We start from the raw sequence: 109,257 nt of genomic DNA on the forward strand, positions 1-109,257 counted from the left end.
AGATTGAAAACAAACGTCAGGTACAGATAGAGGATAAATAGCAGCAGCGCCAACCGCGTAAACTGCAATATCCGCAATAGCCAAAGCTCAACCGTTTCCTGAGAAATAATCTCAAAATTTTGCAGGCGTAAAGGGGGAATCCGCTCGCCACCCCAGCGGCTTACCGGCGGGAAAATCTTACCGGAGATGCGAATAATCACTGAACAGAGGATCAGGGTGAGAATCGTTGTTAAAACTGCAAAAACAGTATTTTTGAGCAGGTTTTGGGGAACGCGATCTTGGCGATAACGGGTAATGGCCTCACGAATGCGCTGGGCGAGTTCAATCGCTATTTCTTCTTGCGTTTCTAGGCGATCGCCCACATCGGCTTTTGTAATGGTGACGAGCGGGCGGTTGTCTTGAACCACGCTGACATTGTCGCGATCGCCCACTCTTTTGATGGTAATGCTCTCAACGGGAATATCTTCATCCTCTGCCACTTGCAGGATACGGCGTTGAATCGCTGCCGCCCGTTCCTCGGGGGTAAAGGAGCCAATGCCTTCACGCACCTCAAACAAAACTTCGCCATCGAGGATCACTAGGTATTCCTGAATCTCAGCCGCCGCTGGGGGTACTTGGGCATCTTGCGCCATTAAAGGCCACTGTGCCTGCCCCACCACCAGTAAAAAAGTGAACAATAGGCACAGGAAAAAGCGTGTCCAAAAGCGTGGCTTTGTCATAGATGGCGGGGATGCAGGCAGTTCATTCTCCATTTTTGGGTGAAATCCTTGCCTGCCGCTGCTTTAGCGAAGATCCTTAACAATTGGTCGCTAGGTACTCTGCCAGTGCCTCCGAACCGCCAATGTATTGGCCGTCAATAAAGACTTGAGGAACCGTTGTTGCCCCTGTCACTGCTTGGAGCGATCGCAGGCTAGCCCCCTCACCGATGACAATCTCATCGTAGTGAATGCCCTTTTGCGCCAGCATGGTTTTGGCGTTGGCGCAGTAGGGACAGCCCCGCTTTGTAAAGAGAGAAACACATTGCCGCTTGTAGCTGGGGTTGAGGTAGCAGAGCATCGTTTCCGCATCCGAGACCTTAAAGGGGTCGCCGGGTTCTTCGGGTTCAATGAACATTTTCTCGATGACGCCATCCTTCACCAACATTGAATAACGCCAAGAGCGCTTGCCAAAGCCAAGGTCTTCCTTATCAACAAGCATTCCCATGCCGGCGGTAAACTCACCATTACCATCGGGAATGAGGCGCACATTCTCGGCTTGCTGGGTTTTGCCCCACTCATTCATGACAAAGGCATCATTCACGGAAATGCAGAGGATATCATCCACGCCACAGTTACGAAATAGGGGTGCTAATTCGTTGTAGCCGGGGAGATGGGTTGAAGAACAGGTAGGGGTGAAAGCGCCCGGCAAAGCAAACACAACAACGGTTTTGCCATTGAACAAATCATTGGTAGTCACATTGACCCATTGATCGCCTTCACGGGTGCGAAAGGTGACTTCGGGAACACGTTGCCCTTCACGGTTGGGTAGCATGGTGGAGTCCTCTACATAACCTTACTTCCTAAAGTGTAATCGTTATGACTTTGATTTGTCAAGCGACAATGGCTCGTTTTTGATCTCAGGTGCTCCCCTCTAACCTAGGAAGTGATCTACAGCCTTCTGATATGGTCTCCTGATTGACAGGCTATTTGGAAAACTTTGTGGCTTGACTCAAGTTTGCTATCGTACAGGTAGACTTACTCAGCGTACGATTACGACCACAACCTTTGGCAAGCTTCTGATGGACGAACTGCTTAAAACCAGCCAAGAATTAGCTGAACTGTTCCCTGACGGTGCGATTTTTATTGGCGGAATCGCAGTTTATCTGCATAGCAAATCCCAAGGTCTATTGCATCTTGCTGAAAGCAGTCATGATGGAGACTTCTACATCTCCCTTATTGATTTTGCAGATTTACGAGATTTGGAAGAGATCACACCAAACCGGCGCTTAAATAAGTATCAGCTCATTAAGAATGGATGGGAATTTGATGTCTATGTTGAAAGAAATAATCATCTCGCTATACCCTTTTGTGAGGTCAATGCAGAAAAAATAGTTATTGATAATCTGCCCTGTGCGTGTTTAGAGCATCTATTAATTCTTAAGTTAGATGCTTATTCTGACAGGTTTCATTCATCAAAAGGGGATAAAGATAAGCGAGATATTATTCGCATCTTAAACATGATGAAAAGTCCAAGAATTGATATTTTGAAAAACTACTTAGATCAAGAAAAAATAAAACTCATTAAATTGGCAATTAGTGATAATTCAAAGTATCTAGAAATGTGCAAAAACAATTCTCAACAAGCAAGTGCATTACGTAAGTCAACACAGAAAAATAGTCAAATTTTGCTCGATTTAGAAGTATGAGAAAACTATATCGCGTTTTTATACCACCGCCAAAATATGAGAAAAGGTGTTACTCCTATGAAATGATTTATACACTTGAGGAAATATGTGAAAAAGCGGGCTACAAATTAAAAGTAACAGGATGCCTAACACCGAAAATAATTTTCGCAGAAAAAGAAAATACAATTGCTTTTGATCGAGAGGGAAATCCAATCTATATCGTAGATGTTAGAGGTATTGATTTGTCGAGACCTGAAGGGTGGGAAATGATTTTGGAAACATTAGCCTATAGCTTTATGGATTACGCCACACGAGAAACGGTGCGTCACCTGTCTTGATTGAACTTCATGGGAGCGTTAATGGAGCAGCAAATTGTCCATGCCACAACAGGACGGGTGCGATTTCGGGTGCCGCGTGTGCAGCGAGATTCGGCCTACGGAGAGTTATTGGTGCAGTTGCTGGAGTCTTTGGCCATTGTCGAGCGGGTACGGCTCAATCCCCAAGCGGCAACGGTGGTGGTGGAGTATCAACCCCATTTGCTCCATGAAGCGGCGGTCTATGAAAGTTTGAATCACTGTTTTCAGCAAGCCATGGTGGCCATGCCGCAGCCCTTGCCGGAGAGTGCGGCTCCTGCGGATGCGATCGCCCTTGAAGATTACGAAGCACAAGTCGAGGCCGATGCTCGCCTTGAAACCGATTGGGAACGCTTGGGTCTGCCCTTGGTGGCCTTGGGGGTCTCGCTCCTCAGTGTGCCCTTGGAATTGCCCTTCGCGGTGGTTGGGGCAACGGTCTTGGCCAGTGCTTGGCCGTGGTTTCAGCGGGTGGGGCATCAGATGCGTCAGGGGCATCCCCCGAATGTGGATTTGCTCGATAGCCTCTGGATGGCACTGCATACCGTCAATGGCCAGTTCTTAGCGCCTGCTTTGAAGACTGCCCTAGTGGGGGTACGGGCAGATGTGCGCGATCGCCAGCGACGACAACAGTTGCATCGATATCCCAGTGTCTTGATGGCTCACTACGAACACCTGACGGTGGAACGCCAAGGACATTCCCTGACGATTGAAAGTCAGGAGTTACAAGCGGGGGATCTCCTGTGGCTGCGGCCGGGGGATGTTGTGCCCGTAGATGGCAGTGTTGTTGCTGGATTGGCGGAAGTGGAGCCTGCCCATTTTGAATTCTCGCGACAGGTGTGGGTGTGTCGTCCCGGCGATGCTCTCTATGCCGGCTGTCAAATCCTGACAGGACAAGTCCAGCTGCGGGTAGTGCGTACTGGCTGGCAAACACGCCTTGGCTTGATCACGGATCTCCTGCACACTGAACCGGTCTATGACAGTGCTCTTGCTCACCAACAGGGGGAATTTGCGCGCCATGCGGTGCTGCCAACCCTTGCCCTCAGTGGTGCCCTCTGGTTGGCTACGGGAGTCTATGGGCCAGCGATCGCCCCGTTACAATTTGACTTTGGCAGTGGTGTGCAACTGTCGCTGCGGACGGTAATGCTCTCGGCGCAGGTATTTGCTGTGCAACAGGGGATCTATTTACCCACCGCTGGTACTTTAGAGCAACTGGCACAACTAGAGAGCTTGGTGATTGATGCGCGCGCAGGTCTTCCCCAGCCCCAACGGGCACAAATCCTGATTCAGCAATTGCGACACCTTGGCCTTCATATCTATCTGCTGCAAGATCAAGGCTCGCCCCTTGAGGGCACCACCGATCTGACGAGCGATCGCCTCACCGATCTGCAGGCCTACCTCGTGGGTAAGCGGCGGCGGGTGGGTTGGATTAGCTTTGGTGACACCTGCTCCTGTCCTGAAGCCACATGGCTACCGATTCGCTGGCAGCCCCCTACCTTTGCCCCCAATGCCAAAGTGGTCGTTCTCTTGGATGGCGACTGGTCTGCCCTTGGCCGTGGCATGGCCATTGCCCGCGATGCCCTAGAGCGCACCTATCAAAATGTCGCCTTGATTTCTCTACCCAATTTAGCCGTTACCTTTGGCGGCATGTTTTTGGGCTTGCATCCTGTGGTCAATGTCGTTACCAACAACGCCACTGCCTTTATGGCCGAGTTTTGGCATGGAAACTCACCCCAGTTTCGTACCGCCCTATTGCCAAGTACACCAACGACCGTCCCCCTGCAACCGCTGCCCCTAGAATCCCCGCAACTAGCGGTGGCCTTATAGAGCGAGGCTATCCAAGCGTCAATAGCGCTGCTTCAAGAAGGTGAGCAGCGACCAAAGTCCCGTCAACCAACTGGCCATGGCAAGGATTAAGAAAATTCCTCCCGGCAGCATCGTCAGCCAACCGGTTCCTCGCAAGAGGTAGAGAATGAGGAAGACGGTGAAACAAGTACCAAAAACATAATAGGCACGGCGCACGGCAAATTAGGTAATGAAGTGTTATAGTGATCTCGTAATGTAAGGGCATGGGACTTGTCAACAGTGAAACAATTGACGTTGATGGGCTATCCCAACATCACCACTTGGTATCTCGAAATGGGGTTGCGCCAACGGCGAGCAGCCATCCCTGCACTCTCGGTTGTGGATAATTGCGAAGGACCGAGTATGAGCTGATCGGCCTGCAACTGGAGGTTCACACCGTTGTGAACTGGGTCGATCAGAAGTGTTGAGCACGTTCCGCCCTGTTACGGCACTTTAAGTTTTTAGCTATTCAAAATCATGAAACACCCCTCAGCGGGTTAAGCAATGCTATGGTTGGGGTAGTTCCCGCCTGAGCGGCTGCGCCTGCTGTGGAATTAGCTTGCGAGGAACGACCGATGTCTGCATTTGCTACCCCCATTACCCCTGCTCCCATTCCCGATAATATCAGCCTGACAGAACTCATTGATAAATACTTCACCGCCTATAACTCAGCACGGCTACGGGAAATTTGCCAATTGTTGAGCCAACGGGTGTTTCGGCCAGAAGTGACGGTTGGTCTGAGCCTCTCAGGGGCGATGACGCCTGCGGGTTTGGGAATCTCGGCTCTGGCGCCTTTGGTGCGCGCTGGGTTTATTGATTACATCATCAGTACTGGAGCAAACCTCTACCACGATATTCACTATGCCCTCGGCATGGATCTCTATGCGGCGCATCCTTTTGTCGATGATGTGCAACTGCGCAAGGAAAGCAAAATCCGCATCTATGACATTATCTTTGACTACGATGTGCTCCTTGAAACCGATGCGTTTTTGCGGCAAGTGCTGCGCAGTGAAACCTTCCAACGCCGCATGGGCACCGCCGAGTTTCACTATCACCTAGGGCGCTATGTCCGCGAACTGGAAGTGCAGCGGGGACAAACCCATTCCTGTCTCTTGGCCACGGCCTATGAGTGTGGGGTGCCCATTTACACCTCCTCCCCCGGTGATAGCTCCATTGGTATGAATGTGGCGGCGATCGCCCTCGAAGGGTCGAAACTGATCATTGACCCCGCCATTGATGTCAATGAAACCGCTGCGATTGCTTACTTTGCCCGCGAAGCCGCTGAGGGAAATGGTAAGAGCGCCGCTCTCATTATTGGTGGCGGGAGTCCGAAAAACTTCCTGCTGCAAACCCAGCCACAGATCCACGAGGTTTTGGGATTAGAGGAACGGGGGCACGATTACTTTATTCAGATTACCGATGCGCGGCCGGATACGGGTGGCCTCTCGGGCGCTGTGCCCAGTGAAGCCGTCAGTTGGGGCAAGGTGGATCCCCAAGGGTTGCGGGATACCGTAGTCTGCTACACCGATAGCACGATCGCTCTTCCCATCCTTACCGCCTACTGCCTCAATCGTTGTCAACCCCGTCCCCTCAAACGCCTCTACGATCGCCGCGGCGAAATGGTCGAACGCCTGCAGCAGCTCTACCTGCAAGCGCAACTTCAGCACAAGGTGAAAGACCTGCCCCCTGCAGCACCTGTAGCCACCTATCCCTGTGGTACGCCGATTCGTCGGGGCTAGTCACAGCGGCGGGGGATCCGCAGGGATCCCTCGAAGGCTCGCGCGAGATTTTCAGGGGTAAAGACCTCACTGGTGCGGCCATAGGCTAGGATGCTGCGGTTCACCAGCACCACCTGATCACAAAAGGTGGTAATCGAGGAGAGATCGTGGGTGGAGATGAGAATCGTGTGCCCCTTCTCCCGCTCCGCCATGAGGAGATCAATAATCAGTTTCTCCGTTTTTACATCCACACCCGCAAAGGGTTCATCCAAGAGCAACACCTGTGCTTCTTGGGCAAAGGCGCGGGCAAGGAACATTCGCTTCTTTTGTCCGCCGGAGAGTTCGCCAATTTGGCGGTGCCGCAAGGGCCACAATTCCACCTGTTCTAGACTTTCCCGTACCCGCTGGCGATCGCGCGCGGTTGGTTGGCGCAGCCAGTTCATTTTGCCATAGCGCCCCATCATCACGACATCCCAAACCCGCAGCGGAAACTGCCAGTCCACATCTTCACTCTGGGGGACATAGGCCACCAAGGACTGCCGTTGTACCTGCTGTCGGGGTAAGCCATGAATGCGCACCTGACCTCGGATCGGCTTGACAAACCCCATGATGGCCTTGAAAAGGGTGGATTTACCCGCCCCATTCATGCCCACCACCCCACAGATCGTGCCGGCGGGCAGTTGCAGCGTTGCCCCATGGAGGGCAAGATGGCGATGATAGGCCACCGTCACATCTTGTAAATCAATGGCAGGGCTAGAAATCATGAGGCTGTCCTCCCGGTGAGACCGCGAATCAGGGTGTGGATGTTGTAGCGCAGGAGCTCAAGATAGGTGGGGGCATTGCCCTCAGGGGACGATAGGGAATCCACATAGAAAATGCCGCCAAATGTGGCGCCAGACTCCCGCGCCACCTGTTGTTGCGGACCGGCATTAACCGTACTTTCGCAAAAGACAGCGGGAATCTGTTGCCGTCGCACAATGTCAATCACCCGTGTCATTTGTCGCGGCGTCCCTTCCTCATCGGCATTCACAGGCCAGAGATACACTTCCTCAAGGTCATAGTCCCGCGCTAGGTAGGAGAAGGCACCTTCACAGGTGACGATGTAGCGTTTGTTGGCGGGGAGGGCTGCTAGGGCTTGACGTAGCTCTTGATCAAGGGCGCGAATTTGGGCTTTATAGGCTGCGGCGTTGGCGGCATAGATCTCCGCGCCAGCAGGATCGAGGTCTGTGAGCGCTTTGCGAATGTTGTCAACATAAATCAGGGCATTTTGGGGTGACATCCAAGCATGGGGGTTGGGTTGTCCGCGGTAGGCCCCCTCTTGAATGGGAATGGGGGTAATCCCCTCTGTGAGCGTGACGCGGGGCACATTCGGTAGGCTGTTGTAGAAGCGATCGCCCCAGCGTTCGAGGCCAAGGCCATTTTCTAAAATGAGGGCAGCTTCCTGTCCCCGCACAAGGTCACTAGGAGTGAATTCATAGCCGTGGACTTCCGCTCCCGCTTTAATGAGTGACTCCACCCGCAGGCGATCGCCCGCCACCGCTTGTGCCATATCCGCAAGGACTGTAAACGTGGTCAGCACCAAGGGGCGTTCATCCCGGTCGGTTTGCATTTGACCAGTTGTTTCCCGCTGCTCAGGCGCAAGAGCGGCACATCCCCCCACTACGAGTACTCCCACCAATAACCAACTCAGTTGCCGCATTGCATTTTCCATTTTCATAATCCTTTCATAATTCTCAGCCTAACACAGAAGCTTCAAGAAAATGAAATAAAAATGAAAAGCTCCCCCTTGGAGGGCGATCGCCCTGTCCGATACACTGGGGGGAGACGGTCATGGGAAGAAACGGTGAAACGACGCAAACGCTGGCTTGCTGTTTTGGTGATACTGCTCCTCTGGTTGGAAACCTTCCTGCTGCCGCCACTGGCGATCGCGCTGCCTGTTGACCATCCATTAATTGCTGCCCTGCCCCAAGGGAATGCCATTACTGATCCCAAAGCGCTGCTCCGTTGGGCCTTACCGATTGACAATCCAACGGTACGAGAACTGCAAAAGGATCTAGAACAAATCTCTTTTTGGGTGCGGGGCAAACAGTGGTCAAAAATTGCCAGTAACATCAGCAAGGCGAAAGCCATTGTTCGCGATCGCGCCGATGAACTGCTCAAAAGTATCCCTGCCGAGAAACAGGAGGCGGCCAAAACCCTCTTGGCGGAGTTAGAGACCTCCCTCGATACACTTCAGGAAGCCGCCAAAACCAAAGATCGCAGCCAACTCTTGCCCGCTAAAGCCGCTGCCCTCGACAAAGTGGGGGACTTGGAGGCCATGATGGTACAAAACGTGAGCTATACGCCTCCCAAGGGCTACGAGCACCTGCCGCGATTGCTGGGCCGTGCCACCGTGGAAATGGAAACTACTAAGGGGAACCTGACGATTGTTGTCGATGGTTACAGTGCCCCCCTGACCGCCGGCAACTTTGTGGATTTAGTACAACGCCACTTCTACGATGGCCTCCCCTTTACCCGTGCTGAGGAATCCTATGTGCTGCAAGCAGGAGATCCCCCAGGGCCAGAGGTGGGCTTTATTGATCCAGAAACGAACCAATACCGTGCCATTCCCCTTGAAATTCTGGTGGAGGGCGACAAGTATCCCCTCTATGGCATCACCCTTGAGGATGCGGGTCGTTACCTCGAACATCCTGTGCTGCCGTTTGCTGCCTATGGCACCGTTGCCTTAGCCCGACCCAGTGATGATCCCAATGGTGGTTCCTCGCAGTTTTTCTTTTTGCTCTTTGAACCGGAGTTGACCCCCGCAGGACTGAACCTTTTGGATGGTCGCTATGCCGTCTTTGGCTATGTCGTGGAGGGAGAAGAAACCCTGCGGCAACTGCGCCAAGGGGATAAAATTCTCTCGGCTAAGGTGGTGGATGGCCTTGAAAATCTGGTACAACCGGCGTAGGTTAGGATGTCCAGTATAGACACCGTTGAGAGAGTGCGATGATTGCCAAGGTTGCGCCTGCCCTTTTCCTGCTCCTAGTCAGTACCCCTGCTTGGGCCGCCAATCCAGCCCATTTAGAACAACTGCGGCGCACGGGCAACTGCCCCAACTGTGATCTCAGCTATGCCCGCTTGCGGGGTCGGAATCTTCAGGGAGCGGATCTGCGGGGGGCAAACCTCAATGCTGCCAATTTACGCGGTGCCAACCTGAGCAGCGCCAACCTCAGCGGGGCAAGCCTACTCATCACCCGTTTGGATCGAGCCATTCTCGGGGGGGCAAAGTTAGTGGATGCGATTCTCGGGGGGCGCGATCGCCTAGCACGGGTACGAACATTCCGCGATGCCACCTTGCCCAGTGGGGAAAAGGCCTTCTTTTTAGAAGAACCCAGCCGCCGTCGCTAGCCTATGGGGATTGCGATCGCCAGCTTTATTATTTTGTTCCTGCTCAGCGAAGCCGTATTGCACCTACGGCAGTGGGTAATTCCCTTTCCTGTCGTCTTAATTGCTGCGGTTGGTTTAGTGGTGGCCTCCAATTGGTCGCTCCTTCGCCGTGAGTAGCCTCCCTATCCTAGACATAACGGCTAAATGTCTAGAGGAACTTCTCGCGTGGCATCAGGTGCACCATCCCCAATTGAGTGCCCAATGGCAGCCCCTCTATGAGTTGCGCGATCGCCTCCACCAGAGTGCATGGCACATTGTTGTCTTGGGTCAAGTGAGCCGCGGCAAGTCCGCCCTTTTAAATGCCCTCTATGGCGAAGCGATTTTTCCTGTGGGCGCCCTTCATGGCACGACTCGATGGCCGCGAACGGTTCGCTGGCACTGTCAAGATCAAATCGTCGATCTCACGGATACCCCTGGGCTGGATGAAGTCGCGGGTAGTAACCGCGAAAGCATGACATGGAGTGCCGTTGAGACTGCCGATCTTGTCCTTTTTGTGACCCAAGACAGCCTTACCCCCGTCGAATGCCAAGCCCGCGATCGCCTAAACACCCTTAGGATTCCCCACAAGCTCATTCTCACCAAGGCGGATCTCTACCCGCCAATGGCCGAAGGTATTGCCGTGAGCAGCACAACAGGTCAAGGCATTCCAGAACTGCGACAGCTTCTTCAGCAGTGGTTACAACAGGAGGCTCCCCAAGCCCGTGCCCTGCGAATTCTCCACCAAGCCAGCCAAGTTGAACAGAACCTCGGGGCAGCTCTTGGCACGCAAGACACGTCGGCATGGTCTTGGTTAACCGCACAGATGGTGGGTAGCCTGCTGCTGCCGGGGGGATTTTTCGATGTCGTGCTGGCGATAATCAGTACCCTTGCCTATATCCGCAAAGCGTGCCAAGCCTATGCCGTGCCCTTTCCCCTACCGGCCTTTGGGAGTCTGAGTCAGTTTGTCTTACTGTGGTATGCGGCGATTTATCTTTCCAGTTGGCAAGGCTTGACCTTCGGCAGTGAACTCTGGGGAGTCAATACGACTGTTGTCCTCCAGGGGGGAGTGATCTTCTGGGGCTACCAACAGATTCGCCGCCGCCTAGACCCCTATCTTCAGCAGGGCTATCAATGGGGACACCATGGACCCCAACGGCTGTTGCAGCAACTCACTCAAACCCGTGCCAATGTGACGGCCTCCGGCTGATCTTGGTATTTGCCCCGCCGCGTTTCATAACTGACATCGCAGGGTTCACCCTCAAAAAAGAGCAATTGCACCACTCCCTCATTGGCATAGATGCGACAGTCTGCACTGGAAGAATTTGAGAATTCTAAGGTCAGATGGCCTCGCCAGCCCGCCTCTGCCGGTGTCAGGTTAGCAATAATCCCCGCACGGGCATAGGAGCTTTTACCAATACACAGAACCGTGACATTTTCAGGAACCTGTAGGCGTTCTAGCGCCACCCCAAGACCGTAGGAATGGGCGGGCAAAATAAAGAAGGCACCATTGGCATCTTCATGGAGGGGCGCAGATTCCAGATTTGCCGGGTTAAAGTTTTTGGGATCCACCACCGTCCCCGGCACATGGCGAAAGATACGAAACTCCTTCGGGCTGAGGCGAATATCGTAACCGTAGGAAGAAAGGCCAAAACTAATCACGGGCTGCTCAGCCACCCGCCGCACCAGTGTCGGTTCAAAAGGCTGAATCATGCCCTGAGCCGCCATGGCTCGAATCCAAATATCATTTTTAATCATTGTGCTGTCGCGATCGCACAAACAACCAATGTATCTTACAGCCCTTTTCCCATGAATAGAACAGGCTCAACACTGTGAAGAGACTTAACGCTTTGCTTCCCACTGACCCCAGCGATAGCCGAGTTCAAACCAGATCAGCGAATTCACAAAATAGATCGCGACCACCGTTAACCCTTGCCATAGTTGACCCAACTCAGGCCAAAGCCACGGCAATAGACCCAAACCCACGGCGATACCCCCTAGCAGACCGAGACCTGTCCCCCCTGCCATGACGAACATGATGAACAAAGCGCCCAGTTCTAGGCTGTTGGGTAACTCACGGCGAAATAGCCGAAAATAAAACTGCATGAGATACATGTGCGGCCATATCAGCAGGAAAATCACCGCCAGCAAAAGGTTAGAGAACAGGCTTCCCTCACTCTAGAAAATTCCAGAAACAACAGTGGTGCTGCGCCCCAGTATAGCGAGAAGGCGCTAAATCCGATCCAAAACCCGAATCCCCAGTAGGGATAGTCCTAGCTTCAGAGTCTGAGCAGTAAGATAGGCAAGGGTGAGACGGGATTGCTTCGTTGGCTCAGTTGCCGAGAGGATGGGACAGCGATCGTAGAACTGGTTGAAAAGCTGGCTCAGTTCAAAGAGGTATTGGCAGAGGCGGTTGGGCAATAGCTCAGCGCTCACAAGGTCGAGGGTTTCCTCCAGTTGCACAAGGTGCTTGGCCAAGTTTTGCTCTGTTTCATCCTCTAGGAAAAGGGGGGTATCTGGTGAGAGGGTGCGCCAATCAATGTCGCCGCGCCGGGTCAGTCCTTGGACACGCACATAGGCATAGAACAAATAGGGAGCGGTATTCCCCTGTAGGGAGAGCATCTTGTCGTAGCTAAAGACGTAGTTACTGTTGCGGTTTTGGCTAAGATCTGCGTATTTGACAGCACCGATACCGATCGCCCGTGCCACGGTGTCAATGAATTCTGGAGATTCACGACGGCCTTCAGTGGCAAGGCGCTGTTCTAAATCCGCTCGACTGCGGGCGATCGCCTCCGTCAACAAATCCATCAGGCGAATCGTTTCCCCAGAACGGGTTTTCAAGCGTTTGCCATCTTCCCCCAACACTAAGCCAAAGGGGACATGGGTTAACGTGACATGGGGCGGCACCCAACCCGCGCGCTGCGCCACTTGAAAGACTTGGGCAAAGTGGGTGGACTGCCCAACATCGGTAACATAGATAATCCAATCTGCTCGGTCTTTGTCAATGCGGTAGCGCAGGGCGGCTAAATCCGTGGTCGCGTAGTTGTAGCCCCCATCGGACTTCTGAATAATTAAGGGTTGGGGCTGCCCCTCTTTATTGGTGAAACCTTCCAAGAAGACGACCTTTGCCCCCTGATCCTCCACCACGAGGCCAAGAGCGGCTAAGTCCTCAATCACCGCGGGCAAAAAGGGATTGTAGAAGGACTCCCCTCGTTCGGTGAGTTCAATATCCAGCAGATCGTAGATCTTTTGAAACTCGCGGCGGGATTGCTCACACAGCAGTTGCCAAGCGCGGCGACTCTGTTCTTCTCCCTGCTGGAGTGCCACCACCTGCTGCCGTGCCTTCTGCTGAAAGTTTGGATCGCTGTCAAAGCGTTGCTTGGCCTTTTTGTAGAATGTCACCAAGTCACCTAAGTCAAGGGCATTGGCGGTTGTGAGGGCGTCGGGATAAACCTCCTCAAGGTAGGCAATGAGCATGCCAAACTGCGTTCCCCAGTCCCCCACATGGTTGAGCCGCAGGACATTGTGGCCTTGAAACTCCAGAATGCGGGCAATGCAGTCACCAATAATCGTGGAGCGCAGGTGACCCACGTGCATTTCCTTGGCAATGTTGGGGCTAGAAAAATCAACCACCACCCGGCGTGGCTCTCGCGCTGGCGGAATCCCCAAGCGATCGCTCCCAATAGCGGCTTGCAGGCTGCGCGCCAGAAAGTCTGGCTTGAGACGAAAATTGAGAAAGCCCGGACCAGCAATTTCGACGGGTTGACAGAGATCCTCAACATTGAGATGTGCCACCACCTCTTGGGCTAGCTCACGGGGTGCTTTGCCCACCTGCTTGGCGAGGCTCAGGCAAACATTGGATTGATAGTCGCCAAACTTGGCTTGACTGGCCGGCAGCAGGAGCGGCTGGGGATAGGTATCTAAAGGAAGTGCGGTTTGCAGGGCACTGAGGAGGCGATCGCCCAAAAGCCGTAGAGGAGCAACCATTAACGCTTGCGCCCCCGTCGTTGTTCTTTTTGCTCTGCTTGCAGCCGCCGGCGATCGCGCCACTCCGCAAAAGTCAGATAGCCAATGCCACCAGTGACGACAATCAGCAGCAGCAAGGCCACCAGAACCAGAAGATCCGCCAATGAAACCGTCATTGCCCCAGTCCTAGGTGGCTACATGCCGTGGCGACCCCACACCACAAAGGCGATCGAGAGCGTAAAGACACTGAGAACACCCACCCAACCGAGCGTGATAATATCCATTGCATGCGATCCTGAACTCAATGCAGACCTCATTTTAACTCAGATAGATTATCTTTTCTTTATTAGAGGCAGGCTACAGGCAATGACGCAGGGAATGACAGAAATTGAAACCGCCATTGAGCAAGGAGACCTGACCGCTGTCCAGGAGGCGATCGCCAACGGTATCGAGTTGAAAACGGAAGCGCTGGCACTGGCAGCAGAACTGGGGCACACGGAGATTGTCAATGCCCTGATTGTCGCCGGCGTCGATGTTAACCAAGGGGACAGCGAGGGTTGGACACCATTGATGGCTGCTGCCGGCGGTGGACATACCGCCATTGTGGAGAAACTGTTAGCCGCCGGTGCCAATGTCAACGCTCAAACGACCTTTGGTTTGACCCCCTTAATGGCCGCAGCAGCCAAAGGAGAGACGGCTACGGTCAAACAACTGATTGCAGCAGGTGCAGATCTCAACGCCAAGGATCAGAATTCTTGGACAGCTTTGGTGTGGGCGTTGGATGGAAAACATGCCGACGTGGTGGCAGTCATTAAAGCCGCTCGCGCACAATCTTTAGGACCATGATGAAGTACCTCAGTTTATTTTTAGCAGCAGCCCCTTCAAGTATTCTCATTGCTCAACTGGCGCGAACTCAACGGCTGCGGGTCGCGTTCATTGAAGCGGCTCAAATTGTGGGGATTGTTGGCATTGCGATGCTCACGGACTGGCTGCTGCTGAACTTGGGGATTCATCAACTGCAACAGCGGCTTGACCAAAAAGCCAGCCAACAATCCCAGCCTTGGCTCTCCCTTGGCGCTAGTCTATTGCGCCTGACGCTGCGGATTTTACTCTGGGCACTCGTTTTATCTTGGATTCTGCAATCGGTTCAAAGTCTTTCCCCTTGGCATGAGCGCATCGATAGCACGATTCAGTTTCTCCTCAAACGGGTGGCCGTGGTGTTTAACACCCCCTTTATGGAGTTGGGGCGGACGCAAATTACCCTAAACTTTCTCTTTTTAATTCTCTTTCTCTCCCTCGCAGTGATTTTTACCTCCCGCTGGGTGAGCGAGTGGCTCAAGAGTCGGATTCTCATGCAGTTACGGGTGGATCGCGGTAGCCAAGAAACCATCACCCGTGTGGTTAGCTATAGCCTCAGCTTTATTGGCTTTATTGTTGTTCTACAAACCGCGGGCATTGACCTCAGTTCCCTGACGGTGTTAGCGGGGGTCTTGGGGATCGGTTTTGGTTTTGGTTTGCAAACCCTCGCCAGTAACTTTATTAGCGGTTTAGCGATTTTGTTGGAACATCCGATTAAAGTCGGCGATTTTATTGAAGTGGATGGCCTGCTGGGCACGGTGGAGAAAATTTCAATTCGCGCTACGATTATCCGCACCAACGATAGCCAGTACGTGATTGTCCCCAACAACCGCTTTATTGAAAAGAACGTCGTTAACTGGAGTTACGGTAGTCCCGATAGCCGTATCCATATCCCTGTGAGTGTCGCCTATGGCAGTGATACGGTTCTGGTGACCGAAGCGCTCCTCAGTGCCGCCCGTCAGGATCCGCGCGTCCTGCTCACCCCACCCCCCAGCGTTTGGTTTCGCGGTTTTGGCGAGAATGCCTACCTCTTTGAACTACTGGTGTGGATTAACCGCCCCCAAGATTCTGAACCCATTAAAAGCGCCCTCAATTTTCTCATTGAGCAGGAATTACGGCAGCGGCAGATTGAAGTGCCTTTTCCCCAGTTGGATTTGCGGTTGCGCGACTTGGGGGAACTGCGCTCCTTGGCTCATTACTACCACCGTTCTGTGGCCAGTGTGCCCGAAACCACAGCGGTGAGTGAGCCAGTAGCTCCTGAAATGGTCAAAACCGAACCCTCCCTTGCTGATCTACTGCGCAATATCAGTTGCTTTTCCTGCTGTTCCAATGCGGAATTGCAAATGCTGATTGAGTTGGGCAATCGTCAATTTTATGGTGTGGGGGAAATTATCTGCTCTGAGGGCGATCCGGGGGATGCCTTTTACATTGTCCTTGAGGGATCAGTGGAAGTGCGCTCTGAGCAGTTGGATCAAATCTTAGCCACCCTCTATGAGGGCGATTTCTTTGGCGAAATTTCAGTGCTAACGGGAATGCCGCGATCGGCCACAGTGCGGGCGTTAGAAGAAACAGTTCTATTTGTGGTGCATCGTTCAGCGGTACAGCGCCTGCTGCAAGCTCAACCCCAATTGGCGGAAGAGATTGCCCACGAGCTAGCGGCACGACAACAGGTTCTCCAAGAACTCGGCCTCGTGAACTCCCAAGAAATCAAAAGCCTGCCCCCCTTGCAGTGGATTCGTCGCCGCTTGCAAACGCTCTTTAATGTCTAGGGCGTCAAGCGTTCAATTAATCTCTGGTGCTGAGGAAACTGCTGCTGCAATTGCTGGCGATCGCCCAATTCAAAATCGCGAAAGTCAAATCCCGGCGCCACCGTACACCCCACAAGACTAAAACTGTCTGGCGCATCCACCGTTGCTCCAAACCATGCTCCCGCTGGTACCACCTGTTGCCATTGCTCCCCCTGATCGATATTCATCCCCAAGCGCAGGGGCTGATACTCGCCCGTTGGTAGAATCACATGAATCGTCAGGCTACTGCCCGTGTAAAAGTGCCACAGTTCATCACTGGCAATGCGGTGCAGTCGCGAACAGGCCGTGGAGGGGAGCAAAAAGTAAATACTCGTACAGTAGGGGCGATCGCCCCCCTGAAAACCTGAAGGCAAAACCGCTGCGGGAATACTCCCTGCTGAGCGATAGACCTCACGGAAATAGCCCCCCTCTGGATGGGGTTGCAGATCAAGCGCCTCAATCCACGCCTTAGCTGGCCAAGTATTCATACATTTGCTGGCGCCGCCGCCGCAGATGATCAAGGGCTTGCCGCTCCAGTTGCCGCACCCGTTCACGGCTGAGGTTGAGTTGTTCACCCACCTTAGCAAGGGACAGCTCTTGGCCATTCCCTAACCCGTAGCGCAGGGTGAGGACTTGCCGTTGTTGCGGGGTAAGTTCCGCCAGCCACAGGTTGACATCATCGCGGAGGGACTCCACCGTAGTAAATTGCTCTGGCGAAAGACTGTCATCCTCGAGCAGTTCACCGAGTTCAGTGTCCTGATTGTCCCCAACGCGCAGATCAAGGGAAACGGGTTGGCGCGCAAGGGTCAGGTATTCACGAATTTGCTCCGGTTCGAGTTCTAGGGCTGCTGCCACCTCAGCAGGGGTTGCACTCCGTCCCAATTTTTGCGCCAATTCGCGTTGGGTGCGTTTGATCTTGTTCAGCTTCTCGGTAATGTGGATGGGCAGCCGAATGGTTCGCCCCTGTTGGGCGATCGCCCGCGTAATGGCCTGACGAATCCACCAGTAGGCATAGGTAGAGAACTTATAGCCGCGCGTGGGATCAAACTTTTCCACACCGCGTTCAAGGCCAAGGGTGCCCTCTTGCACCAAGTCCAGCAATTCAAGGTTGCGTTTTTGATACTTCTTGGCCACCGAAACCACCAGCCGTAGGTTGGCTTCAATCATTTTTTGCTTGGCGCGTTCGCCGCGCTTAAGGAGATTGCGCAATTCCGCCGGCGTGAGATGAGAGGCCGCCGCCCATTCTTCAAAGGTTGGTTCACGTCCCAGTTCCTTGGTGAGAGCCTCGCGTTTTTCCCGCAGTGCCATCATTTGCTGCACTTGTTTACCCAGAATAATTTCCTGCTCATGGGTCAGCAGCGGCACGCGTCCAATTTCCTGTAGGTAGGTGCGCACCATATCGGTGCTAACAGTGGGTGTAGGGGATGGGGTTTTGGAAGCGGAGTTCATCATAGCAGCACAGATTCTAAACAGTATTTGGCAAGGAAGAATGTAGATAAAAGATTTATCGCGATGAAGATGACGACTCGCACTGATAAAGCTGAGGTTCCTATAGCGTTAGCCTAGCAGGTGAGAGGGAGTTGGCCTGTATCCTAATCTACTTAGACTTAAATTGTGCCCCGAAAGTTGCCAATTCATAACAGCCGATTCCTGAAATAAAGATTAAAGTTTGTCAACTAGAGATGGGGATCAGGAGATCGGCAAGGGCTTTGGGGGCAAATTCGAGGGCAAAAACACGGCCAAAGGCCGTCACAAACTGCTGGCGCACCTCCTCTAGGGTAATGTTGGCACAAAACTGCCGTAGGTTCCCGACGGGGCGATCGCCAATGCCACAGGGGACAATGCGCCCAAAGCCCTTTAGATCGTTCACCACATTGAGGGCAATGCCGTGGAAGGTAATCCAGCGGGTCACCTTGATCCCAATTGCGGCCACCTTGTACCCCTCTACCCAAACACCTGTAAGGCCAGCAACGCGCTCCCCTTTAATGCCATAGTGCCCTAGGGTTTGAATCACAACTTCCTCCAACTGGTGGAGATACCAATGCAAATCGCAGCGGTGGCGGCGTAAATTCAAAATCGGGTAAGCCACCAATTGGCCGGGGCAGTGGTAGGTGACATCGCCTCCGCGCTCAATGCGCAATACCTCAATGCCAGTAGCCACAGGATCAAAGTGAAGGTGGGCGGTGGTTGCCCCTTGACCAAGGGTGTAGATGGGGGGATGCTCCAAAGTGAGCAGGACATCTCGGGCAGTGGGATTGTGGCAGCGCTCAGCCACCAGTTGCTGTTGCCAGCGCCAAGCATCGCGGTAGGGAATGATCCCCAAGGCACAATGCCAACCAAGGGCAGTTTTCATAGGGGGTGCCAGATTGTCAAGAGCTAGAGGATAAGAATTATCACAGAACACGAATAAAGGTGAAGAGCGGCAGCACACCCTGTAATCGCCGATACGGAGATGTTAGGGTGGAAGTAGATCAGCCTTAGATGTATCTGTTTTGCTCAGGGGAGGCAACCCTATGAGGCTAGTGATTCATGGTAAAAACATTGATATTACGGATGGCATTCGCAGCTATGTGAACCAAAAAATTGAGCGAGCCACCCATCATTTCCAAAATGTGATTAATGAAGTTGATGTGCATCTGTCCGTGGCTCGTAACCGTAGCACCGCTCCCAAACAAACTGCTGAAGTGACCCTCTTTGTCAATGGCTCCATCATTCGCGCCGAAGAAAGCAGTGAAAATCTCTACGCCAGTATTGATCTCGTTGCCGACAAAATTGCGCGCAAACTCCGTAAACTCAAAGAAAAACGCCAAGACAAGTCCCGCGCTAAAGACACCAATAGTGTGGTGGAGCCCGCAGTGGTGACCGACTTAGTGGGCGATCGCACCCCCCAACTGCCCGAACAAGTCGTGCGCATGAAATACTTTGCCATGCCCCCCATGAGTATCCAAGAAGCCCTTGAGCACCTAGAAATGGTGGATCACGACTTCTATGTCTTCCGCAATCGCGATACGGGAGAAATTAACGTGGTCTATGAACGCAATCATGGGGGCTATGGGGTGATTCAACCCCGCCCCACCTCCCAAGAAAATCATCACCCTGCGGCTAAACCCATGGCTAAGGCAGCACCCTAGAACCACACTCAAACAGCAATCACAAAAGGGATGCCCTCTGCCTCTGGTTTTCCTGCTGCTAGGGGCGGAGGGTGAGTTGCCACTCTTGGGTCTGGCGATCGCGCTGAAGTTCGCTATTTTCACCAATCACATAGGGCCCCCAGTAGCGTTTGGAGCCATCCAGCGTGAAAGCAAGGACAATATCCCCTGACTGAAGTGCCAGCTTGCCCTCTGGCAGCGTTAATAGTAATCCCTTAATACTGCCCTCCATGGGGGCAAAATCCCAGTGAACTGCTCCTTCATTAGGATGGGCGCGATCGCGGGCAGCGAGCAACACCACGCGCACCGGAAAGGCTGTTTGATTACTGATGCGTAGCCCATTCGGTTGCGGGTTGGCTGGCGTTTGGGGAGGGGGTAAGGGCTGAACAGTAGTGGTTTCTGGTTCTGCCTCGACAATGGGGGGCGGTTGGGTCAGCAGGTCTGGCTCCCACCAGAGCGCAAAATGTAGTTGTGAAAGAATAATCGCACCCACCACCCCGACCAGCACTGCCACGAGGTAAGGAAGAAATTTAATTCGGATAGACATAGAGATAGGTTACTGCGGATGCCGCGCCTTTCTTTCCAGTTTAGAGAGTTGTGGCAGAAACCGCAGTGGGCAAAAAAGTTTGATCTCAATTGCCAGGGCCCTGAACTTCGGAGGAAAGTCGCTCTTGCAAGCGTTGCAAAGAAATCTGGGCTGCCGTCGCCACATGGGGATGCTCATCTTTAGCGAGGTATTCCAAAGCGGCTTGGGTTTTCGGGCTAGGGAGATTGCCCAGAGCTTCAGCGAGCCGTTGCCGTACCAACCAATCCTCTGTGGTCACAAAGGGCAAAATATCTTCGACAACACTGGGATCGCCAATTTCCCCCAGAGCGGCGATCGCCCCTTGGAGCATCACGACTTCCTGACTTTTCAGCGCCGAGCGCAATACATCCACCGCGCGGGGATCCTTAAGATTGCCCAGCGCCACAGCAGCACTAAAGCGCACTAACCAATCGGTGTCTTCATAAAAGGCGCGCACTAGCGGTTCAAAGGCACGCCCATCTTCGAGATAGCCCAAGGCACCCGCAGCATCGGCACGAATACCATAATCCGGTTCACTCTCGAGCAACTGCACCAGAATGTCAAAGCACTCCGGTGTGGATTTAACCCCAAGGGCAAACACAGCCATTGAGCGAATCTGTAGATTTTCGTCCCAAAGGACTTTTTTAATCAGGGGTACGGCATCCGCAGAGGGGACATCCCGTAGCGCGGCTAGCGCCAGCAGGCGATCGCGGGAATTGGGACTTTCCAGTTGATGGGCAAGCTGTTCGAGGGAAGGCATGGCAGTAACCTGAAAGCTAATTTACAAAAGTTAACAATATACTTCCTATTATAAAAAAGTCTCCCCAAAGTAAAACCAAGATCACACTCAGTCTGGTTCCTTGGGGAGCGCTTGCCCAACAATTCCACAGAGGATACAGCCGTATCAATGTCCTAGGCTGCTTTGGCTTTTTGCAGGAGCTTTTGAAACTGCTTGACAGCATAGGGCAGAATGTTACGAACTGCCCAACCCGCAGCCAGTAGGACAGGTAACAGGACAATCAGGACACGCCAATCCATACCCATAACCTCCCAAAACGTTTTCTGAAAACTTTATGAATTATTGTACAGCCTTCTCTAAGGGGAGAAGGGGAACTTTCTATGGATGTAACGAAGAAAAATCTGATTATGATTGGGTTAATTCCTGAACTGTAGGCCAAATCCTGATGGGCGAAGACAAAATGACCCTCCGTGACAACCAAACGGCGGCTGCTTTGCGTCTCAGTAAAGTGTTAGCCGCTCGTAATCGTTGGCGCACGGGTTGGCAGTCTCTGCGTTCGGTGTTGATGCCGATCGCCATGGTCACTGTCTTGCTGGCTTGGGGACTCGATTGGGATGCGGTGGGTGTGGTGGCTGCTTTGGTGCTGGGGGGACTGAGTTTCCCCTTGGTCTGGACTTCGACCTATCACTGGTTTACTGAAGATCTCACGGAACAGCAACGGCAGTTCATTTTGGCCTCACTGGGCCTGAGTTTGACGGTGGTGGCACTCATTGCCATGACTGGCGCCATGGACTGGATTCGAGGACGCTTTCAAGGTACGAATTGGGATGCGGTGGGGGCACTGGCGGAGGGCTTCGGTGCTTTGGGACAGATTTTGGTGGCGCTCTTGGCCGCCTATGTGGCTTGGCGACAATACGTGATCTCGCGGGATTTGACGACGCAACAAAACCGCATTACCCAACAGCAAACGATTGACAGTTATTTCCAAGGGATTGCCGATCTCATTCTTGACGATGAGGGGTTATTGGAGGATTGGCCGCCGGAGCGGGCGATCGCCGAGGGACGCACTGCCGCCATCTTGGGGGGACTCGATGCCGAAGGCAAGGCCAAAATCATTCGCTTTTTGTCAGGCGCAAAGTTACTCTCGCCGCTGAAGCGCGATCGCCGACTGGGACGGGCGATTTTTGATGGGCTGGGTGGCTATGAGGAAGACATTGAGTATGGTGTGCGGGTGATTAACCTTGGCAGCATGCTAGCGGGCGCTGATCTCAGTGGTACCGATTTGCGCTGGACCGAATTGAGTGATGCCAATCTCACAGGCACCCTCTTTCGCAACTGTAATTTGACGCGAGCCAACCTAGCAGGGGCGATTTTGCAGGGGGCGGATTTCACCAATGCCGATCTCAGTCGGGTTCGCTTCTTTTATGGCACCGCTGATCAGGCCAGCCCCCGCGATCGCCTGCATCCTCCCAACTTTCGCACTGGGGCGCAGACAGGTGCAGTGGTCGAGGATGTCAACTTTACCAATGTCAAGAACCTCTCCGAAGAACAACGCTACTATTGCTGTGCTTGGAGTGGTAGCCGTTCCCGTGAAACGATTCCCGGTGGCTGTGAGGGCATTCCGAATAAACTAGGACGCTAGCGCCTCGGTTAGTAGCGCGATCGCGGGCGATGATTCGCCACGGAGAGCACCATCCCTAAGCCAAGATAGGTCGCCAGCAGGGCTGAGCGGCCATAACTCACCAGCGGTAACGGCATTCCTGTCACGGGGAGCAGACCAATGGTCATGCCAATATTCACCACCACTTGAAACAGGATCATGGCAAATAGACCGATCGCCAGCAACGAGCCAAAGTCATGACCGGCACTATTGGCAATTTGCAATAAGCGCAAACCGATTAACCAAAAAAGGCATAGGAGAACTAAACTGCCAATGAAGCCCGTCTCCTCAGCGATCGCTGAAAAAATAAAGTCTGTATGCTGTTCGGGAATAAATCCCAACTGGGTCTGGGTGCCTTGAAAAATGCCCCGCCCCCATAGCCCACCAGCACCAATGGCAATCCGCGATTGAATCAAGTGGTAGCCAGCCCCAAGGGGATCCTTGTCGGGGTCAAGAAACATGAGAATACGGGTTTTTTGATAGTCCTTGAGCACGCTCCAAAGCAGCTGCCCCAAGCCAGCCCCGCCGAGATTGAGCACCAGCCCCCCCAAGCCACCGACCCAGCCCAAGGGCAAGCTCCGCCATGCAACGACGGCCATCGCCAGTGTCCACACCAACCAGAGGATCAGGTTCAGTTGGTAGGGCAGAGGCAGGGCAACGAGAATCGCTGCCACCAAAGGGGAAAGCATCAAGACAATCCAGCTGCCGGGGGTATTCGCCCAGTAGAGCATTGTCAATGTAATGGCAATGAAAACAAGAGACGTGCCCAAATCCGGCTGCGTCAAAACTAGGAAAAAGGGGGGGGCGGTGGCTGCAAAGACACTGAGAATGCCCTTCAGAGAGTGGCCTGAAATGCGGTGCAACAGTGCCGCTTGGGTAAGAATGAGGGAGATTTTGGCAAACTCCGAGGGTTGCAGGTTAAAGCCGCCAATCGCCAACCAGCGCTCTGCTCCCTTGGCCTCGACCCCCACGAGATCAACCGCTAGCAGCAGGGCACAGCTCAGGCCGTAGATGACCCAATGACTGCCCATAAAGACCGATTCCGGAACGCGGGCAAGGATCAGGGCAAGCATCGTACCCATCCCCCCCACCAATAAATGCTGGAGACTATCGTTTTCCTCTAGGTGTAGTTGACTACTGTGGATGAAGACCGCCCCAATGACCGTGGTTGCCCAAACAGCCCCTAACAGCAGCCAATCCACGCCTCGCCATGGATAAAACCAGCCAAAAGTCCGCCGTCGGGGTACTCGCCAAGTCATCAGCCACTGTCCTGTCTCTCCTAGGGGGTTAGTCTATCGGCTGGCTCAAAAGGTTGCAAACGGCCAGCGCGGACAACCGACATGGCACCTTGCCTTGGTGTATTATCCGAAAGGTTGGGCTTCTATTCCGACAAGGAGCGATCGCAGTGGCAACCCTAGGGGTCAACATTGATCATGTAGCAACGATTCGCCAAGCGCGGCGCACAGTTGAACCCGATCCCGTAGCCGCAGCCGTTTTGGCAGAACTGGGGGGAGCTGATGGCATTACCGTACATCTGCGGGAAGATCGTCGCCATATTCAAGAGCGGGATGTGCGCCTGCTGCGGCAAACGGTACGCACCCATTTGAACCTAGAGATGGCTGCCACTTCCGAAATGGTGGCGATCGCCCTTGACATTCGGCCAGATTACGTGACGTTGGTACCTGAGCGGCGCGAAGAAGTCACCACCGAAGGGGGACTAGATGTGGTGGGTCAGCGGCAACCCTTGACCCAAGTGGTGCAAACGTTGCAAGGCGCAGGAATTCCTGTGAGTTTATTCATTGACGCGGATCCGACCCAACTGGAAGCCGCCGCTAAAACCACGGCTCAATTTATTGAACTGCACACCGGTCGCTATGCCGAAGCCAAGGGGGAAGCGGCGCAACAACAAGAGTTAGCAATTTTAGCTCATGGTGTCCAACAGGCAAAATCCTTAGGCTTGCGGGTGAATGCAGGCCATGGCCTGACCTACACCAATGTGGGGGCGATCGCCCGCCTTGAAGGCATTGAAGAACTCAATATTGGCCACACGATTATCAGCCGCGCTGTTCTTGTGGGCATGGTGCAAGCCGTACGGGATATGAAAGCCCTCATTAGCTCTTAAACTCAGCCCTGAGGGCGTCATCATAGTCATCAGCGAGTGTCGCCACAATCGTAATTAGGCGGGAAATTTCACCCGCAGTAATCCCCCCTAGGGTGCGGGTAGCCACGACTTGGACTTGGTCTTCAGCAATGGCAAAGTGTGCCTCGAGGGTGGTGAGCCAGTTCAACGTCAGGAGCTTACGATAGAGTGCCAATTCATCCGCTACGGGCAGAGGCAGTACCGGTGACCAAATGGTGAGAAAGTCTTCCGCCGTATGGCCACTCAACTGCACAAAGACCTCGGCACTGCCATAGCGAAACATCCAAATTTTGCCACTGTCCGTTTGGCCAACGAGGGGGGCGCCCCCCTGATGGAGACTAGAAATCACCGTTTCAATAATCTCAACCGCATTTTCTAGGGGCGTGTCAAGGGATGCTGCGGGGATGGGCTGCACTTCACTGACCATGGTCATTCCTTTCGTGAATCAGGACAACTTGTTAGAGGACTTGGTGGGTGTAGGCGTGTTGTTTGACATTGTCGGCAGCGGTAACGATACGCTCGGAGTTGAGCACCCGTTTGCGTTCTGTGGAGGTATTAAAGTTGCGGTAAGTCTCGCCAAGGGGAATATGGCGGGTACTTTGGGGACGGGCAATGTAGGTGCGTGCGGCTGCTGCAAGGCGATCGCCATAGTCATCACACAGATGGGCACTGGGGGGAAACTGCTGCTGCACTTGCTGCGGATCTTGGGCTGTACCATAGGTGAGGGCATGGGCTTCACTATAAGAAGTGGGCAAGCCATGGAGCAAGGCTTCCAACGCCGCTGAGGGAATCGGCTCAATCACCTCTACGGGCTGGAGTTTTCCCTCCACCTGCACAAAACAATGAGCGAGTCCAAGCACCACATAAGCTTCTGGGGGGGGAATCTCTTGACTCATTGCAACCTCACAATCATGTGGTTCTCCTCAAGTCTAGCCTGCTTTTCGAAAAATCAGCGCAGTGGGCAACATATAAAAAGAGGCGGCAGTCGTCAGTGGAGAAACGGCTAAGATCGTTTAGGCCTATTTCACCATGAGTCCTGTCATTATTGCTGTATAGTGAGCACTCTAGAGAGTATGGAAACGGCAAACTCAATGCCAGCAACAATCGAATCCCCTGAAGTTGAGCTATTACCTCCGATGTTGGCAGCACTGCCCGACCCCCAAGGGGTGAGTGTGTGTCCTCGGCGGGCACGTTGGCAATTAGACTTATTGTTGCTTGCCCTAGAGTGCGTTGATTTGCATGCCTCTGAGTTGATGTTGCAAGTGCTGCGAGATCTGCAACTGCAAGTGATGATCCCCAATCGGGTCGTATTTTGGCAAATTCGCTGCACCAATCCCTTTCGCCAAATTACCCAGCGTACCCCCTTGCCCTTAGCGGAAACAAAGGCACTCACCGCAGTGGTTGTGCAAGTGGCGCGGCGGCAGACGGCAATCCTGCGGCATTTACTTTTGGTGTTGGATCAATTGCAGGCGCAAAATTTGCCCCCGGAAACCTATGCCCCCTTGGCGGAGTATTTAGACCGCTTTCGCCGCCATTTTCGCAAACGCATGAACCTCCAGCGATCGGGTCTCTTTCTCTACAAAAATAACCAAGCCCTCAATGAGTTGGGTCTAAAGCTGTTGGCACAACTTCTGCTCTGTGCAGGCACAAAGGGCATGGAACGCCTTTGGTTTAGTTTATTTGATGGGGAAGTAAGTTAATGCTGCTGCAACGCCAGTATTCATTGCCCAATTGCACACTGCGAATTGAAGGGCTGAGTGGTCAAGCCGGCGCAGAGCAGTTGGATATTGTCACCCTCTGCGAGTGGGAGATTATTGGCCAGAATCAGCGGGTCAAGGGCGGGAAAGAATTCCTTGTGGCATTGCTCAATAGTGTGCCTGCAGCAGCGCAAACGTGGTTGAGTGGTGTTAAGTTACGGCGATCGCCCCAGTACCCGATTCAGGTCGAGATTCAGGCCTCTAATCAGGTAGTGCTGCATATTCCCCGCCAGCTATTGCAAGGCTCGCCTACAGAAAATGCCGATACCCCTGCCCAGAATGGCGCTGGTGAAACCCTAGAAGTGCAGCTCACTTGGTTGCAGCTAGCGGATTTAGTGGAGGCATTGGATCAACTCTGTAGTGATAGCCAAACACTGCCTACCCTGATACCAACATTCCATTCCCTCCCCCGGCAGGCGATCGCCCCTGCTGTGCCTTTGCGCAAACAACTGATGCCCTTGGGGATTGGCGCTGCTAGCTTAGCCGTCATGGCTGCGATCTTTTTCCATCTACCAGTGCCCGAACGCCGTCCCCCCCGCGAGGAAGCCGTGCCCCCCACCGCCGAAGCCGTCACACCCTCACCGGCACCCACGACACCAGCAACCCCGAATCCGTAAGCCCATTTCAGGCCTACCCGCAATTTGGCAACTGTCGTTTAGCTTTTTGATGCTTGGAATCAACCATGGTAATCACTGCCCCTAGTGCTTTTTGGCCCCCCGTTGCCAGCGATCGCGCTGCCTTTATTGCCCCCAATGCCACCCTTGTTGGCGATGTCCGCTTGGGTGAAGGCTGTAGCATTTGGTATGGCGCTGTTTTACGCGGTGACGTGGCGTACATCGAGATTGGTGCCCACACCAATGTTCAAGATGGCGTCATCCTCCATGGTGATCCGGGACAACCCACGATCCTTGGGGAAGAGGTGACGGTTGGGCATCGCGCGGTGATTCATGGCGCAACCGTGGAAGATGGCTGCTTAATTGGCATTGGCGCCGTGATTCTCAATGGCGTTCGAGTTGGAGCGGGCAGTATTGTCGGTGCAGGGGCAGTGGTGAGCAAAGATGTCCCCCCCCGCTCTTTGGTTGTGGGCATTCCCGCTAAGGTGGTGCGGGAAGTGAGTGACACTGAGGCCGCCGATCTACGTCAGCATGCCCGTAAGTATGAACAACTGGCCCATGTCCACAACGGCACAGGCACTGATCTAGGGTTCCATCCCTAGAAGTTGCATCCAAGGCTGTCCTACACTGATTCCGACGGTGTTGGCTGTTGGCCATTCTTAGGAAAAGGGCTGTCATCTGCTAAAATTCTGAAGGATTTTCTCGTAAGAGTTCAGCCAATGACTCGTGCACGGATTGCTGTGGATGCCATGGGGGGTGACTATGCTCCCGATGAGATTGTTGCCGGTGCCCTCAGAGCCAGTGAAGAATTAGACGCCGATATCCTCCTTGTGGGTGATCCGGTGCCCATTCAGCGCTACCTCAATGAACATGCCCCCACAGCCAAGACCCAAATTGTCGAAGCGAGTGATGTTGTGGAAATGGGGGAAGAACCCCTGAGCGCCCTGAAAAAGAAACCCAAGGCCTCAATTAACGTGGCGATGGATCTGGTCAAAGCGGGTGCGGCTGATGCGGTTGTTTCCGCTGGTCACTCAGGGGCAGCGATGGCTGCGGCGCTATTGCGCTTGGGTCGACTCCCTGGCATTGATCGCCCCGCCATTGGTGCCGTCTTACCCACCCTCATCCCCGGCAAATCCGTTCTTGTCCTCGATGTCGGTGCCAATGTGGACTGCCGCCCGAAATACCTTGAGCAATTTGCGGTCATGGGTTCGATCTACAGCCAGTACGTCTTGGATGTCGAAGATCCCAAGGTGGGCTTGCTTAATATTGGCGAAGAGGACTGCAAAGGCAATGATCTGGCCCTAAAGGCACATCAACTGCTGCGGCAAAATCGCCAAATCTCCTTTTTGGGCAATGCCGAAGGCCGCGATGTCCTGTCGGGACAATTTGATGTCGTGGTCTGTGATGGCTTTGTTGGCAATGTTCTGCTTAAATTTGCTGAATCCTTGGGTAGTGTCCTCGTCCAAATTCTCCGCGAAGAGCTACCTCGGGGCTGGCGCGGGCAACTGGGTACGGCGCTGCTGCGTCCCAATCTCCGCAAAATTAAACAGCGCATTGATCATGCCGAACATGGCGGTGGCCTCCTCTTGGGTGTGGATGGCATCTGCATCATTAGCCATGGCAGTTCCCAAGCACCTTCGATTTTTAATGCCATTCGCTTGGCCAAAGAAGCGGTGGATCATCGCGTTTCAGAGCGGATTCAAGCTTGTTACCAGCATGCCGTTGCCGTTGAGGATCAGGCTTAGTGGCTGTGCAGGGCGTTAAATTTAGCGGCGTGGGCGCGGCAATCCCCCGTCAATGCTTGACCAATGCCCACCTCAGTGCCCTTGTGGATACGTCTGATGAGTGGATTCAATCCCGTACCGGCATTCAAGAACGGCACGTGGCAGCTCCTGACCAGCGCCTTGTGGATTTGGCCAGCGAAGCGGCAGGCGCAGCCCTACAGATGGCCGGCCTAGAACCCACAGCAGTCGATTTAATCATCTTGGCTACCTCTACGCCCGATGATCTCTTTGGCACCGCCTGCTTGGTGCAAACTCGCATTGGTGCGCTAAATGCCGTGGCTTTTGACTTAACGGCTGCCTGTTCTGGCTTCCTTTTTGCCTTGGTTACGGCGGCTCAGTATTTGCGCACCGGTGCCTACCGCAGTGCCTTGGTCATTGGTGGTGATATTCTGTCGCGCTGGGTGGATTGGGGCGATCGCCGCACCTGCATTCTCTTTGGCGATGGCGCCGGCGCAATGGTGTTGCAAGCGAGTGACGTGGATCAGCTTTTGAGCTTTGAGCTGCGCAGTGATGGCCGTCTCAATGAGCACCTCACCCTTGCCTTTGCCGGAACCCCTCAATCTCTAGGGGAGCAGCTGGCGATCGCCCAAGGGGGCTTTGCCCCCATTGCCATGAATGGCCGTGAAGTTTATCGCTTTGCCGTCACCCAAGTTCCCGAAGTGATTGAAAAAGCTCTCCACCGCGCTGCCTGTACGGCTGAGGACATTGATTGGCTGGTGCTGCATCAGGCAAACCAACGCATTCTTGACGCGGTTGCCCAGCGTTTGGGCATTCCTCAGGAAAAGGTGATTAGCAATGTGGGGCAGTGTGGCAATACCTCAGCCGCCTCAATTCCCCTTGCCCTGACGGCTCCGATTCAACAGGGGCATATTCAACCCGGAGACTTAATTGCCACCGCTGGCTTTGGTGCGGGGTTAACTTGGGGAGCTGCCCTGTTCCGCTGGCAATAGCTATGCAAAGGGACACTGACCTGCGTACATTAACGATGCGGGTGGAGGCCATTCTCTACCTGAAGGCGCAGCCCCTCACCCTTTCTGAACTAGCAACCCTCGCCGCCACTGCTCCTGAGGCCGTTGAACTGGCACTGATTGAGCTACTCAACGACTATGCCCATCGCCAAACGGCCCTTGAAATTGTCCAAATTGACGATAGATACAGCCTGCAACTCAAGCCCGCCTTTCAAGAATTGGTTCAGTCCCTTGTCCCCGTTGAATTGGGGGTTGCGGCACAGCGCACATTAGCCCTGATTGCTTTTCGTGGCCCCATGCGCCAAGCAGAGGTGATTGAACTGCGGGGATCCAGTGCCTACCAACACATTCAAGAACTCCTCACCCTTGGGTTTATTCAGCGGCGGCGGGATAGCCAAAGTCGCTCCTACATCCTCCAAGTCACTGAGCGCTTTCACCAGTATTTTCAGGTGGATCAACTGCCAACTATTCAGGGGGAAAGGGCGGACGATTGACATACTCACTGAGCAACTGGGAGGGCAAATCATCATTGGTCGCCAATTGCAGATTCAAGAGAGCCACTGCGAGCTTGTCTTGCTCTAGTTTGTTGCGTCCCAAGGCCTTGAGAATGCGCCGTAATTGAGCCGCAATTTCTGCCCCAAACATGGTGAGATTTTCATCGGGCAGTGCGGGCAGCCAATCAATTGCCCCATGTTCTACTGCCCATTGTCGCTGCATGGGGGAAATGTGGTTGTCGTAGCGGTCAATAATGAAACTGCGCAGCTTGGGATAGGTTGCCTTGATCCAATTCAAAAGGTTACCAATATCCGGGGTTTCCAGTTGCGAATCAAGGAGCAACAGGTCAGGGTTGCGCTGCATCACGGTCACAAAATCACTAATAATGCGGCGGCTATTGATTTGCCCCGATTCAACGATAACTTCTAACCCCTGACTACGCAGCAATTCTTGCCAAATTTGTACTTGAATGCCGGGGGGTTGAATGATGAGAATGGTGGGTTGAAGGGCAAGAGGAGCATCCGGCGGGGTGGTGGAGACAGCCTCATCGGTACGAAATTCAAGGGTTGTTTTGCCGATAATAAAGCGATCGCCCGTTTTGAGGAGCGTCGGCACCTGAATCATTTGACCATTTAGCACACAGCCATTACGACTCCCCAAATCAATGAGATAATAATCATCATTATCCAGACGCTGAATCATGGCATGGCGACGGGAAGACCAGCGATCCGCTAAAACAATTGTGCAGTCTTTACCTCGACCAATCACCCATGAATTGCCTTGGGTAAGAGGGACGATATAGGTGCTGGCCTCTGTGGAGATGACCAATTGTGGATACTGTGGTAACAAGGTGACCCCTCTTCCAACTCCCTGTAGGAATAAATTCGGTCTCTCAGTCCTCTATTCAAAATGATAATCGGGACATTGAATGGCGGCTTCCGTTGCTGCCCAATCGGGATGTAGTGAACACTTGAGGCGATAGTCTCCTGAAAAGAAACGACAGCGAGAACAGGGAATTTGATGTAAGCGGCGGGCGATCGCCAGCCCTTCTTGGGTGAATTGCCACACATTCCACGCCATGATTGCCAGCAGCAGCCAAGCAACACAAAAACAAATTGGTACTAGTAATGGCTCTACGGTATGTAAAAAAGATGACAACCAAACAACCATAGGCTGCAACAGAAGAAGAAATGAGAATGATGTGGGCGACTGCTAGCCTTTAATTATTTCCTACGACAATTTTACCACTTGGCTATACAGGTATGAAGATTTCGTAGGATTTGGCAGTTCTTTGCAACAGTTCTCATCGTTATCTTAGCGTTACCGCCTTTTTCTAAAATATGGACTACCTACAGTGCAAAATTGCCCCTGCCCTTGGCAGTTCCTCGGCATATACTAAATTTGAGTGGGGGAGTGCCCCTACAGCAATTACAGCGGAAACACGTATGGGGATTCAAGAGATTGTTGAACAAGCACTGCGCAATGGTTATCTCACACCAACGCAGGAGGCAGAAGTCGGACGCATTTGCGACAAAGCCACCGAACTCTCCGTGGAAGACTATATGGCGTTGGATCGCCTTATGGGTGCTCTCTTGACGGGGCAAGTGGTGGCGGTTCCCCGCAAGCAATTTATCAACGTTATGGAAGAATTGGTGCTCACCGAGGCAATTACCCGCATTGCCGCCATTGAAGCAGAGCAAGAATGCGCCCTTGATTTGGGAGATATTGCCGCCTACGCCCTCAACCGCCTTCCCCCGCTCTACGCCACAACCGAAGAGGGCGCACAGTATCAACGCCAGCGGGCTGAAGAGGAACTCATGGATCTGATTCGCGCCCAAGTCCAAGAGGCCATTAACCGCAGCATGGCACGGCCACAATTTCATCCGGAGCGATCGGCCATCGGCAAAACCTCCGGCAAAGAGGTCTTTTCCCAAGTCAGTTCTTTGCTGCAAGCCTACGCCAATGACTATGAGCGTCCCAAGGGAGAGTCAGCACAGTGAAAATTTGGCTGTACGATACCACCCTGCGTGATGGTGCCCAGCGGGAAGGTCTTTCCCTCTCCCTCGAAGATAAACTGCGGATTGCTCGTCAACTGGATCGCCTAGGGATTCCTTTTATTGAGGGGGGCTGGCCGGGCGCCAATCCCAAGGACGTACAGTTTTTTTGGCAGTTGCAGGAAACGCCCCTCCAACAGGCAGAAATCGTTGCTTTTTGTGCTACTCGTCGCCCCGGCCGCAAGGCCGCAGAAGAGCCAATGTTTGAGCCGATTCTAGCGGCCGGTACCCGCTGGGTGACACTCTTTGGCAAATCTTGGGATCTGCATGTCACCGACGGCCTCAAGACCACCTTGGCCGAAAACTGCGCCATGATTGCCGATTCCATTCAGTTCTTGAAATCCCATGGGCGACGGGTGATCTACGATGCCGAGCATTGGTTTGACGGTTACTTTGCCAACCCCGACTATGCGCTACAAACTCTTGAAACCGCTTTAGCGGCGGGTGCCGATTGGTTAGTTCTCTGCGATACCAATGGCGGTTGTCTGCCCCATCAAATTCAGGCAGTGGTCGCCGAGGTGGTGGCGCATTTTGGTGCCTTGGACTGCTTGGGCATTCACACCCACAACGATGCTGGCACAGCCGTAGCCAATGCCCTTGCGGCGGTTCAAGCGGGGGTGCGAATGGTGCAGGGAACGATCAATGGCTATGGCGAACGCTGCGGCAATGCCAATCTGTGCACCCTGATTCCCAATCTGCAATTGAAACTGGGCTATGACTGTGTCACCCCAGAGCAGTTGGCAACCCTCACAGAAGTGAGCCGCCACGTGAGTGAAATTGTCAACCTTGCCCCCGATGATCACGCGCCCTACGTGGGGCTGTCGGCCTTTGCCCATAAGGGGGGAATTCACGTCAGTGCCGTGCAGCGCAACCCCCGTACCTACGAGCATATTGAGCCGCATTGGGTGGGCAATCAACGGCGCATTATTATTTCTGAGCAGGCGGGCATCAGCAATATTTTGGCGAAAACCAGTGAACTTGGCTTTGAGTTGGATCGGCAGCATCCCCTGAGTCGGACAATTTTGGAGCGGATTAAGCATCTCGAAAGCGAAGGCTATCAATTTGAAGCGGCGGAAGCGAGTTTTGAACTCCTGATTCAGGAGGTTCTAGGGCAACGCCAGCGACCCTTTACCCTCAAGGGCTTTGATGTCTTTTGCCGCACCGATTCACGTCAACTGGAGGCCACGATTCGCAGCCAGTCTCTGGCCACGGTCAAAGTTGAAGTCAATGGGGAGGAGATGCTCACGGCGGCAGAGGGCAATGGTCCTGTCTCGGCATTGGATCAGGCGCTGCGCAAGGCCTTGATGTCCTTCTATCCAGAGATTGCCGAGTTTCACCTCACGGACTACAAGGTGCGGATTTTAGATGGCCATGCCGGCACGGCAGCCAAAACACGGGTGCTGGTGGAATCCAGTAATGGGCGCGATCGCTGGGCAACAGTGGGTGTCTCTGCCAATATCATTGAAGCCTCCTACCAAGCGGTTGCCGAAGCCCTCGAATATGGCCTACAGCGCACTCGGCGATCCCAACCGTCCCCTTTGGTGGCCTCCTGAAGCCTCTTAGACCTTGGCAAAATCCGCTAAGATCAAAACTGCTGTTTAGGTTGCATCACTGCCAAGGAGCCGCGTGTGCTCAGCACCCTCAAAGCAGATTTCCAAATTATCTTTGAGCGGGATCCCGCTGCCCGCAATTGGTTAGAGGTTGTTTTTTGCTATCCCGGACTTCAGGCCATTGTTCTCCATCGGTTGAGCCACTGGCTTTGGCGGCGGGGTATTCCCTTTATCCCCCGCTTTATTTCTCACATTGCTCGCCTGCTGACGGGGATTGAAATTCACCCCGGCGCCACGATTGGCAAGGGCGTTTTCATTGATCACGGCATGGGGGTCGTCATTGGCGAGACTGCGATTGTGGGCAATTACTGTTTGATTTATCAGGGAGTGACCCTCGGCGGTACCGGTAAAGAAACGGGAAAGCGGCACCCTACCCTCGGTGAAAATGTGGTTGTCGGTGCTGGGGCAAAGGTGTTGGGCAACCTCACGATTGGGGACAATGTGCGCATTGGCGCGGGGTCTGTGGTGCTGCGGGATGTGCCCTCGGATTGTACCGTGGTGGGGATTCCCGGGCGAATTGTCTATCGTGCAGGTGCCAAAATTGCCCCCTTGGAACACGGTCAACTGCCAGACTCTGAGGCCGAAGCAATTCGCTATCTCTTGGATCGCATTGAACTCCTAGAGAAACAGGTGCAAACACTGCAACAGCAGGAAAAGGTGCCTGCTCTGGCGCAAGGACATTTGCAAGCCTCCCAAGGTCAAGCCTGCCGCCTCAGCGATCGCCCCATTGAGGAGTTTCTCAACGGCTCTGGCATCTAGGCTGGCCGCATATAACACAGGCCACAGAGTCCCCAGCGCTGCAATTCTTTGATGGGTGTAGGGCACTGACAGCGGGGGCAGAGGGGATAGTCTCGCGATCGCTGACGCACTTGGGCTTGCCATCGTTGAAAAGCCTCTTGGGGAGTGGCGGCAGGTGTCACATTGGGAAGATGCCCGACTTTCGGTAAGGCCTCATGGCTAGCGATCGCCGAGCGTTGGGGGTGCCAGTCCCGATTGGAAAAGCGAATATCGCTGAGGACAATGCCAAGGGTCTGCTGAATTTTGACCATGAGGGGCGATCGCGAGAACATCAGATGGTGCGCCCAAGTACTACTGGCAACGGCCACATGCAAAACCCCTTGACTGGTGAGTTCCACAGGAACAGCGTGCTCAGCGACGACCGCCCCCACGAGCTGCGGCCACTGCTCCAAGAGACGCAAGAACCGCTGCGGCTGCTGCCATTCAGGAGCCTGCTGCCATTGCTGAAGTACCGTGGCCAGTGGGACATAGGCCATCGTGGACTATTCCCGACTATTCGTGATCGTATTCCTCTTGCTTCTGCCGCTGCTCAAGGCGAATCGGTTGTTGCTCTTCCCAAGGATCGGCAGTGGGTTCCGATTCCGGCAGTTCTACGGGCATGGCTTGAGCTGGAGGTTTAACTTGACGCGAGCGGGGACGCTCTTCATACTCATACTCCTCCTCATACTCCACATACTCAGGCTGGCGACGCCGACGCCGGGGAGCGGTTTCCCAATCGGCTTCGTAATCACTGCGGCTGCGTTGGGGGGGATAGACGGGCGATCGCGCTCCGGAGGGCAATTGATTACTGCTCGGCGTAACGGGCTGATAGTACTCGTCCTCGTCGCTTTCCCAAGGGGGTGCCCCCAAGCCGACCCGTTCTAAGAGACCCACTGTTAATTGCCGCAGGCGGGTTTCTGCCCCTTCAAAGACAATAATGCGATCAGGGCCGGTGCTGACAATTTCCTCAATGGGCAACTCGTAGGTGCTAATCAGTTGCGCCGGAATCCAAGGCAAGCCAATGGAAGCTAAAATCAAATCCGTAATGTCGCCCGTTTCAGGATCAAACTTAAAGCCCCGTACCTTACCCAGCACTTCACCGGTTTCGGTGACAATCTCACTATCAATCAGTGTGCTGTAGTTGTAGGTATTGAGAGCTTCGGTGACATCATCATCGTGCTCAACGAGAATGACATCGCCAATTTGGCGAATACTGTCGAGAAGAATGTAGCGTTGCTCCCCTGTAAAGAGGGTATTGCGTACCCCCAAGGCCACCACTTGCCGCTGGTCAATATCGACCCAAACTTGATTAATGACGCCTAACTTCCGACCAGTATCACGGGTAATTACCTGTGTACCGATCAAATCTGCCCGTTGCAGCAATTGCGCCGATATGGTCATGCCTTTGTGTATCCCAATGAATCTTAGTAATACTATAGCGGCGAATACCAATGGTACGCCAAAGGCGATCGCAGGAGTGATAAATTGCCCCGTGCAATCGGTGCTTCTAGGCTAGCGCATTTTTGCCACACTGCTGAGTGGGGTGAGTCTATTCCCCTAGGATGGACTGGGTCAGTGCCATCACAGGCTGCATTAACGGTGTTTCCTCACCCGAGAGCACTTGATTGACCACTTGGGGCAGGACTTGGTACGTTACTTGTGCCACCTTCTCATCCTTGAAGGCCTTAATGATCGTGCGGTACCACAGCAAGAAGCCATCCCGCAGGGCATCCAAATCGGCAAATAACATCGCCGCTGCCGCTAGGCGTAGTACATGCTTGCGATCGCGCCGACACACGGCGGAATAGTCGTGATTGCCCTTACGGAAAATATGGGGACTTTTGGCGCGCAGTTGCTGCTCCACCTGATCTAGGATTTTCTCTTCAGCATCGCGGATTTTTTCGTAGGCACGAATGCGCTGCTCCGCTGCCGCTAGATAATTTCTGAGAAATTCCAGTTCCTTGGCACTGGCATAGCGGCCATCGGCCTCAAGGCTGAGTTTTTCTAGTTGACGCAGCATCAGTCCCACCCCACAACAACTCTATTCTGACAAAATTGAACTGCCGAGGGCAAGGACAGGCTGCATCACCCGTTGTTCTTCGGGCGTGAGCAGTTGCTTTATCATATTCGGCAGGTACTTGCCATAGGTGGAGGAGGCAGTTGCTTCGTAGTTAAAGGATTTGACAATGGTGCGGTACCAAAGTAAGAAATTATCCCGCAGCAAGTCCAACTCCGCAAAAAGCATGGCCGAGGCACACAGACGAATGGTATCCACTAAATCACGACGGCAAATTTCTGAGCGATCGCCATTGATGAAATGGAAGCAGCGGGGATTTTCTGCCTTTTGCATGGATTGAATTTTATCCGCCATCATTTCCGCCTCAGTGCGGATTTTTTCGTAGGCACTGATGCGACTCTCCACCGAGGCCAAGTACTCCCGCAGAAAATCTAATTCCTCGGCCCGGGCATAGCGACCATCGGCAACAACAGTTAAGTGATTCAACTGACGGAACATAGGGCAACCCTCGCTAGAAAATAAATGAACACACTCGCTTGTGGCTTATCGTTTCACCAACTCCCCTTGGCGCAGGCGTTTTTCAATATCCCGTGCCGTGGCTCCTTCGTTTTGCCAGAAGGCAGCAGCATCAATGCGATCCTGTTTACCGACGAGAAACTTACAGTAGGTTTCCCCCATGGCATAGCACTGCAACTCGATACAACTCAGGGGCTTTTGAATCAATCCCGTAAAGAAGCCCGCAAACAGACCGGCATAGATGTAGCAGACGGGCTTACCCACATCCCCAAGGGTGCGCGCCACCACGGAGTCAAAGATATTGATGAACATAAAACCATTCTTTTGCTCCGTGAGATCCACTTCCCAGTTGCCCCAGCCTAGGGTTGTCAAGGGCCACCACCAAGCCTCGAGGATAAATGTCAAGGTGGCCTTGCGTAGTTCGCGCTGGTACTCCTGCTCAAAGTGTTGCTTAAAGACAACCGCATCGCGTTTGCCCCACTCTTCGCCAATTTTGTACATGACGAGGGCAGAGGCAGGGCCAACTTCCTCTTCGAGACCTTCCACTAGGCCAATGACAAAGTCTTCTGTCGCTAGAGCGATCCGCTGATCATACCAGTCGGTAATGCTGCCCCGTTGGCGATCAAATTGCAGATAGTCCCGCAAGCTATAGTGATTGGTGCGCATCGGATGAGTTTGGTGTAACTGATGCTGATAGTCCTGAGCACGGGTCATAGCATTGGCACTCCCAGTAGGTCGAGACGGCGTGACAGAAACCATAGATCAGCGAATTGCCCCCTATTGTGCTTGAACGTTAGGTACTGAGCAGCCACACTTTTTAGGCTAAAAGATTTTTCAGGGTCGTGGCTCCGCACTCCCACTGATTTTTTGTCTAACGACACATTTCTATAAGTTCTGTTTCATTGATGCAGGGGATGCCCAATTCTTGAGCGCGTCGCAGTTTACTCCCCGCTTTTTCGCCCACCACTAGATAATCCGTTTGCCGACTGACACTCTCACTCACTTGACCGCCATATTGCTGGATCAGCGTTTTGGCTGCTTCACGGGTGAGGCTGGGCAGGGTGCCTGTAATCACAAAACGTTTGCCCGCAAGGGATTGTCCAGTCGTTGGTGCAGTGGCGATCGCCGCCGCCAGTTGTAGCCCCAAGGCTTTGAGATCAGCAATGAGGGTTTGGTGCGCTGGGTCTTGGAACCACTCGTGAACCGCTTGGGCAATTTCCTGACCAATGCCATAGACCCCACACAGATCGGCGACGGTAGCAGCGGCCAGCTCCTCAACAGACTTGAATTGATCGGCAAGCACTTGGGCATTGACACTCCCCACATGGCGGATGCCTAGGCCATAGAGCACCCGTGGCCACGGTTGTTCTTTCGAGTCGGCGATCGCCTGCAACAATTTAGCAGCGGACTTTTGACCCATGCGCTCGAGGCGCAACAGTTGTGCTGCCGTCAGGCGATAGAGATCCGCCGGGGTGTGCACCAACTCCTTGGCCACCAATTGCTGTACTAGCTTTTCCCCTAACCCTTGAATATCCAAGGCATCCCGACTTGCCCAGTGGAGGATTTGGCCGCGCACGATCGCCGGACACCGCGGATTGACACAGCGACTCACCGCTTCGTTGGCAGGGCGCACCACCGGCTGATGACATTCAGGACACACGGTGGGCATCGTAAAGGGTTGAGCCGTTGGCGATCGCAATTCGGGAAAGACCCGCACAATCTCTGGAATGATTTCGCCGGCTTTGTGGATCACCACCTTATCGCCAATGTGCAAATCCAATTCGGCAATGTAGTCTGCATTGTGCAGCGTTGCCCGTGATACCGTGGTACCCGCTAATTGCACTGGCACCAGTTCAGCGACTGGGGTGAGCGCACCCGTGCGTCCCACTTGAATGGTAATGGCCACCACATCAGTAATGGCCTGCTCTGGTTCGTACTTCCAAGCAACACAGCCGCGGGGAAACTTTTGCGTAAACCCAAGGGTCTGTTGCAGCGTTAAATCATTGAGCTTGACCACAATGCCATCGGTCAGATAAGGCAGTTGGTGGCGGGCGGTTTGCCAGTGGTCGTAGTAGGCTTTCACCGCCTCTAGGTCAGGGCAGTCGGCATTGTGGGGATTGACCCGAAAGCCAAGGCGTTGCAGCGCATTGAGCACTTGCCGCTGCGATTGGGGTTCCCCTGCTTGGTTCTCATCCCAAGGAACGCTACCCCCTTCAGGTAAATGCAGCGCATAGGCAAAGAAGTCCAGTTGGCGTTGGGCAACAATGCGCGGATCCAGTTGACGGAGAGTACCAGCGGCGGCATTACGGGGATTAGCAAAGGGAGCTTCTCCTTGGGCTTGGCGTTCTTGGTTGAGTTGATGGAATCGCGCCAAAGGCAAAAAAGCTTCCCCACGAACTTCAACGATTGGGGGTGGGTTCTCGATGGCTAGCCGCAGGGGAATGGTGCGAATCGTGCGCACATTGCTGGTAATATCCTCACCGCGTTGGCCATCGCCCCGAGTTGCCCCCCGCACCAATAACCCGTTTTCATAGGTCAAAGCAAGGGCCACGCCATCCATTTTGAGTTCGCAGACATATTCCGTCGGGGGAATTGGCTCCTCTTGCCGTAGGCTACGCCAATAGCGCTGCCAGCGTTCCTGCCACGCCACCATATCGGCAAAGGTAAAGGCATTTTCGAGGCTATAGAGGGGAATGCGATGGCTGACACTCTCAAATTGACTGACGGGAGCTTCGCCGACCCGCTGGGTAGGGCTGTCGGGGGTGATGTACTCAGGATGAGCCGCTTCGAGTTCCTGCAGTTCGCGATAGAGCTGGTCATAGACTTCATCTTCCATGATCGGCTGATCGAGGGCATAGTAGGCGTAGCTCGCCCGCTGAAGCAGGTGCCGCAGTTGTTGAATCCGTTCGGCTGCTGTCGTCATCGGGGGTTCCTTCGAGACCATTTGCCCCAGGGATTTGGACTATTCTTGACTATTCTTGGGGCGTGGTTTGGCCACATGGGGCAGTCCCCAGCCCAGTTTTTGCCGCAGCACATGGAAGAATTCTGGCGCACGCAGGCGAATGAAGCGGGCACGGTAGGGGGCACGTTGTACAAAAACTTGATCCTCCGGCTGAATGTAGCAGCCCGCATTGCCATCCACCACCAGAATGAGGTGCTTGAAGGGGTTCGCCGGATAGATCCACACCGGTTCGCTGTTGGCAAAGACAAGGGCACGGGAGGCTAAAGAGTGGGGACAAATGGGCACCAATTGTAAAGCCGCCACACCGGGGGTAATCACAGGGCCACCCGCCGAGAGGGCATAGGCCGTAGAACCGGTGGGGGTGGAGAGAATCAAGCCATCAGCAGCAATATCCACGCGGGCATGGGCACCCACATCCACTTCAAAGTGGCACATTCCCGTCAGGGGTTCTTTGTGGATCACCATTTCATTGAGGGAGAGGGCTTCCCAAATAACGGTTTGATCGCGGAGAACTTGAACCGTGAGCATCGTGCGATCTTCAATCGTGTAGTCGCCGCGCAGCACTTGATCAAGGGCAGGTTCTAAATCGGCGACATAGCCCTCGGTGAGAAAGCCCAAGTGGCCGGTGTTGATGGTGAGCAGCGGAATCTCACAGGGAGCCAACTGGCGAAAGGCAGAAAGCACAGTGCCATCGCCGCCAAGAACAACCGCAAAGGCCATGGAAGCATCAAAGCCGGGGGGCACCAGTTGATCAATGGGGGTATGGCAGACGGGACTATCGGGACGGGAATAGCCAAGAATGCCACCAATCCCCGTGGCCATGTGCACTTCCCAGCCCTGAAGCTCTAAGATTTGACGGACATGGGTAGCCAATTCGACCGCAAGGGGTTTGCCTTCGTTGTAGATGATCCCCGCCTTCACAGCAACTCCTAGGGGGTGGACTTAAAGGGACTGCGTTTTTTGCGTCCAGATTTTTTCTGTTTGGCTTTTTCGTAATCCAATTCTTTGAGTTTACGCAGAATTCGGGTGAAATAGTCCTGTAAATAGGCCTCAAGGGTCAGGGTTTCGCTGGGATCGAGGTCAAAGGTGCGATAGACTTCCTCCATCGGGGCATTGAAGACTTGACCACTGGCAATCACTTCCGTAAAGGCAAGGCGATCGCTAATGTTCCATGTCCACTGAAACCACTGGGTGGCCTGCCGTGCGGCTCGCAAAACCCCAATGGGCAAGCGAGTAATTTTTGCCTCCTGCCCTGAGAGATTTTCACATAGCTTAATAATTTCATCGGCTGTCCAAGCGCGGGTGCCCGCTAGATCAAAGGTTTTGCCATAGGTGGCAGGCCGATCAATGGCACGCACGGCAAATTTGGCCACGTCCTGAGTATCCATGTAGGCAATGGCGGTGGACTCTCCCAAAACCCAAATGGATTGATTTTCCAGAATCGGGATCGCATATTGGCCAATCAAGCCCTGAAAGAAGCCACAGGGACGCAGGATCGTGTAGTTTAGCCCTGATTCGCGCAAGAAGTCTTCGGTACAGTGTTTGATTTGCATCAGGGGCACGTGGGGATAGTCCTGCGCTCCCATAATCGAGAAAAAGATCAGGTGCTCAATATCAGCAGCTTGGGCAGCCTGAATCAAGTTGACTTTGCCTTGCCAATCCACTGCTTCGATGGTTAGGGTATCGGTGGGGCGAGTGGCAGAGGCATCAATGACCACTGAGGCCTTGGCGTACTGCAATGCCTCAAGAATACTGTCAGCAGCACAGAGGTTTCCCTGCAGAATGGTGGCGCCCCATTCCCGCAGAAACGTGGCTTTGGCTGGACTGCGGACAAAACAATAGACCTGATGTCCTTCATCTAAAGCGCGGCGCACAATTTGCCGCCCTAGGGTACCCGTACCGCCAACAATAAAAACGTTCATGAAAAACTCTAGTCATAAATCTTAACTTTTGTAATACTTTATCAGAATTCCCGACACGGGCGATCGCGCAGCGTGTCCTACGGACAATCGCGGGGATCATCTTGAGCAAACGCAGACGGATTAAGTGGCAAAGTCTTCACAGTGGAGCGTTTCCCATGTTTTGCGCCCCGTCACGGGATTAGTGCCACTGGCAACGTTGCAGAGCTTGCGTTGGGCGTCTTCCCGCAGTTCCACATCGGTAAAGTCAGCACCGGTGATAATGGCATCGTCAAAGTTGGTATTAAAGGCAAAGGCACCTTCAAGGATGGCATTGGTGAGATTGGCCTTGGTCAGCCGTGCGGTGTCCAATGTGGCGTAGCGTAAATCGGCACCTTCAAGGTTAGCCGTTTCCATGTTGGCACCAAAGAAGCTTACCCCCTGAAGATTGGTGTGGCTGAGGTTACTGTGGAAGAGGTTGGCTTTTGTGAATTCCGACCCCCGCAGATCCCGCCCGGAAAAATCCATATTGATCAGGGCTTCTTTCGTGTAATCTTCGGCGATCGCCCCCGTGGGGGTGAGCAGAATCCACAGGATGGCCAATAGCAATGCTACACACCAGCGCCAGTAACGGCTAATGGTTGTCGTGACAGCCGAGAATGAGAGTAGCATAGGCAACACTAGAGTTAATGTGAAGTGTCTATTGTTCAGATTATCAGCATGGAGATTTCTGAGGCCGAGTGGGTACGCGATACCTTTATTGATGATGGCTATGCCGAAGGCTACTTTCTCATGGGGGAAGGCGATCACCTAGAGTGGTACACCAGCCGCCAGCGGGCATTGATTCCCCTCGATGAGCGGTTTTGCTATCCGAAGTCTTTGCAGCGAGTGCTCAATCAAAATCGCTTTCAAGTTGCGATTAACCGGGACTTTGCTGCTGTGGTTGAGGGGTGTGCCGATCGCCCGAGTACATGGATAACACCCCGTCTTAAGGATGTGTACCATCTGCTTTACGGCACAGGTTGGGCAGTAAGTTTTGAAACGTGGCAGGGCGATGAACTGGCAGGGGGCATTCTCGGTATTGTGATTGGCGGCGCATTTATCGGCGAGTCCATGTTCTATCGCATCCCCGACGGCTCGAAAGTGGCGATGGTGAAACTGGTGGAGCATCTGCGGCGTCGCGGCTTTCTGCTGTTTGATGCCCAACTGCAAAATCCCCATCTTGAGCGCTTTGGGGCGTATGTTGTCAGCGATCGCGAGTATCGGCAGTTATTGGCACAGGCAATTCGTCAACCCTGTCAATTTCTCTAATGCTCTCAGACCAGTGCCTGCGTCAATTATCTATCAAAAACAATTAATCTATTCTTAAACCAAACTTAGTCATAAATTAGTCATCAATACACACATTATTGAGAATGTTTTTGAGCAGAAAAGCTATACTGTGATTCAAGACGCACTCCCTTCAAAAAAATGATGACTTTGCGCTGGCGAAACCGCCCTTTGTTGCCGCTCCTTTCTGTGGTGGCCGGTTTGATGTTGACGCTGGCGCCGTCGCCGATTCAAGCCTATGTGCGCTTCCCTGATTTACCCGATACCTACGTCAACGATCTAGTGAAGGTGTTAGAGGATCCTCAGCGGGAACAGGTTCGCTCCGAACTTCAAGCGTTTCATCAACGCACGAATCAGCAAGTCCTACTGGTAACGATTCCTTCCTATCGCGATTACAGCAACCAACACTCAAGTTTTGAAGCCTTTGCCACGGATTTATTTAACCATCGGGGCGTGGGTAGCCGTTGGCGCAATGATGGCGTGATGATGTTGGTTGCCCCTGGCGATCGCAAGGTGCGGATTGAATTGGGCAGTGCCTATGGCAGTGGTTGGAACCCACGCATGCAAACCGTGATTGATCGCTATATGCTGCCGGACTTTCGCCGGGGCCAGATGGCGCAGGGCATCATGAATGGGGTGCGTGCTCTGCTCAATGAACTGGGGACCAATCAGTTGACCACCTCCAGTAGCTCTGTCCCCTCAACTTACACCAGCACTGCCGGCGGGGACATTATTACGGGCATCTTCATCATTGTTGGTCTGATCATTCTTATTCCTTCCAGCATCATTTCTGCGATCGTCAAGTTTATTTTCAATAGTTCCTCCAGCTATGACGACAGTTACTCGAGCCGCAGTGATGATGAGGGTGGGCATTCCTCAGGTGGGGGGGCTTCGGGCAGTTGGTAACTGGATTCACCCCTACTAGAATTGAAGGCCAAAATGCTAAAATAGCGTCGTTCCGTAGCATATGAGACACGCTCTTGACGCAGGCGACGAATCTTCCGGGCATTGATTCCCCCCAAATTGATGAGTTTTTGCAGGAATTAGCGACAATCCAAGACTCTGGTCCGAAGCGGATTGCGCTCCTTGGCTCGCGTCACGTCCCGATTACGCATCAGCACCTCATTGAAATGATGAGCTATGCCCTCGTGCTGGCGGGTAACCGCTTGATGACCTCAGGTGCGGTGGGAACCAATGCAGCGGCAATTCGGGGAGCCATGCGGGCAGACCCCAATTTGCTAACGGTGATCTTGCCCCAAAGTCTTGAGCGCCAGCCTCGCGAGTCCCGCCAACAACTGGATAAGGTGATGCACTTGGTGGAGAAGCCCGAAAACGATCACCTGCCCCTCGCAGAAGCCAGTTCCCTCTGCAATCAGGAAATTATTTCCCGCTGCCAGCAACTGATTTGTTTTGCTTTTCACGATAGCCACACACTGCTGCAAACCTGTGAACTGGCGGAAGAGCAGCATAAGGTGGTGACGCTCTTTTACTTTGATTAACCGCGGACGGTTTTCCCCACCTAGGGCCATTGAGTCCCTATGCCAGAATAGGAGCAGGATTCAAGGTTGATACGCCATGAGCGGCTTCTACAACTGGTATCGGAATGTGTTGCGGCATCCTAAATATCGCTGGTTGATCATTGCCGCCAGCTTGATCTATTTGCTCAGTCCTCTGGATATTTCACCCGATCTAGTGCCGATCATCGGTCAATTGGATGATGTCACGGTCATGGTGATCCTTGCCAGTGAGCTAACGCAATTGCTGGTGGAGCGGATTAAAAGCCGGCGATCGCCCAACATCACCACCACGGTAGATGTGGAAGCAGAGCAAGTTTAGGGATTAATCCCGCGATCGCAAGTCACTGCCAACAGAGCGCAGCAGCCAGCGGTTTTGCACATAACTCAGGGCACCGTTAATGAGTGCGGCGGCCATCAAGATGCCAATCGCAGGCATAAAGAGGGGTTCCCAGAGGCTGATCCAGAGATCAAAGCCAAGGGGTAGCGCCAAGGAGCGCCCTACAAGGGCAACCACAAACCAGCCAAAGCTAGCCAAGACAAAGAAGGTATCCGCCACCAAGAGCCAATTGATCACGTCCCGCAGCCGTGCCATAGCTATCCCCCCAATACCCACTGTTTGACGCGGGCAAGGGTCTCCCAATCGGGTTTGCGCTGCAGGCCGTCGGCAAAGTTATCGATGACCTCTTGGCGCAGCTCAGCGACAGCAGCAACAACGGTTTGCGCCAATTCAATGTGGGGACGAACCCCCTTTTGGCCTGTTTCTAGCATCGCTACCGCAAGGTTAATGCGGGCTTGGGGGTCTTCAGGATTTAGCTTGACCGCTTTTTGGGCGGCCTTCAGGGCAGATTGGGGCTTGTCATCGAGGAGATAGAGCCACGCTAAGCACGTCCAAGCGGCGCTACTTTTTTGAGCACGCTGGCAAATCTCTTTGAAGGTGGGAATCAGTTCTCCAGGCGGTGCCCCTTCTTTGTAGCGGGCGATCGCCGCCTCAAATTGACGTTCAACGTCACTCACGGGTTGAGATGTGGTCAAGGGCAGGACTCCTTAGGCAGAAAATGAGGTACCACAGCCACAGGTTTGGGTGGCATTGGGATTCGTAAACTTAAAGCCGCCACCAATAAGGGCGTTGCTGTAGTCGAGCACCAAGCCATAGATGTAGAGCATACTCTTGGGATCGGAGACCACTTTGAAGCCATCATAGTCAAAGACTTCATCATCGGGACGGATATTGGCGGGGTCTTCAAAGTCCATCGTGTAGGACATGCCGGAGCAGCCACCCCCTTTGACGCCGACCCGCAAACATAGGTCTTTGCCGTGCTTATCGCGGAGTTCAAGCACGTGCTTGAGGGCAGCTTCGGTCATCATGATTCCCTTGGCGGGTTGTGTGGCCTGTGTCATCACCCACTCCTGAAAGACTCCAAACTTTATCGTAGCAAGTTCAGCGGTGGCTCACCATCTCGTGGGCACGCTTAAAGGCTTCGTCAAGCACCTCCGAGAGGGTGGGATGGGTGTGGACATTAAAGGCTAAGTGGCTCACGGTTTGGCGATCGCGAATGGCATTGGCGGCCTCTTGAATTAAATCCGAAGCATGGAGACCAAAGATATGCGCCCCCAGTAGCTCGCCCGTATCCACACGGAAGATCACCTTGGCGAGGCCATCGGTTTCCGTTTCCGCCAGTGCCTTGGAGTTGCCCTTAAAGTAGGTACGTGCCACTTGTACCTCAAAGCCTTCTTTTTCCCCTAGCTCACGGGCTTGGGGTTCCGTCAAGCCGACAAAGCTCATTTCCGGATGGGTAAAGGCCGCCGCAGGAATACTGCGATAATCCACTTGGCGCGGCCGCCCGACAATTGTTTCAACAACAGCAATCCCCTGCGCCGAAGCGGCATGGGCAAGCATCATTTTCCCCGTGGCGTCACCGATCGCCCACAGGTGGGGAACGGGTTTCCCTTTTTTCGTTACTGCCAAATACTCATTGACGGGGATAAAGCCACGCTTATCGGTGTTGACGCCCACACTCTCTAGGCCAATATCTTGAGTGGCGGGAATGCGACCGGTGGCCACAAGGCAGGCATCCACCTCTAGGACATCCACCACTTCTTTGGTTTTGGCATCCGCCAATTCAATGACCACTGGACTACCGGGAATCACCCGCTTGGCTAGGGTACCGCTGTAGGTTTCAATGTCGCGAGGGGCAATCAAGACCCGCTGTGCCTGTTTGGCAATATCTGGATCAAAGGTGGGCATGAGTTGATCCAGTGCCTCAATCATGGTCACTTCGCAACCCAAGGCGGTGTAAATATCGGCAAACTCTAGGCCAATATAGCCACTGCCAATGATGGCTACCCACTGCGGCAACCAATCCAGCTTAATGGCATCATCACTGGTATAAACGGTCTTGCCATCCACTTCAATGCCGGGGGGAACCCAAGGGACTGAGCCGGTGGCAATAATGATGTCCTTGGCCGTAACCGTTTTCTCACCCGTGGGGGTGGTAATGCTGACTTTCTGACACCCCGCTACTTTGCCCCGACCAATAAGGGTGTCTACGCCAAGGCGCTTGAGGCTGTTTGTCAGATCACTGCGGATTTTTTGTACCAAATTGGCGGCATGGGCAGCCACACCCGCGCGATCCACATTCACCTGCCCCAGTTGAATCCCCAAGGCTTGCCAATGACTGGCTTGACGCAGTTCTCGTACCCGTCCGGCTGCCGCAAGGAGTGCTTTTGAGGGAATACAGCCGCGATTGACGCAGGTGCCCCCCATTTCTGCGGCTTCGACAATGGCCGTTTTCAGACCGACGCTGACGGCATGCAGGGCAGCCCCATGACCCCCCACACCCGCACCGATAATGACGAGATCGTAGTCAAAGCTCAAGGACGGTTCTCCCCAACAGCATTTTCCTAGCTTATCAAAGGGCGTCCCCGCTGAGAACTTAGACCTTTTGGCTATAGGCGGTTAGGGGTTCCTTGATCCAGCGAATATAGAGGTGTTTGAAGGTGGACTTGAGGACACGCGGCGCACCAAAGTCAATGGGCATCATCTGCTGGGGTAGTTGCCAGTCTCGAACAGCTAATTCGTGGGGCTGTGCCAAGGGAAATGTAATCTCACTCAGCTCATAGTTGTAGCCAAGGGCGGTGGCGGCACGTTGGGTAGGAATGCGCTCAGGATCCACATTCAGGATAGCCACGAGGGCGCGATCGAGGGCAAAGACATCACGACTGGCACCCAAAATATTCAGGGGGCGCGGCGTTCCCCCACTGGGGCCATTGCCTTCATGGCCAATAATGCCATCCACAATCGTGAGGTCGGGGGCGATCGCCCGTGCAGTTTCGACGAGCATGCGGCCAAAGCGATCAGCATCCTTACCCGCTTCCATATGCCACCATGCCTTCATTTTGCCGGGGACACAGCCAAAGAGATTCTTGACCCCAAGGGTGAGGGTGAGTTGCACATGGGATTTCACCTTGGGTAGGTTAATGACGACATCGGCGGCCATCGCTTCTTTGCTCAGGCGCAGGTGGGCAAATTCAGGATTGTCCGTAGCATAGCGATCGCCATGGAATTCAATGACCGGTAAATTCAATTCCTGAATAAAGGGCAAATAGCCATTGTTGCGGGCGACCCCCAATGCCGAGCCAAAGGCAGGTCCATCCCCTAGGAAGGGTTGTCCCCCCACCGCCTGCACCATTTTGGCAACGCAATAGACCAGTTCTGGGCGAGTGACGCATTCGTGTTTTGGTCGTGCGCCGGTGAGTAAGTTCGGCTTGAGCAGCACGCGATCGCCCGGTTTGACGATCGCCGCCATTCCCCCCAAGGGCGCTAGGAGTTCCTCAAGGGACGCACTGAGACGGTCAAGGTCATAGGATGTTGCCCGCAGTAAACTCACGCTTGGCATCGGAGGCTCCTTGTCACTGGCATTGTTTCTCAACAGTGTGCCACAAAGATAAAATTGAGGCTTTGCAATCCCTGCCCAATGATCCTCTCAAACCAACATTAGATGATGAAAAAGATGCAAAAAGATACGATAGAGAAGAGACATGTCTGCTAACGAGCGATCGCGAATGCCCCAAGGCCTTGAGTCAGAATTTCGGCAGCAGGTGGATCGCCTGCATCGCTTTACCGTTCTCATGCGCTGGAGTGTGGTGCTCTTTCTTTGGCTGACGGTTGGCACATTGAGTCTCTGGGGCTTCCGTTATGAAATTAGCCTGATGCGCGAGCATTTTACGTGGGCAGCGTTGCGTTATGGCATTCTCTTCAATCGGCTGCCGGCGATCGGTTTGGCGCTGTGCATTGGCATGACCCTGAGCGTTCTCTACTGGCAGACCCGCAACATTTTCTGGGGCAGATCCCCCAAGTGGCAGCAACGCCTAGAAAAACAAGTCCTGCGCATTCGTCAACAGGGGCAACGCCATCCCCTATGGCATTGGGTGTGTCGGCAGTAGCAAATCCCCTAGGGGTGCCGGCACCGGCAAAATAATGAGCAATAGCAACACCAGTGCCATCAAGCCAAGGGCATCGCGCCAGTTATCCAATTCACTGACATCATTGAGGGCAGGTTCATCAAAGGCGGGCATAAAGAACAGGATCAAAGCCCAGACAAAGAGCCACGGTTGGATAAAGGAGAGAATCAGCACCAGTAAACGGCTGACTTGGCCAATGACTGCCCCCGCCCGATGACCATACATCGCATGGACAATGTGCCCCCCATCCAATTGACCCACCGGCATCAAGTTCAAAGCCGTCACCACCAAGCCCAGCACTCCCGCCACTGCCATCGGATGGAGGTGTAGCGCACTATCACTCTTGAGGGCAGCGCCAAAAATGGCTTTGGCAATCAGGGCAAAGAGAATCGAAATGCGGGGACTAAACACTTGGGGATTGAGGGGCTGCTCGGAAGCATTGGCGGGCAGTTGTACCACCTCGGACTGCTGTAGTCCCCAAACTAGAATCGGTAGGGTCACGAGCAATCCCGCAAGGGGACCCGCCATACTGATGTCAAAGAGGGCACGGCGATGGGGAACGGGCGATCGCATCTGGATAAAGGCCCCCAGTGTGCCCATGGCAAAGGGTAGAGGAATAAAGTAGGGCAGCGTTGCTTTGACGCGGTAATACCACGCAGTGGCAAAGTGTCCCAGTTCATGGATGCCCAAAATCAACAGCAGACTGACACTGTAGGGCAACCCCTGCCAGAGCAAACTGGGATTGAGTCGCAGTTCCGCCGCCGTCAGCTCAGGCGCCACGAGTGCCAAGCCAGCAACCGTTGTCGTCAGAAACGTTAAAGCCAATAGTCCAAGGCTGAGGCCGGGACGAAAAAGCTGTTGGGGCTGGGGCAAGCGATCGCGGGGAATCAAGGCAAAAAAGGGCTTATTACTCAAACCCATTTGAAACATGACCAGAAAGCGATCGCCAAAGCGTTGGGCAATATTGCGCTCCACGGTTTCATAGACTTGGTTCGCATCCCCGCGCATTTGCCCCCGGCAGATCACCGCCTGCGGACGATACTCAATTTGTTGCAGATAGTACATGCCCCAAGGGAAACAGCTCTGCAATTGCGTTTCTTCATCCTGATTGAGGAGCTTGCCATTTTCCGTCGGTGTGGGCGGTGGGGGTGTGGGTGGTGCCGCTGGTAAGGAGGGCTGGCCTCGGCGCAAAAGCACAAGATAGAGCACCGAACTGGTGACAAAAACAAGGATCAACCATCCCGACGGCACAGGGGTATTCCCTAAAAGCAGCATCCAACCTCCAATAAAAAATGCTGGCAACATCAGCACTAGCCATAGGAGCCACCAAGGGGTTTGACTGACACGGGCAGCACTCTGGCGGACAATAAAGACCAAGATCAAACCCAATACAATAAGGGAAATCCATGTCATGATTTCGATCCCTGTGGCTCAACAACAGAAACCGCCCCGCCTTGTATTGCCCATGGTTTACGGGTTTCCACCAAACCGCGAGACGCTGGGAGGCACTGCTTATCTCATTGTAGAAAATGATGGCAATACCCTTATTGATTCCCCCCCTTGGACAGAGAGCAGCCAAAATTGGCTCAGGGAGCAGGGTGGCGTTCAGCGCCTCATCCTTACCCATCGAGGGGCGATCGCCCGCGTTCGTGAGCTGCAGCGCACCTTTAACTGTGAAGTAATCATCCATGGTCAAGAAGCCTATCTTCTACCCCAAGTGACCGTAACCCCGTTTAACCACCATCTAGCGATTAGTGAAACCCTCGAAATCCTCTGGACACCCGGTCACTCCCCCGGCAGCGCCTGTGTCTATTGGTCTGGCCAAGGGGGTGTTCTCTTTAGCGGTCGTCACCTACTCCCTACGCCGACGGGAGAACTGGCACCGATGAAAACGGCGACCACCTTCCACTGGCCGCGACAACTGCGCAGTGTTGAGACATTAAAAGCCTTTTGTCGGCAGAAGTCCCTGAGTTATCTCTGTCCGGGGGCAAATATTGGTTTTCTGCGGGGGACACTGGCGATCGCCAACGCCCAAGCCATTCTGCAAGAAATCCCTGTTGATAACCTTTTGGCTAACAAGGTTTAATGTTTCCTTAATTTCCCTATCAGGATAATACAGGTTCGGGAAAAGGAACTTGGAGAGATCGTTAAACCCCACTTGGATCAAGACTTGCATCCTCTATAGTGAAGGTAGGCAGAGGGAATAAGCCCAAGCAATACCAAGGCAAACAAAAACAAAGTTAATTGTTGGTGCTGTTCTCTCTGTAAATCATCCCGTGGGCAATCTAAAACCTTAAGAAATACAGGAGGATCAGCGTATGGCACTCGTTCGTTGGGAACCGTTCCGCGAAATCGATGCGCTACAACGCCAAATGAACCGTCTATTTGATGAATTGATTCCCTTGACCGAACGTCGCAGCGATCTCAGCTTCTTGCCGGCAGCCGAACTCGAAGAAACGCCTGATGCTTTGCTTCTAAAAATTGAACTGCCCGGCATGGAGGCCAAAGACCTCGACATTCAAGTGACGGCGGATGCCGTCTCTGTCAGTGGTGAACGCAAATCTGAAAGCCAAAGCGAAAGCAATGGTATCAAACGCACCGAATTCCGCTACGGTAAATTCCAACGGGTCATTCCTCTGCCAGTGCGGATTCAAAACACCGATGTCAAAGCCGAATACAAAGATGGCATCCTGCACCTGACCCTGCCGAAAGCGGAAGAAGAGAAAAACCGCGTCGTCAAAGTAAACCTTGGCTAATCCGCCACTTTCTCGGCCAAACGGTCAAGGTTGTTGAACAGATGATGAAGCTCCCCCAGCTATGGGGGATTTATTTTGGGCGTCAGTGAAGGTGAGAAAAAACTAGGAAGCTAAGGCCACCTCAACCAGTTGTTGCAACTCACCACTTTGGTATAGCTCAATGAGAATGTCCGAGCCACCAATAAACTCACCATTGATAAACACTTGGGGAATCGTTGGCCAGTTGGAATACTCCTTAATCCCTTGGCGAATCTCAAAATCCTCAAGGACATCCACCGTTTCATAGGGAACACCGAGGGCATTCAGGATTTGCACCGCATTGTTGGAAAACCCGCATTGGGGCATGAGCTTGCTGCCCTTCATAAAGACAATGATTTTGTTGCTTTTGACGAGGTGATCAATTTTGGCGTGGAGTTCGGGTGTCATCGTTGGCTTTCCCTCTTGAGTTCACAAGTTACAAAAGAACAGCAATAGATTGCATTCTAAATCACTGGCGTTGTGCCCATTGCTGGGGGGTATAGGTCTTGAGGGCAAGGGCGTGGAGTTCATTGCTAGCCATGAGATCCTTAAGGCTGCTATAGACCAATTGGTGCTGCTGCACCAGTCGCTTACCCTCAAAGGCAGCAGAGACCACTACAGCTTCGTAATGATCGCCACCCCCGGTCAAATCTTGCACTTGAACAAAGGCATCGGGCAAGCTGGATTGAATTAAGGTGGTTAGTTGTTCAGGGGTAACCATAGATAATTATTTATTCCTAGCTGGAATCAAGAACCAGTTAATCTATCTCCTTTAGTCTATCGCTAAATGTTAAGTTGTTGGGGTCTGGAGGGGATGGCACTGACGGAGGGCACGCACCAAGTCTTCAAGGTTAATGGGCTTGCTCACATAGTCATCCATACCTGCATCTAAGCAAAGCTGGCGATCGCTCTCCATGGCATTGGCGGTCATGGCAATAATTCGCGGACGGGGTTGGTTCAGCTGTTGAAACAGATTAATCACCTCACGGGTAGCCGTTATCCCATCCATCTCCGGCATCTGCATATCCATCAAAATCACATCATAGGGCTGCCGTTGCACCGCATCCAGCACCTCCAAACCATTGGCAGCAATATCACCGCGATAGCCCAATTTTTCTAAGATGCGCAGTGCCACCATTTGATTGACTTTGTTATCCTCGGCAATGAGAATCCGCAGCGGCGGCAGACCGGCTTTTAAGTCTTCAAAGGATAGGGCAGCCGCTGGCTTAGGCGATACCGTTGTCGGCTTTTTGTCAAATAAATGGTTAAGGACATTGTACAGGGTGGACTGTTTGACCGGCTTGCTGATCAGGGCAGAGAATAAAGCAGTTTCCGACTCTGGCAGTGTATTGCCTAGGGAGGTTAGCAGAACCAGGGGCAATTGCGTGTAGGTGGCGCGAATTTTACGAGCAAGGGAAATGCCATCCATCTCCGGCATTTGCAGATCTAAAATGGCCACATCCGGCAGGGCTTGTTGTTGAAGCAGCACAAGGGCCTTGGGGCCACTCTCAGCCACAAGGGGGTGCATTTTCCAGTTTTTGGTTTGTAGGGCCAGAATTTGCCGGTTAGTAGCATTGTCATCCACAATGAGCACACGCCGATTTTCAAGATGGCCGACCCCCCTGCTCTCTTTGGAAATGGCTCGCGGATTGACGAGAAATTTGACAGTAAAGTAAAAAACAGAGCCACTTTCTTCAATTGGGATCGAGTCATAGTTGGCTGGGGGTGTGCCGCCAACGGCCAAAGGATCTGTGGCCGTTTTACTTTCTACCCAAATTTGCCCCCCCATATGCTCCACAAGGCGTTGACAAATGACAAGGCCCAAACCTGTGCCGCCGTAGTGGCGAGTGGTTGAGGCATCCACTTGCATAAAAGGCTGAAAGAGGCGAGCCATGCCCCTTGGCGAAATGCCGATGCCCGTATCCTGAATGGCAAACCAGTAGGAGTAATAGGAGGGCATAAACTCATACTGGCTCATTGGTGCAGGCATGCCCTTAAGGTAGAGGGTCACATTGCCACCTTGGGTAAATTTGATGGCATTGCCCATGAGATTCACCAAGACCTGCCGCAGCCGCCCCATATCACCAATGACCTCATAGGGAATCCCTGGCTCAATATGGGCAGCTAGTTCCACCTGGCGATCGCTGGCTCGACTGGCCAAAAGGTCGAGGACTTCTTCGACACAGTCACACAGGTTGAAGGGATAGCTCTCTAACTGCAGCTTGCCCGACTCAATCTTAGAGAAATCGAGAATATCATTGATGATGGCGAGTAGAGCGTCACCACTGAGGCGAATGGTGTTGACAAATTCCCGCTGTTGGGGATTGAGGGGGGTATCCAGCAGTAATCCAGTCAGGCCAATGATGGCATTCATTGGGGTGCGAATTTCATGGCTCATGGTGGCTAAAAACTCACTCTTGGCCCGGCTGGCTTCCTCAGCAGCCCTGCGCGCTTGCTCTAGGAATTCCTGCTGCTGGATCATTTGGGAGATGTCTTCCCAAGTGCCGACAAAGCGATCTTTGCCACGGCTTTGCTGCAGAGGAATAATCCGCGCCCTAATCCAGCGACTGCTGCCGTCTTCTTGAACCACCCGGAAGCGCTCGTTGAGGGGTAGCCTCTTTCGCTGGCAGGCGACCCATGCCTTCAAGACGCGATCGCGATCTTCAGGGTGCAGGCGTTCTATCCACTGTTGTTCGGCTTCCTCCAGACTGTTGACGCCCAACAGGTCTAGAAGTGCCTGATTCAAAAAGGTGGGTCGTCCCTCGGCATCTAGGGTAAAAATGCCCACCGGCGCCATTTTGCTGACACTACGAAAGCGCGCTTCACTTGACTTTAGGAGTTCTCGCAATTGCTCTTTGCGCTGGCGATCGCGGGCAATGATCAGGATAGCACCACCCACCAAAACGGATAGGGCAGCAAAGAGGACAAGGAACTCCTGATGTAGGCGGCGGTTGTATTGCGCCAACTGGGTGTCAGAGAGCCGCGAAACCAACCACCAACGGGTGCTGCTCCAGTCACGAGCTGAATTGGTTGCTCGATCGGCAGAAAGGTAGTTGGCCTTTAGGGGAAAAAAGGCTTGATAGATAAATAGCCCTTGGGGGCTTAATAGGCTGCCTCGAGGCCGTCGTTGCATTTGTTGCCACAGCAGCGGATATTGATTGCGGATCGTAAACTGCTGTCGCTCAGGATAATAGAATCCCCATTCCTGGTGATGATTTTCTGCAATGAACCAATAGCCTTGGTCATTTGCTAGGAGGCAGCTGCTGTTCCCTAGATTGCAAGTGTTGATCAACTGATTGAGAAGGTGGCTGGCGCGGTAACGAACCAGCAAAACCCCCCTTGGTGCTGCTTTTTGGTACAGGGGTACCCCAATATACAAAACAGGTTGAGCCAAGCTGAAACCGGTGCCCTCTATTAAATCCAAGGGGGAAACAAAAATCTGGTTGGGGGTCAATCGCTGTAGGATAGGCCAGTAACGGTCAATTGTCTTGGTCGCAGCGGCATCCGTTGCTTTGGGTGTGGCATGCCACTGAAAACGCACCCTGCCCTCTGGATCAAGAAAATAAAATTGATCATAGTGTTTTTTGAGGTGTTGCCATGCTGCCAGTACTGCCTTTGCCTTTTTGTGAGCCTCTTCTCCAGCAGAAGCCTCCATTAAATTAGACAACACCTGCAGTGCCATCAGAGCTCTCAACTCTTCAACCGCGTCATCTAAGATCATTCTTAGAAGCAGCCGGCTGCGCTCTAGTTTATACTCCTCCTGCAGTTGTAAGTCCTTCAGAAGGGCATGGCGTTGACTAAAATACAGGGGTGTTAACAGAGCGGCAATGACTGCTGTTGTGGGCAAAAATAACTTAATAAAAGAGAAAAGAGGAAAGCGAAACATGGACGTTCTCGCTGGCGGTGAGGATGATTTTTCCTGATCAACAGGGAGATGCCGATACAGCGCCCATTCATTAGTGTATCGTGGGGAATGGAGTTGATGGTTAAAAGGGGTGTAAGACCATGATTGAACCTTTACTGTGCGGCATTGTGCTGGGGCTAATTCCAGTCACATTGGCGGGGTTGTTCTTTGCTGCCTACCAGCAGTACAAGCGCGGCAGTCAATTTGAGACCTAAGTTGAGGGGTAAACTCAAGCCTGATTCTGCGAACAACACGCCTATGGCTTTGCCTGTTGTTGCCGTTGTAGGACGCCCCAATGTGGGCAAGTCCACCTTTGTCAATCGCTTGGCCGGGGAACGGGATGCCATTGTCCACGATCAGCCCGGTGTAACCCGCGATCGCACCTACCGCCCAGCCTTTTGGCGCGATCGGGAGTTCTTGGTGGTGGATACTGGCGGACTCGTCTTTGACGATGACAGTGAGTTTCTCCCCCTGATTCGCCAACAGGCGGAACTGGCTCTGCAGGAGGCAACAGCTGCAATTTTAGTGGTAGATGGCCAAGCAGGATCCACTGCCCTAGACTATGAGATTGCGGCTTGGTTGCGGCAGCATCCTGTCCCCGTTTTGGTGGCGGTCAATAAATGCGAATCTCCTCAAATGGGTCAGGCGCAGGCGGCAGAATTTTGGGCGCTGGGTCTAGGGGAACCCTACCCCATTTCCAGTATTCATGGCAGCGGTACGGGGGAATTGCTGGATCAGTTGATGACCTACTTACCCGCAGCGGCAACGCTCCCCGAGGCGCCGGAAATTCAGGTGGCCATTGCTGGGCGTCCCAATGTGGGGAAATCCAGTTTGCTCAATGCCTTGATTGGGAGCGATCGCGCCATTGTCAGTCCGATTTCAGGTACCACCCGTGACGCCATTGATACCGTGATTGAACACAATGGCACCCAGTACCGCTTCATTGATACCGCCGGCATTCGTAAGCGGAGTCATGTGGCCTACGGGCCTGAGATGTTTAGTGTGCATCGCGCCTTTAAGGCGATTCACCGCTCCGATGTCGTGCTGTTGGTGTTGGATGCCCTCGAAGAAATTACGGAACAGGATCAGCGCTTGGCGGGGCATATTGCCGATCAGGGGCGTGCCTGTGTCCTAATTGTGAACAAGTGGGATGCCGTTCCCGAAAAGGATACCTATACGATCAATACCTATCGCGATCGCCTGTATCAGCGATTGAATTTTCTGGAGTGGGCAGATGCCCTCTTTGTCAGCGCCCATACGGGTCAACGCCTCGACAAAATTTTTGCAGCAGTAGATGCAGCGGTTGAACAACATCGGCGCCGCGTCAGTACAGCCGTAGTCAATGAAGTGATTCAAGAAGCCCTACGCTGGCACACGCCCCCCGCCACTCGTCAAGGTCGCCAAGGCAAAATCTACTACGCCACCCAAGTGGCCACCCAGCCGCCAACATTTGCGATTTTTGTCAACGATGCCAAACTCTTCAAGGACAACTATCGCCGCTACATTGAAGGGCAAATTCGCCAACAACTGGGATTTCGAGGCACCCCCATTCGTCTCCTTTGGCGCAGCAAAAAGCCGCGTGAAGCTGCCGAATTAGCAGTCCGCTAACCCTGTTAGAGTGATCGTTGATTATGAGAGGCGCTTCAGAACAGCGGATAGCTGATCACTATAAACAATTTCGTAATTTTTTGGCGTTTGTAGGAAGGCAGCAAGTTCCTGAGATATTTTGCCTGTGAAGGGATCGACTGAAACCGCTAAGTAATCATAGTTTTGTAAATTACTCTCTTGAGGCTTCCATGTTGCAGGTGATCCTGCATCAGTCACCTCGTTGCTAAAAGGAAAGTTGACAAGTCCATAGCTGCGGAGACCCACATTGAGAATCTTTTTGTTCTCTATATTCTCCTGTACCCATTCATAAATACGACTCTGATAATTCGATGGATAAAATAATATCCCTGAAAACCCAGGTAAGCCTCTAGGCGGGTTGTAGTTGAGTATCTGTATTAGCAATAAAGTCATGCAGATAGCTGCAATAGAGCTAATAAATAAATGATTGGTTTTATTCGTACATTGAGAGTTTATATGAAAGTGGTTAAAGAAATTGTCAATTATGAGCAATAAACTTCTAAACCTTTTATTAAATAATATGTTCATGAAGGTAATACTAAAGTAGGCGATTAAAATAATCACTGTAATAATATAAACAAGGCCATGGCGCAATTGTAGATGAAAGTAGATGACCTCCCCAGCATAATAACCCGCACTGTAGGGTGTAAGTATCCAAGCGATAAAGCCAATAACGTTCATCTGAACCAAGTGCTTTAAGCTTGTGTTTCTAAATCGATTATTAAAAAATAGGATGATAAAAGATAAAGTGATGAGAACTGAGAATAATAGCAGCCTTCCATTGGGTGCCTTATAAATTTCTAAATTAAATAAGTTTCTAGAGATTGATAAATTTATGCCACTCTTAACAACATCATCTTCAAATAAACTGCCCAGAAGATATAAATTCCTGAAATACCAAAAGCTGCTAATGATAGCTATAGGCAGCAACCAAGTCAATATTGAGTGATAGAAGAGTTTAAGATAGCCTTTTTTTGTTATCCTTACTGCGTAGTTAGTTATTAAATTATAAACGGTGATTATAAAGATACCGGTAATGTAATAGATAGCGTTAGGTTTAACACCCAAAGCACATCCAAAACTAACCCCTGACCAAAATAAATATGGATATCTGAAGGAAGCTCTCCTATTTTTAATAGACCTTATCCATGCCCATGAACCTATCAAAACCCAAAAAGCTAAGGTAATGTCATTTCGACCAATATCAAAGAAAATAACTTGAGTATCATTTATAGAAAGATAAATCAACAAGAAAAACAAAAAAGTAAAATACAGTGATAAGCCGTATCTCCAGCGTCTTAAATCGCGTAGTATCAGCAGCGCTACGAGTACCGTGCTAAGATTTAATACCAGAGATGTTAAGCCTAGAGCAGCGTCCTGTTTTAAGAGAGTTAAACTCCATAAATTAATTAATTCATTGCCACCGGGGTATTGGCTAAAAGTGTTTCCAAGTTTCCACAAACTCATGGTTTGCAAATAGGTTACAGCACTAGGTAAGTGATAAGTAACAACATCCCAACTCAGGGGATGAACAAATATGACCTGTAGATATAAATCATAGACTAATTGCCTAAAATAAAATAAAAATAGAGAAGTTATAGTGATAACTAGTATCCAACCTTTTTGATTTAGCACAGCATACTTTTGAAAAGATGTAGTAAAGATACTTATTTTGTTAAAATTAAAAAATAAAGTTATTAAAATGAATAACCCCAAAACAAGACTTCCTACAAATAGAAGGCTAGGATACAAGAGGTTAATAGCTCCTAAAATTAGGGTAATAATAGTAATTTGAAACAGGGTTAAGCTAATAAAAACAGCTAAGCAGTTAAGCGGTTGCCGAGGGAAAAGAATCGTGCTTGCGATCGCGCTCGATAAAGTAACTATCAACGAGGAACTCAAATAGGTAATCATTATTCCTGTGATACTTAGCGTTCAACTTTTTTCACTAAACTAAACTTCCCACTCTGGCCATCGTCACTCATCTCAATCTGGCCAACGTAAAAGAAGCGTTGCAGCACTTCGCCTTCAGGGGTAAAGCGAATTTCCCCAAGGGGGGTTTCATAGACTCCCTTGAGAATCTCTTGATTCAAGGCCTGACGCAAATCGGCAAGGGGCAATTCCGACAAGTTCTTTTCTTGGGACAGTCGTGCCAAGGAGTCCGCAAAGACTTGAACTGCCGTAAAGGCTTGAGCACTGAATTGAGAGGGGGCTTGACGATATTTGGCTGCAAAGGCGTCGCGAAACTTGACATTCATGGGATCGGGGTTTTCAGGATTATAGGCCTGAGCCACCAGAACGCCATTACAGAGGCGACGACAAACGGGGAAGAGGTTGACTGTGTTGACGCCATTCCCGCCCAAAATTAGGCCTTGGTAGCCCAATTCCCGTAGTTGGCGAATCAAATTGCCGCCGTCGGCTGCTAAGCCGGAGATAACAATTAAATCAGGTTTGAGATTGAGGGTGGCATTGATTTGGGCTTGGAAATTGGTATCCGTGGTTTGGGTCTGCTGTACAGTCACCAGTTCAAGCTTGGGGTTCTCGCGAATGGCCTTTTGAAAAATCTCGGTTTCTGAGCGACTAAAGGCATCGTCTTGGGCAAAAAAGACTGCCACTCGGCGAATGTTGGGATTAATCTCAAGGGCTGCTTGAATTGCCGTGGGCGCCACCACATCCACCCCTGCGGAGACGCGACTAATGAAGGCACCGATTTCGGGAATGCCACGGGCGGTATTGGAAGGAGCCACCACGGGGACACCAGCCTGCTCGGCAATAGGATCGGCACTAAAAGCCTGCTGCGAGAGGGTGGGGCCAACAATGCCAATCACGCGATCGCGATTGATTAAGGTTTGAAAAACATTCACTGCCCCCGCTTCATCACTGCCGGTATCCTGAATCACCAGCCGTAGGGTCTGCCCCTTGATCTGGCCGGCTTGGTTGAAAAACTCCCCGGCGACTTGCACCCCCTGTAGAGCCTCTTGGCCGTAGAGAGCGGCATTACCGGTTTGAGCGAGGGCAACCCCAAGGGGTAATGCATTGTTGCTTACTGAGGGAGACTCCGTTGCGGTACAGCTACTGAGGGCGATCGCCCCTAGTGCAAGTAATAACCAGCGATACTTCCCCGCCAATTAGACCCGTGCCTCCAAGGACTTCAGGTATTCCGTATTCACCCCCGACTCACGGACAAGGGCAATTTTACCGGTGCGGGCAATTTCGCGAATCCCAAATTTATTCAGCATTTGGACAATGGCCACCATCTTGCCGGGGTCACCGGAGACTTCAATGGTCAGGGAATCATCGGACACATCCACCACCTTGGCACGGAAGATTTGTACCAGTTCCAAGATTTCAGAGCGGGTGCTGGCGGTGGCATTCACCTTCAGGAGCATCAGTTCCCGTTCCACACAGGGAATCGTGGTAATATCCTGCACCTTGAGGACATTGATCAGCTTGTAGAGTTGCTTGGTCAATTGCTCAATGATGGCATCGTCGCCGGGCACCACCATCGTAATGCGGGAGATGCCAATTTGCTCCGCAGGGCCTACCGCTAAGCTCTCAATGTTAAAGCCACGCCGCGCAAATAAACCGGCAATGCGAGTGAGCACACCCGCCTCATCTTCCACTAAAACCGATAGGGTATGTTTCATAACTGGGATTGAATCTTGCTGCCATGCTGGGATGCTGATTCTCTCTAGTTTAGCGGACAAGCCGACACTCTGCGAAGAGGCGCTGGGCAATGCGAAAGAGTTCCTGCCCAGTGTGCAAATAGCGATCGTCGTAACTGTGGCTAAATTGCTCTAGCTCATCGAGACCATCCACCAGTTGATTCAAACAGTAATAGAGGTGGGCTGCCACCTTGGCCACAGCAGCGGGGTTGGGTTGGGCTTGGAACGTATAGCGGGCGCGGGTGAGGGCGCGACGACAGTCCTGCAAGTAGGTAAGGAAATGATCCATGAGGTCATCATCAAAGGGATCAGCTGCAAGGGCATCAATCTGGCGGGGGAGCGATCGCAAGACCGCCTCAATAATCCGACTCACGGGGTTGTAGGTGAGGGTCAGCCATTGCTCTAGCTCGCGATCGGCAGCTTGGGAACGCTGCACATCAGGCTGAGCGGTTGTTTGCTGGACACGGTGCTGGGCATCATAGGCCTGCCGACACTGCTCATCCCCCAAGATTTCATAGGCGGCGTTAATGGCGGCCATCCGCTCATGGCTGGAGCGATCGCTAGGATGGTAGTCGGGGTGATACTGCTTGACTAAGCGGCGATAAGCGGCCTTAATCTCGGCTTGGGTAGCCGTTACTGCCACCTGTAGTGTCACGTAGGGATTGGGCTGGGACATCGAAATGGTGAGAAGACCTCCATATTTAGGTTAAAGTGCTGATTTGGCGGTGTCGAGAAATGGTTATCTATGGAACTGCAAGAACGCCTTGGAGGAGTCAATATCTATCTGGTGGGCATGATGGGTGCCGGTAAAACCACCACAGGTCGCATCTTGGCGCAACGCTTGGGCTACAGGTTTGTGGATACAGATGCGGTGATTACAGAGTTTCGCCAACGACCCATTCGCGAAATTTTTGCCCAAGAGGGGGAGGCTGCTTTTCGGGAGTTGGAACAACAGGTCTTAGCACAAGTCTCTAGTTACCATCATTTAGTCGTGGCCACCGGTGGCGGCATTGTCCTCAACCCGATGAACTGGAGTTATTTGCGCCATGGCATTGTGGTCTGGCTTCATGTCCCCCTTGCGGTCCTCTGTCAGCGCCTGCGCCAAGATCAGGAACGTCCCCTGTTGCAGGATCAGCCCCTTGAGGAACGCTTGAGTGAACTGCTGCAAGCGCGTCAATACCTCTATGCGCAGGCGGATTTAGAACTGGCGATTACGGCTGAGGATACCCCAGAAACGGTGTGCGATCGCCTGTGGGAAACCCTCCCCAATATTTTGAAACCCATAGAGCCATCATGCTAGAAGTTCTAGCGATTCTTTCAGCAGCAGCGGCCGGCGGGCTACGACTGGCACTGCCCCTCCTGTTGATTGGTCTATTGCAGGGGGAACAACTGTGGTCACAGGTGCCTTTACTGCGCCATTTTTCCCCCTATGGCGTGGTTGGTGTGTTAGCCGCTTGGTCGTTTCTGGAGATCTTCCTGTCCCGCAATGTCTGGGGCTACCGCCTGATTATCCTTGTACAACTGTGCTTTAGCCCCCTTGTGGGTGCCCTCCTTGGCATGACCGTGGCAACAGCAACAGAGACACCCCAGTGGCTCATTGGTACCCTGAGTGGTCTTTTTGCCTTTGTGTTGCAATTGGTGCAGGTGGGTTGGTTTTATCGGCTGGGGAAGTTACCCCGCTGGGTGATTGTCGGGCAGGATATCCTGTGTATGCTGTTAATTTTATTTGCCCTCAGGGCACCCAAGCAGGGCGGGTTAATTGCCTTACTCCTGTTGTGGTTGGCCGTTCGCAGTGCTAAGGATTGGCAACAACGACATCAGCGCTCCCGCCGCCAACGGCTAAATTCCTAGGACTTGTGCTAAAGTCTCTCTAGCGTGGCAGGAGGATGTGAATGTGAACCAGCAAGCATTCATCGCAACAGCAATGATTAGTGCAGCGCTTACCAGCGGTGCTGCTTTTGCCATGCCCTCCCCCATGCAGCAACTGGTGCAAACCAATGCTTGTCCCGGCTGTGATCTGCGGAATGTCGATTTACGGGGCTATAACTTAGCAGGGGCAAATTTGCGCGGCGCCAATCTTCAGGGCGCCAACCTCCAGGATACTAACCTCATGGTGGCCAATTTGGTCGGGGCAAATCTGAGTAATGCCAACCTCACCGCCGCTTATTTAGAACGAACTAACCTAGAACAGGCCAATCTCAGTGGTGCTAACCTGAGCCGTGCGATTTTGCGCCATAGTCGTGCCCGCCGTGCCAATTTCAACAACAGCAACTTAACGGGAGCCGATGTCCGCTATGGGGATTTTCGCCGCGCCAATCTCAACGGTGCCACTTTTGAGCAAGCCAATATGCAGTGGGCACGGTTAAACAATGCCACGGTTAGTCAGACCAACTTTAGCGATGCTTACCGTCCCCGTATGCCCTATCGCCTCAATCTCCACTAGGCGCTAGGGGTAGCGCTCATCAGTTCGTAGGGCACCTTTGTGCCCCCAAGGCCGCAGTAGCCATTGACATTGCGATGGAGATATTGCTGGTGGTAGGGTTCGGCAAAGTAAAATTCGGGCGCTGGTAGAATTTCAGTGGTGATCGTGCCATAACCGGCGGCTTTTAGGGCTGCTTGGTAGCGATCGCGACTGGCCTCGGCAAGGGCTTTTTGCTCAGGGGAATAGTAGTAAATACCGGAGCGATACTGCGTCCCCACATCGTTGCCTTGGCGCATGCCTTGGGTGGGGTCATGGTTTTCCCAAAAGACCTTGAGCAATTCCTCATAGGTCACCTTCTGGGGGTCAAAGACCACGCGCACCACCTCGTTGTGACCTGTCATGCCCGTACACACCTCTTCATAGGTGGGATTGGGGGTATAGCCGCCAGCATAGCCCACAGCGGTGACATAGACCCCCGGCACCTGCCAAAACTTGCGCTCAGCCCCCCAAAAACAGCCCATACCAAACATGGCTAACTCCATGCCTTCGGGATAGGGAGGGGTGAGGGGATGACCATTCACAAGATGAGCCTCTGGCACGGGCATGGGTTCTGCTCGGCCGGGTAGAGCGGCACTGGGGCTAGGCATTGTCAACTTTTTGAATCCGAAGAATCCCATGGCTGATGTTCACTCAATAGTTCACTACGCTTTTATATTCTGACGAGCTTTTGGGGAGTCGTGCCAGAAGTCACAGCGTTCTAGTTTGCTGCTTGCTGACGCTCCCATTCCTGTAGGGGGCGCTGGAGGGCATTTTTAAGATCAAGGGGCACGAGGGTCACCGTCATTTTTTCGCGCGGTTCCGCTGGCGGGTCAATTTCCGCGTAGAGCTTGAGGCCGTCAAAGGTGGTGTCTCCCAAGTGTAAACGGTGCTGCTGGCCATCTTTAAGGGTGATATCCACAGTGGCCATGGGGGGAGCAAGGCCATAATCCCCGGCACGTTCAGTAGGTACATCGAGAGAGCGATCGCGCTGACCCGTGGCCAATAAGTTTAATAAAAAGACAACCGTGCCCTCTTCTGCGGGGGTTTGCTTTGCCCGATCAATTACCCAGTTACCTGTAGCCAACTTTTTCAGGTTGAGGCTGTAATCAGGGGCAATAATTTTCAAGGCCACCACATCCCCTTCTTGAAAGCCAAAAAGAGGTTTTTTGGCCGCTGTATCATTGCTATTGGGAGTCGGTAACTGTTTCTCAAAGAGATAGAGACCGCCACCCAAAATGGCCGCCGTTGTTAAAAGAACGAGTGTTTTTGTGCGGATGCCACTTGCCATAGCCTATCAATTATAGACTCATTGATAGGGGAGACTCTCAAGCCCCCTGGCGCAACTTATCCAGCACTGACCGATCTTCCAATGTTGAAGTATCCCCAGATACCTCTTGGCCAGCTGCAAGGGAACGCAGGAGCCGCCGCATGATTTTGCCCGATCGCGTTTTGGGCAGGGCATCGGTAAAGCGAATCTCCGCCGGCCGTGCCAAGGCACCAATTTCATTGACAACGTGCTGCTTTAATTCCTGTTGGAGGGCATCGCTGGGGGTAGCCGACCCGTCAAGAATCACAAAGGCAACAATCTCTTCTCCCTTGACCTCGTCGGGTTTACCAACAACGGCTGCTTCAGCAACAGCAGGGTGAGAGACCAATGCCGATTCAATTTCCATCGTGCCCAAGCGGTGACCGGAGACATTGATCACATCGTCAACCCGTCCCATCACCCAAAAGTAGCCATCTTCATCCTTGCGGGCACCATCGCCAGCAAAGTAAACGTATTGGCCATCGCGAGGCGGAATGTGTTCCCAATAGGTGCGGCGGAAGCGATCGGGATCTCCGTACACGGTTCGCATCATTCCTGGCCAAGGGTGACGAATGACCAGATACCCACCCTCATTGACCCCCACGGGGTTGCCTTCCCGATCCACCACATCGGCAAGAATCCCCGGAAAGGGCTTGGTGGCAGAACCGGGTTTCATGGGAATTGCCCCCGGTAGCGGTGTAATCATGTGCCCCCCAGTTTCTGTCTGCCACCATGTATCGACAATGGGGCAGCGTTCACCGCCAATGACCCGGTAGTACCACATCCATGCTTCGGGGTTAATCGGTTCACCCACGGTTCCCAAGAGGCGCAAAGAAGAGAGGTTCCGTGCGCGGGGCAAGTGTTCGCCCATTTTAATGAAGGCACGAATAGCCGTGGGAGCTGTGTAGAAAATAGTCACCCCATACTTCTCAATCACATCCCAGAAGCAACCGGGATTGGAGGCGCGGGGTGCCCCTTCATACATGAGGGTGGTTGCCCCATTGGACAGCGGCCCATAGACAATGTAGCTGTGACCCGTAATCCAGCCAACATCAGCGGTACACCAATAGACATCGGTATCTTGGAGGTCAAAGACCCATTGAGTGGTGATGTGGGTGTAGAGGTTGTAACCCGCTGTGGTGTGGACAACGCCTTTGGGTTTGCCGGTGGAGCCAGAGGTGTAGAGAATAAAGAGTAAATCTTCGCTGTCCATGGGTTCGGCAGGACAGTCAGCGCTGACCCCCTTTTGCAGATCATGCCACCAGTGATCGCGACCGGGCACCATGGTCACTGGCTGCTGCGTGCGCTGCACCACCAAGACATGTTCAACGCTGGGAACTGCCTGATTGGCTAGGGCTTTATCCACTTGATCCTTGAGGGGCACAATGGCATCTTTGCGCCAGCCACCGTCAGCCGTAACCACCAGCTTGGCTTGGGCATCAATGAGGCGATCGCGCAAAGCTTCGGCACTAAACCCCCCAAAGACCACTGAGTGGGGGGCGCCGATCCGCGCACAGGCCAACATGGCAATGGCTGCCTCTGGAATCATCGGCATATAGATACCGACGCGATCGCCCTTTTTCACCCCCAGTTGCTTGAGGACATTGGCAAATTGGCAGACTTCGCGGTGCAGTTGGGCATAGGTGAGGGTGCGGCTATCACCAGGTTCTCCTTCCCAGATCAAGGCTGCTTTATTCTTGCGCCAAGTCTTGAGGTGGCGATCCAAGCAGTTGTAGGTGATGTTGATTTTGCCATTGACAAACCACTTGGCATTGGGGGGCTGCCAATCCAGCACCTGATCCCAAGGTTGAAACCACTCTAATTCCTGTTGTCCCAATTCGCCCCAAAAGGCAGCGGGATCGGCTTTGGCCTTTTCGTAGAGGGCATTGTAGGCCTCAAGGGAATTGATCCGCGCCTTGGCCACAAAATCAGCGGGGGGATAAAAAAGGCGGTTTTCCTGAAGAATGGATTCAATCGTGGGATGACTCATCCGTTTTATCCGTGGCAGCAAGATCTATCATAGGGGCGATCGCTCCCCTACTGAAGATGACCCCTGCTTATCCCCGTTGAATCCAATCCAAACCAATCCCCCGCGCCATCATCGCTGCTAAAAAGGGAATGGCACTGAGAAAGGCCAGTTCAGCCCGAATCACCCAAGTCAAACGCTGCACCGTTGGTAACTCGAGGGTGGGAGCCTTCTCTTCCCGCAGCGGTTTAATCCACAGTAGAAAAGAGATCGTTGGATACAGCGACAATAGCCCCACCAAAATAAATAAGCCCACCTTGAGGTGAAAGATGGGGTTGGCCAAATAATATTCAGTGCCTTTGCCAAAATAGAGAACCCGCAAAATGCCCGTGACAAGAACAGTCACCGCAGCAATGCCATAGAGGGCATCCGTAATCACTAATCGCCAAGCCTGTTTAAGGTCTATATCCTTGCGCAGGGTGAGGTGCTCCACCACAAGGGCAGCAAAAGCCACCATAAAGCTGAGGTAGTGCAGATAGGCGATCGCGGCACTGCTCCAAAGGGTGTTCATCCGATAGCGTTCCTTGGCGAGTGAGAGACTTTGCAAAAAGGGCTGTATTGATCCTAGGGGGCAGCCTTGGGATGCGCAAGTGCCAACCCCCACAAGTTCTTAGGCTTTAGCCACGGCGTAGATCTTTGGCCATGGAGCGAAAGCGGTCTAAGCTGGGATCACTGCGACGGCGTTCCTGTTCTTCCACTGGGGGCGTTACCACATCACTGACACTGGGTTCGGGTTTACCTTTGTTTTCTGCCTCTGGATTTACCCTTTCGATGGCGGAGACCAACTCCACCACTTCTACCTCTTCTTTGGCACCGCCGGTTGCAGGGAACGTTTTTTTCACGACCTTGGCGGTACGCATGTACTCAATGTTGCCGTAGGTCTTGGCTGCATCGGGATCGAGAAAAAAGTCTTTGCTGGGTTGGGCGTCAGCTTGCTTGCCCCGACGGAAAAGGCCATCAAAGAGTCCCATAGCGGAATTGTTACCTTTTGTGAAGAAACCGCTGATCAGTTTACAATAAAAATCTCAAGGGGGGTTATCAGAAATTCCGCAAATGAGGGGCGATCGCCAACCCTAGTAGCAATTTTTGTCCCCTAGGTTTTCCAAGACCTGAATCCTCATGGTAGGTTAACGGTGGAAATGCCACAGGATGCAGGACCATGCACGCCAAAACCAAAGGGGAATCGCTCGTCCGCTTACTGGATGTGGGTAAGGCCTACCGTCAGCCCAACGGTCAGGTCATTAGCATTATGGAAAATATTAACCTTGAATTGCGCACGGGGGAAATTGTTGCCCTCCTAGGGCCATCGGGATCCGGTAAGTCAACCCTGATGCGCATTATTACGGGTTTGGTTGCGCCTACGTCTGGGCAGGTCTTGTACCGCGAGCAGCCAATGCAGGGCCTGAATCCGGGGGCTGCGATTGTCTTTCAAAGTTCGGCGCTCTATCCGTGGCTAACGGTTTTAGAAAATGTGGAATTGGGGCTAAAGGCTCTAGGAGAAGGCCCGCGATCGCGCCGCCGCAAGGCACTGCGGATGATTGACATTATTGGCTTGGATGGCTTTGAAAACGCCTACCCCAAGGAACTGTCGGGGGGAATGCGGCAGCGGGTGGGATTTGCCCGTGCTTTGGCGGTGGAGCCGGAACTCCTGTGTATGGATGAGCCATTTTCCGCCTTGGATGTGCTGACAGCAGAGAACCTGCGCTTTGAACTTCTCGATCTGTGGCTAGAGCATAAAATTCCTACCCAGAGTATTTTGATTGTCACCCACCACATTGAAGAGGCGGTCATTCTCGCCGATCGCATTATTGTTTTGGGGAGCAACCCCGGTCGCGTCCGCGCTGACTTTCCAGTGACATTGCCCCACTATCGCGATCGCAAGAACCCTGAGTTTCAAGCCACCGTGGATCGCATCTATAAAATTCTCACCAATCCCCATGTGGATGAATTGGAGCAACTGGAACCCAAGCCAGCTACCCTGCCCACGAGTCAAGAACCGCGTTATCCGCTGCTCCCCCATGTGCGCATTGGCTCGATCGCCGGTCTATTGGAACTCCTAGAACACCGCAAAGAAGACCTCTACCGCATTGCCCAAGAGCTGCAACTGGAGCTAGATGATATTCTGCCCATTGTCGAAGCCGCCCAGATGATGGAACTGGTGGAACTCAAGGAGGGAGACATCAGCGTGACCCCGATTGGCAATGCCTTTATTCAGGGGGACATTGACCAGCGCAAGCTGATTATTCGCCAACAACTCCTCAAGCATATTCGCCTTGTGCAGCAAATCCACACTTTCCTAATGGCCAAGCAAAACCACCGCATTCCCGAAAGTTTGGTGCTGGATATTTTAGAGCGGCACTTTACGCCGCAGGAGGCCGATCGCCAGCTCAATACCGCCATTGACTGGGGACGCTACGCCGAACTCTTTAGCTACGACGAACCGGCCAAAGAAATTTTCCTTGAAGTCAGTGAACCCGAGGAGCCATTGCCCCTTGAAACGACAGCAGTCTGAGGGGAATGTCCTAATGGGTCTGCGCTTGGGTAAACTCCTCTAGCGCCTCCATCACATGGGTGGCATACATCAAGGCAGGGCCGCCATCCATGGCTACAGTCACCATGAGGGTTTCCATGATTTCTTCAGGGATTGCGCCTGCATGCAAAGCAGCACGGGTGTGGAAGGCAATGCAGCCGTCACAGTGTTTGGCAACCCCAATGGCTAGGGCAATCAACTCTTTGGTTTTGGTATCAAGAGCACCGGGGGTTGACGAGGCCCGACTCAAGCTATAAAAGGCCTTCATGGCATCGGGCATCGCTGCCGTTAGCTTTGCCGTGTAGGATTTGATGTGGTTAATTTGCTCGGTGTACATCGCTGTTCTCAAACAATCGTGTTACGCCTATCATCGCCGCTGAAGCAGGCTACCCGCCCGAAACTTCAACGTTTTTTCTTCTTCATTGGTCTATTGGCAACTCCGCTTCGCTACATTACCGCGCCTTAACCCCCACCTGTGACGCGAGGATGGGGGAGTGCAGGCTAAACATGTTCGACGGTCACCGCCCTTGGTGATGAGCATCATCGGTTGCGGGTGAGAAACGCCACGGATGTTCTTAGTCAGCCCACCTAGGATAAGAGTATTCACCCCATAGGGGCTAGACAAAACTGTTCTCTCCATTCACACAAAGGACACCCAAATGCTGAATCAAAAAGGTTTACTCCTCGCCTGCCTCGCCGTTGCCCTCAGCCCCGCTGTGAGCCGTGCTGTACCTCTAGCTGCCACCCAGACCGTGCAATTGCAACCCCCAAGTAATGTACGGGTGCGCCCTACGATTATCGGCAAGATCAATAAATCTCCTTCTATCTCCTGCAATGAGATTGTGATTAATGCCACACTGCATCCTCCCGGCGGCTTTCCAGTGGGGGGTGCCACCGCTACTTTGTCCCCTGCTGGTAGTCATGGTTGCAGTTACAAAATTACCGTTCCGCCCGAGCTACTCGGTAAGAAGGTTCATCTCTGGGGAACGTTCAAGAGTCCCTCACCCCTGTTGTCAATTCAACCCGTGGGCTGGCAAAGTCCCATTTCTCTGCCTCAGCAATTAGGGATTTCCCAGAGCTATGACTTTGTTGCTAAGGACACCGTGATTCATTAAGCCTAAATAAAGGAATTCTGAGAGCGCCACTAGGAGTGACTGGTTTCTAGCCAGTCAAAGATGCGGTCAAGCTGCTCAAGGCTCACCAAGCCATACTGCCAGAGAACAACGGGCAACAGATTCACCTGCTCATCGCAGTGCTTGAGGCCGAAGTCAATGGCAGCGGTGGACAGTGCCATCTCCCGCTGTAGGAAGTCAATGAGTCGTGTCCAACGTGGCGTTTTCATGATTCCTATAACTACCACACCTTACCCTCTATCCTAGGGATTAATCTGAGAAAATGCAACATTTCGTTACAAAACCACAGAAAGTGAAATAATCAGCCTGCTATTTGGTATGATGCCTGGTATTTTCGGGGACACTCTCCCCAGAGACTTCCCCCACCAGAGGGAATTTATAGGGGGGATTGCCGAATCATTGGTCTTGGGAAAAACACCCTAAGTAAAGATACTCAACCGTAGCTCGTTATACTAAAGTCTGATGGGTGTTGTTCAAGCTCAGCCTAGAGAGAACAGCAGCCGAATCAGTTGTTTTACGGATGTGTTCATGACCCAAGCCACCGTTGCCAAACCCCCCATTGCCTGGCCTACGGCGACCTTTATTATTTTTGTGCACCTCGGTGCTCTTCTTGCGTTTTTACCCGGCATGTTTAGTTGGAAGGCAGTCCTGCTGGCGCTTGTACTTCACTGGTTGACTGCTGGCATTGGTATTACCCTTGGTTGGCACCGCCTCGTTACCCATCGCAGCTTCCAAGTGCCCAAGTGGTTAGAGTATTTCTTGGTCTTTTGCGGCACACTCTCAATGCAAGGGGGGCCGATTTGGTGGGCTGGGCTGCACCGCCATCACCATCTGTACTCCGATCAACCCAATGATCACCACGATTCCCGTAAGGGCTTTTGGTGGAGCCATATTGAATGGATGTTTCGTGAGGTGCCAGCGGAGGCAGAGATTCCCCGTTTCACCAAAGATATTGCGGATGATCCGGTGTATCAGTTTCTTGACAAGTACTTTCTACCAATTCAGGTGGTCTTGGCCATTGTTCTTTACCTCTGGGGCGGTTGGCCATTTGTGGTTTGGGGAATTTTTGTGCGTCTTGTAACGGTCTATCACACCACTTGGCTGGTGAATAGTGCCACCCATGCCTTTGGCTATCGCACGTTTGAAACCACGGATCACTCAACGAATTGCTGGTGGGTCGCCCTGTTAACCTTTGGCGAGGGTTGGCATAACAATCACCATGCTTATCAATATTCGGCACGCCATGGGTTGCAGTGGTGGGAACTGGATCTGACGTGGCTCACCATTCGCTTGTTGCAATTGCTGGGTTTGGCTACGAAGGTGCGTTTGGTAGAAGCACCAGCAGCCTCTTCCCAAGAATAGAGCGCAATGCGGGTTCTCATTCTCGGTTGCGGTTATACGGGAACGTGGTTGGCGCGATCGCTCCAAGCCCAAGGCATTGATGTGGTCATTACCAACCGTCGGGGAGAGCCGCCGCCAGAACTCAGCACTGTTCCTTGTTTTCCCTTTACATGGGAGCAGCAGGGGGAGCCAGTTCCCTTAGCACCAGCCGCCCTTGAGGGGGTAACCCACATCCTCAATAGTATTCCTCCCGATCGCCAAGGGGAGGATGCGGTTGCGCTGGCACTGTTGCCGCAGTTAGAGAAACTGAATCTGCACTGGTTTGGCTACCTTTCGACAACGGGGGTCTATGGCGATCGCCAAGGGGGCTGGGTAGATGAAACCACACCCGTCAATCCCCAAAATTTGCGTTCACAACACCGCGTCAGCATTGAGCAAACCTTTCTCAACTCCAATCTGCCCACCCATATCTTTCGACTCCCCGGCATCTATGGCCCCGGAGAAGGACGCAATCCCATTGCTCGTATTCTCAAGGGTGATGTGCAACTCATTGATAAACCGGGGCACTACTTCTGCCGTATTCATGTGGTCGATATTGTCCAAACCCTTGAGCGATCGCTGGCACAACCCACGCCGCAGGAAATCTATAACCTCAGTGATGATCAACCCTCAGAGTCGCTCCCTGTTCTACTCGAGGCCTATCGTCTTTTGGGTCGCCCAGCCCCACCAGCCATCCCGTTAGAGGCAGCCAATCTGAGTCCAATGGCTCAGTCCTTTTGGCGCGAATCCCGCCGAGTCCGCAATGACAAAATCAAGCGGGTTTTAGGCGTTCAGCTCCGCTATCCTTCCTACCGCGAGGGGTTACTAGCGATCGCCAGCGAATTAGGTCTTTGAGACGGCCTGCCATCCCCTGTGAGAAATAGGCACCTTATAATACCTAAGGATTCGGTCGCCGTCGCTGGAGAAACTCAGGAATGTCTAACTTCGGCTTGGCTTCAACCTCTGGTTGTGTTGCGGGGGCTTCCGGGGGAGGCGATGCCGTCGTTAGGGGGCGGTTCGTTAGGGGTGTCGTTTTGGTTGTGGCACGGGTGCGGCTAATGGGTTCACCACTAAAGCCAGTGGCAATAACGGTGACTTGAACTTCCCCTTGCATTTGGGGATCAATCACCGCACCGAAAATGATATTGGCGTTAGCATCGGCCACATTGTAGATCACCTCGGCAGCGGCATTGACCTCATGGAGGGTGAGATCTGTGCCCCCCGTAATATTGAAGACAACGCCCTTGGCACCCTCAATCGACCCCTCCAGTAGGGGCGAAGAAATTGCACTGACGGCAGCTTCCGTAGCTCGTGACTTGCCAGAGGCAATACCAATACCCATCATGGCAGAACCGGCATCAGCCATCACCGAACGAATATCGGCGAAATCAACGTTAATCAGCCCCGGCAGGTTAATAATGTCGGAAATCCCTTGAACCCCTTGGCGCAGGACATCATCGGCCACTCGAAACGCATCCTGAACCGATGTTTGCTCCGAAATCACTGAGAGAATCTTGTCATTGGGAATCACGATGAGGGTGTCAACACGACTTTGCAGGGCTTCGATTCCTTCATCCGCTTGGCTCGCTCGACGACGACCCTCAAAGGTAAAGGGACGGGTGACGACTGCAACAGTTAGGGCGCCCTGTTCCTTAGCCACTTCAGCCACAATTGGGGCAGCGCCAGTGCCGGTACCACCTCCCATGCCGCAGGTAATGAAAATCAAATCGGCATCCTTGAGTGCCGCAGCAAGGTCTTCGCGGGATTCTTCAGCCGCTTTTTGACCAATGGCGGGGTTGCCACCGGCGCCGAGACCACGGGTGAGTTTCTGGCCAATTTGCAGGCAGCGGTGGGCCTGGGATTGGGCGATCGCTTGCGCATCAGTATTGACGCACCAAAATTCAACACCCGCCACATTACTGGCAATCATGCGGTTGACTGCGTTGCCACCGCCGCCACCGACACCAATCACTTTGATGCGCGCTGCTGAAGTTTCCACCAAGCTGTCATAACTCCTTAACACATCGGTTGGTGCGCCATGGCCATTGTCGCCAGATGCAATGCCTACCTCTCCCGAAACAAAGGAGGCGGGGACTTCAGAGGGAACAGGTTCCGTAGGCCACTGTTGATCTGACTCCATAACGCGACTGTCTTCACCCATGATAAATATGGGGCAACTATATCATGAACTCTAGCAAAGGCATCGGCAACACCCCACAAAATAATCCTTAAACCTAACTCAGGGGAGAGCGGGCTTTGGCCAACAGACCGTGCTTGGGGGCAAAAATCATCGCCAGCAAAAAAATCACTGTTTGCAGGACAACAATACAGCCACCTGTTGACGCATCGAGATAGTAACTGATGTAGGTTCCCAATAAACTGCCAAGGCCACCCACCGCCAAGGCAATGAGTACCATGATGCCAAAGCGATCGCTCAGCAAATAGGCCGTTGCCCCCGGTGTAATTAGCATCGCCACGACGAGAATAATGCCCACGGTTTGCAGGGCAGCCACGGTGGTGAGGGACAGCAGCGCCAGCAGGAGATAGTAGAGCAGGGTTGTATTTAAGCCAATGGTGCGGGCATGGGTCGGGTCAAAGCAAAAGAGAATCAAATCCCGATGCAGTAGGGCGATCGTGATCAGTGTCATGAGGCTCACAATCACTGTTTGCCAGAGGTCGCGATCGCTAATCCCCAAGACATTCCCAAAGAGAATATGCATCAGGTCAACACTACTGGCGGTCTTCGAGAGCAGCACTAACCCCAAGGCAAAAAAGCCCGTAAACACCAAGCCAATGACTGTATCCTCCTTCACCCGTGTCTGCTGTTGAATAAAGCCAATGAGGGTCACGGCCATCAGACCAAAGACAAAAGCCCCCAAAGCAAAGGGCAGCCCCAGCCAGTAGGCCAAGACCACACCGGGCAAGACCGCATGGGACACCGCATCCCCCATCAAGGCCCAGCCCTTTAGGGTTAAAAAACAGGACAATACCGCACACACACAACCCACAAGGGTGCTTACCCCCAGCGCCTTAACCATAAATGCATGTTGCAGTGGCTCCAATAGCCAAGTGATCATCATTTGTCCTCTATGCCTGAAAAGTATGATAAGGTGCTGCCAGTACAGTCGGAGTGCGGTTCTCGTGGATGGCATCCTTTTGCTGAACCCTTGGTGGATAGGTATTTTGCTCAATACCGTCCTTGGGGCGATCGCCCTCCTTACACGGCAAAAATTACTCACCCTAGCAGGTCTCTTCCATGCGTGGCTCCTCGGCGTGCTGATTTGGGGCACCTTAGGCTGGCAGGGCTATCTGATTGTCATGGTCTATTTCCTTGTCGGTTCAGCCGTCACCCGCATTGGCATGGCCGAAAAAGAGGCCGCAGGCATTGCTGAAAAACGCGCCGGGGCGCGCGGCCCAGAGAATGTCTGGGGATCAGCCTTTACAGGCACCCTCTGTGCACTCCTTGCTCTCCTGCTACCCCAATGGCGGGAGTTATTTTTGGTGGGGTTTGTGGCCAGTTTTAGCACCAAGCTGTCAGACACCTGTGCCAGTGAAGTGGGCAAAGCCTATGGTCAGCGCACCTTTCTCATTACCACATTGCAACCAGTGCCCCGAGGGACAGAGGGAGCGGTGAGTTTAGAGGGAACACTGGCCGGTCTAATTGGTGCCACCGTGATTGCTGTGCTAGGCTGGAGTGTGGGCTTGATGGGGGCGATCGCCCTCCCCATTTGTATCCTTGCTGCTTTCCTAGCCAACCTTGTGGAGAGTCTTGTGGGAGCCACCCTTCAGGAACGCTACACTTGGCTGAGTAATGAAATAGTGAACGGCATCAATACAACTGTGGGGGCTTTCTTGGCGATGGCAGTCATTTTTATGGTTTCATAGGAAGTCTACTGGTGATCTAGGGATTTAACTCTCGGTTTTATGACTTGACTCGTTTGGGTATTTTGGATCAAGTCAACGCTAGTCATAAACACTCGGAACGATGATCTTTGTCAATCTTATCGGTGGCCTTGGCAATCAGATGTTCCAGTATGCTGTAGGAAGGGCTTTGTCTATGACTAGGGGAGTGCCCTTGCGTTTAGATATTTCCGATTTTGCAAGTTACCAGCTTCATCAAGGGTTTGAGCTACATCGTGTATTTTGCTGTGAGGCCCCAATTGCTTCTCTTGAAGATTTGAAGTCTGTTTTGGGTTGGTGGGGGGTACCAAAAATCAGGAGAGCGATCGCCAACCTTAGACTTTCAGCACTATGTAAGGGACGACTAATTCTTGAACCTCACTATCACTATTGGGAGAAAATTCATTCTGTCCCCGACATTGCCTACCTTCAGGGCTACTGGCAATCAGAAAAATACTTTAGCAAAATTGCTGACGTTCTACGGGAAGATTTCAAGTTTAGGAAACCCTTGTCAGAAATAAATGCTCAATGGGCAGATAAAATTACCCAGTGTCATTCGGTCAGTCTTCACATCCGACGTGGGGATTATATTTCTAATTTAACGACACACAAAGTTCATGGTGTCTGTAGCCTTGATTACTATCACAGAGCAGTTGAATATATCACTACCCTTGTCGCTGATCCTGTATTTTTCATTTTCTCAGATGAAATTGAATGGGCAAAATCAAACTTAGAGATCTCGCACCCTGTTTACTATGTGGAAAATAATACTGGTCAGGAGAGCTATAATGATATGCGATTAATGAGTCTATGTCGTCATCATATTATTGCCAACAGTACATTTAGTTGGTGGGGAGCTTGGCTAAATAATAGCCCTGAAAAAATTGTAATTGCTCCTCAAAAATGGTTCGCCACATCTGATAAAGATGATTCGGATTTAATTCCAAAGACTTGGATTAGAATTTGAGATGATTTAGTTATTGTTAATGATGAATATAAACAATAGTCCGACTATTTCAGTTATTTTACCAGTTTTTAATTCTGACCAATATATTGAATTAGCTATAAATTCTATTCTTAATCAATCCTTTAATGATTTTGAACTCATTGTTATTGATGATGGTTCTTCAGATAATTCCTTTGAAATTTTATCAAATTATGCAAAACTTGATGCTCGTATTCATTTAATTCGTCGGGATAATCAAGGTTTGATTTATACACTGAATCAAGCAATTGAACTTGCTAAGGGTCAGTATATCGCTAGAATGGATGCAGATGATTTGACTTTACCTAACAGGTTAGAAAGTCAACTTGAATTTCTAGAAAAAAATAAACTACATCTTTGTGGCTCATCTGTTCAGCTCATTGGGGCAGCGATTGGTTCTTGGCACTATCCTCCTTCCCATGAAGGTTGCGAAATTGAATTGTTATTTGGTGTACCTTTTGCCCATCCATCTGTAATGGGTCACTCCAGTGTTTTCAAAGAACTGAGGTACTCCTTTGAGTGGTCACTGGTGGAAGATTATGATCTCTGGCAGCGGGCATGGGCGGCAGGGTTCAAGATGGGGAATGTGCCAGAGGTGCTTCTGCAGTACCGAGTGCATCGCAAACAAACCTCCAGCCTTTATCGTCGGCAGCAAGCTCAAAATAGTCAACGGATTCGTTCGCGCCACTGGCAACAACTACTGAGTGCCAAGCTAGGAATTTCAGCAACTGAGGCTCAAGAAGCAGAGAAAGATTTGTGGAAAACATTCCAACTCCTGCGGCAGTTAAAGCAATGTTATAAAGGAACAGAAGCAGAAAAAATTCTCCACCATGCCTTCCCACGCCTTTGTTACCACCGTTTTCATAGTTGGGTTTTAGATAGAACAAGCTAGTTGAGTAGCTCAAGACCACATTTCTGGAGTGATCATGTTTTTTAGTGTCGTAATTCCTACCTATAATCGCTTGCCCATTCTAGAAAAGTGTGTTCGCGCGATCGCCCATCAAACGTGGAATCCAGACTTAGGCATTGAGGGCTATGAGGTCATTATTGTTGACGATGGCTCAACAGACAACACCATTGAGTGGCTTGAGGCACATCGTGAAGCGTTTCCCTGTGTCCGCTGGTTTCAACAGGAACATCTGGGTCCGGCAGCGGCTCGTAACTTAGGTCTGCAGGTGGCCAAGGGTGACTGGATTATCTTTATTGATAGTGACTTGGTGGTGACGGAAACGTTTTTAGAAGCCCATGGGAAGCGCTTAACTCAAGAAAAAGAACGTCTTGGCATTGAGGATATTGCTCAGGTTCCTGCTTTTTCCTATGGTCGTGTGATTAATACCTGTAATTTTGAAGAGCCAACCTCAGAACCCTATAAAATTGTTGATTTTTCAGCCGCCTATTTTGCAACGGGAAATGTGGCGATCGCCCGCCATTGGTTGGAAAAAGCAGGCCTCTTTGATACCCAGTTTCAACTCTATGGCTGGGAAGATTTAGAACTAGGGGTGCGCCTCAAGAAATTGGGTTTGCGATTGCTGAAGTGCCCCGCAGCCGTTGGCTACCACTGGCATCCCCCCTTTTCCCTCAGTCAAGTGCCCACCCTGATTCAGAAAGAGATTGAAAGGGGACGAATGGGGGTCTTGTTCTATAAAAAGCATCCCATTTGGGAAGTGAAGCTCATGATTCAAATGACGCCCTTTCACTATTTCCTTTGGGCCATCCTATCCCTCGGCGGCATTCTCAATGAAAAAACACTGGCGCCCCTGTTGCAATGGCTGATTAATATCGGTCGCCCTCAAGATGCCTTGGAAGTGGCTCGTATCTTTTTGAACTGGTATAATGTGCGGGCAGTCTACTCAGCCTATCAAGAGCAAACACCGCAGCAGCAGCATTGAGCTTTCGTGGGAGTTATGTTAACCCTGTCTCCAGAGCTAAAAGCCCGTTTGGCAACGCCATTGCAGATTGGCTCTGTTACGGTCAATAGTCGGGTCTTGCAGTCCCCGTTGGCCGGGGTAACTGATTTGGTGTTTCGGCGATTGGTGCGCCGTTATGCCCCCGACTCAATGATGTACACGGAGATGGTCAGTGCTTCGGGGTTGCACTATCTGAAAACATTGCCCCGGATCATGGAAGTGGATGCCAATGAGCACCCCATTAGTATTCAGCTTTTTGACTGCCGCCCTGATTTTCTAGCGGAAGCAGCGATAAAGGCGGTGGCTGAAGGGGCGGATACGGTAGATATCAATATGGGCTGCCCCGTGAATAAAATTACGAAGAATGGCGGTGGTTCTTCGCTGCTGCGGGATGTGCAAACGGCAGCAACAATTGTGCGGACGGTCTCCAAGGCGGTGCCTGTGCCGGTTACGGTCAAAACCCGCATTGGTTGGAGCGATCAGGAGATTAATATCCTTGACTTTGCCAAGGCGATGGAAGATGCTGGCGCTGCCATGATCACAGTTCATGGGCGAACCCGTGCCCAAGGCTTTAATGGCCCAGCTCGCTGGGAGTGGATTGCGCGGGTGAAGGAGCGCGTCAGTATTCCCGTGATTGCCAATGGCGATATTTTCTCGGTGGAAGCGGCGGTGCGCTGCCTAGAGCAAACTGGGGCGGATGGGGTGATGTGCTCGCGAGGAACGATGGGTTATCCCTTCTTGGTGGGGGAAATTGATCACTTTTTGAAAACCGGGGAATTGCGGCCTGCGCCAACGGTGGTTGAACGTCTGCACTGTGCGCGGGATCATCTCATTGCCCTCTGGGAATACAAGGGGGAACGGGGGATTCGCCAAGCCCGTAAACATTTGACGTGGTACGCCAAGGGCTTTGCTGATGCCGCAGAACTGCGCAGTGAATTGTGTCGCATTGAAACCCTAGAGGCTGGTTTAGCCCTGCTGGATGCAGCAATTGAGCGCTTGCAGGTAAGTTCAGACACCGAGGCGATCGCGGCCTAAATACCTAAACAAATGAAAAAAAGATTTGTGTTGCGCAACAATTCCGCAAAAATTTCGTAAAAAAAGTCCCTAGAACCCACGGGTTATAATGAAAGTGTAGGTGTGAGCAGGCCAAAAAAGAGTGATGAGGCTTGGCCTACAAAAAGTTCATTTGCATTTCTTGTTTGATCGCAATCGCTTAATCTCTTGCGTATTTTCTAGCATTTGCAGTTAGCAGGTTCTTGCTGGTTTGAAGGGGCGATCGCTATTGGTGAAGGGCGATCGCGAGAAATTGCTGCACACTTGATGAGGAACATTGATTATGAACTGTACACGCTACACAGAATTGCCCGAAGCGGCATGGCGAGAATTTACGGGTGGTGATTGGGTCGATCGCATTGATGTGCGCGACTTTATTCAACGCAACTATACCCCCTACGCTGGGGATGCCTCCTTCCTCACAGGCGCTAGCGATCGCACCCAACAACTATGGGCAAAAGTGCGCGACCTGATGGCACTAGAGCGCGAAAAAGGGGTGCTCGATGCCGATACCAGTGTCCCCTCTTCGATTACAGCCCACGCACCGGGCTACATTGATCGCGAGTTGGAGCAAATCGTTGGCCTGCAAACCGATCAGCCCCTGAAACGGGCGATTATGCCCTTTGGTGGCATTCGCGTTGTTGAAACCTCCCTCAAGGCCTACGGCTACGAATTGGATCCGCACACGAAGGAAATCTTCACCAAATATCGCAAAACCCATAACGATGGCGTCTTTGATGCCTACACACCCGAAATGCGCCGCTGTCGTAAATCGGGGATCATTACGGGACTGCCGGATGCCTATGGCCGCGGTCGGATTATTGGTGACTATCGCCGCGTGGCTCTCTATGGGGTAGATCGCTTGATTGCCGACAAACAGGCACAGCAGGCTTCCCTAGAAGTGGATGTCATGGACGAAGAAACCATCCGCCTACGGGAAGAACTCTCAGAGCAAATCAAAGCCCTCAATGAACTCAAGGAAATGGCCGCCAGCTATGGCTTTGATATTTCGCGGCCAGCGGCCAATGGCAAAGAGGCGATTCAGTGGCTCTATTTTGGCTACCTTGCGGCTGTCAAAGAACAAAACGGCGCCGCCATGTCCCTTGGGCGGGTCTCCACCTTCCTCGACATTTACTTTGAACGGGATTTGCGCCACGGCACAGCCACAGAAGCTGAGATCCAAGAATGGATTGACCACTTTGTGATGAAACTGCGGATGGTGCGCTTCCTGCGGACGCCGGAATACAATGAACTCTTCTCTGGCGATCCCACATGGGTCACGGAATCGATTGGTGGCATGGGTCTTGATGGTCGCCCATTGGTGACGAAAACCAGCTTCCGTATTCTGAATACGCTCTATACCCTTGGGCCTGCCCCCGAACCCAACTTGACGGTGCTGTGGTCGGAAAACTTGCCAGAGGCCTTCAAACGCTTCTGCGCCCAAGTTTCCATTGACACCAGTTCGATCCAATACGAAAACGATGACTTGATGCGTCCCTACTGGGGCGATGACTACGCGATCGCCTGCTGTGTCTCAGCGATGCGGGTCGGCAAACAAATGCAATTCTTTGGGGCACGGGTGAATTTAGCCAAAGCCCTCCTCTACGCAATCAATGGCGGTCGGGATGAAGTCTCTGGCCAGCAAGTGGCACCGATGTTTGCGCCGATTACAGGCGACACCCTGAAGTGGGAAGAAGTGCTGCCGCGCTTTGAACAGATGATGGCTTGGTTGGCGAAGGTGTATGTCAATACCCTCAACGTCATCCACTACATGCACGATAAGTACTGCTACGAGCGGCTGGAGATGGCGCTCCACGATCGCGATGTCTTTCGCACCATGGCCTGTGGTGTGGCGGGTCTATCGGTGGTGGCGGATGCCCTCTCGGCCATTAAGTACGCCGAGGTGAAAGTGATCCGCAATGCCGAAGGGTTGGCGGTGGACTACGAGATTAAGGGTGATTTTCCGAAGTACGGCAACAACGACGATCGCGTGGATAGTCTCGCGGTGTGGGTCGTGGAAACCTTCATGAATGAAATCCGCAAACACAAAACCTACCGCAATGCCGTGCCTACGCAGTCAATCCTGACGATTACCTCCAACGTCGTCTATGGCAAGAAAACCGGCAATACTCCCGATGGCCGCAAAGCCGGTGAACCCTTTGCGCCGGGCGCCAACCCCATGCACGGTCGCGATACGAAAGGGGCGATCGCCTCACTGGCATCCGTGGCCAAGTTGCCCTATGTCCATGCCCAAGATGGCATCTCCAACACGTTCTCCATCGTGCCCAGTGCCCTTGGCAAGACACGGGAGGATCGAATCAGCAACTTGGTGAATCTGCTGGATGGCTACATCCACGACCAAGGCTTCCACCTCAACGTCAACGTGCTTAACCGCGAAATGTTGTTGGATGCCATGGATCACCCTGAACTGTACCCCCAACTCACCATCCGGGTGTCGGGCTATGCGGTGAACTTTATCAAACTCACCCGCGAACAACAGTTGGATGTGATTAACCGCACCTTCCATGAACGCTTTTAGGCTCATCTTTAGGCTCTTTAGGCGAACTGCCGCCTAGATGAACGTCGCGTCCTCTACCTCGGTTGCTCTGGCGATCGGGGTAGATTTTTTATGGTGCTAGCGTGTGGTGTTTGCGTACATTGGTGAATCTCGTTAATCTTCCCTTTTTCTATAGCCATGCTGCGGGCGATCGCGCCTGCTTGTTACTCCATGGCTTGGGGGGTGGGGTTTATGAACTGCAACTTTTGGGAGAGGTTCTCTACAAAGCAGGCTGGACGGTTCAGGGCATCCTCTATCCGGGGCACGATCGCCCCAGTGCCCAAATGCCCGCCTCGACATGGCCGCAGTGGTATGAGGCAGTAGTGACAGCCTTTAAGACCTTACGAGACAGCCATCGCACGGTTGCCGTGGTGGGCTTTTCCACTGGGGGAACGCTAGCCCTTCATCTTGCCTATGAGTATGCCGTTGATTCTCTTGTACTCCTTGCCCCCTTTTTGCGCATCTATCGGCCTTGGTTTTGCCCCGTCGCTCCAGAGAGGCTTGTGCAGTCCGTTGGCCAGTGGATTCCCTTTGTGCCTCGGCGCAGCCTACCAATCCGCGATCGCCCCCTACGCCAAGCAGCAGAAGCCGCCTGCTTTTTCAAAAGTTTCAACCTGCAAGCGGTGCGCAGTGCCCTTGAGCTGATTGCCCAAGTGGAGCGGGAACTGCCGCTGATCACAACGCCAACACTGATTCTGCAAAGCCTTGCTGACACGGTCGTTGACCCCCAAGGGGCACAGAGAATTTATGAACACCTAGGCAGCCCCGAAAAGGAATTGCACTGGTTCAAGGAGTCGGATCACTTGCTCCCCCTTGATGTCGAGCGAGAACAGGTATTCGCCAAGGTGGTCGCCTTTTTGGGAAGATAGTTGCAGTTGGTTACTTGCCCTGCCATGGAAACATTGGATCTACGGGGAACGCCCTGTCCTTTGAACTTTGTGCGCACAAAACTGCGACTGCAACAGTTGCCCCCCCAGCAGCCCCTTGAGGTGTGGTTGGATGCAGGAGAACCCATTGAGCAGGTGCCCGATAGTTTGCGCATGGCGGGCTACGATGTCCTTGGGATTGAGCCACGGCAGGACTATTTTGCCCTTCAGGTGCAGCGTCCGGCATGAGTGATCTGGTGGGCTTGGTGCGGGCTGTTCAGGCCAATTACTACCGTGTCCGCCTGCGGGAAGCCACCAATGGTATTGAGGAGTTACTGTGTGTACGCCGCGCCCGCCTCAAGAAGATGGGGCAACAGGTGTGTGTGGGGGATTGGGTAGTGGTGAGCCATCCCGACTGGCAAGGACACCGCGGAGCGATCGCTGAGATTTTGCCCCGCCGCAATCAATTGTCACGCCCAGCGATCGCCAATGTCGATCAAGTGTTGCTCCTTTTTGCCTTGGCTGACCCTCCTGCTGATGTCCATCAAATTAGCCGCTTTCTCTTGACCGCCGAGGGATTGAATGTCGAAATTCAGGTGCTTTTCACCAAAGCGGATTTAGTTTCTGCGCAAGAGCAACAGCAGTGGCGCGATCGCCTGCATCAATGGGGCTATCACTGCCATGTCCTCAGTCTCACCCAAGGAAGCGACTGGCAACATCTGCATCCCCACCTCGCCGATAAGATTACAGTTGTCTGTGGCCCGTCGGGGGTAGGCAAAAGTAGCTTGATCCGCCATCTGACACCTCGGGAAGATATTCGCGTCGGTGCGGTCTCGGATCACTGGCACCGGGGGCGGCACACCACTCGCCATGTGGAACTCTTTCCCCTGCCAGCGGGGGGCTGGATTGCCGATACACCGGGCTTTAATCAGCCGGAACTGCCCCAAGACCCCCAGCAATTGGCGGCGGCTTTTCCGGAGATTCGCCAACGGCTGAGCAAGGATCGGTGTCTCTTTGATAACTGTCGCCACGATCAGGAACCGGGCTGCTGTGTACGCGGTGATTGGGAGCGCTACCTCCTCTACATTGAGTATTTGCATGAGCTAGAAACAATGGCCAGTTCAGAGCCATCCTTAGGGAAGGCACCCCCAGTGAAGGCCAAGAGTGACCGCCAAGGGCAGCAGCGCCTTGAACCCCTCTTGGATCCGAAAAAATATCGCCGCCGATCGCGCCGACAGCAGCATCAGCACCTCAATCCTATGGCTGAAGAAGTCCTCGATAGCGAACTGTGATGACGATGCCCCTTGTGTTAACTCTCATCCTGTTGAGTGTAACGGGTCTTTCCTTGGTAATCTGGCTGGTTTTGCTGCTGTTTTGGGGACAGTTTTGGCGCCCGGATCAGCGGCTACAGGGGGGAGACCTCAGGGCTTGGCCAAGGGTGGTGGTTGTCATTCCAGCTCGCAATGAGGCGGCGGTGATTGGCACCAGTGTGCGATCGCTCCTCGAACAGGACTATGCTGGAACCCTACATCTGATCTTGGTGGACGATCAAAGTAACGATGGCACAGGGGACATTGCTCGCCAAACGGCTTTGGAACTGGGCAAGGGCGATCGCCTAACGGTGATTGAAGGCACACCGCTCCCCTCCGGCTGGTCAGGTAAGCTCTGGGCGCTGTCCCAAGGCATTGAGGCCGCCCGAGCGTTTGATCCCGATTACTTGCTGCTCACAGATGCCGATATTGCCCACGATCGCCAAAATTTGCGCCAATTGGTCGCCCACGCCCGTCAGCAAAACTGTGCCCTTGTCTCGCTGATGGTGAAACTGCGCTGCCAAAGTATTTGGGAAAAATTGCTGATTCCCGCCTTTGTCTTTTTCTTTGCCAAGCTCTATCCCTTCCGCTGGGTCAACGATCCACAGCGATCAACGGCGGCTGCAGCGGGGGGGTGTATTTTGATTGATCCTCTGGCCCTGGACAAGATAGGAGGCATTGCCTGTATTCGCGATGCCCTAATTGATGATTGTTCCTTGGCAGCAGCGGTAAAGCGCGCAGGCTACCGCATTTGGCTGGGATTAACACCGACAACAGTGAGTTTGCGGGCCTACAATACCCTCAGCAGTATTTGGCAGATGGTGGCTCGCACTGCCTATACGCAGTTGTCCTATTCACCGCTATTGCTGGTGGGAACCGTGATTGGCATGACACTGGTGTATTTGTGGGCGCCCCTTGCCCTTGCTATCGGTCTGATCGGTCAGTCGCTACCCTTAGCCGTCATGGCGGGACTCACTTGGGGGAGCATGGCGATCGCCTACGGGCCAACGGTGCGTTTCTATGGCCTCAATAGGGCTTGGGCGTTGACACTGCCTGTGATTGCCTTCCTCTATACGCTGATGACACTGGATTCGGCGCGGCGCCACTGGCAAGGTCGGGGCGGTGCTTGGAAAGGACGGGTTTATCCCCGCAAGTCATAGATGGGGCGATAGGCCATGACAATCAGCGTGTCAGTGGGGTCAAGACTCTGAAAGTCTGAGGGACGAGGGTTGAGCAACACCTGCTGATTTTGGCGGCGAATCCCGATCAGGAGCAGCGGGTTCTCTGGATGGCGGCTACTGTACTCACTCATCCAAGCACTGAGGGCAGCAAAGGAGAGGCCACAGAGGGTAGTGGGATAGTGCCCTGGCTCAATGAAGTAAAACTCATTGGTGTGATCAGAATAGGTCAGGAGTTGCCGATAGACCTCGGACATTTGGCGAAAGAGGGCACTTTGAGCCAGAATCCCAGAACTATAGTCCTGACTCAAAATCACTTCATCCACCCCCGCTTCCTTGAGGTGGCGCTGGCGATCGCTATTCACCAATTCGGCCACCACATGAATATCCTGCTCTTGGCCAGGGGTTTTCTCTAGGTGCTTTACCGCAAGGGCAATGAGGGCATTTTTTTCATCGGGAGCTTCCATGTCGGCATCGGCAAGCAGAATAATGGCTTTGGCTTGGGGGGCATTGAGGCGCTCTAGGGTGCCATGGTGGGTAGGATCCCCTTGCACTACAAAGACATCCGGGCGCCCTTGGAATTCAGGATCCAGTGCAATCGGTTCAGCACATAAAAGCACAATGTCACGGGGATGGTAGGCGTTGGCGGCAATCAGTTGGCGGAGCACAAGGGGCGCCTTGGCATTCCAGTTGCAAATAATGATGTGGTTGCTAAAGGGTTTCATGGGTAGGGTTTGGCTAAGAGCTTGGGTGACAAAGTAGGCGGAAAATTTGCCAATCAGGGCACCAAAGGCAAAGGTGCCAAAAAGCAGTAGCACTAGCTGCAGGACTTGCCCTAGCAGGGTGCGCGGGCGATCGGGATACTCCCCCACCAAGGTAATCACTGCATTACTGAGGGTCTCCCAAGCGCGGCTCGGCGACTGAAGTGCCTCTTCGCTCCAGAGGAAAGCCACAATTAACAGCACCAGAATCGCGATCGCCCCTAGGGTAAGGAAGCGTTGAAGTCGCTCGTGCATTGGTTGGCGAGGGAAACATCACGTCTATTCTAAGATTCCGCCCCCTTGTAGAGTCTCCCAGATTCCAGTATCCTGACTGCTATACAACCCTTTTCCCTAAGGATGAAACCCCCTCGAAACAGCCAAAACTGCTTAATGACCCAATCGCATCCCCTCAACAGGTCGATATCACTGGCAGAGGGGCGATTTATTCAGCATGATAGAAACAACATCGGCAGTAAAGGAGCAGTCTCTTGAATAAGCCTGACGACCCACAATGCCGACTCAGACTGTATATCTGGGGTTCCCCCTAGAAGAATAGCTGCAATGTCTGCCGCTGCCTTAGAAATTTTACTTGTGCTGCTGCTCATCATCGCCAATGGCATTTTTGCTGGTGCTGAAATCGCAGTGGTCTCTGCACGCAAGGTTCGTCTTGAGCAACTGGCAAAACGGGGTCAACGCAAGGCGAAGGTGGCTCTGAAACTTGCCAACTCCCCGAATAATTTTCTCTCGGCTATACAAATTGGGATTACCCTGATTGGGATTCTCAGTGGTGCCGTGGGCGGTGCCACCCTCGCCCAGCGGTTACAGGCTGCCCTCAGTCCCGTGCCATGGTTGGGGCAGTATAGTCAGCCTTTGAGTATTGCCCTTGTGGTGACGGGCATTACCTATCTCTCCCTAGTGATTGGGGAGCTGGTGCCCAAGCGCATTGCCATGACGTACCCCGAGGCGATCGCCTGCAACATTGCCAAACCCATGACATGGCTGACGAAATTAGCGGCTCCGATTGTGCATTTACTCAGCGTCTCCACAGACACCATCCTGCAAGTATTGGGCATTACCACCATTGCTGACCAAACGGTTACAGAGGATGAAATTAAAGTCCTGATTGAACAGGGGGCACAGGCGGGTCTCTTTGAGGTGGCGGAGCAGGACATGGTGGCGCGGATTTTTAACTTGGGCGATCGCCCGATTCAGTCGATCATGACCCCCCGCACCGATATTGTGTGGCTGGATATTGAATCCTCGCTTGAAGAAATAGAAACAGAAATTCTGGCCAGTTCCCATTCGCGGTTTCCCGTGGCCGAAGAGACCATTGATCACTGCTTGGGAATTATTTCAGCCAAGGACTTTTTGGCCGCTCGTCTCACCCAGCAAGAGATTGACCTGCGCCAGCTTTTGCAACCAGCGCTCTTTGTTCCCGAAGGCCTACCGGCACTTGATGTCCTTGAACTCTTTCGTCAGTCGAGTCAACACATTGCCCTGATTACCGATGAATACGGGGGCATCGAAGGACTGGTGACGCTCAATGATCTCACGGAGGCGATTATTGGCACACTGCGCCACGACGAGGGGGAGGAACCGCAAATTATTCAGCGGGAGGATGGCTCGTGGCTATTGGATGGGTTGCTCTCGACCTATGAACTCAAGGAATTGCTGCGGCGGGAAAGTTTACCTGAGGAGGACACGGCCAACTACCACACCCTTGGCGGGCTAATCATTACGCTATTTGGGCGTATTCCCCAGTCGGGAGATTACATTGAAACCGATGGCCTGCGCTTTGAAGTGGTGGATATGGATGGCAACCGCGTGGATAAGGTGCTGGTGACCGAACTAGTGAGCGATGATGCCCTCGCCGATGACAGCAACCCCAAGGACAAGGATTAACGACGGCGCAGATGCAGATCCGCTACTGTACGTTGCAGCGATCGCCAGCGTTGTTGTCGCAGTTGATTCAGGGCGCGTTTCAGGGGTGGCAAGGGGGGCTGATCACCACCATAGCGCCAAGCCACATAGGCCTGCGTCAGGGTTTCAATGGCTCGCTGACTGACGGCATCAAGACGGCCAGCGGTTTGCAGCGATCGCGCGTATTCCCACGGAGTTTGATTGGGTCGCTTCGGTAATCCCTGCTGGGCGAGACCATCGAGCATTTGTACATAGAGGCGGGCGATCGGCGGCAGTTTTTGCAGGCGTTGACGATATCGCCACATCTGGAGAGCGTACCACAAACCCCAGACTACAATGACGCCACCAAAGAGAATCAAAATCCCTTGGACAATCCCCCCCAGCCCTTGGCTAAACAGATCAAAGAATTTTTGCAAAGCAGTTTCGAGGGTAGCAAAGATAATGCCAAAAAATCCCGTCACCGGGGTCGGCAACCATCCCGTGACCCACTGCCAAAACTGCTGGAGGACGCTAAAGGTCTGATCTACCTCTAGGGTGGCTGGATAGAGATCGTGCCCCGGAATTGGATCAAAGAGAAACCAGCCCAAATTGGGAAAGTAGGCTTCCGTCAGGGCATAGGCATCGGTATTGCGAACCACATACAAGCCCGTGAAGGGGTTAAATTCCCCCGTTCCTAAACCGGTGACCAAGCGCGTGGGAATGCCAATACTGCGCAGTAACAGCGTCAACGCCGTGGAAAAGTGATCGGGATAGCCGCCGCGCCACTCAAACAGAAAGGCTGCGACCAAGTCTTGATCTGTGCCTAGTTCGGGAATGTCGGTTTTCAGGGCATAGGATTGCTTCAGGGCTTGGGTGAGGTAGAGAGCTTGCTCGTAGGGTTCGGGAATCGAGCGATCGGCCTTGGCAAGGAGGTCTTTGGCCAGCGCTTGCAGCCGTGGTTTCAGGTCAGGGGGGACTTCAAGGTAAAACTGATAGCCTACGGTGTGATTTAATTTTGGCGCTCTGCGCAACAGGGAGCGATCGCGCACGGGCACTTGGGAAATCACAGAATAGGTCAGCCCCTCGGGCAAGGGCACCGGCGCCCGCAGGCCACCCTCGGGGTCACGGGCAATTTCACGGGTGGGAAAATAGAGTTCGCGGGGTTCGTAGAGATGGGGAATCAGGTTACTAAACTCAGAGACAATGGTATAGGTCTGAATCACTTCCCGCGTCGGCATTTGGGAGAGTTGCTGTGGCAGCAGATAGCGAAAACTCCAAGGGGAACGCCGCAGCACTTCTGCCTTATCGTTGCGACTAATGCGCCAACCCCGCCCCGTATATTCATCAAAGGCAAGGACGCGCCAAAAGCCGGGGGCTTGCGATCGCACCCGCATTAACTCCCTAGGCGTCATGCTCCCGCCAAAGGTCTGATCAATCTCAGAGCCAAAGCCATAGTAAAAGTTCGGGTCAAAGGTTTGATTGGCCAGTTCCTCGCCAACACCACCACCACCACGGCCACTGACATAGCCCGGATTGATCACCCGGGTTTGGTCAAACTCCCCTGCCACTTGAATTTCAGCACTGACAGGCAAGGTGCGAATTTGATAGCCGGGGAAGCGCGGCAGCAGCACAAAGACCACCATCCCCAAGCCAAGAATCAGGGCAAAGAGGCCGACCCATTGCCGCCAAGGCAAGCGTAGCGATTTCAGGGTGGTGGAGAGTAGGCCAAGGCGCGAGCGGTAGTCAAGGACGAGTACGGGTAGGGCGATCGCCAGAAAGATCACAAGAAACAGCCCAAAGGTCATGGTTTGACTGAGGGTGGCCGCCACACTAATTAAAATCAGGGCAATGACCATTGAGTAGCCCAAATCTTTGCGGCGGGGCAGGTCAAAGCTATGGAGCACTTGCAGTTGAATCAAGAGTTCCGTCAGCAAAATCCGTGAATCCTGGTTCAGTGCTGCCAACCGCGCCAAAAAGACCGCTAATGCCGTCAACATCCCAACGGCGATCGCCAGCTTTGCCACCACATTTCTTTGTCGCCGTGCCCACCAACTCCAACTAAAGCCCGCAATGGAGAGGGGAACTGCCCAGAGACTATTGGCAGTATCCGCCGCCACATCGGTTGCCACTAGGCCAACAATCACCATGCCCAAGACCCCTAGGCGCAGCAGTAGGGAATCCTCAACATCCTTGGCGGGAGCTAGCATCGGGGAATTGGCAATGGGCTGTAACCAAGACTGAACCATCGAACAGCAGCGGCAAACAGTGCCCTGATCCTAACAAATCTCTTCCCCAGAAGCGGTGGATGCCTTGGCGGCGATCGCGTCCTCTATCAGCGGCTTGCAGCATGGCTTAAAAATCAGCCCCTGACGGCGCAAATCTACACCGAAGAGGAACTCCAATCGCTTTTGGGTCTCTCCCTTCCCCCAGGGCTAAAATCAGGGTTCAATCCTCTCAACAGGAGCAAATTCCTCTTGCTTAGCCGCCAGCGATCGCGGGAATGATGCTGACTTCGTCGCCATCCTTGAGGGGCGTTTCAATGCCATTGAGGAAGCGAATATCCTCATTGTTGACGTAGAAATTGACGAATCGCCGCAGTTGGCCACTTTCATCGCAGAGGCGCCCTTTAATGCCGGGGCAGTCCTGCTCTAGCTTTTCCAGAAGCTCAGCGATCGATTGGGCTTGACACTCCACCGTTGCTTGATCGCGGGTGAGCTTTTGCAAGGGCGTCGGAATCAAAACAGTAATAGCCATAGACCTCTACAAACCATCCATAAACTTCAACACAGCGTCGGGAAAACCGACTAGACCAATACCGGTTGCCAATCCAACCGTTCGAGGGTGCGCGATCGCTCTAAGGCACGCTCAAAGCTAGCCAACTTGGGTTGGATCGTCAGGGGTTGACCAATGTCGTTTTGCACTGCCTCTTGGGTTTTCAGGCCGTTGCCGGTGATATAGACCACCGTCACCTCTTCGGGGTCAATTTTGCCCGATTCCACCAATTTTTTAAGAACGGCAATTGTGGTACCGCCAGCGGTTTCCGTGAAAATACCTTCCGTTTCCGCCAGCAGCTTAATGCCTGCCACAATTTCTTCATCGGTGGCGGCTGCGATCGCCCCATTGGTTTTGCGGGCAATCTCTAGGGCATAGACCCCATCGGCGGGGTTACCAATGGCAATGGACTTAGCAATGGTGTTGGGCTTCACGGGTGCCACAAAATCCCGCCCCTCGGCATAGGCTTGGGCAATGGGGGAGCAGCCCACTGCTTGGGCACCACTACAGCGCACGGGTTTATCCGCCACCAGACCCACTTCCACAAATTCGCGGAAGCCCTTGTAAATTTTCGTGAACAGAGAGCCAGAAGCCAAGGGAGCCACAATGTGGTCAGGAAGCTGCCAGCCCAACTGTTCAATCACCTCATAACCGAGCGTCTTTGACCCTTCCGAATAGTAGGGGCGCAAATTGATATTGACAAACCCCCACCCGTGGGTATTCGCCACTTCCGAGCACAGGCGATTCACTTGGTCGTAGTTGCCCTCAACGGCCATTACCGTTGGCCCATAGATGAGCGTCCCCAAGACCTTACCCGCTTCCAGATCCGCTGGAATAAAGACACAGCAATCTAGCCCTGCATGAGCCGCGATCGCCGCCGTTGAATTCGCCAAATTGCCGGTACTGGCACAGGAGACGGTCGTAAAACCCAATTCCCGCGCCCGCGTCAACGCCACCGATACCACCCGATCCTTGAAGCTCAAGGTGGGCATATTCACGGCATCGTTTTTGATGTACAAATGCTTGAGTCCGAGTCGCCGAGCCAGCCGCTGGGCTTTGAGGAGGGGAGTCATCCCTGTGCCCACATCAATGGGGTTGGCCGATGTCACAGGCAAAAAGGGACGGTAACGCCAAATGGACTTTGGCCCCGCCTCAATCGTGCTGCGCGTCACAGCTGCTGCCAAGCGCTCTAAATCGTACTTCACCTCTAGGGGGCCAAAACAGTATTCGCAGACATGAATGGCTTGGGGTTCGTACTCGGCGCCACACTCTTTGCATTTGAGGTGGGTAAAATAGGCGGTTTCGGTGGTAGAGGTCAACGTTGCGGTCATGGGTCTCAGCCTGCCTCAGACAAGTTGTTGACCATCCTAGCAGGGGGCGATCGCCCTGTCAAATATATCCGACTATTTTTATCGGGATTTGAATGGCCATAAAAATTCTCCCCGTTTTCCTTGGAGATGTGCTGCTAATCAGCGGTTGGCGCTATCCTAGGGCTTTTTGAGGCTTCAGCGAATGGGGGTATGCACGGTCACCCGCTTCGTGCCATCGGGAAATGTTGCTTCGACTTGTACTTCTGTGGGCATTTCCGGCACCCCCTCCATGACATCGTCACGGCTGAGCAGCGTTGTGCCATAGTTCATCAAATCAGCAACTGTGCGCCCCTCCCGCGCCCCTTCCAAAATGGCAGCAGAAATATAGGCCACTGCTTCGGGATAATTGAGCTTGAGACCCCGTGCTTTACGACGTTCGGCCACAAGAGCGGCGGTAAAAATCAGGAGCTTGTCTTTATTCTTGGGGGGACAGTTGCATCGTTCCTCAGGCTAAACACTCACTTTGGCCTCTATCTTAACTTGTAGCTTTGGTGCCCAGAAAATCAATGAGCGATAAAGTCAAACTGCGACAACACTATCTTGAATGGCGGCAGCACCTGAGCGATCGCGAGTGGCAAGATCGCAGTCAGCGCATTTGTCAGCACTTGCTTGATCATCCCCAGTTTCAACAGGCAACCACAGTGTTGACCTATGTGCCCCATCGCCGCGAACCCGACTTGCGCTTCCTCTGGTCACTCCCGAAACAGTGGGGCTTGCCCCGTGTCGTGGGTCAGGATTTGCGGTGGCATTGTTTTAATGGCAACCAAGACACTCTCCAGCAAGGACGCTATGGCCTTTGGCAACCGCCCCCCGAAGCGCCCCCGATTGATCCAGCGTGTGTTGATCTCTGCCTAGTGCCTGCCGTTGCCTGCGATCGCCAAGGCTACCGTCTCGGCTATGGCGCCGGTTTTTTTGATCGCCTCTTTGCCCACCCCGATTGGCAGCACGTGTGTCGCTGGGGAATTGTCTTTGAGTCAGCCCTTCTAGCAGAATTGCCCCGTGACCCGTGGGATCAGCCACTGCAAGCTATCTGCACTGAATCAGGCCTCTTGGCAATCAGCTAAAGCCCCAGTTTTGCCAACACCGGTTGCATTGAAACCACGTGTTTTCTCAAACCCAGTTCCTCAGGACGCAGGCCAAGGGCTAGACCCACCAGTTGCGGCAGATGGAGAATCGGCAAATTGAGGGTAACTCCCACCTGCTGGGCAATTTCTGGTTGGCGAGCATCCAGATTCAAATGACAGAGGGGACAGGGGGTGACAATGCAATCCGCGCCATGGGCGATCGCGCTCTGGAGTCGTTGTGCCGCCATGGCAAAACTGGCCGCCGTCGCATAGCTGGAAATGGGCCAACCACAGCACTGGGTACGTCCCTCATACTCGATGGGGGTAGCCCCAACTGCCTCAAACACCTGTTCCATTGAGGTGGGGTGAATTGGGTGATCAAAGGGCAGCCTCTCTTGGGCACGCAGCAGATAGCAGCCATAAAAGGCCGCACAGCGCAGTCCCTTGAGGGGACGACGGACGCGATCGCGCAACTCGTCAATGCCCACATCGCCGATAATCGCCCAGAGCAAATGCTTCACTTCTGTGGTGCCTTGGTAAGGAGCGCAGCCCTGTTGCGTCAACACTTGGTTAATTTCTGCCACGTACGCCGGGCGATCGCGCTGAAAGGTCTTGAGGCGTTCATCCACATGGCCAATCACCCCCTGACAGGTGCTGCAATGGGTCAACAGGGGCAAAGCCAACTGTTCGGCAAGGGCAATGTTGCGGGCATTGACGGTATCTTCTAGCAGCCACGAATTCTCCTTAAACGTGCCTGAGCCACAACAACTGGCTTCCTTCAGTTCCACCAGCTCGATATTCAACAGGGGGGCGATCGCCCGCGTTGAGAGGTCTAATTCCCGACAGGCCCCTTGAGCCACACAACCGGGATAATAGGCATAGCGTAAAGCAGACATACAACTTGAAACGCCTAAAATCTGCCCCTAGTCTAGCCAATCATCACAATCACTCGTGTGTCCTACTGCTCAGGTATAATCCTAGGATTTAGAAACCAATCCTTGTTTTTTAGTCAAAAGTCCGTGTTACCATAAACCAATTTCTTGCAGTTCTTTCAACAACCCATGCCATAGGAGTGTTATCTTGCGTTACTTATTTAGTTCGGAGTCCGTCACCGAAGGCCACCCCGATAAGATTTGCGACCAAATTGCCGATGCCATTCTGGATGCGCTGCTCACCCAAGACCCCCAAAGTCGCGTTGCCGCTGAGGTCGTCGTGAATACGGGTCTGGTGCTGATTACTGGGGAAATTACCACCAAAGCACAGGTCAACTACGTCAACCTAGCACGGCAGAAAATCCGTGAAATTGGCTACACTGATGCTGAAAATGGCTTTGCCGCCAATAGCTGTGCCGTTATCGTTGCCCTTGATGAGCAATCCCCCGATATTGCCCGAGGGGTGGACACGGCTCAAGAAGCACGGGAACGTCTCAGTGATGCCGAATTAGATCGCGTTGGCGCCGGTGATCAGGGCATTATGTTTGGCTATGCCTGCAATGAAACCCCTGAGTATATGCCCCTGCCCATTAGCTTGGCTCACCGCATGGCGCGTCGCTTGGCTGCTGTCCGCAAAACGGGTCAACTTCCTTATCTGCGTCCCGATGGCAAAACTCAAGTCACTGTCATCTACGAAGATGGCCAGCCGGTGGGCATTGATACCATCCTGATTTCCACCCAACACACGGCCACCATTGGTGACATCAGCGACGAAGCCGCCGTTCAAGAAAAGATTAAAGCCGATCTATGGGAAGCCGTCGTCAACCCTGTCTTTGCGGATCTGGCAATTAAACCCGATGACAAGACCCGCTTTCTCGTCAACCCCACGGGCAAATTTGTCATTGGTGGTCCTCAGGGGGATTCGGGACTCACAGGACGCAAACTGGTGGTGGATACCTACGGTGGTTATGCCCGTCACGGGGGCGGTGCCTTTTCCGGGAAAGACCCCACCAAGGTCGATCGCAGTGCTGCCTACATGGCTCGTTACATTGCCAAAAACATTGTGGCCGCAGGCCTAGCCGACAAATGCGAGTTACAGATTAGCTATGCCATTGGTGTGGCTCGCCCCATGAGCCTCTTTGTGGATACCTTTGGCACGGGTAAACTTGCCCCAGAGCAACTGCTGGAGTTAATTACAACCCACTTTGATCTGCGCCCCGCTGCCATTATCCAAACCTTTGGTCTGCGCCACTTGCCCCAGGAGCGCGGTGGTCGCTTCTACCAAGATGTGGCTGCCTACGGTCACTTTGGGCGTCATGACCTCGACCTACCTTGGGAAAAACTCGATAAAGTCGCCGATCTGCAAGCCGCTGCCGCTCAATTTCTAAGCGCAGTCTAGGAACATATTGGGGGGGATTTCTCCCCCCTGCACTACTGGGTGACTCGTTGCAGGCAGGTTTGTGCCGTGTTGGTGAGCATCTGGCGCACTTCGGGATTGACATTGGTCTGTACATCTTCACCGATCGCCTGAAATTCTGCCAAGGTGAGCGAGGATTGCAGTTCATTGATCACACAGGTACAGTAGGCATTGCCGTATTGCGCCATTTGCGGCACCTGTTGTTGCAGGGCAGTCGTACATTCACTGGTAAATCGGGAAACCACTTCTGGGGGGTAGGGAGCAGCGATCGCCCCCCCGCCGAGGGACACCGCACTTAAAACCGTCAAAGAGATGGATGATTTTTTGAGTAAAGACATTGTTTCTATCCTTCGTGTATCAAAGTTTCATGCCCATTCTTTAGGGACTTCTCTAGTCTAGGCAGGTTCCAGAGAATGTGCCACTTTGGGCGATCGCCACAAAACGCAGATTTACATTCCTAGGGGCAAACGTTAAAGTAGAGGATTGGACTACTACAACACCGTTCACCTTAGCCCTATGACCCTATACAACCCCTCTTTGTACGAAGAACCCATTTCCCAAAAGAACTTAACCGCTGCGGGTCGTTCCGATCGCTCCATTTTGGAATGGTTACAGCAAACGGGTCGATTAATTGCCCGTGATGCCAATGAGACAGACCCGATCGTGGATAGCACCCTCGATGATATGGGTGAAATTGAGGAATTTGTTGGTGACTCCTTGGGCGATTACGACGAAGAAGATGACCTAGGGCTTGAGGAGTAGGGCACCAATCCCCCTATTATCGGAGTGATGTGCTAGAGCTATCCCCATGCCCTCCACCAAAACCACGGCTGCCATTGAACCCCGTTGGCTGACAGGACAGCGACTTTTTGGCCTTCTCGCTATTGGCCTGCTCATGGCTAGCATTGCCTACGATACCGGAGCAAACCACTGGCAACAGCCGTTGAAAACCTTGACACTGCCTTGGTTGGTGAGCTTTGCCATCGTTGTAGGGCTAGGGATGGCGGTGGTGCCCCTGTTGCGGCGGTTGAAAACTGGGCAGATTATTCGCGAAGATGGTCCACAATCTCACCTGCAAAAATCGGGCACACCGACAATGGGGGGAATCTTTTTTGTGCCGACGGGGTTAGGTCTAGCCCTCCTGTGGACTGGAGTTGCGCAGGGGAAAGTATCCGCAACGGTGGGGGCGATCGCCCTCCTTGTTCTCTGGTATGCCGCCATTGGCTGGTGGGATGACTGGCAAGTTCTGCGGCGCAAATCCAACAAAGGGTTATCGGCGCGGCTGCGGCTCCTCCTTGAGGGCATTGGGGCAGCTCTTTTTTGTGCTTGGCTGGTGGGCAGTGATCCAACGGCAGCGGTGGTGACCGCGCCTTGGGGGTGGGTTTGGCCTTTAGGGATCGCCTTTATCCCTTTGGCGATTTTTGTGCCGATGGCGGAAGGGAATGCCCTCAATCTCACCGATGGTCTCGATGGTCTTGCCGCGGGCACGGCGGCGATCGCCCTCCTCGCTTTAGGCATGATTCTGACCGCCCATCCCGATTTGCAAATTCTGGCAGTGGTCATGAGTGGTGCCTGCCTCGGCTTTCTCTGGCACAATCACCATCCGGCACGGGTGTTTATGGGGGATACGGGTTCCCTAGCCCTTGGGGCACTCCTTGCGGGCATTGGCTTGGCCAGTCATCACCTCTGGGAACTGTTGATTGTCAGTGGTCTTTTCTTTGTGGAGTCTCTCTCAGTCATTGCCCAAGTGCTCTACTACAAAGCAACCAAAGGTTCCGATGGCGTGGGCAAACGGCTGCTGCGGATGGCCCCTCTACACCATCACTTTGAATTGGGGGGCTGGTCAGAACTGCGGGTGGTGAGTACGTTTTATGGGGTGGTTGCCCTCTTGGGACTGCTCTGTGGCCTCCTGCAATGGTTGGCTTGATGGGGGAAGTGCAATGAAAGCAGCAGTACTCTACGGCAAAGAAGATGTCCGCATTGAAACCGTCGCCGATCCCACGCCCGGTCCCGGAGAAGTGGTGATTCGTGTTCAGGCTGCCACTACCTGTGGTACCGATTTGAAGGTATGGCGGCGCGGCGGTCATGCACGGATGCTAACGCCACCGATTCTCTTTGGCCATGAAGCGGCCGGGGAAATTGTTGCCCTTGGGGCTGGGGTGACCGGCTGGCAGGTGGGCGATCGCGTGGTAGCGAATAATTCTGCCCCCTGTGGCCAGTGTTTTTACTGCCAACGCCAAGCCTTTTCTCTCTGTCCCCATCTGGAGTTTAACAATGGCACGTTTGCCGAGTATCTAAAAATTCCCGCCAGCATCGTCCGCCAGAATCTGCTGCCTATTCCGGCGTCCCTCTCCTTTGCCTTAGCTGCCCTCACCGAACCCCTCGCCTGTGTCCTCCACGGTGTGGCTCGCTCTGGCTTTGACCCCGCAATGGTTGAAACGTGGCCAAGTCCGCCGCAAATTGTGGTGCTGGGGGATGGTGCCATTGGCCTGATGTTTATGGGGGTTCTGGCACAGCAGGGAGCACGGGTTCTCGCCTTTGGCGGTTCCGATCAGCGGCTGGCGATCGCCCGCACATTCGGGGCAGAGCAGATAGTAAATCATCACCAGTGCAGCGATATTCCTGCTGTGGTTAAAGACTGGACCCAAGGACGGGGTGCCGATATTGTCATTGAAGCCACTGGCGTACCTGAAGTCTGGGAAACGGCGATCGCCTGTGGTCGCCCCGGTGCCACCATTAACCTCTTTGGTGGCTGCCCCCGCGAAACTTCGATCCGCGTTGATACCGAACGCCTGCACTACGAAGAACTCACCCTCAAGGGGGTCTTTCACAACACACCCACATTTGTCCGCCAAGCCTTGCAACTGATTGCCAGCGGCACATTGCCTTTCGAGAAACTGATTAGTGGCCAAGCCCCCCTCACGGAGATTGAAAACGTCTTGCAAGGAATGAAGGCGCGCCAAGTGATTAAAGTAGCGCTGCAGCCCTAGCTATTCCCGCAGGAGCAAATAGTACAACTGCCCCGGTGTATTGATCAGACCCGCCCGCGCTTTGGCCACCTCCCCCGTGCCCATGAAAATATCGACACGACCCGGCCCGCGAATGGCACTCCCCGTATCCTGATCCAAAACAAAACGGCTGACGGGGGTTTGCTGCCATTGGCCTTGGGCTTTGAGGGGAATTTTCGTGTTGATCACCGCCAAGGCACCCGGAGGCATCAGGGACTTATCAGTGGCGATCGAACGCTCTGGAATCACCGGCGTTGAGAGACTGCCCGTGGGGGGGCGCCCTTGGGTATGTTCAAAAAAGACAAAGCTGGCATTGCGAGGTAAATAGCGATCTAACTCAGCGGGGTTGGCCTCAAAGTAAGCCATGAGGCGCGGTAGCGTCAGTTCCTCACGGGGAATTTTGCCATCGCGAATGAGTTCTTGGCCAATACTCGTGTAGGGGTGATTGGTCTTACCGGCATAGCCCACCGTAAAGCGGCGACCATCGGGCAGTTGCAGCTCAGCCGACCCTTGGACGTGAACCAGAAAGGCCTCTAGGCGATCGCGCAAATAGACCAGTTCCAGACCCCGCAAAGGCCCATTGCGCCACTGCTGACCATCCGCCCCTTCCAGTTCCAAGCGGGTTGGGTGCGGCTCTCGCCACTGCTCAAAATTGGGGGGGCGACGAAATAGGGGATAGCGGTATTCTGCGGTGGGCACTAAGCTGGCACGATACGTCGGTGCATAATAGCCCGTGAAATCCACTCGCCCTTGGCCATCGGTGCCAATGGATTGATAAAAGACAAATTCTCGCTTGACAGATGCTTGCAGTTCTGCCGCAGAGCGACGGGTTTGTACCAGATGGCGAAAGCGTTCGAGGGAGCGGATCACTCGCTGATGGAGATTGGGGCCAAGGGCGGCGCCGGGTTGACCGGGAGCAGTGTAGGCGGCGTAGTCGCGGCGTGCTTTATCGCTGCGCAGGTAACGCAAACTATGATCAATGGCCTCCAGCAGTCGTGCTCGTTCCCTGGGGGATTGCCAAAGGGCCGTATCTAGGGCAACCCTTGGGGGCAGTTGGCTTTGGCGCGTTAAGGGAGCAACCGTTGGTGCTGTGGCGATCGCGCTTGTTGCGAGGATCACGACCCCCTGAACCCATCCTGCGAATAAACCCGCCATAGACGTTAGGCAAACCGATCCACACTAGAGGCAAACACGGGTTCTACCCGAATTGCAAATACCTTTGAGGGGCGCACCACCATGTATTCCCCTTGAATGTTTTTAATGGGAACGGAAATAAAGTCGTTGGAATCTGCTTTGGCCACTAACTCGTTGCTGTACCACTTCTGGAAGTCTTGAATGGTGGGGAAGCGCACCTCCTCACGGTGACCGCCATCCAGAAATAAATGCACCGCAAATTCAGAAGGGGTTCTGGGCATAGGCGCGATCGCTCATCCTCATCATGCACATTATTCCCCTATTATCGCCGCAATCGGTGGCTTCAGGCACTAGGGACCGCCAGTGAGGGGACGGGGGGCGCGATCGTAGTACTGGGCTGTCATCGCTGGGTTGAGAGCGCGAGCACGCTCATAGTCCCGTTGCGCCAATTCCACATTGCCACTATCGAAGTGAGCCATGCCCCGACTATAGTAGGCAGCAACAAATTGCGGATCCCGTGCTAGGGCAGCATCAAAGTCGGCAATCGCCGCTGTGTAGTTTTGCAGAGCCAGATAGGCCATGCCGCGGTTGTAGTAGGCGGCAATAAACTGGGGATCGTTGCGCAGCGCAGTGCTAAAGTCCGCGATCGCCCGCTGCATATCCCCTTGGTCATAGTAGGCTAGGCCGCGCGCAAAGTAGTAGTCAGCACTGGGGTTGAGTCTGATTGCTTGGCTAAAGGCATGAATGGCAGCGGCCAGATCACCCGTACCTTGGTGCATTAATCCCACGTTGTAGTAGTCCTCGGCACTGCGGGGCACGAGGCGTTGCAGTTCTTGCAGTTCAGGAGGTGTGAGGGTGGCGATCGCCATGGGCTGTGCCACAGCAGCACTGCTGAGACCAACAAAAGCAGCTAAAACTGTCAAAGCACTGAAGAGTTGTTGGCGCATCGTCGGCCTCCTTTGGGCATCGCTCAGCCTTACTTCGATCCTAAAAGAAAATGAAGAAATCGCCCAGCAAACGATAACAGTTGTAATAAGTCGCTCGCTCCGACCCTTTTCTTGGCTACATACACAGCATTGCGCTCTGGAGTCGTAGTGCATGCCATGCTTGGGAAAGGGCTGTATGTTGATATCTTTAAGTTTTTCTGCGCAGAGGGCAGTGCGCGAGCTCTTGGATCAGATGTGATCTAGGGCACTGGCGCCGAACTCAAAGTCATGTTCAAAGGAGCTTGTAATTAACGATACGCCCAAAACTCTCCGGCTGCAAACTAGCGCCACCCACTAGCACCCCATCAATTTCTGGCTGCGCCATGATCGCATCAATGTTGTTGGCATTGACCGAGCCACCGTACTGAATGGGGACATCGGGATTCTGTAACTTGCTGCGAATCAGGCCAATGACACGGTTGGCTTCCGCTTCTTCACAGGTATCGCCCGTACCGATCGCCCAAATGGGTTCGTAGGCAATCACCAAATTGCTCTGATCCACATCCACCAAGTCCAGGGTCAACTGCTGAAGGATGTGGTTTTCAGTTTCCCCAGCATCCCGTTGGGCTTTTGTTTCACCGACACAGAGAATGGGGGTCAGGCCATAGTGTTGGGCAGCCTTGAGCCGTTGGTTGACCGTAGTATCGGTTTCCCCAAAATACTGCCGCCGCTCACTGTGGCCAACAATCACGTAGCGCACGCCCAACTCCACCAGCATCGGTGGCGAAATTTCCCCTGTAAACGCCCCTTGATCCGCCCAGTGGACATTTTGGGCACCCAGCTTCACCCGCGTTCCGTGCAGACTCTTGGACAATACACTTAAACAGGTGTAGGGAACACAGAGCACCACCTCGCGATCGCTGGGGGTGTCCACCAATTTCCCTAAGAACTCCTGTAGGAAGGCCACCGCCTCCTGTTGAGTTTTGTGCATTTTCCAGTTGCCAGCAAGAACTTTTGGGCGCACTCGTCCTGACTTTCCTCTGCGAAACTTAGCGTAATTAAGCGTACCACACGAGTTGCCTCATATAATTAGAGGTTTAACTGAGGAAGTGGCTCAGACTTAACCCAGCTTGTCCCAAACCGCCGCAATTCGGGGAGATTGACGCTTGGGTTGCACGCGCGGAGTCCGCCGTCCGAGTTTGACTTGGTAGGTGTCGTTGTCAACTGTCACATAGCCGAGTTGGCGAACCTCTGCGAGGGTGGCACTGACCTCTTGCGCAGACCACTGCAACTGCTCAGCCAATTCTGGCACGGTGAAGGGCGTTGGCTGGCGCATCATCAGTGTCAAGAGCGATCGCTGGCGATCGGGCAAAACCAACAAATCTGCTGGATTGAGACCCCCACCGCAAGCACTGCTAGCATTTTGACTGTCTATCATTGGCAATGTTCCTCAATGGCAGTGACTGGCAGTGGCACTCGAGAAGGATCAAAAGGATCAAAATTCAGTCAGTCTCCTTACTCCTAGGCTACCCTAATCCAACAGATGCTGCACAACACTCCTGACAACGAGACTGTAGGGATGCTCAGGGTAGCGTAAACAGAAAATATCGCTGCTCCCCAGTTGAAACATTTCTTCACAAACAGGCAAGATACCTGCAACGGGCACACCATAGGTCGTTTCCACCTGCTGCTTGAGGGAGTCCTTATTAAAGGCGCTGGGGACTTTGTTCACCACCATCACCATTTTGGGCACATCCAGCTGCCGCGCCACATCAACCGTGACCGCTGTTCCTTGAAAGTCTTGGCGATCGGGTCGCAGAATCAGCACCAAGGCATCGGAGACTGTAATCGAGAGCAGCGTTTCCTCATTCAGCCCTGGGTGGGTATCAATGAGCAAAAAGTCGAGATTCAGCCCTTGGAGCAACTGCTGAAAACCATCATTGAGCAAGCCGACATCGTAGCCTTCCCGCAGCACACGGGTAATTTCACTGGTTTTGAGGCTAGAGGGAATGAGATAGATTGCTCCTTTGGCTTGCTGGCCGTGAGCCGTAATCAGATGGCTGACATCCCGCGCCACATCAGTAATTTCACAGCGTCCCCACAGGTAGTCATTCAGGGCATGTTCCGTATCTTCCGACTCAAGGCCAAAGAGCACATGGATACCGGGGGATTGAATATCCGTGTCCACGATCGCCACCCGATAGCCCAAGGTTGCCAAGGTACAGCCCAGATTTGCTGTTGTATTTGACTTGCCTGTGCCACCACGAAAAGAATGCACAGAAATAATGCTACCCATGAGCTGTCCTCGCTGCTCTGAACAATTCAACGTCTATTTTCACATCCTGCCGTCGAGGAAACATCTCATCCCAAATTCAGAAGATAGAATCCAAACGGCCAGCCCATCAGACAAGGGGTCATTCCGCGTCTTGGAAATACTGCTGGGCGTAGAACTGGGCGTAGCGGGCAGACTGGGCAAGTAGTTCTTGATGGCTGCCACTTTCAATGATCCGCCCCTGCTCTAAGACAAGAATGCGATCGGCGCGACGAACCGTGGCCAAACGGTGGGCAATAATAAAGACGGTGCGCCCCTTCATTGCCTTTTCGAGAGCACTTTGCACCAAGGCTTCCGATTCAGAGTCCAAAGCAGAGGTGGCCTCATCCAAGATCAAGATACGCGGATCGGCATAAACTGCACGAGCGATCGCCAGTCGTTGGCGTTGACCCCCAGAGAGATTAATCCCCCTTTCCCCGACCCATGTCTGATAGCCATCGGGAAACTGAGTAATAAAGTCATGGGCATTGGCGATTTTGGCGGCCTCAATCAGTCGCTGCCAATCCGGTTCAGAGTAACCAAAAGCAATATTTTGGGCAATACTACCTGAGAAAAGAATCGTTTCCTGAGGAACAATGCCAATTTGCCGCCGCAGGCTTTTCAGGGTCACAGTTTTAATATCAATGCCATCAATCAACACTTTTCCCGCTTGGGGGTCATAAAACCGGGGCAACAGGTTAACAATGGTGGATTTACCTGCTCCTGAATGTCCCACAAGGGCAATCACCTCGCCCGGCTCCGCCAAGAGATTAAAGTCCTTGAGCACGGGACGCTCTAGATCATAGCCAAAGCACACATCTAGGTATTGCACTTTGCCAGAAATGGGGGGTAGGGGCTGCGCATGGCTCATTTCCTTGATCGTGGGTTCGAGAGCCAACAGGCCAAAGCTACGCTCCACCGACGCCTGTGCCATTTTGAGTTCATTGTAATCAGCAGAAATCATATTAATGGGTTCCATCAGTAGCGCTACTGCAGCAACAAAGCTGAGGAACTGTGGCCCTGTGAGATGACCGGCATTGATTTGCCACGCCCCCAAGATAAACAGCAGCATAATGCTCAGAGCCTCAAGAAACCCCACCACCGGGTATTGCATTGACTTAATGCGTTCTGCACGGTAGCGAGCACGACGGTTCATATCAGCCTGCTGTTCAAACTGCTCTACAGCATAGTCCTCAGCCGCAAACGCCTTAATCAGACGAATCCCCGAAAAAATCTCCGTGAGGTGGGAGGCCAAATCCGCAATGCGGGCTTGACTCAGGCGCGACTGTCGCAACAACCGATTGCCAAACCAAGCGATGAGAAACGTCATCAGTGGCGCAATGATCATCGTCCCCAATGTCAGTTGCCAGTTGAGGTAGAACATATAACCAATGACGGCAACTGTGGTTAAAGTTGAGGGGATGAGGCGATGAAAACTGCTATTGACCATGACGCCAATGCGATCCACATCCTCAGTGAGGCGGTAGGTGAGATCGCCGGTCGCTGCCTTTTCAAAATAGTCCACCCCCAAACGATGCAGATGACGGTACAGCCGCACCCGAATGTCATAGACAATCCGTAGGGAAATATCGGACATTAGGACATCTTGGCCAAATTGGCAAAAACTACGACCGACAAACAGCAGCGAGGAGGCGGCACACCATTGAATCAGGCCTATCAAATCCCCTGCCCCGATGAGCTTCGCCGCTTGGCCAATGAGGTAGGCGATCGCCGGCATGGTCGAGACGTAGCCGAGGGTACACAAAAAAGCGACCAGCAACCGTCGCCGATAGGGAAGGATATAAGCAAGTAACGGCCGGTAGCTGGTATTCCAAAGCATGGGCTATTTTCCAATGCAAAAACGGCTAAAGATTTGTTCTAGCACAGACTCCGTCACCTCTTCCCCGGTTAGGGTACCAAGGGCACGAGCGGCAGCATGCAGGTCAATTGTCCAAAAATCGAGGGGGAGTTGGGCATCAATGGCCGCAAGCACATGATTCAGGGATTGGTGAACCTGCTCCAAGAGCGCGGCTTGACGTTGGTTGATGGCAAAGTCTAGGTTAGCGGCGGTAACCCCTTGGCCTTGGACAAGGTCTAAAATGGCGTCCTCGAGAGACTCAATTCCCCTTTGACTGAGAGCCGAGAGCAGCACAGTGGGAATGGGGGCAATGGGCAATGGAATATCTTGAACCTCTACGGTTTCGCTGAGGAGATCAGCTTTATTCAAAACCACCAAGACGGACTGAGGCGCTTGCTGCCGCCGCTGTTGCAGCTCAAGTTGGTCGTAAATCTCCTGATCGGCGGCTGTCCACCCTTGACTGGCATCAATGACAAGGAGGATGAGATCAGCACTGGCTGCGGCTTGGCGCGATCGCTCGACGCCAATTTGTTCGACAAGGTTATCGGTCTCGCGAATGCCGGCCGTATCAAGCACTTGGATTGGAATGCCACCCACGACCAATTGGGACTCGACAATATCGCGGGTGGTGCCGGGTAAATCTGTCACAATGGCGCGATCGCTACGGCTCCAAGCATTGAGCAGACTCGACTTACCGACATTGGGGCGACCCACAATGGCCACTTTTAGCCCAGTGCGGATCAGTGCTCCCCGTTCTGCTGTGGCCAAAAACGCTGCCACTTGGTGTTGCAGCTGGCGAATGTCCTCAGCAATGGCTGCGGGGTCAAGGGGGGGTAGCTCGTCCGTAAAATCGAGTCGCGCTTCAATTTCCGCCAAGAGGGATAAACAGGTCTGACGAATCTGCTTGAGGGGGCGGGCGAATTTTCCTGTCAGACCCGCCAAAGCAATTTGAGCGGCGGTTGTGGATTGGGCAGCCACCAGTTCAGCCACACTTTCGGCTTGGGTGAGATCAAGGCGACCGTTGAGGAAGGCGCGTAGCGTAAATTCCCCCGGCTCGGCGAGGCGTGCCCCGGCGGCGACACACAGTTGCAGCACGCGCTGGACAGGGATGAGGCCACCATGACAGTGAAATTCCACCACATCTTCGCGGGTGTAGGAGCGGGGCGCCAGCATTAACAGCAGGAGCGCTTCATCGACCCGTTCCCCAGTTTGGGGGTCGCGGACATAACCATAGAGAATGCGATGGGATTCCCAAGGCTGCTTGCCGGGGGCTTCAAATAAAGACTGAGCGATCGCGACTGCTTTGGCGCCTGAGAGACGGACAATGCCAATACTCCCTTGCTGGGGCACAATAGCCGTGGCGATCGCCACAATCGTGTCATGAAGGGATTGCACTAGCGTTGGCGCTATGACGCCCTAGAGACTCATCTCGGCGGCTTGCACTTTCTCGACCTGTTTCTTCTTCAGAACCAGCAGAATCTGCGAGAGGGTGATGGCGGCAAAGAAGACCAACAGCCACTTAATGCGGTTGGGATCCTGCAGGACAATTTCCGTATCCTTTTGCCCAAAACCACCCACATTGGGATTGTTGGTGAGGGCTTCACCCGCTGCCACCGTTTGGCCTTCACTGACAATGAGGTCAGGGCCAGCGGGAATGGTCTCTGTCACTGCTTCACCACTCTCGGGGGTGATCACCACCGCAGTACTGCCATCGGGGTTAGCGGTAATACTGGTAATCGTGCCCGCGATCGGTGCAGTAAAGACGTTATTGTTGCTCTTTTCACCATTGGGATAGACTTGGCCGCGACCGCGGTTGCCCCCAGCGTGAACGGAGTATTTACCGAAGTGGATCGATTTATCCGTGGCAGGGTTGGGGGCGAGGACGGGGAAAACAATTTCCTGATACTGCTCACCCGGTAAGGGCCCCACCAGAATAATGTTTTGCTTGTCCTCACTGTAGGGCTGGTAGTAAATGCCGCTGGTTTTGGCTTGTAACTCCTCGGGAATGCGATCGGGAGGAGCAATTTTGAAACCCTCGGGCAGCATGAGAACTGCACCGACATTCAGACCGCCCTTAGAGCCATCCCCCAACACCTGTTGCACACGGGTGTCGTAGGGAATTTTCACCACGGCTTCAAAAACGGAATCGGGGGTGACGGCTTGGGGCACTTCCACTTGGGTGGGTTTGGCGGCGAGGTGACAGTTGGCACAGACAATTCGCCCGGTCGCTTCGCGAGGACTGTCATAGCCCTGCTGCGCATAAAATGGATAGGCCTGTGCTTGCGGTGACCAAAGAAGCACACTGGCGGCAAGGGCGATCGCCAGCGTCAACGATTTGAAAAAGCGTTTCATACCACTCCCTAATTTCTTTTTACGTCCACCAAGGTTCTTTGCCCGTGCGGAAATCGGTTTCCGTCCAAGGGGTAAACACCAGTTTGTCATCTTCGGTAACCGTGGCATTCACCAGTGCCAAGGAGAGGGGAGCAGGGCCACGCACCACTTTACCCGTGCTGTCGTATTGAGAGCCGTGGCAGGGGCAAATGAACTTGTTTTCACTGACATTCCAAGGCACCACGCAGCCAAGGTGAGTGCAGACGGCATTCAAGCCGTAATTGGCAATTTGGTGATCCTCAGTAACAATCACGTAGGTGGGATCCCCTTTAATCCCTTGGGCAAGGGAGCGATCGCCCGGCAGGTGCTTCGTCAGGTAGTCGGAAACCTTAATATCGTTGCCTAATGCATCCTTGGCAACTACACCACCACCCGTGCCGCCACTGGAGGGCGGAATGAAATACTTGACGACAGGGTACAGAGCGCCCAACGCTGTACCGGTAATGGTACCAAACGTCAGCAGGTTCATAAACTGTCGCCGCCCCATATCGGGCACATCAGACATTCCAGAAACTTGAGCCATGGTTTACGCTTATTTACTAAGGAATCGAAACGAACAGCCGTAAAATAATTACGTTTGTTAACTATTATCACACTGTCCGAGCCGTCCTAGCCGCAAGGGCTGAAATTCTTGCCAATGCTGACGCCCCTCACTGGTGATGAACTCCATGCCTTGCTCCTGCGCAAATGGGGGCGCTCCTTTGACCTTCAGTTTCGCCGCGTGGGCGATCGCATCTTTTTGCAAGTGATGTGGCGTTACCTCGAGCAGGCCTCCTATCCCGATACGCCTGAAGATTATGCCGCCCACCTTGGGGCGATCGCCCAGCACCTCAATGACTGGGGCTGTGCCCAGCAAGTTTGCACCTTTATTGAGACCACCCGTGAGAAACCCCGCCTCGGCAAAGCGGTGAATATTCCCCTCAACCTTGGCACCCGCATTATCGAATGGCTGGAATAGCTGCCCTTAGCAGATTTTTGAAAAAATGTTAAGAATGTTAAAAAGGATTGCGATGATGTGGGAGATGTCCCCCCTATGCCTGAGAATGTTTGCGGAAGGTTACGTCAGCCCGTCGGGTTCATCGCCGTACCTATCTCTCCTACAGGAGTGCGGTGAATCGTAACATTCCAATGGCAAATGCCACATTATCAAGACCCTTGTTTTACAATTCCAACTTTGGAGGAACTCAATGAGCGTCGTCACGAAATCGATCGTGAATGCAGATGCCGAGGCCCGTTACCTCAGCCCCGGTGAACTGGATCGCATTAAAAGCTTTGTCAGCACCGGCGAGCGCCGTCTGCGCATTGCCCAAACCCTGACCGAAAACCGCGAGCGGATTGTCAAGCAAGCGGGCGATCAACTCTTCCAAAAACGGCCTGATGTGGTCTCCCCCGGTGGCAATGCCTACGGTGAAGAAATGACCGCCACCTGCCTGCGTGACCTCGACTACTACCTGCGGCTTGTGACCTACGGTATTGTTGCGGGTGATGTCACCCCCATCGAAGAAATTGGTTTGGTGGGTGTGCGTGAA

General features: G+C 53.1%; 125 protein-coding genes and 1 pseudogene (2 of these 126 running past the window's edge). 57 read left to right on the top strand and 69 right to left on the bottom strand.

Annotated elements, in window-relative coordinates:
- Together RHH27_RS05380 and RHH27_RS05385 are read right to left on the bottom strand one after the other, a co-directional pair.
- On the bottom strand, positions 1-719 hold the start of the coding sequence (locus RHH27_RS05380; RefSeq protein WP_302679044.1) for a mechanosensitive ion channel family protein. 955 nt of this gene lie to the left of the window's left edge; only the first 719 of its 1,674 coding nucleotides appear in the window; its start codon is at positions 717-719; its stop codon lies off the left edge, out of view.
- A 76-nt stretch (positions 720-795) separates the two neighbouring features.
- On the bottom strand, positions 796-1,530 hold the full coding sequence (locus RHH27_RS05385) for a glutathione peroxidase (protein WP_302679045.1): 735 nt from the start codon (positions 1,528-1,530) through the stop codon (positions 796-798).
- A gap of 247 nt (positions 1,531-1,777) precedes the next feature.
- Between RHH27_RS05385 and RHH27_RS05390 the strand changes: the two genes are divergently transcribed.
- The 3 genes from RHH27_RS05390 (at position 1,778) to RHH27_RS05400 (ending at position 4,560) form a co-directional block, all read left to right on the top strand.
- Positions 1,778-2,404 carry a hypothetical protein gene (locus RHH27_RS05390; protein WP_206201398.1) on the top strand — a complete coding sequence of 209 codons (627 nt, stop codon included), beginning with the start codon at positions 1,778-1,780 and terminating at the stop codon, positions 2,402-2,404.
- A 62-nt stretch (positions 2,405-2,466) separates the two neighbouring features.
- Entirely contained in the window at positions 2,467-2,721 is a 255-nt protein-coding gene (locus RHH27_RS05395) for a hypothetical protein (RefSeq protein WP_302679046.1), read from the top strand.
- A gap of 21 nt (positions 2,722-2,742) precedes the next feature.
- On the top strand, positions 2,743-4,560 hold the full coding sequence (locus RHH27_RS05400) for an HMA2 domain-containing protein (RefSeq protein ID WP_302679047.1): 1,818 nt from the start codon (positions 2,743-2,745) through the stop codon (positions 4,558-4,560).
- A gap of 18 nt (positions 4,561-4,578) precedes the next feature.
- Here RHH27_RS05400 and RHH27_RS05405 read toward each other — a convergent pair whose 3' ends face one another.
- Positions 4,579-4,755 carry a hypothetical protein gene (locus RHH27_RS05405; protein WP_302679048.1) on the bottom strand — a complete coding sequence of 59 codons (177 nt, stop codon included), beginning with the start codon at positions 4,753-4,755 and terminating at the stop codon, positions 4,579-4,581.
- A 63-nt stretch (positions 4,756-4,818) separates the two neighbouring features.
- On the opposite strand from RHH27_RS05405, the gene RHH27_RS05410 reads away from it, so the two are divergent.
- Together RHH27_RS05410 and speY are read left to right on the top strand one after the other, a co-directional pair.
- Positions 4,819-4,950, top strand: coding sequence for a hypothetical protein (locus tag RHH27_RS05410; RefSeq protein WP_255451698.1), 132 nt, complete (start codon positions 4,819-4,821; stop codon positions 4,948-4,950).
- A gap of 203 nt (positions 4,951-5,153) precedes the next feature.
- The gene (gene speY / locus RHH27_RS05415) at positions 5,154-6,317 is read left to right on the top strand and encodes a homospermidine biosynthesis protein (RefSeq protein WP_286649814.1); all 1,164 of its coding nucleotides are present in this window, start codon (positions 5,154-5,156) and stop codon (positions 6,315-6,317) included.
- Here the strand turns inward: speY and RHH27_RS05420 are convergent.
- On the bottom strand, positions 6,314-7,060 hold the full coding sequence (locus RHH27_RS05420) for a metal ABC transporter ATP-binding protein (RefSeq protein ID WP_302679049.1): 747 nt from the start codon (positions 7,058-7,060) through the stop codon (positions 6,314-6,316). The genes speY and RHH27_RS05420 overlap by 4 nt on opposite strands.
- Positions 7,057-8,007 carry a metal ABC transporter substrate-binding protein gene (locus RHH27_RS05425; protein WP_302679050.1) on the bottom strand — a complete coding sequence of 317 codons (951 nt, stop codon included), beginning with the start codon at positions 8,005-8,007 and terminating at the stop codon, positions 7,057-7,059. Before RHH27_RS05425 ends, RHH27_RS05420 begins: the two co-directional genes overlap by 4 nt.
- Positions 8,008-8,067: 60 nt before the next feature.
- On the opposite strand from RHH27_RS05425, the gene RHH27_RS05430 reads away from it, so the two are divergent.
- The 4 genes from RHH27_RS05430 to RHH27_RS05445 are packed head-to-tail and all read left to right on the top strand — an operon-like array spanning position 8,068 to position 10,911.
- Entirely contained in the window at positions 8,068-9,246 is a 1,179-nt protein-coding gene (locus RHH27_RS05430; RefSeq protein ID WP_302679051.1) for a peptidylprolyl isomerase, read from the top strand.
- A gap of 38 nt (positions 9,247-9,284) precedes the next feature.
- Complete coding sequence (locus RHH27_RS05435) at positions 9,285-9,686, top strand: pentapeptide repeat-containing protein (RefSeq protein ID WP_302679052.1); 402 nt, start codon at positions 9,285-9,287, stop codon at positions 9,684-9,686.
- Positions 9,687-9,689: 3 nt separating this feature from the next.
- Entirely contained in the window at positions 9,690-9,842 is a 153-nt protein-coding gene (locus RHH27_RS05440; protein WP_190278162.1) for a hypothetical protein, read from the top strand.
- Positions 9,835-10,911, top strand: a complete 1,077-nt coding sequence (locus tag RHH27_RS05445; RefSeq protein WP_302679053.1) for an Era-like GTP-binding protein — start codon at positions 9,835-9,837, stop codon at positions 10,909-10,911. Before RHH27_RS05440 ends, RHH27_RS05445 begins: the two co-directional genes overlap by 8 nt.
- On the opposite strand, the gene dcd is transcribed toward RHH27_RS05445, so the two are convergent.
- From dcd to petN, 5 genes are all read right to left on the bottom strand, one after another.
- Positions 10,878-11,459, bottom strand: coding sequence for a dCTP deaminase (gene dcd / locus RHH27_RS05450; RefSeq protein ID WP_181496856.1), 582 nt, complete (start codon positions 11,457-11,459; stop codon positions 10,878-10,880). The two genes, RHH27_RS05445 and dcd, sit on opposite strands and share 34 nt — an antisense overlap.
- 84 nt (positions 11,460-11,543) lie before the next feature.
- Entirely contained in the window at positions 11,544-11,807 is a 264-nt protein-coding gene (locus RHH27_RS05455; protein WP_302676543.1) for a hypothetical protein, read from the bottom strand.
- Positions 11,808-11,933: 126 nt separating this feature from the next.
- Positions 11,934-13,688 carry an arginine--tRNA ligase gene (gene argS, locus RHH27_RS05460; RefSeq protein ID WP_302679054.1) on the bottom strand — a complete coding sequence of 585 codons (1,755 nt, stop codon included), beginning with the start codon at positions 13,686-13,688 and terminating at the stop codon, positions 11,934-11,936.
- Complete coding sequence (locus tag RHH27_RS05465) at positions 13,688-13,843, bottom strand: hypothetical protein (RefSeq protein ID WP_149817663.1); 156 nt, start codon at positions 13,841-13,843, stop codon at positions 13,688-13,690. The genes argS and RHH27_RS05465 overlap by 1 nt, the downstream gene beginning before the upstream one ends.
- 18 nt (positions 13,844-13,861) lie before the next feature.
- Positions 13,862-13,951: a cytochrome b6-f complex subunit PetN gene (gene petN, locus RHH27_RS05470; RefSeq protein ID WP_011056671.1), complete on the bottom strand. Its 90-nt coding sequence runs from the start codon at positions 13,949-13,951 to the stop codon at positions 13,862-13,864.
- A gap of 82 nt (positions 13,952-14,033) precedes the next feature.
- Between petN and RHH27_RS05475 the strand changes: the two genes are divergently transcribed.
- Both RHH27_RS05475 and RHH27_RS05480 read left to right on the top strand, forming a co-directional pair.
- Positions 14,034-14,513: an ankyrin repeat domain-containing protein gene (locus tag RHH27_RS05475; protein WP_310742768.1), complete on the top strand. Its 480-nt coding sequence runs from the start codon at positions 14,034-14,036 to the stop codon at positions 14,511-14,513.
- Positions 14,510-16,294 carry a mechanosensitive ion channel domain-containing protein gene (locus RHH27_RS05480; protein WP_302679056.1) on the top strand — a complete coding sequence of 595 codons (1,785 nt, stop codon included), beginning with the start codon at positions 14,510-14,512 and terminating at the stop codon, positions 16,292-16,294. The genes RHH27_RS05475 and RHH27_RS05480 overlap by 4 nt, the downstream gene beginning before the upstream one ends.
- Here the strand turns inward: RHH27_RS05480 and RHH27_RS05485 are convergent.
- From RHH27_RS05485 to lipB, 3 genes are all read right to left on the bottom strand, one after another.
- A complete protein-coding gene (locus RHH27_RS05485; RefSeq protein ID WP_302679057.1) occupies positions 16,291-16,800 on the bottom strand; it encodes a cupin domain-containing protein in 510 nt (169 codons plus the stop codon). The two genes, RHH27_RS05480 and RHH27_RS05485, sit on opposite strands and share 4 nt — an antisense overlap.
- Positions 16,781-17,764, bottom strand: coding sequence for an RNA polymerase sigma factor, RpoD/SigA family (locus RHH27_RS05490; protein WP_315862901.1), 984 nt, complete (start codon positions 17,762-17,764; stop codon positions 16,781-16,783). The genes RHH27_RS05485 and RHH27_RS05490 overlap by 20 nt, the downstream gene beginning before the upstream one ends.
- 220 nt (positions 17,765-17,984) lie before the next feature.
- Positions 17,985-18,665: a lipoyl(octanoyl) transferase LipB gene (lipB, locus tag RHH27_RS05495; protein ID WP_206201412.1), complete on the bottom strand. Its 681-nt coding sequence runs from the start codon at positions 18,663-18,665 to the stop codon at positions 17,985-17,987.
- 160 nt (positions 18,666-18,825) lie between these two features.
- On the opposite strand from lipB, the gene hpf reads away from it, so the two are divergent.
- Positions 18,826-19,443: a ribosome hibernation-promoting factor, HPF/YfiA family gene (gene hpf, locus RHH27_RS05500; protein ID WP_302679058.1), complete on the top strand. Its 618-nt coding sequence runs from the start codon at positions 18,826-18,828 to the stop codon at positions 19,441-19,443.
- Between the two features lie 58 nt (positions 19,444-19,501).
- Here the strand turns inward: hpf and RHH27_RS05505 are convergent, their stop codons facing one another.
- The 3 genes from RHH27_RS05505 to RHH27_RS05515 all read right to left on the bottom strand — a co-directional run bounded on the left by RHH27_RS05505 (position 19,502) and on the right by RHH27_RS05515 (position 21,070).
- Positions 19,502-20,008, bottom strand: a complete 507-nt coding sequence (locus tag RHH27_RS05505; RefSeq protein ID WP_302679059.1) for a hypothetical protein — start codon at positions 20,006-20,008, stop codon at positions 19,502-19,504.
- A gap of 85 nt (positions 20,009-20,093) precedes the next feature.
- The gene (locus RHH27_RS05510; protein ID WP_206201415.1) at positions 20,094-20,786 is read right to left on the bottom strand and encodes a HEAT repeat domain-containing protein; all 693 of its coding nucleotides are present in this window, start codon (positions 20,784-20,786) and stop codon (positions 20,094-20,096) included.
- 152 nt (positions 20,787-20,938) lie between these two features.
- Entirely contained in the window at positions 20,939-21,070 is a 132-nt protein-coding gene (locus tag RHH27_RS05515) for a photosystem II protein Y (RefSeq protein WP_149817644.1), read from the bottom strand.
- Positions 21,071-21,210: 140 nt separating this feature from the next.
- Here RHH27_RS05515 and RHH27_RS05520 point away from each other — a divergent pair, with 140 nt between their 5' ends.
- Positions 21,211-22,407 carry a pentapeptide repeat-containing protein gene (locus RHH27_RS05520; protein WP_302676536.1) on the top strand — a complete coding sequence of 399 codons (1,197 nt, stop codon included), beginning with the start codon at positions 21,211-21,213 and terminating at the stop codon, positions 22,405-22,407.
- Between the two features lie 8 nt (positions 22,408-22,415).
- Here the strand turns inward: RHH27_RS05520 and rodA are convergent, their stop codons facing one another.
- The gene (gene rodA, locus RHH27_RS05525) at positions 22,416-23,684 is read right to left on the bottom strand and encodes a rod shape-determining protein RodA (protein WP_206201417.1); all 1,269 of its coding nucleotides are present in this window, start codon (positions 23,682-23,684) and stop codon (positions 22,416-22,418) included.
- Positions 23,685-23,830: 146 nt separating this feature from the next.
- Between rodA and RHH27_RS05530 the strand changes: the two genes are divergently transcribed.
- Positions 23,831-24,547, top strand: coding sequence for a pyridoxine 5'-phosphate synthase (locus RHH27_RS05530; RefSeq protein ID WP_302679060.1), 717 nt, complete (start codon positions 23,831-23,833; stop codon positions 24,545-24,547).
- Here the strand turns inward: RHH27_RS05530 and RHH27_RS05535 are convergent.
- Positions 24,537-24,998 (bottom strand): YbjN domain-containing protein, encoded by a 462-nt coding sequence (locus RHH27_RS05535; protein ID WP_206201419.1) that lies wholly within the window; start codon positions 24,996-24,998, stop codon positions 24,537-24,539. The two genes, RHH27_RS05530 and RHH27_RS05535, sit on opposite strands and share 11 nt — an antisense overlap.
- Before the next feature lie 25 nt (positions 24,999-25,023).
- Complete coding sequence (locus RHH27_RS05540) at positions 25,024-25,461, bottom strand: hypothetical protein (protein ID WP_206201420.1); 438 nt, start codon at positions 25,459-25,461, stop codon at positions 25,024-25,026.
- A gap of 195 nt (positions 25,462-25,656) precedes the next feature.
- On the opposite strand from RHH27_RS05540, the gene RHH27_RS05545 reads away from it, so the two are divergent.
- The 6 genes from RHH27_RS05545 (at position 25,657) to scpB (ending at position 30,182) form a co-directional block, all read left to right on the top strand.
- Entirely contained in the window at positions 25,657-26,265 is a 609-nt protein-coding gene (locus RHH27_RS05545) for a DUF3038 domain-containing protein (protein WP_225901665.1), read from the top strand.
- Complete coding sequence (locus RHH27_RS05550) at positions 26,265-26,939, top strand: DUF4335 domain-containing protein (RefSeq protein WP_206201421.1); 675 nt, start codon at positions 26,265-26,267, stop codon at positions 26,937-26,939. Before RHH27_RS05545 ends, RHH27_RS05550 begins: the two co-directional genes overlap by 1 nt.
- 65 nt (positions 26,940-27,004) lie before the next feature.
- On the top strand, positions 27,005-27,538 hold the full coding sequence (locus tag RHH27_RS05555) for a gamma carbonic anhydrase family protein (RefSeq protein WP_302676532.1): 534 nt from the start codon (positions 27,005-27,007) through the stop codon (positions 27,536-27,538).
- Between the two features lie 117 nt (positions 27,539-27,655).
- Complete coding sequence (gene plsX / locus RHH27_RS05560; protein WP_302679061.1) at positions 27,656-28,681, top strand: phosphate acyltransferase PlsX; 1,026 nt, start codon at positions 27,656-27,658, stop codon at positions 28,679-28,681.
- Positions 28,681-29,670 carry a beta-ketoacyl-ACP synthase III gene (locus tag RHH27_RS05565; protein ID WP_302679062.1) on the top strand — a complete coding sequence of 330 codons (990 nt, stop codon included), beginning with the start codon at positions 28,681-28,683 and terminating at the stop codon, positions 29,668-29,670. Before plsX ends, RHH27_RS05565 begins: the two co-directional genes overlap by 1 nt.
- 2 nt (positions 29,671-29,672) lie before the next feature.
- Positions 29,673-30,182 (top strand): SMC-Scp complex subunit ScpB, encoded by a 510-nt coding sequence (gene scpB, locus RHH27_RS05570; RefSeq protein WP_206201425.1) that lies wholly within the window; start codon positions 29,673-29,675, stop codon positions 30,180-30,182.
- On the opposite strand, the gene RHH27_RS05575 is transcribed toward scpB, so the two are convergent.
- Together RHH27_RS05575 and RHH27_RS05580 are read right to left on the bottom strand one after the other, a co-directional pair.
- Entirely contained in the window at positions 30,154-31,032 is an 879-nt protein-coding gene (locus tag RHH27_RS05575) for an FHA domain-containing protein (RefSeq protein WP_225901666.1), read from the bottom strand. The genes scpB and RHH27_RS05575 overlap by 29 nt on opposite strands.
- A 51-nt stretch (positions 31,033-31,083) precedes the next feature.
- Positions 31,084-31,263, bottom strand: coding sequence for a hypothetical protein (locus RHH27_RS05580; protein WP_302679063.1), 180 nt, complete (start codon positions 31,261-31,263; stop codon positions 31,084-31,086).
- Positions 31,264-31,628: 365 nt separating this feature from the next.
- Here RHH27_RS05580 and RHH27_RS05585 point away from each other — a divergent pair, with 365 nt between their 5' ends.
- The 3 genes from RHH27_RS05585 to cysE all read left to right on the top strand — a co-directional run bounded on the left by RHH27_RS05585 (position 31,629) and on the right by cysE (position 34,606).
- Complete coding sequence (locus tag RHH27_RS05585) at positions 31,629-32,183, top strand: late competence development ComFB family protein (RefSeq protein WP_206201625.1); 555 nt, start codon at positions 31,629-31,631, stop codon at positions 32,181-32,183.
- On the top strand, positions 32,180-33,790 hold the full coding sequence (cimA, locus tag RHH27_RS05590; RefSeq protein WP_206201427.1) for a citramalate synthase: 1,611 nt from the start codon (positions 32,180-32,182) through the stop codon (positions 33,788-33,790). Before RHH27_RS05585 ends, cimA begins: the two co-directional genes overlap by 4 nt.
- A 75-nt stretch (positions 33,791-33,865) precedes the next feature.
- Entirely contained in the window at positions 33,866-34,606 is a 741-nt protein-coding gene (cysE, locus tag RHH27_RS05595; RefSeq protein ID WP_149817618.1) for a serine O-acetyltransferase, read from the top strand.
- Here the strand turns inward: cysE and RHH27_RS05600 are convergent.
- The 9 genes from RHH27_RS05600 to RHH27_RS05640 form a co-directional block, all read right to left on the bottom strand.
- Positions 34,603-35,121 carry a DUF721 domain-containing protein gene (locus tag RHH27_RS05600; protein WP_302679064.1) on the bottom strand — a complete coding sequence of 173 codons (519 nt, stop codon included), beginning with the start codon at positions 35,119-35,121 and terminating at the stop codon, positions 34,603-34,605. The two genes, cysE and RHH27_RS05600, sit on opposite strands and share 4 nt — an antisense overlap.
- Positions 35,122-35,137: 16 nt before the next feature.
- Complete coding sequence (locus RHH27_RS05605) at positions 35,138-36,025, bottom strand: PRC-barrel domain-containing protein (protein WP_297050936.1); 888 nt, start codon at positions 36,023-36,025, stop codon at positions 35,138-35,140.
- 148 nt (positions 36,026-36,173) lie between these two features.
- Positions 36,174-36,644: an allophycocyanin gene (locus tag RHH27_RS05610; RefSeq protein WP_302676525.1), complete on the bottom strand. Its 471-nt coding sequence runs from the start codon at positions 36,642-36,644 to the stop codon at positions 36,174-36,176.
- 21 nt (positions 36,645-36,665) lie between these two features.
- Complete coding sequence (locus RHH27_RS05615; protein ID WP_302676524.1) at positions 36,666-37,139, bottom strand: allophycocyanin; 474 nt, start codon at positions 37,137-37,139, stop codon at positions 36,666-36,668.
- A gap of 45 nt (positions 37,140-37,184) precedes the next feature.
- The gene (locus RHH27_RS05620) at positions 37,185-37,871 is read right to left on the bottom strand and encodes a V4R domain-containing protein (protein ID WP_302679065.1); all 687 of its coding nucleotides are present in this window, start codon (positions 37,869-37,871) and stop codon (positions 37,185-37,187) included.
- A 157-nt stretch (positions 37,872-38,028) separates the two neighbouring features.
- Positions 38,029-40,101 carry an NAD-dependent DNA ligase LigA gene (ligA, locus tag RHH27_RS05625; protein WP_315862902.1) on the bottom strand — a complete coding sequence of 691 codons (2,073 nt, stop codon included), beginning with the start codon at positions 40,099-40,101 and terminating at the stop codon, positions 38,029-38,031.
- Between the two features lie 18 nt (positions 40,102-40,119).
- Positions 40,120-41,040: an NAD(+) kinase gene (locus tag RHH27_RS05630; RefSeq protein ID WP_206201433.1), complete on the bottom strand. Its 921-nt coding sequence runs from the start codon at positions 41,038-41,040 to the stop codon at positions 40,120-40,122.
- Between the two features lie 8 nt (positions 41,041-41,048).
- A complete protein-coding gene (locus tag RHH27_RS05635; protein WP_149817603.1) occupies positions 41,049-42,041 on the bottom strand; it encodes an NAD(P)H-binding protein in 993 nt (330 codons plus the stop codon).
- Between the two features lie 120 nt (positions 42,042-42,161).
- Positions 42,162-42,689, bottom strand: coding sequence for a pentapeptide repeat-containing protein (locus tag RHH27_RS05640; protein ID WP_302679067.1), 528 nt, complete (start codon positions 42,687-42,689; stop codon positions 42,162-42,164).
- A 48-nt stretch (positions 42,690-42,737) separates the two neighbouring features.
- On the opposite strand from RHH27_RS05640, the gene aat reads away from it, so the two are divergent.
- The 4 genes from aat (at position 42,738) to RHH27_RS05660 (ending at position 45,182) form a co-directional block, all read left to right on the top strand.
- A complete protein-coding gene (gene aat / locus RHH27_RS05645; RefSeq protein ID WP_206201435.1) occupies positions 42,738-43,328 on the top strand; it encodes a leucyl/phenylalanyl-tRNA--protein transferase in 591 nt (196 codons plus the stop codon).
- Positions 43,329-43,487: 159 nt separating this feature from the next.
- Entirely contained in the window at positions 43,488-44,252 is a 765-nt protein-coding gene (locus RHH27_RS05650) for a YgcG family protein (protein WP_206201436.1), read from the top strand.
- A 74-nt stretch (positions 44,253-44,326) separates the two neighbouring features.
- Complete coding sequence (locus RHH27_RS05655; RefSeq protein WP_024125793.1) at positions 44,327-44,845, top strand: hypothetical protein; 519 nt, start codon at positions 44,327-44,329, stop codon at positions 44,843-44,845.
- Positions 44,846-44,921: 76 nt separating this feature from the next.
- Positions 44,922-45,182, top strand: a complete 261-nt coding sequence (locus tag RHH27_RS05660) for a YkvA family protein (RefSeq protein WP_206201437.1) — start codon at positions 44,922-44,924, stop codon at positions 45,180-45,182.
- Positions 45,183-45,185: 3 nt separating this feature from the next.
- Here RHH27_RS05660 and RHH27_RS05665 read toward each other — a convergent pair whose 3' ends face one another.
- Genes RHH27_RS05665 through RHH27_RS05685 form a run of 5 tightly spaced genes read right to left on the bottom strand, consistent with a single transcriptional unit; the run spans position 45,186 to position 48,759 of the window.
- Positions 45,186-45,455 (bottom strand): hypothetical protein, encoded by a 270-nt coding sequence (locus tag RHH27_RS05665; protein WP_206201438.1) that lies wholly within the window; start codon positions 45,453-45,455, stop codon positions 45,186-45,188.
- Between the two features lie 2 nt (positions 45,456-45,457).
- Complete coding sequence (locus RHH27_RS05670) at positions 45,458-45,895, bottom strand: M48 family metallopeptidase (RefSeq protein ID WP_225901669.1); 438 nt, start codon at positions 45,893-45,895, stop codon at positions 45,458-45,460.
- Positions 45,896-45,907: 12 nt separating this feature from the next.
- Positions 45,908-46,261: an iron-sulfur cluster assembly accessory protein gene (locus tag RHH27_RS05675; protein WP_206201439.1), complete on the bottom strand. Its 354-nt coding sequence runs from the start codon at positions 46,259-46,261 to the stop codon at positions 45,908-45,910.
- Between the two features lie 40 nt (positions 46,262-46,301).
- Positions 46,302-47,738 carry a dihydrolipoyl dehydrogenase gene (gene lpdA / locus RHH27_RS05680; RefSeq protein WP_302676517.1) on the bottom strand — a complete coding sequence of 479 codons (1,437 nt, stop codon included), beginning with the start codon at positions 47,736-47,738 and terminating at the stop codon, positions 46,302-46,304.
- 58 nt (positions 47,739-47,796) lie between these two features.
- The gene (locus RHH27_RS05685; protein ID WP_302679069.1) at positions 47,797-48,759 is read right to left on the bottom strand and encodes a DUF362 domain-containing protein; all 963 of its coding nucleotides are present in this window, start codon (positions 48,757-48,759) and stop codon (positions 47,797-47,799) included.
- A 142-nt stretch (positions 48,760-48,901) separates the two neighbouring features.
- On the opposite strand from RHH27_RS05685, the gene RHH27_RS05690 reads away from it, so the two are divergent.
- Entirely contained in the window at positions 48,902-49,306 is a 405-nt protein-coding gene (locus tag RHH27_RS05690; protein ID WP_149817595.1) for a hypothetical protein, read from the top strand.
- Here RHH27_RS05690 and RHH27_RS05695 read toward each other — a convergent pair.
- Positions 49,280-50,737, bottom strand: coding sequence for a site-2 protease family protein (locus tag RHH27_RS05695; RefSeq protein WP_206201442.1), 1,458 nt, complete (start codon positions 50,735-50,737; stop codon positions 49,280-49,282). The two genes, RHH27_RS05690 and RHH27_RS05695, sit on opposite strands and share 27 nt — an antisense overlap.
- Between RHH27_RS05695 and RHH27_RS05700 the strand changes: the two genes are divergently transcribed.
- Complete coding sequence (locus RHH27_RS05700) at positions 50,736-51,410, top strand: MBL fold metallo-hydrolase (RefSeq protein ID WP_206201443.1); 675 nt, start codon at positions 50,736-50,738, stop codon at positions 51,408-51,410. The two genes, RHH27_RS05695 and RHH27_RS05700, sit on opposite strands and share 2 nt — an antisense overlap.
- 232 nt (positions 51,411-51,642) lie before the next feature.
- On the top strand, positions 51,643-52,080 hold the full coding sequence (locus RHH27_RS05705; RefSeq protein ID WP_206201444.1) for an Hsp20/alpha crystallin family protein: 438 nt from the start codon (positions 51,643-51,645) through the stop codon (positions 52,078-52,080).
- Positions 52,081-52,182: 102 nt separating this feature from the next.
- Here RHH27_RS05705 and grxD read toward each other — a convergent pair whose 3' ends face one another.
- From grxD to RHH27_RS05720, 3 genes are all read right to left on the bottom strand, one after another.
- On the bottom strand, positions 52,183-52,506 hold the full coding sequence (gene grxD, locus RHH27_RS05710; protein ID WP_181496364.1) for a Grx4 family monothiol glutaredoxin: 324 nt from the start codon (positions 52,504-52,506) through the stop codon (positions 52,183-52,185).
- Positions 52,507-52,567: 61 nt separating this feature from the next.
- Positions 52,568-52,819 (bottom strand): BolA family protein, encoded by a 252-nt coding sequence (locus tag RHH27_RS05715; protein ID WP_149817589.1) that lies wholly within the window; start codon positions 52,817-52,819, stop codon positions 52,568-52,570.
- A 69-nt stretch (positions 52,820-52,888) separates the two neighbouring features.
- Positions 52,889-55,984, bottom strand: a complete 3,096-nt coding sequence (locus RHH27_RS05720; protein ID WP_310742769.1) for a response regulator — start codon at positions 55,982-55,984, stop codon at positions 52,889-52,891.
- Positions 55,985-56,103: 119 nt separating this feature from the next.
- On the opposite strand from RHH27_RS05720, the gene petG reads away from it, so the two are divergent.
- Both petG and der read left to right on the top strand, forming a co-directional pair.
- Positions 56,104-56,217 carry a cytochrome b6-f complex subunit V gene (gene petG / locus RHH27_RS05725; RefSeq protein ID WP_149817584.1) on the top strand — a complete coding sequence of 38 codons (114 nt, stop codon included), beginning with the start codon at positions 56,104-56,106 and terminating at the stop codon, positions 56,215-56,217.
- 43 nt (positions 56,218-56,260) lie between these two features.
- Entirely contained in the window at positions 56,261-57,610 is a 1,350-nt protein-coding gene (der, locus tag RHH27_RS05730) for a ribosome biogenesis GTPase Der (RefSeq protein WP_302679071.1), read from the top strand.
- 21 nt (positions 57,611-57,631) lie between these two features.
- On the opposite strand, the gene RHH27_RS05735 is transcribed toward der, so the two are convergent.
- From RHH27_RS05735 to RHH27_RS05750, 4 genes are all read right to left on the bottom strand, one after another.
- Complete coding sequence (locus RHH27_RS05735; RefSeq protein ID WP_302679072.1) at positions 57,632-59,344, bottom strand: hypothetical protein; 1,713 nt, start codon at positions 59,342-59,344, stop codon at positions 57,632-57,634.
- Between the two features lie 212 nt (positions 59,345-59,556).
- Positions 59,557-60,756, bottom strand: a complete 1,200-nt coding sequence (locus tag RHH27_RS05740) for an ABC transporter substrate-binding protein (RefSeq protein ID WP_302679073.1) — start codon at positions 60,754-60,756, stop codon at positions 59,557-59,559.
- Complete coding sequence (ilvN, locus tag RHH27_RS05745; RefSeq protein ID WP_149817577.1) at positions 60,757-61,275, bottom strand: acetolactate synthase small subunit; 519 nt, start codon at positions 61,273-61,275, stop codon at positions 60,757-60,759.
- A gap of 49 nt (positions 61,276-61,324) precedes the next feature.
- A complete protein-coding gene (locus tag RHH27_RS05750) occupies positions 61,325-61,969 on the bottom strand; it encodes a J domain-containing protein (protein WP_302679074.1) in 645 nt (214 codons plus the stop codon).
- A 69-nt stretch (positions 61,970-62,038) separates the two neighbouring features.
- Here RHH27_RS05750 and RHH27_RS05755 point away from each other — a divergent pair, with 69 nt between their 5' ends.
- The 3 genes from RHH27_RS05755 to RHH27_RS05765 all read left to right on the top strand — a co-directional run bounded on the left by RHH27_RS05755 (position 62,039) and on the right by RHH27_RS05765 (position 63,736).
- On the top strand, positions 62,039-62,593 hold the full coding sequence (locus tag RHH27_RS05755; protein ID WP_302679075.1) for a shikimate kinase: 555 nt from the start codon (positions 62,039-62,041) through the stop codon (positions 62,591-62,593).
- Positions 62,587-63,144, top strand: a complete 558-nt coding sequence (locus tag RHH27_RS05760; RefSeq protein WP_149817571.1) for a DUF4126 domain-containing protein — start codon at positions 62,587-62,589, stop codon at positions 63,142-63,144. Before RHH27_RS05755 ends, RHH27_RS05760 begins: the two co-directional genes overlap by 7 nt.
- A gap of 73 nt (positions 63,145-63,217) precedes the next feature.
- Positions 63,218-63,736: a pentapeptide repeat-containing protein gene (locus tag RHH27_RS05765; RefSeq protein WP_206201450.1), complete on the top strand. Its 519-nt coding sequence runs from the start codon at positions 63,218-63,220 to the stop codon at positions 63,734-63,736.
- Here the strand turns inward: RHH27_RS05765 and msrA are convergent.
- The 5 genes from msrA to RHH27_RS05790 form a co-directional block, all read right to left on the bottom strand.
- A complete protein-coding gene (gene msrA / locus RHH27_RS05770) occupies positions 63,733-64,392 on the bottom strand; it encodes a peptide-methionine (S)-S-oxide reductase MsrA (RefSeq protein ID WP_149817567.1) in 660 nt (219 codons plus the stop codon). The two genes, RHH27_RS05765 and msrA, sit on opposite strands and share 4 nt — an antisense overlap.
- Before the next feature lie 80 nt (positions 64,393-64,472).
- Complete coding sequence (locus tag RHH27_RS05775; RefSeq protein ID WP_302679076.1) at positions 64,473-65,042, bottom strand: DUF4340 domain-containing protein; 570 nt, start codon at positions 65,040-65,042, stop codon at positions 64,473-64,475.
- Between the two features lie 37 nt (positions 65,043-65,079).
- The gene (acs, locus tag RHH27_RS05780) at positions 65,080-67,050 is read right to left on the bottom strand and encodes an acetate--CoA ligase (RefSeq protein ID WP_302679077.1); all 1,971 of its coding nucleotides are present in this window, start codon (positions 67,048-67,050) and stop codon (positions 65,080-65,082) included.
- 67 nt (positions 67,051-67,117) lie between these two features.
- Positions 67,118-67,597, bottom strand: a complete 480-nt coding sequence (locus RHH27_RS05785) for a DUF2214 family protein (RefSeq protein ID WP_310438400.1) — start codon at positions 67,595-67,597, stop codon at positions 67,118-67,120.
- Between the two features lie 106 nt (positions 67,598-67,703).
- Positions 67,704-68,057: a hypothetical protein gene (locus RHH27_RS05790; RefSeq protein ID WP_302676502.1), complete on the bottom strand. Its 354-nt coding sequence runs from the start codon at positions 68,055-68,057 to the stop codon at positions 67,704-67,706.
- A 188-nt stretch (positions 68,058-68,245) separates the two neighbouring features.
- Between RHH27_RS05790 and RHH27_RS05795 the strand changes: the two genes are divergently transcribed.
- On the top strand, positions 68,246-69,598 hold the full coding sequence (locus RHH27_RS05795; RefSeq protein WP_149817559.1) for an AAA-associated domain-containing protein: 1,353 nt from the start codon (positions 68,246-68,248) through the stop codon (positions 69,596-69,598).
- Between the two features lie 10 nt (positions 69,599-69,608).
- Here the strand turns inward: RHH27_RS05795 and RHH27_RS05800 are convergent, their stop codons facing one another.
- Positions 69,609-69,953: a carboxymuconolactone decarboxylase family protein gene (locus RHH27_RS05800; RefSeq protein WP_302679079.1), complete on the bottom strand. Its 345-nt coding sequence runs from the start codon at positions 69,951-69,953 to the stop codon at positions 69,609-69,611.
- Positions 69,954-70,275: 322 nt separating this feature from the next.
- Between RHH27_RS05800 and RHH27_RS05805 the strand changes: the two genes are divergently transcribed.
- Complete coding sequence (locus RHH27_RS05805; protein WP_206201455.1) at positions 70,276-70,731, top strand: hypothetical protein; 456 nt, start codon at positions 70,276-70,278, stop codon at positions 70,729-70,731.
- A 29-nt stretch (positions 70,732-70,760) separates the two neighbouring features.
- Here the strand turns inward: RHH27_RS05805 and RHH27_RS05810 are convergent, their stop codons facing one another.
- Positions 70,761-70,958 carry a DUF2949 domain-containing protein gene (locus tag RHH27_RS05810; RefSeq protein WP_206201456.1) on the bottom strand — a complete coding sequence of 66 codons (198 nt, stop codon included), beginning with the start codon at positions 70,956-70,958 and terminating at the stop codon, positions 70,761-70,763.
- A 319-nt stretch (positions 70,959-71,277) separates the two neighbouring features.
- On the opposite strand from RHH27_RS05810, the gene RHH27_RS05815 reads away from it, so the two are divergent.
- On the top strand, positions 71,278-72,111 hold the full coding sequence (locus RHH27_RS05815; protein WP_302679080.1) for a fatty acid desaturase: 834 nt from the start codon (positions 71,278-71,280) through the stop codon (positions 72,109-72,111).
- A 6-nt stretch (positions 72,112-72,117) separates the two neighbouring features.
- Positions 72,118-72,984 carry an SDR family oxidoreductase gene (locus tag RHH27_RS05820; protein WP_302679081.1) on the top strand — a complete coding sequence of 289 codons (867 nt, stop codon included), beginning with the start codon at positions 72,118-72,120 and terminating at the stop codon, positions 72,982-72,984.
- Between the two features lie 43 nt (positions 72,985-73,027).
- Here RHH27_RS05820 and ftsZ read toward each other — a convergent pair whose 3' ends face one another.
- Together ftsZ and RHH27_RS05830 are read right to left on the bottom strand one after the other, a co-directional pair.
- Positions 73,028-74,290 carry a cell division protein FtsZ gene (gene ftsZ / locus RHH27_RS05825; RefSeq protein ID WP_302679082.1) on the bottom strand — a complete coding sequence of 421 codons (1,263 nt, stop codon included), beginning with the start codon at positions 74,288-74,290 and terminating at the stop codon, positions 73,028-73,030.
- Positions 74,291-74,363: 73 nt separating this feature from the next.
- Positions 74,364-75,209 (bottom strand): metal ABC transporter permease, encoded by an 846-nt coding sequence (locus RHH27_RS05830; protein ID WP_302676498.1) that lies wholly within the window; start codon positions 75,207-75,209, stop codon positions 74,364-74,366.
- Positions 75,210-75,231: 22 nt separating this feature from the next.
- Here RHH27_RS05830 and RHH27_RS05835 point away from each other — a divergent pair, with 22 nt between their 5' ends.
- The 10 genes from RHH27_RS05835 to RHH27_RS05880 all read left to right on the top strand — a co-directional run bounded on the left by RHH27_RS05835 (position 75,232) and on the right by RHH27_RS05880 (position 85,867).
- Positions 75,232-76,014: a TIGR00297 family protein gene (locus RHH27_RS05835; RefSeq protein WP_315862903.1), complete on the top strand. Its 783-nt coding sequence runs from the start codon at positions 75,232-75,234 to the stop codon at positions 76,012-76,014.
- Positions 76,015-76,114: 100 nt separating this feature from the next.
- Positions 76,115-76,996, top strand: a complete 882-nt coding sequence (locus RHH27_RS05840; RefSeq protein ID WP_302679084.1) for an alpha-1,2-fucosyltransferase — start codon at positions 76,115-76,117, stop codon at positions 76,994-76,996.
- A 19-nt stretch (positions 76,997-77,015) separates the two neighbouring features.
- Entirely contained in the window at positions 77,016-77,906 is an 891-nt protein-coding gene (locus RHH27_RS05845; RefSeq protein ID WP_302679085.1) for a glycosyltransferase, read from the top strand.
- A 34-nt stretch (positions 77,907-77,940) separates the two neighbouring features.
- The gene (locus RHH27_RS05850; protein WP_302679086.1) at positions 77,941-78,903 is read left to right on the top strand and encodes a glycosyltransferase family 2 protein; all 963 of its coding nucleotides are present in this window, start codon (positions 77,941-77,943) and stop codon (positions 78,901-78,903) included.
- Positions 78,904-78,918: 15 nt separating this feature from the next.
- Complete coding sequence (gene dusB / locus RHH27_RS05855; protein WP_206201463.1) at positions 78,919-79,956, top strand: tRNA dihydrouridine synthase DusB; 1,038 nt, start codon at positions 78,919-78,921, stop codon at positions 79,954-79,956.
- 301 nt (positions 79,957-80,257) lie between these two features.
- Positions 80,258-82,513 (top strand): formate C-acetyltransferase, encoded by a 2,256-nt coding sequence (pflB, locus tag RHH27_RS05860; protein ID WP_206201464.1) that lies wholly within the window; start codon positions 80,258-80,260, stop codon positions 82,511-82,513.
- A 101-nt stretch (positions 82,514-82,614) separates the two neighbouring features.
- The gene (locus RHH27_RS05865; RefSeq protein WP_255521518.1) at positions 82,615-83,400 is read left to right on the top strand and encodes a carboxylesterase; all 786 of its coding nucleotides are present in this window, start codon (positions 82,615-82,617) and stop codon (positions 83,398-83,400) included.
- Positions 83,401-83,424: 24 nt separating this feature from the next.
- On the top strand, positions 83,425-83,646 hold the full coding sequence (locus RHH27_RS05870; RefSeq protein ID WP_149817527.1) for a sulfurtransferase TusA family protein: 222 nt from the start codon (positions 83,425-83,427) through the stop codon (positions 83,644-83,646).
- Positions 83,643-84,689 (top strand): small ribosomal subunit biogenesis GTPase RsgA, encoded by a 1,047-nt coding sequence (rsgA, locus tag RHH27_RS05875; protein WP_206201465.1) that lies wholly within the window; start codon positions 83,643-83,645, stop codon positions 84,687-84,689. Before RHH27_RS05870 ends, rsgA begins: the two co-directional genes overlap by 4 nt.
- Positions 84,689-85,867, top strand: coding sequence for a glycosyltransferase (locus RHH27_RS05880; protein WP_302679087.1), 1,179 nt, complete (start codon positions 84,689-84,691; stop codon positions 85,865-85,867). The genes rsgA and RHH27_RS05880 overlap by 1 nt, the downstream gene beginning before the upstream one ends.
- Here the strand turns inward: RHH27_RS05880 and RHH27_RS05885 are convergent.
- Positions 85,849-86,901 carry a TrkA family potassium uptake protein gene (locus tag RHH27_RS05885; protein ID WP_302676487.1) on the bottom strand — a complete coding sequence of 351 codons (1,053 nt, stop codon included), beginning with the start codon at positions 86,899-86,901 and terminating at the stop codon, positions 85,849-85,851. The genes RHH27_RS05880 and RHH27_RS05885 overlap by 19 nt on opposite strands.
- Positions 86,902-87,207: 306 nt before the next feature.
- Here RHH27_RS05885 and RHH27_RS05890 point away from each other — a divergent pair, with 306 nt between their 5' ends.
- Positions 87,208-88,548 carry a hemolysin family protein gene (locus RHH27_RS05890; RefSeq protein ID WP_302679088.1) on the top strand — a complete coding sequence of 447 codons (1,341 nt, stop codon included), beginning with the start codon at positions 87,208-87,210 and terminating at the stop codon, positions 88,546-88,548.
- Here RHH27_RS05890 and RHH27_RS05895 read toward each other — a convergent pair.
- From RHH27_RS05895 to ureA, 4 genes and pseudogenes are all read right to left on the bottom strand, one after another.
- A complete protein-coding gene (locus tag RHH27_RS05895; protein ID WP_302679089.1) occupies positions 88,545-90,791 on the bottom strand; it encodes a DUF3488 and DUF4129 domain-containing transglutaminase family protein in 2,247 nt (748 codons plus the stop codon). The two genes, RHH27_RS05890 and RHH27_RS05895, sit on opposite strands and share 4 nt — an antisense overlap.
- A gap of 232 nt (positions 90,792-91,023) precedes the next feature.
- Entirely contained in the window at positions 91,024-91,299 is a 276-nt protein-coding gene (locus RHH27_RS05900) for a MoaD/ThiS family protein (protein ID WP_302676484.1), read from the bottom strand.
- Between the two features lie 50 nt (positions 91,300-91,349).
- Positions 91,350-92,648, bottom strand: coding sequence for a threonine synthase (gene thrC, locus RHH27_RS05905; RefSeq protein WP_302679090.1), 1,299 nt, complete (start codon positions 92,646-92,648; stop codon positions 91,350-91,352).
- A gap of 174 nt (positions 92,649-92,822) precedes the next feature.
- Positions 92,823-93,126: pseudogene (ureA, locus tag RHH27_RS05910) on the bottom strand (urease subunit gamma).
- A 67-nt stretch (positions 93,127-93,193) separates the two neighbouring features.
- Between ureA and RHH27_RS05915 the strand changes: the two are divergent.
- Positions 93,194-93,751: a 5-formyltetrahydrofolate cyclo-ligase gene (locus tag RHH27_RS05915; protein ID WP_206201470.1), complete on the top strand. Its 558-nt coding sequence runs from the start codon at positions 93,194-93,196 to the stop codon at positions 93,749-93,751.
- Here the strand turns inward: RHH27_RS05915 and RHH27_RS05920 are convergent.
- Positions 93,748-94,647, bottom strand: coding sequence for a CoB--CoM heterodisulfide reductase iron-sulfur subunit B family protein (locus tag RHH27_RS05920; protein WP_206201471.1), 900 nt, complete (start codon positions 94,645-94,647; stop codon positions 93,748-93,750). The genes RHH27_RS05915 and RHH27_RS05920 overlap by 4 nt on opposite strands.
- 184 nt (positions 94,648-94,831) lie before the next feature.
- Between RHH27_RS05920 and metK the strand changes: the two genes are divergently transcribed.
- On the top strand, positions 94,832-96,082 hold the full coding sequence (gene metK, locus RHH27_RS05925; protein WP_206201472.1) for a methionine adenosyltransferase: 1,251 nt from the start codon (positions 94,832-94,834) through the stop codon (positions 96,080-96,082).
- 32 nt (positions 96,083-96,114) lie between these two features.
- On the opposite strand, the gene RHH27_RS05930 is transcribed toward metK, so the two are convergent.
- Positions 96,115-96,438 (bottom strand): hypothetical protein, encoded by a 324-nt coding sequence (locus RHH27_RS05930; protein WP_206201473.1) that lies wholly within the window; start codon positions 96,436-96,438, stop codon positions 96,115-96,117.
- Between the two features lie 178 nt (positions 96,439-96,616).
- On the opposite strand from RHH27_RS05930, the gene RHH27_RS05935 reads away from it, so the two are divergent.
- Genes RHH27_RS05935 through RHH27_RS05945 form a run of 3 tightly spaced genes read left to right on the top strand, consistent with a single transcriptional unit; the run spans position 96,617 to position 99,090 of the window.
- A complete protein-coding gene (locus tag RHH27_RS05935) occupies positions 96,617-96,862 on the top strand; it encodes a DUF3134 domain-containing protein (protein ID WP_149817500.1) in 246 nt (81 codons plus the stop codon).
- A gap of 46 nt (positions 96,863-96,908) precedes the next feature.
- On the top strand, positions 96,909-98,027 hold the full coding sequence (gene mraY / locus RHH27_RS05940) for a phospho-N-acetylmuramoyl-pentapeptide-transferase (protein ID WP_302679091.1): 1,119 nt from the start codon (positions 96,909-96,911) through the stop codon (positions 98,025-98,027).
- A gap of 13 nt (positions 98,028-98,040) precedes the next feature.
- Entirely contained in the window at positions 98,041-99,090 is a 1,050-nt protein-coding gene (locus RHH27_RS05945; RefSeq protein WP_206201475.1) for a zinc-binding dehydrogenase, read from the top strand.
- On the opposite strand, the gene RHH27_RS05950 is transcribed toward RHH27_RS05945, so the two are convergent.
- The 10 genes from RHH27_RS05950 to petC form a co-directional block, all read right to left on the bottom strand.
- Positions 99,091-100,263, bottom strand: coding sequence for a murein transglycosylase A (locus tag RHH27_RS05950; RefSeq protein ID WP_302679092.1), 1,173 nt, complete (start codon positions 100,261-100,263; stop codon positions 99,091-99,093). It abuts the gene before it with no gap.
- A 5-nt stretch (positions 100,264-100,268) separates the two neighbouring features.
- Positions 100,269-100,523: a hypothetical protein gene (locus RHH27_RS05955; protein WP_149817491.1), complete on the bottom strand. Its 255-nt coding sequence runs from the start codon at positions 100,521-100,523 to the stop codon at positions 100,269-100,271.
- 69 nt (positions 100,524-100,592) lie between these two features.
- Positions 100,593-101,189, bottom strand: coding sequence for a tetratricopeptide repeat protein (locus tag RHH27_RS05960; RefSeq protein WP_302676478.1), 597 nt, complete (start codon positions 101,187-101,189; stop codon positions 100,593-100,595).
- Positions 101,190-101,460: 271 nt separating this feature from the next.
- Positions 101,461-102,192 carry a triose-phosphate isomerase gene (gene tpiA / locus RHH27_RS05965; protein WP_206201478.1) on the bottom strand — a complete coding sequence of 244 codons (732 nt, stop codon included), beginning with the start codon at positions 102,190-102,192 and terminating at the stop codon, positions 101,461-101,463.
- Between the two features lie 96 nt (positions 102,193-102,288).
- The gene (locus tag RHH27_RS05970; RefSeq protein ID WP_302679093.1) at positions 102,289-102,606 is read right to left on the bottom strand and encodes a MarR family transcriptional regulator; all 318 of its coding nucleotides are present in this window, start codon (positions 102,604-102,606) and stop codon (positions 102,289-102,291) included.
- 93 nt (positions 102,607-102,699) lie between these two features.
- Positions 102,700-103,464 (bottom strand): MinD/ParA family protein, encoded by a 765-nt coding sequence (locus RHH27_RS05975; protein WP_149817487.1) that lies wholly within the window; start codon positions 103,462-103,464, stop codon positions 102,700-102,702.
- Between the two features lie 118 nt (positions 103,465-103,582).
- On the bottom strand, positions 103,583-105,319 hold the full coding sequence (locus RHH27_RS05980; RefSeq protein WP_302679094.1) for an ABC transporter ATP-binding protein: 1,737 nt from the start codon (positions 105,317-105,319) through the stop codon (positions 103,583-103,585).
- Positions 105,320-105,322: 3 nt separating this feature from the next.
- Positions 105,323-106,732 carry a tRNA uridine-5-carboxymethylaminomethyl(34) synthesis GTPase MnmE gene (gene mnmE, locus RHH27_RS05985; RefSeq protein WP_302679095.1) on the bottom strand — a complete coding sequence of 470 codons (1,410 nt, stop codon included), beginning with the start codon at positions 106,730-106,732 and terminating at the stop codon, positions 105,323-105,325.
- Between the two features lie 21 nt (positions 106,733-106,753).
- Complete coding sequence (gene petA / locus RHH27_RS05990; protein WP_149817480.1) at positions 106,754-107,689, bottom strand: cytochrome f; 936 nt, start codon at positions 107,687-107,689, stop codon at positions 106,754-106,756.
- A 19-nt stretch (positions 107,690-107,708) separates the two neighbouring features.
- The gene (gene petC, locus RHH27_RS05995) at positions 107,709-108,251 is read right to left on the bottom strand and encodes a cytochrome b6-f complex iron-sulfur subunit (RefSeq protein ID WP_149817478.1); all 543 of its coding nucleotides are present in this window, start codon (positions 108,249-108,251) and stop codon (positions 107,709-107,711) included.
- A 114-nt stretch (positions 108,252-108,365) separates the two neighbouring features.
- On the opposite strand from petC, the gene RHH27_RS06000 reads away from it, so the two are divergent.
- Both RHH27_RS06000 and apcA read left to right on the top strand, forming a co-directional pair.
- Positions 108,366-108,686, top strand: a complete 321-nt coding sequence (locus RHH27_RS06000) for a DUF3067 family protein (protein ID WP_149817476.1) — start codon at positions 108,366-108,368, stop codon at positions 108,684-108,686.
- Between the two features lie 229 nt (positions 108,687-108,915).
- On the top strand, positions 108,916-109,257 hold the 5' portion of the coding sequence (apcA, locus tag RHH27_RS06005) for an allophycocyanin subunit alpha (RefSeq protein WP_149817474.1). Its footprint extends 144 nt past the window's final position; only the first 342 of its 486 coding nucleotides appear in the window; the start codon lies at positions 108,916-108,918; its stop codon lies off the right edge, out of view.

It is taken from the genome of Thermosynechococcus sp. PP555, assembly GCF_031583225.1.
Lineage (GTDB): Bacteria > Cyanobacteriota > Cyanobacteriia > Thermosynechococcales > Thermosynechococcaceae > Thermosynechococcus.

Coding starts and splice junctions, on each gene's coding strand:
- RHH27_RS05385 (WP_302679045.1), bottom strand. CDS start 1,530: ATGCTACCCAACCGTGAAGGGCAACGTGTTCCCGAAGTCACCTTTCGC.
- RHH27_RS05390 (WP_206201398.1), top strand. CDS start 1,778: ATGGACGAACTGCTTAAAACCAGCCAAGAATTAGCTGAACTGTTCCCT.
- RHH27_RS05395 (WP_302679046.1), top strand. CDS start 2,467: ATGATTTATACACTTGAGGAAATATGTGAAAAAGCGGGCTACAAATTA.
- RHH27_RS05400 (WP_302679047.1), top strand. CDS start 2,743: ATGGAGCAGCAAATTGTCCATGCCACAACAGGACGGGTGCGATTTCGG.
- speY (WP_286649814.1), top strand. CDS start 5,154: ATGTCTGCATTTGCTACCCCCATTACCCCTGCTCCCATTCCCGATAAT.
- RHH27_RS05420 (WP_302679049.1), bottom strand. CDS start 7,060: ATGATTTCTAGCCCTGCCATTGATTTACAAGATGTGACGGTGGCCTAT.
- RHH27_RS05425 (WP_302679050.1), bottom strand. CDS start 8,007: ATGGAAAATGCAATGCGGCAACTGAGTTGGTTATTGGTGGGAGTACTC.
- RHH27_RS05430 (WP_302679051.1), top strand. CDS start 8,068: ATGAAAAGCTCCCCCTTGGAGGGCGATCGCCCTGTCCGATACACTGGG.
- RHH27_RS05435 (WP_302679052.1), top strand. CDS start 9,285: ATGATTGCCAAGGTTGCGCCTGCCCTTTTCCTGCTCCTAGTCAGTACC.
- RHH27_RS05440 (WP_190278162.1), top strand. CDS start 9,690: ATGGGGATTGCGATCGCCAGCTTTATTATTTTGTTCCTGCTCAGCGAA.
- dcd (WP_181496856.1), bottom strand. CDS start 11,459: ATGATTAAAAATGATATTTGGATTCGAGCCATGGCGGCTCAGGGCATG.
- RHH27_RS05455 (WP_302676543.1), bottom strand. CDS start 11,807: ATGCAGTTTTATTTTCGGCTATTTCGCCGTGAGTTACCCAACAGCCTA.
- argS (WP_302679054.1), bottom strand. CDS start 13,688: ATGGTTGCTCCTCTACGGCTTTTGGGCGATCGCCTCCTCAGTGCCCTG.
- RHH27_RS05465 (WP_149817663.1), bottom strand. CDS start 13,843: ATGACGGTTTCATTGGCGGATCTTCTGGTTCTGGTGGCCTTGCTGCTG.
- petN (WP_011056671.1), bottom strand. CDS start 13,951: ATGGATATTATCACGCTCGGTTGGGTGGGTGTTCTCAGTGTCTTTACG.
- RHH27_RS05475 (WP_310742768.1), top strand. CDS start 14,034: ATGACGCAGGGAATGACAGAAATTGAAACCGCCATTGAGCAAGGAGAC.
- RHH27_RS05480 (WP_302679056.1), top strand. CDS start 14,510: ATGATGAAGTACCTCAGTTTATTTTTAGCAGCAGCCCCTTCAAGTATT.
- RHH27_RS05485 (WP_302679057.1), bottom strand. CDS start 16,800: ATGAATACTTGGCCAGCTAAGGCGTGGATTGAGGCGCTTGATCTGCAA.
- RHH27_RS05490 (WP_315862901.1), bottom strand. CDS start 17,764: ATGATGAACTCCGCTTCCAAAACCCCATCCCCTACACCCACTGTTAGC.
- lipB (WP_206201412.1), bottom strand. CDS start 18,665: ATGAAAACTGCCCTTGGTTGGCATTGTGCCTTGGGGATCATTCCCTAC.
- hpf (WP_302679058.1), top strand. CDS start 18,826: ATGAGGCTAGTGATTCATGGTAAAAACATTGATATTACGGATGGCATT.
- RHH27_RS05505 (WP_302679059.1), bottom strand. CDS start 20,008: ATGTCTATCCGAATTAAATTTCTTCCTTACCTCGTGGCAGTGCTGGTC.
- RHH27_RS05510 (WP_206201415.1), bottom strand. CDS start 20,786: ATGCCTTCCCTCGAACAGCTTGCCCATCAACTGGAAAGTCCCAATTCC.
- RHH27_RS05515 (WP_149817644.1), bottom strand. CDS start 21,070: ATGGGTATGGATTGGCGTGTCCTGATTGTCCTGTTACCTGTCCTACTG.
- RHH27_RS05520 (WP_302676536.1), top strand. CDS start 21,211: ATGGGCGAAGACAAAATGACCCTCCGTGACAACCAAACGGCGGCTGCT.
- rodA (WP_206201417.1), bottom strand. CDS start 23,684: ATGACTTGGCGAGTACCCCGACGGCGGACTTTTGGCTGGTTTTATCCA.
- RHH27_RS05535 (WP_206201419.1), bottom strand. CDS start 24,998: ATGACCATGGTCAGTGAAGTGCAGCCCATCCCCGCAGCATCCCTTGAC.
- RHH27_RS05540 (WP_206201420.1), bottom strand. CDS start 25,461: ATGAGTCAAGAGATTCCCCCCCCAGAAGCTTATGTGGTGCTTGGACTC.
- RHH27_RS05545 (WP_225901665.1), top strand. CDS start 25,657: ATGCCAGCAACAATCGAATCCCCTGAAGTTGAGCTATTACCTCCGATG.
- RHH27_RS05550 (WP_206201421.1), top strand. CDS start 26,265: ATGCTGCTGCAACGCCAGTATTCATTGCCCAATTGCACACTGCGAATT.
- RHH27_RS05555 (WP_302676532.1), top strand. CDS start 27,005: ATGGTAATCACTGCCCCTAGTGCTTTTTGGCCCCCCGTTGCCAGCGAT.
- plsX (WP_302679061.1), top strand. CDS start 27,656: ATGACTCGTGCACGGATTGCTGTGGATGCCATGGGGGGTGACTATGCT.
- scpB (WP_206201425.1), top strand. CDS start 29,673: ATGCAAAGGGACACTGACCTGCGTACATTAACGATGCGGGTGGAGGCC.
- RHH27_RS05580 (WP_302679063.1), bottom strand. CDS start 31,263: ATGGCGTGGAATGTGTGGCAATTCACCCAAGAAGGGCTGGCGATCGCC.
- RHH27_RS05585 (WP_206201625.1), top strand. CDS start 31,629: ATGGGGATTCAAGAGATTGTTGAACAAGCACTGCGCAATGGTTATCTC.
- RHH27_RS05600 (WP_302679064.1), bottom strand. CDS start 35,121: ATGGCCTATGTCCCACTGGCCACGGTACTTCAGCAATGGCAGCAGGCT.
- RHH27_RS05605 (WP_297050936.1), bottom strand. CDS start 36,025: ATGACCATATCGGCGCAATTGCTGCAACGGGCAGATTTGATCGGTACA.
- RHH27_RS05610 (WP_302676525.1), bottom strand. CDS start 36,644: ATGCTGCGTCAACTAGAAAAACTCAGCCTTGAGGCCGATGGCCGCTAT.
- RHH27_RS05615 (WP_302676524.1), bottom strand. CDS start 37,139: ATGTTCCGTCAGTTGAATCACTTAACTGTTGTTGCCGATGGTCGCTAT.
- RHH27_RS05620 (WP_302679065.1), bottom strand. CDS start 37,871: ATGACCCGTGCTCAGGACTATCAGCATCAGTTACACCAAACTCATCCG.
- ligA (WP_315862902.1), bottom strand. CDS start 40,101: ATGGTCTCGAAGGAACCCCCGATGACGACAGCAGCCGAACGGATTCAA.
- RHH27_RS05635 (WP_149817603.1), bottom strand. CDS start 42,041: ATGAACGTTTTTATTGTTGGCGGTACGGGTACCCTAGGGCGGCAAATT.
- RHH27_RS05640 (WP_302679067.1), bottom strand. CDS start 42,689: ATGCTACTCTCATTCTCGGCTGTCACGACAACCATTAGCCGTTACTGG.
- aat (WP_206201435.1), top strand. CDS start 42,738: ATGGAGATTTCTGAGGCCGAGTGGGTACGCGATACCTTTATTGATGAT.
- RHH27_RS05650 (WP_206201436.1), top strand. CDS start 43,488: ATGATGACTTTGCGCTGGCGAAACCGCCCTTTGTTGCCGCTCCTTTCT.
- RHH27_RS05660 (WP_206201437.1), top strand. CDS start 44,922: ATGAGCGGCTTCTACAACTGGTATCGGAATGTGTTGCGGCATCCTAAA.
- RHH27_RS05665 (WP_206201438.1), bottom strand. CDS start 45,455: ATGGCACGGCTGCGGGACGTGATCAATTGGCTCTTGGTGGCGGATACC.
- RHH27_RS05675 (WP_206201439.1), bottom strand. CDS start 46,261: ATGACACAGGCCACACAACCCGCCAAGGGAATCATGATGACCGAAGCT.
- RHH27_RS05685 (WP_302679069.1), bottom strand. CDS start 48,759: ATGCCAAGCGTGAGTTTACTGCGGGCAACATCCTATGACCTTGACCGT.
- RHH27_RS05690 (WP_149817595.1), top strand. CDS start 48,902: ATGTCTGCTAACGAGCGATCGCGAATGCCCCAAGGCCTTGAGTCAGAA.
- RHH27_RS05700 (WP_206201443.1), top strand. CDS start 50,736: ATGATTTCGATCCCTGTGGCTCAACAACAGAAACCGCCCCGCCTTGTA.
- RHH27_RS05695 (WP_206201442.1), bottom strand. CDS start 50,737: ATGACATGGATTTCCCTTATTGTATTGGGTTTGATCTTGGTCTTTATT.
- RHH27_RS05705 (WP_206201444.1), top strand. CDS start 51,643: ATGGCACTCGTTCGTTGGGAACCGTTCCGCGAAATCGATGCGCTACAA.
- grxD (WP_181496364.1), bottom strand. CDS start 52,506: ATGACACCCGAACTCCACGCCAAAATTGATCACCTCGTCAAAAGCAAC.
- RHH27_RS05715 (WP_149817589.1), bottom strand. CDS start 52,819: ATGGTTACCCCTGAACAACTAACCACCTTAATTCAATCCAGCTTGCCC.
- RHH27_RS05720 (WP_310742769.1), bottom strand. CDS start 55,984: ATGTTTCGCTTTCCTCTTTTCTCTTTTATTAAGTTATTTTTGCCCACA.
- petG (WP_149817584.1), top strand. CDS start 56,104: ATGATTGAACCTTTACTGTGCGGCATTGTGCTGGGGCTAATTCCAGTC.
- der (WP_302679071.1), top strand. CDS start 56,261: ATGGCTTTGCCTGTTGTTGCCGTTGTAGGACGCCCCAATGTGGGCAAG.
- ilvN (WP_149817577.1), bottom strand. CDS start 61,275: ATGAAACATACCCTATCGGTTTTAGTGGAAGATGAGGCGGGTGTGCTC.
- RHH27_RS05750 (WP_302679074.1), bottom strand. CDS start 61,969: ATGTCCCAGCCCAATCCCTACGTGACACTACAGGTGGCAGTAACGGCT.
- RHH27_RS05755 (WP_302679075.1), top strand. CDS start 62,039: ATGGAACTGCAAGAACGCCTTGGAGGAGTCAATATCTATCTGGTGGGC.
- RHH27_RS05760 (WP_149817571.1), top strand. CDS start 62,587: ATGCTAGAAGTTCTAGCGATTCTTTCAGCAGCAGCGGCCGGCGGGCTA.
- RHH27_RS05765 (WP_206201450.1), top strand. CDS start 63,218: ATGATTAGTGCAGCGCTTACCAGCGGTGCTGCTTTTGCCATGCCCTCC.
- msrA (WP_149817567.1), bottom strand. CDS start 64,392: ATGGGATTCTTCGGATTCAAAAAGTTGACAATGCCTAGCCCCAGTGCC.
- RHH27_RS05775 (WP_302679076.1), bottom strand. CDS start 65,042: ATGGCAAGTGGCATCCGCACAAAAACACTCGTTCTTTTAACAACGGCG.
- acs (WP_302679077.1), bottom strand. CDS start 67,050: ATGAGTCATCCCACGATTGAATCCATTCTTCAGGAAAACCGCCTTTTT.
- RHH27_RS05785 (WP_310438400.1), bottom strand. CDS start 67,597: ATGAACACCCTTTGGAGCAGTGCCGCGATCGCCTATCTGCACTACCTC.
- RHH27_RS05790 (WP_302676502.1), bottom strand. CDS start 68,057: ATGGGACTCTTTGATGGCCTTTTCCGTCGGGGCAAGCAAGCTGACGCC.
- RHH27_RS05795 (WP_149817559.1), top strand. CDS start 68,246: ATGCACGCCAAAACCAAAGGGGAATCGCTCGTCCGCTTACTGGATGTG.
- RHH27_RS05800 (WP_302679079.1), bottom strand. CDS start 69,953: ATGTACACCGAGCAAATTAACCACATCAAATCCTACACGGCAAAGCTA.
- RHH27_RS05805 (WP_206201455.1), top strand. CDS start 70,276: ATGCTGAATCAAAAAGGTTTACTCCTCGCCTGCCTCGCCGTTGCCCTC.
- RHH27_RS05810 (WP_206201456.1), bottom strand. CDS start 70,958: ATGAAAACGCCACGTTGGACACGACTCATTGACTTCCTACAGCGGGAG.
- RHH27_RS05815 (WP_302679080.1), top strand. CDS start 71,278: ATGACCCAAGCCACCGTTGCCAAACCCCCCATTGCCTGGCCTACGGCG.
- RHH27_RS05820 (WP_302679081.1), top strand. CDS start 72,118: ATGCGGGTTCTCATTCTCGGTTGCGGTTATACGGGAACGTGGTTGGCG.
- ftsZ (WP_302679082.1), bottom strand. CDS start 74,290: ATGGGTGAAGACAGTCGCGTTATGGAGTCAGATCAACAGTGGCCTACG.
- RHH27_RS05830 (WP_302676498.1), bottom strand. CDS start 75,209: ATGATGATCACTTGGCTATTGGAGCCACTGCAACATGCATTTATGGTT.
- RHH27_RS05835 (WP_315862903.1), top strand. CDS start 75,232: ATGATAAGGTGCTGCCAGTACAGTCGGAGTGCGGTTCTCGTGGATGGC.
- RHH27_RS05840 (WP_302679084.1), top strand. CDS start 76,115: ATGATCTTTGTCAATCTTATCGGTGGCCTTGGCAATCAGATGTTCCAG.
- RHH27_RS05845 (WP_302679085.1), top strand. CDS start 77,016: ATGATGAATATAAACAATAGTCCGACTATTTCAGTTATTTTACCAGTT.
- RHH27_RS05850 (WP_302679086.1), top strand. CDS start 77,941: ATGTTTTTTAGTGTCGTAATTCCTACCTATAATCGCTTGCCCATTCTA.
- dusB (WP_206201463.1), top strand. CDS start 78,919: ATGTTAACCCTGTCTCCAGAGCTAAAAGCCCGTTTGGCAACGCCATTG.
- pflB (WP_206201464.1), top strand. CDS start 80,258: ATGAACTGTACACGCTACACAGAATTGCCCGAAGCGGCATGGCGAGAA.
- RHH27_RS05870 (WP_149817527.1), top strand. CDS start 83,425: ATGGAAACATTGGATCTACGGGGAACGCCCTGTCCTTTGAACTTTGTG.
- rsgA (WP_206201465.1), top strand. CDS start 83,643: ATGAGTGATCTGGTGGGCTTGGTGCGGGCTGTTCAGGCCAATTACTAC.
- RHH27_RS05880 (WP_302679087.1), top strand. CDS start 84,689: ATGACGATGCCCCTTGTGTTAACTCTCATCCTGTTGAGTGTAACGGGT.
- RHH27_RS05885 (WP_302676487.1), bottom strand. CDS start 86,901: ATGCACGAGCGACTTCAACGCTTCCTTACCCTAGGGGCGATCGCGATT.
- RHH27_RS05890 (WP_302679088.1), top strand. CDS start 87,208: ATGTCTGCCGCTGCCTTAGAAATTTTACTTGTGCTGCTGCTCATCATC.
- RHH27_RS05895 (WP_302679089.1), bottom strand. CDS start 90,791: ATGGTTCAGTCTTGGTTACAGCCCATTGCCAATTCCCCGATGCTAGCT.
- RHH27_RS05900 (WP_302676484.1), bottom strand. CDS start 91,299: ATGGCTATTACTGTTTTGATTCCGACGCCCTTGCAAAAGCTCACCCGC.
- thrC (WP_302679090.1), bottom strand. CDS start 92,648: ATGACCGCAACGTTGACCTCTACCACCGAAACCGCCTATTTTACCCAC.
- RHH27_RS05915 (WP_206201470.1), top strand. CDS start 93,194: ATGAGCGATAAAGTCAAACTGCGACAACACTATCTTGAATGGCGGCAG.
- RHH27_RS05920 (WP_206201471.1), bottom strand. CDS start 94,647: ATGTCTGCTTTACGCTATGCCTATTATCCCGGTTGTGTGGCTCAAGGG.
- RHH27_RS05930 (WP_206201473.1), bottom strand. CDS start 96,438: ATGTCTTTACTCAAAAAATCATCCATCTCTTTGACGGTTTTAAGTGCG.
- RHH27_RS05935 (WP_149817500.1), top strand. CDS start 96,617: ATGACCCTATACAACCCCTCTTTGTACGAAGAACCCATTTCCCAAAAG.
- mraY (WP_302679091.1), top strand. CDS start 96,909: ATGCCCTCCACCAAAACCACGGCTGCCATTGAACCCCGTTGGCTGACA.
- RHH27_RS05945 (WP_206201475.1), top strand. CDS start 98,041: ATGAAAGCAGCAGTACTCTACGGCAAAGAAGATGTCCGCATTGAAACC.
- RHH27_RS05950 (WP_302679092.1), bottom strand. CDS start 100,263: ATGGCGGGTTTATTCGCAGGATGGGTTCAGGGGGTCGTGATCCTCGCA.
- RHH27_RS05955 (WP_149817491.1), bottom strand. CDS start 100,523: ATGCCCAGAACCCCTTCTGAATTTGCGGTGCATTTATTTCTGGATGGC.
- RHH27_RS05960 (WP_302676478.1), bottom strand. CDS start 101,189: ATGCGCCAACAACTCTTCAGTGCTTTGACAGTTTTAGCTGCTTTTGTT.
- RHH27_RS05970 (WP_302679093.1), bottom strand. CDS start 102,606: ATGATAGACAGTCAAAATGCTAGCAGTGCTTGCGGTGGGGGTCTCAAT.
- RHH27_RS05975 (WP_149817487.1), bottom strand. CDS start 103,464: ATGGGTAGCATTATTTCTGTGCATTCTTTTCGTGGTGGCACAGGCAAG.
- RHH27_RS05980 (WP_302679094.1), bottom strand. CDS start 105,319: ATGCTTTGGAATACCAGCTACCGGCCGTTACTTGCTTATATCCTTCCC.
- petA (WP_149817480.1), bottom strand. CDS start 107,689: ATGAAACGCTTTTTCAAATCGTTGACGCTGGCGATCGCCCTTGCCGCC.
- petC (WP_149817478.1), bottom strand. CDS start 108,251: ATGGCTCAAGTTTCTGGAATGTCTGATGTGCCCGATATGGGGCGGCGA.
- RHH27_RS06000 (WP_149817476.1), top strand. CDS start 108,366: ATGCTGACGCCCCTCACTGGTGATGAACTCCATGCCTTGCTCCTGCGC.